A 115343-nucleotide genomic window follows, 5' to 3' on the forward strand; every position below is an offset into this window, starting at 1 on the left:
TAATAATATATAGCAATTCTTCTTTAAAACGCTCTGCCAAATTTTGTTCGTAAACCTTCCAACGTTCCGTTGTATGTTGAACTATTGTTTTGAAGCTTTCGAAAGATTTGCGCGGTGAAATCTTTTGTTCTCCATTTTCGTCCACCTCTACTGGTTTATCCGGGTTACCTGCCCATGTAATGCTTTCGGCGTACTCAGGCCGAAACCAGATAATATATTCCTTCAGCTCCCTTGATATCGTACAGACTAGTATTCCACTCGCAATATTTGCAAATTCGCTTGCCGAGGGCATTATATCAACCAACTTATTTGTATGAAACAGCGATTCGTCCTGTTTTTCGGAGACCCACTCTATAATCTTCTCGATTTGATCAGCAGAAGGGATAATGCCGTCTTTAATCACTTTCCCTTCATAACGCATAAACACTCCGGTTGCCTTTACAATATGCAGAAAGGAAACAGAAGGGTTTAATACCGCGTCCTTAATATCAACTCCAAGTCGCAGCTCTGAAATTATTTTCTCAAATACTGCTTTATGCTTTTTTTGGTCAGCATTTACAATTTCTTCTTCCTTAAACTCAACGGAAGATGAGATGATCTGTCCAAGTAGTCTGGCTCCCTCGCGTACACGGTGACTTATAAATTTAGGGGTATAATTATGGCAGGCAATAAGCCCCCACAACTCACCCTTGCACATAAGGGAAATGCTGAAGCTTGAAGCAACTCCCATATTTTTAAGATACTGGATGTGTATTGGGGAAACAGCCCGAAGAACGGAATGGGTAAGGTCAACAGGGTTGTCAGTTAAAGCTAAAATAGCTGAAGTGGATGAATATACATCAGCTATCAGGCGCACTTTATTCGCTTTATACAAAAGACGAGCTTGGGCAGGAATGTCGGATGCTGGATAATGGAGGTCCAAAAAAGGTTCCAAATCCTCATTTCTTGCTTCAGCAACCACTTTGCCATGGGCGTCCTCCATAAATTTATAGATCATCACCCGATCGTAACCGATCAATTGCTTAACAATAGAGGCTGCCCGGCTAAGTATATCAGGAAGATTACTGGTAGCAAGGATTGCAGAAACATGCCGGCCGATTTGGTTGTGAATATCAGGAACTTCACTTTCTATCCTTAATTCAAATTCCAAATAAATTTGCTGGCTATGGCAGTGAATTATTAGATCAAACCGCTGCTCCTCGAAGTAAATTTGGTACGACTCACTTTCTTGTTTCCTTTTTGCTGATTCTACAAAAGCGGCAAGGGGATTAGGATTCTCTTTACTGGAAATTTTTTGTTCAAAAGTCGCAAGACTTTGTCCTAAAATGGATCCTGCAGTTACATTGAGATGATCCAGGATATTAGAACTCACATAATTAATAATATTACTGGTAGCATTTACAACCACTATAAACCCCCAGGACTGAACCTGACCTGGAATATGAATTGGCTCGCGGTCGCAATTACTTAGGTCGACTTTAAACTTAGGCATTATTATAAAATTCAAATAGCTAGCGCATGAGCGCTATTGCTTTATGTACTAATTCATCAATATCGAAGGGCTTTGCAAGAAAATCATTAGCCCCGGCCTGCTGGGCAATATATGCCCCATCCCGGCTTGCAGACATAACTATCACCGGAATTTCTGAAGACGATGCGTCTTCCCTTATTGCCTTAAGAACCTGGTCTCCTGACAGTTGAGGCATCCACAGATCGAGAAAGATCAAATCGGGATCTTTCTCAGAAATCCTTTTAAATATCTCCAGGCTATTTTGAACACAAACCGTTTGAAAGCCGCTTTCTTCGAGAATAATAGAAACCAAATCTAAAATTCCCTCATCGTCATCGCATATTAGAATAGTCTTATTTTTCATCGGCAGGAATAACTAAGGGGAGGGTAAAACTAAAAGTGGAACCTTTCCCGGGTTCGCTGTCGACCCATAACGTACCGCCATGATTTTTAACTATCTGCTCGCAAACATAAAGACCCATCCCCATTCCAGGAAACGCTTTCTGCGTTTCTGTAACCCGGTAAAATCTCTGAAATATTCTGCTTTGTTCTTCAGGCCGGATCCCTACTCCAAAATCAGTTACTGATATCTTTATAAAATCGCTTACAACAAAAATAGTAACAATTACCTCTTTTCCCTCCGGAGAATATTTGATAGCATTAGAGATAAGATTTTTAATCACCTGAACTATTTGCGACTCGTCACCGTAATATTTTTGCGGACCATTACCCTTCCGCATTATTGAATGGGTTTTAAAGCCTTCCTGGAAAGCATTTATAGCATCCGAAACGGCAGAATTAATATCGAAGTAGTCGCGGTAAATCTCAATATTTCCTGACTGGATCTTCGAAACGTTCAGCAATTCGTTAATCAAATTTCCCAGGCGTTGAATATGGGTATTTGCTTTCTCAAGGGCCGATGTAAATTGTTCCGGAAGCTGTGAGGAAGGGGTTTTTTGCAGGATTTGAATGAAGCCTCGAACAGTTGTTAGTGGAGTTTTAAGTTCGTGACTCGCTATAGACAGGAAGTCATCCTTCCGACGTTCAATTTCACGACGATCTGTTATATCTTCAATAGCCAACAAAACATGATTCTTATACTGCCCTTCCAATTCAACGCGGTGGGCATTTAAAAGCATAAGCTTCTTACCAATATGAGGGAAGTCATGCTCTACTTCGAAATCTAAAACAGGATTATTAGTGGGAAGAACATCTTCAAGCAGGTTGCGCAGCGTTTCTATAGCCCATTGTCCATTGCCAAGATTAAATAGGTTTGTACCTTCTGTTTCAGCTCTTGACACTTTAAATACCCTTATAAATTGATCATTAACAGTGAGAACATTCATTTGATCATCCAGTACCACCAGGCATTCCCTAACAGTTTGAATTATACTAAGAAGGTATTCTTCACTCTCCCTCAATTCACGGGTGCGTTCTTGTACAAGTCTTTCAGTGTCTCTCTGAATCCGCTCCAGGTCTTCCTTAGCCCTTCTTCTAGCCGAGATATCATTTTGTATCCCCACAAAATGAGTAACTAAACCCGTAGGATCTTTAATTGGAGTAACGTATAGCTCATTCCAAAAAAAATTACCGTTCTTCTTATAATTCCTAATTTCAACCGTGCAGGGCAATCCTTTTTGAACGGCTTCCTTTATCTTCAACCTCGCATCCTGCTGTCTGTCCTCCTTTTGTAAAAAACGGCAATTCCTTCCAATAACCTCATGTCTGACATATCCTGTCATGCGTTCAAAAGCAGCATTACAATAGATAATAGGATTATCCTCTAGTAAATTATCGGTAATGATGACACCTGTAATGCTAGCATCAAGCGCCTTTCGCATCAAATCAAGCTCGTTGTCATTTCCAGGAGAAGAAGGATCTGTATGTAACTCTTCTTTCAATTTGTAGTTGTGTTTAATTTGTTAACCCTTAAATCTTCAAATTAGTTTGGTATCATCTTAGCTCCAAATGCTCCCTGACCAGTTCGAGCAAATGATCAAGATCAAAAGGTTTAGACAAACATGAATCTGCTTCCAATTGTTCTGCAACCTCTTTTATTCGGTCGTCTGTGGATGATATAATAATTGGGATATTAGCCAATTGCTTTTCATTTTTAAGCTTAACTATGAGAGATGAAAGCTTAGCTATTCCCAACCAGTGGTCAAGCAATAGAAGATCGGGTTGAAACTTTTCTATTTCGAAATAAGCATTATTGATCGTATAAAGTATTTTAACAAAAAAGTGCTCGCTTAAAACCAGTGAAAAAATTTCACCGATATTTAAATCTTCTTCGATAATAAGTACTTTTTTCATTGAGTAAGTAGGGTGCCAAGGTAAAACAGGTAAAAAAAATTTCCTACCTGCTAAAGTTTAAATAATACCTGCTGGAGGCAGGATACTAACAGTTCAGGTTCTCGTATCTTCAAAATATACAATTAAACCACCTACTTCCTCTAAATGGTTATACCAGGGTTTCAGTTCCCATTTTACAAGACGAATACTGTTACTACTATTTAAGTAATTATGATTTGAAGAGAAACGCCGGCCTTTCAAAGCCTCAATTGCTAGATATTTCCACTTTGGGTGAATGTCCGGATACAAATTAAAAACCGTCTTGCCGAATATATCTTGTCTCCTTCTGGAATCGAAGGATAGCCATCTATCAGAAACTGCAAGAACTCTTAAATCATTATCCACCATGGCAATAGGGAAGGGGAGTTGTTCGATAAAAATCTTGTATCGATTATCAGCTAAATTTGCATTACCCTCCTCTAAACTCCTTTCCCGAAGATAGTTATTGTAACAAGTTGAGAAGTTGGATGGATTAGCAAAATTTAATAGAGCTGACATTTGTTTCCGACTGCATCGATTTTCTTTAAGGTAAGAATGAGCAAACTCCATTTGCAGCCGTCGATAATAGGCGAATGGATTTAATCCAGTTTTATTACGAAAGTCACGTTTTAATTTCGATTGAGAGATACCCTCATCTTTGGCCATTTGCTCAATGCCAGGAAACCTGGAAAGGACATTTAACTGAAGAGTTTTAATAATTTCAATTGCATGATCTCTATACTTTACCCCTTGAACACCAGAATGCATTGGCGCGACGGGCGCAACGATATCGGCAGCATGCACATAAAAGCCTTCGACCTTATCTCCAATTATGTCTGGTGTGTAACTAACAATAGCCCTGCGAATTCCGCCTCCTGGAATTACAAATTCCCGTTCGAAAGCTTGCGGCTCACCTTGGAAGACCTTCCGTATCATCGGCAGGTGTTTATCATAAATGGGACCTAGAAATTCTCTTAACGTGGATTTATTTACAATATCTTCCGGCTTTATTCCGAGCCATTCCTCATATGCTCGATTTGCAAAGCGGCAGACCATATTCTTATCCCAATAACCTAGTAAAGCTTTTGTGTTAGCAAGTATTTTAAATCCCAGCTCCTCCGTATCCTTACCCATACTTAAACTTAGAATTAACGATTATACAATTATAAGTATAAATACGGTTTCAGTATAAATACGGATCTTTTGACCGATTGAAAATCTTTCAAAAAACTGATTTACAAATACTTAATTTACTACTAATTAATAATCAAATCATTTTGGGGGTAAACAAAGAGGAATGGAAACTATCTTTTAATTATTAAATTAATTTATCAGGTGTAACAGGTAACTCCCTTATCCGTTTACCTGTGGCATTGAAAATAGCATTTGTAATAGCCGGGGCAACGCCAATAATAGCAATTTCACCAAGGCCTTTAGTTCCCATAGGATCCACGATATAGTCGGGCTTGTTTACGAAATACACCTCAATAGGAGGCACGTCAGCGTGAACAGGGACGTGATAATCCCCCAGATCTTTTGTAACGTATCTACCGTAGCGGTGATCCATCACTGCGTCTTCCTGAAGAGCCATTCCAATTCCCCCGGTAACGCCCCCTATCAACTGATTGGCCGCGGTTTTCTTATTTACTATTGTTCCTGCATCCGCACAACTTACTACTTTTTTAACTCTTACTTGCCCAGTTAATGGGTGAACATGTACTTCGGCAAAGTGGACAGAAAAAGAATATCTTGAGTATTTAGAAGCTTCCTGATCAGGCTTCGAATCTTGAAGCACATCTAACTCTGAGAGATTCTGTTTCTTAAGGACCTCAGTATACGACACTTTTACTGAAGGAGATTTGGAAAGTGATATAAAGCCTTTGTCGAAAGTAATATCTTCGAGTTTCAAATTAGCAAAACGTTTATCGGAGGCGGGGGCCATTGCGAGAAGCTTTTCCTTCATTGCCTTACAGGTAGCTACTACTGCAGAGCCTACAGTGGCCACTGTAGCTGATCCACCCTGATTAGGTGCCTGAGGAAAATCAGAATTACCAAGTTGAAATGTAATTTTATCGGGGCTCAAACCCAAATGCTCTGACGCGATCTGCACCATAGCTGTTCCTGTTCCAGGACCAATATCAGTTACTGCGCTTTGAAATACCACATTTCCATTAGCTAACAGTTTAGCCCTTACAGCTGCCGCCCCCCTGTGTGCTCCAAAAGTACCTACTCCCATGCCATAGCCAACCAGCCATTCTCCAGACTTAACACCTCCCGGCTTTAAGGAACGTTTACTCCATCCGATCTTTTCAGCTCCTGCGTGTATACATTCCTTTAGATATTTTGTAGACCATGGTAGGTTTTTGTCAGGGTCGGTATCCGTATGATTCATTAAACGGAATTGTACAGGGTCAATATTTAGCGCGAAGGCAAGTTCATCCATTGCTGATTCTAAAGCAAAAGCTCCGGTAGCCTCTCCAGGACCCCGCATCCATATAGGTGTACTTACATCCAACGGCAGAAGCCGGTATTTCGTACCAAGGTTTGGACTCGTATACATCATTTTCGTTTGCTGCAGGGTAGACTCCGTAAATTCCTCATAAGATGAAGTCTGGCCGATGGCTTCATGATAAATACCGGTGATCTTACCATCCCTATCTGCACCAATCCCTATTTTTTGCCAGGTATAAGGTCTGTAACCAACCATAAAGAACATCTGTTCGCGCGTTAGCATAACTTTTACCGGCCGTTTCACCATCTTTGCAGCAATAATAGCAGCGGTTTCATGGGGCCAGTTATGTAAGCCATTTCCAAAAGCGCCACCAACAAACTCAGAGATCACCCTTACATTTTGCACGGGGATCTTCCATTCGTTGGCAAAAGCCTGCTGAGTAGGCTTTGTCCCCTGCACTTTATCATAAACGACCAGCTTGTCATCTGCCTCCCAATATGCTGTAATTGCCTGCAATTCCATTGGATTATGTACTTCGGTAGGATGGACGTACTCTGCTTCCAGTTTAACAGCCGCATTTTTATAACCATCAGCTTTTCCGCGTTCATAATCTGCAAGTCCCGACTTAGAATTTTTCTTTACCACAGCAGGAACTACAGCCTTTCCCTTGTTCTCTTCAAAGTTTGTCTCATGCTTGTCCGTGTCGTACTCTGCTTTAACCAGCATTGCAGCATACCTTGCTCGTTCAAAGGTATCGGCAACGACAATGGCTATTGGCTGGCCGTTGGAGTAGACACGGTTATTGTAGAAGGCCCTTAATGGCCGTCCACCAGTTGGAGGTTCTGTTGGGTGTTCATTATCTGCCCATCCCGGAACCTTTATAGCGTTTTCATGGGAAATCACCGCAATTACCCCTGGAGCTCGAAGTGCTGCCCTAGAATCAATAGAGCGAATTTTTCCCTTAGCTATAGTACTGGATACGATAACACCGTAGCTTATATTTGGTAACTGGTACTCGGCAGAATATCTGGCTGCACCTGTTACCTTTAGTTTACCGTCTACACGGTTCAGGGGATCTCCTATAACTTTATCGAAAAACCTGCTCATGGAATGTCTGATTTTTAAACCAATTTTGATGCAACCTTTAATGCCTGTACAATAGAATTAGGAGCTAGCTTCAACTTAAATTCATTATATTTAAATCCTTTTGCGCCTTTCATTGCAATCTGTGCCGCTTGCTGGAAACTGAATTCAGACACAGGCTTTCCTATTAAGGAACGCTCTGCTTCGGTTAAACGCCAGGGCTTATGAGCTACTCCGCCCAATGCAAGCCGGGCATCTTTGATCACCTTTTTTTCAATTTGTAAAGCTACGGCCACTGAAACGAGTGCAAAAGCATAAGAAGCCCGGTCGCGAACCTTTAGGTAGTATACATTTTTTGCAAAAGTGTTCTCAGGTATTTCTACACCCAAAATCAATTCACCCGCCATCAAATTGGTGTCTATTTCAGGTTTATCTCCCGGAAGACGGTGAAGGTCTATAAAAGGAATCCGGCGCTGGCCTCTTGGTCCGTCTACCAATACCGATGCATCCAAAGCAACTAAGGCTACGCTCATATCGCTGGGATGGACGGCTATACACTTGTCACTGAATCCAAAAATGGCATGCATCCTGTTAAATCCTTCCAGAGCTCCGCATCCGCTTCCAGGCTCTCTTTTATTGCAGGGGAGTGAAGTGTCGTAAAAATAGTGGCAGCGAGTCCGTTGTAACATATTCCCTCCAACAGTTGCCATATTCCTTATCTGCGCAGATGCTCCTGCATTAAGAGCTTGCGCTAGTAATGGCTGTTTCTGCTGCACCAGCTTATTTTCGGCCACAGCGCTATTTAAAGCCAAAGAGCCGATTTTTAGTAATTTATCATCTGAAGAAATTTGGTTTAAAGGAAGCCGTGAGATATCAACAATTCTTTCAGGCATCATGATACCTCGCTTCATCAAATCTACAAGGTTCGTTCCTCCTGCAATAAACATCGATGATCTATCTTTAGAAATTGCATCTATGGCCGCCTTGGTTTCAGTAGCACGGGTATATTGAAACTGGATCATACCTTCCTTCCTCCGTTCTTTACTTCTACTATTGCATTAACTATATTAGGGTAGGCTCCGCATCTACAAATATTACCACTCATAAATTCTCTTATCTCGTCTTCAGAACCGGCGTGGCCTTCCCTGATGCAAGCCACAGCAGACATGATCTGACCAGGTGTACAATATCCGCATTGAAAGCCGTCATGTTTTAGAAAAGCTTCCTGCATTGGATGCAGTTTATCTCCTTGGGCAAGGCCTTCAATAGTTGTAACTTTCTGACCATCCTGCATTACAGCCAGAGTAAGACAAGACAAAACGCGTTTTCCATTTACGTGTACAGTACAAGCTCCACACTGACCGTAATCGCAACCCTTTTTAGTACCTGTGAGGTTCAGCTGTTCCCTTAAAAGATCTAAAAGAGTAACTCTTGGCTCTACCATTAGACTTTTACTCTCACCATTTATATTTAATTTCAAGGGAATCTTTTCAAGTGCTTCCGCAAGTTTCTCGTCCCACTGTTTGTCTGCTGCTTTTATTGCTACTGAGGGAGTTAACGCAACTCCAGTCAATACTGCCGACTGTTTCAGAAAATCCCGCCGGCTCTCATTCTTTAATTCACCGCCTTTCTGGTTCTTTGGATTTGATCTGTCCATGCTATTAAGTTCAAATGCTGGATTAATATTGAGGGTATTACGAATTACTAATTACAGTAGCAACCTCTTTGTTTAAACTATTTGTAATTAGGATTCGTTCCACGAATAATGGAGACCCATTAATCTCTCGTCAAATCAATAGTTAATAAAAATTCACTTATTATCTTTGCGCTGATGAAAGTACTTGCAATTTTCATGACGATTTTAATGCTCATTACGGGAGTAGATCTTTGTAATGATCTGGATAGTTATGAAAGAAATGTAAGAAAAGAAGTTGGACAGGCGGACAACGGTAAGCATCCTGATGAGAAACCTTGCTCTCCGTTCTGTCACTGTGCCCGCTGCCCTTTTTCCGTTATACTTCCCTCGATATTAAATGTGCTAAATATCTCATTTATCAAATCAGAGAAGTACGAGGCTTATTCAGTTACCTATAGCATTCAATTTGCCGTTTCTATTTGGCAACCCCCAAAAGCAGCTTAAACCTTCACTAATTATTATCAATTTAATCTTACCAACTCCCAGAAGGGATTATACAACTTTCAATGAAAAGAATTATCATGCTTTTTGTTGCGATGGCATTTGTTTTATCTGCCTTTGCACAAAACACTATTAAAATATTGATAAAAGACATAGAATCAGCTGAGCCACTTATCGGTGTAACGGTTACTATTCCAAAAATTAATAAAGTAGCAATAACTGATACCAAGGGTGAAGCGGTTTTCTTAAATATCCCTAACGGAGTATACGAAATACGGTACAGTTATATCGGCTATAAAACAAAAGAGGATAGAGTCTCACTCTTTGAAACAAAACCTGTTGATCTATTGGTTCTATTAGAAAAAGCAGAGGGAGAGGAGCTGGAGGAAGTTGTGGTTTCTACAACGCGTAGCAGCCGGACCATTGCTAATATCCCCACAAGGATCGAGGTTATCGCCGGAGAGGAGCTGGATGAAAAGGGGAACATGAAGCCGGGGGACATTCGTATGATTTTGAATGAAAGCACGGGTATTCAAACTCAACAAACGTCTGCAACCAGTGCAAATGCTTCTATTAGAATTCAGGGTCTGGATGGGCGATATACTCAAATACTCAAAGACGGCTTTCCTTTGTTTTCAGGAGCAGCAAGTGGACTGGGTTTATTACAGACGCCTCCATTAGACCTAAAACAGGTGGAAGTGATCAAAGGATCGGCTTCTACGCTATATGGAGGAGGTGCAATAGCAGGATTGGTAAATCTAGTCAGTAAATCACCGAGAGAAGAACGTGAATTGAATTTTCATTTAAATGGTACCACAGCAGGAGGACTGGATTTGAATGGTTTTTATGCGGAGAGTTACGGTAAAGCTGGACTAACAATATTTGCCGCAAGAAATAGCAATCGCCCTTATGCTCCTGGTAACGTTGACCTGACAGCCATTCCCGAGTTTTCGAGGTATACATTTAATCCAAAACTCTTTCTTTTTCTAAATGAAAAGACTTCACTAAATATCGGGCTTAATTCAACTTTCGAAAAAAGGATTGGTGGAGATCTGCATTACATAAATGGAAGTAATGATCCGGCTCACAGTTTTTTTGAGAAAAATATTACGGAGCGGATATCCAGCCAACTTTCTCTAAATCACAAAATGAACGGTCACACCGCATTCAATTTTCGTAATAGCGTTAGTTATTTTAACAGGAGTATAAGTGTTCCGGGCTATGCCTTTAATGGTATACAATATGGATCATTTACAGAGGCAAACATTTCACTTAGTGGCAAACGATCGGAATGGATAGCAGGTTTAAACCTTTGGACAGACCAATTTAAAGAGAAATCGCGAAATTCATTTCCTTTACGTGATTATTCACAAACTACAGTTGGTGCATTTGTTCAAAATAATATTCATATTACGGAATGGTTAGAGTTGGAAAGCGGCATAAGAACTGACTATGTAGCTGATTACGGATTTGTGTTGTTGCCTAGAGCATCAGGTTTAATCAAAATAACTGAGCAATTTAATTCAAGAATTGGCGGCGGCTTAGGCTATAAATCTCCAACTATCTTTACCGAAGAAAGTGAGCGAATTCAGTATCAAAATGTGCTGCCTGTTTCCAGTAACACTAATAAACTTGAAAAAAGTTACGGATTTAATTGGGATGTTAATTATCGTACCACTTTATTTAACGAGAGGGTTAGCCTTGGTATCAATCAACTTTTCTTTTATACTTTCCTAAATGCCCCATTGACGCTTGAGCAGCATGGTAACCACCAGTATAAATTTAACAACCTTGTTGGTCATATGGATACCCGCGGGATGGAAACAAACTTGAAATTAACATATCAGGACCTAAAATTATTTTTAGGGTATAGTTTTACAGATGCTCAAATACATATAGGAAACGTTTTACGCGAAAACCCTCTTACAGCGAAGCATCGCTTAAATAATGTCCTGATGTATGAAGTGGAAGATAAATGGAAATTTGGCGCAGAAGCTTATTATTATAGCAAACAGAAGTTGAATGACGGAACCAATGGAAATCCGTACTGGATTTTTGGCTTTATGGCCGAAAAATTATGGGACAAGTTCTCGCTTTATATCAACTTTGAGAACTTCACTGACACCAGACAAACACGCTTTGACAGTATTTATACAGGAAGTATTTCTAATCCCGTTTTCAAAGACATTTATGCACCTTTAGATGGCTTTGTGGTGAATGGAGGGTTGAAACTTCGCCTATAATCGAGTAATTTATAAATACAGAAACGCATTTCAAATTAAATCGATGTTATTATTTTTTAAATAATTTTACAATATTTGAATGCTTGCTCTTGAAAGACAAGCACTTCACGGGTTTTTTGTGAAGTTTTTAGGTTTAGGTTAGCCTGCTGTCCCATACGGTAGGCTTTTTTATTTCTTAACCATTATTAATGCTAATACATCTAATCATACAACCCTGGCTATCAAGATCTCCTCATTACTATTAAACCTTTGCTTGTGATATATGAACAGAAATAGATAATTCCTGCATTACTCTAGATGAAGGTCAACCGAAACAATAATACTAATTTTTTTAGCATTTAAAGAGATCATTTATAACTTTGTCTTATTAGTATTAGTAAGGAGTTGCTATGTTTTTCAAAGTATTATCAAAAGTAAGAGTAATTGCAACTGGACAAACAGGCATTGTAGCTTTCCCCTACCAAAAAGGCGAGAAAATTGTGGTTTCCATAGATCACGGAAAGGACAGATTGTTCGATGAAATGGAGCTGGAATATATTTAATTCCAGCTCCAAACCTTGATATTCAAGAGAAACCTCCATGAGCAGAAACTCACAAACGAAGGATGAAAGTTTTAGAGAGGTACTTTCTGTCCTCTTAAAAACAATTAAACTTTCAGAAAAAAAGGCTTTCTATTTTAGCACGGTTGCCCACCATCCAAATCATATCGCCTTCTCTAAGTATAAAAGAACTTTCTGGATTCAATATCCTTTTACCTTCCCGTTCAACTGCTACCAGCAGTCCCTGTGCTTGTTCTCGGACGGAGGAATCTCTTATACTTTTGTTACACAGAGGAGATCGGGAGGATATTGGCACTTTATGAAGTTGAATATTATTTCGGTAATCGTATTTCGGATCTTCATCCTCCTCGGTTTCCAGGAGATGCTTTAAAGTAGCAAGTTCCTCGTCTGTTCCAATTACAGTCAATTTATCGTACGGAAATAGACGTTCGTCTTTTCCTGGCGTTGTAATTACCCTTTTACCACGCTCAATCATAGCAACATTAACGCCATATTTTTCGCGAATAGCAAGCTCAATAAGGGTGCGACCGATGAAAGAAGAGTTTGCAGAAACCTGCATTGTAGCTAAGTGCGAATCCCAGGGAATAATTTTATTCTGAGACTGTTCAACCTCCCGGGCATTAAAATTTAAAACGAACCTGTTCTCCAGCCGGTTGTAAAAGCTGTTCAACCTTGATGAGAAGATAGCTAAGACAGCAACGACCAAGCCGGTTAAAATAATTACTGCTATAGTAGTTTCAAAAATACTAGTAACTAAAAATGCAACAAAGGTGATAGCGAACACTAGTCTTAGAAGTTCTAATGCAACCAAAGGACCACGAGAATATTGAGTATTTAACCAAAGGTGCGAATAAGCACGTTTCTCAATTCTTTTCGCTGCAAGACTCCAGAGAAATGGTGCCATAAGGATCATTGACAGTGTAAAGACAATACTTTTTGCCAGCAAATCCTGTTCAATATGTCGAAGAACGAAGGGCATGGCAACCCGAGAAACAAGCACGATTATCCCAATAAGGATAACTGACTGAATAAAGAAATTCCCCACATATGCTTTAAGTAAGATCTCCCAATCACTTGTAGTAGTAATACCTTGGGTGCTTGTACTGTAATTATTAATTGCAGCAATCCAACGGTTAGGCAGGTTACGCTCCAAGGCGCCATAGAAGGAATTTGAAGCCTTGATCAGGTAAGGCGTAGTAAAAGTGGTAAGAGCAGAAACAGCCACGGCAATAGGATAAAGGAAATCGCTGGTAACTTTAAGGGTTAGGCCAAGGGTAGCTATTATAAAGGAAAACTCTCCGATTTGAGCGAGACTCATTCCTGCTTGCACCGAGGTTTTTAAGGGCTGTCCGGATAGTAGGGCACCCAGTGAGGAACTTAAGAACTTTCCGCCGACTGTAACAACTGTTATAACCAAAATAGGTACAGCATAATCAACCAGAACCTGAGGATTGATAAGCATTCCAACAGAAACAAAGAAAACCGCTGCAAAAAGGTCCTTTACTGAAAGCGTAAGATGTTCAATCTTTTCAGCATACACAGTTTCTGCGAGAATAGAACCCATAATAAATGCACCTAGAGCAGGAGAGAAGCCAGCCTTTGTTGCGAAAATAACCATGGCCAGGCAAAGGGCAAGCGAAAGGATCAACATTGTTTCATCTGTCATGAAACGACTAACCTTTTTGAGCAAACTAGGTATAAGAAATATCCCTGAGACAAACCACAGAACCAGAAAAAAGCCCAGCTTAAGGATAGATTCTAGCATTTCCAAGCCAGCGAAGTTTTGGCTAACTGCAATAGTGGTTAACAATACGAGGAGCAAGATTGCAACCAGATCCTCTACAATAAGGATTCCAAATACCAGACGCGCAAATTGCTTATGTTTTACACCTAACTCGTCAAAAGCTCTTATTATAATTGTAGTAGATGAAACAGAAAGGATACCACCGAGGAAAATACTATCCATAGTATTCCATCCAAGGGCCTTTCCAGATAGGAAACCAAAAAGGAGCATGAAAACAACTTCCACAATAGCGGTTATAGAAGCCGCACCACCAACTTTCAACAATTTCTTAAAGCTGAATTCGAGCCCAAGGTTGAAGAGCAGGAAGATCACCCCAATTTCTGCCCAGATAGCTATACTTTTTTCCTCTGAAACTGTAGGAATAAAAGAAAAATGAGGACCAACTAGAAATCCGGCTAGGATATAGCCCAGTACAAGCGGTTGTTTAATCCTTTTGAATATTAGGGTAGTAATAGCGGCAGCGCCAAGAATAAGTCCGAGGTCAGTTATTAATTGAGGTAAATGTACCATCAGCGAAATATTTTATGAATGCCTTTCCAGTTAAAATAAAGAAAGGCACAAAGTGTTAGTTAGTAATAAGGGTATAATCAATCAAACAGTGGCCCACAGGCAATTGCTACATTTAGTGAAACAGATTCAATGTTTTTCAGTGTGATAAAAAACTCAAGTTCCCTGGTAAGAGGGGATTAAATAACCTTTGAATTCTCCATCTACCATAAAGAATGGAAGGGGTATAGTAGGATTTGATGTTTTAAAAAAAACAGGTGAATGATCTTGAAATAGCCAGAATCGGGCGCGTAGAACGAGGCTAAGAAGGATCCCGAATTTGCATTTAAATTAAATACAGGAATGAAGGATTTTAAGTTTTGATCCTTAAGATTGATTTGTAATCGCGGTAGATGGTTAAGTAAAAGCTTTCCATGGTGCTTCGACTGGTCCTTAAAAGAAGAATACTCCTGTTTATAATCAAAAACCTTCCCTCTAACATCCTGTTTTAATTTGAAAACATACCCCAACGAAAGCACCCAGAACGCAAATAGCGCCAGGTACTTAAAAGCAGCAAGGATCTGTTTCAACTTCATTGTTGCAAAACTAGGGGAATTAGTTCTAATTAATGTCTTTTGAAAAGCATGAAGCAGATAAGTAGATTGATAAAACCTACTTTTTAAGAGCATTTTTTTCAAACTGACGGGGAGAACCACCCAAGAAACACAAGTCTTTACCTATTAAATGTTAGATCTTTTGAATTAACGATTTTATAATATAAGTAATGGGGCGTTATCCTCATTTCTTTAATCGGGGTATAAAAAAAGGAAAAGCCGCCCCTTTACAACTTCACTTTCTACCCAAATTCTGGTCCAGGAATAATTTACCCCTTTAGTTCGAGACAATGAGAAAAAGCTATTGATCATATTCTTCATATTATTGACCGATTTTAATAACGGATAAGCAGCCCGAATGTAAAATGGGCCTTTGTTCTTGCCTACCTTGCCAGGCATTGACCTGTGGGAGTTCGAATTCAAATAAACCAGACACGCTGACCTAACCAGTTATGAGTATTTTTTGTATTTTAGGGTAGCTAGGATAACTTATGACCAGACAATAATGGTAAATATATTGATGAAAAAAAAGACAATGACCCTCTCTTTTGACCTCGATGATCTCCTTATTCCGGGAGTAAAGACATTTGAAACAGAAAAGCAATCTTTATATCAAAAGGTTCTAGGAATTGAGCAAATCAGGAAGGGAACAATTGATCTTTTCAAAAAGCTCGGACAAGACGGACACTCTATTTATATTTACACAACATCTTTCCGTTCTATAGTGAAAATCAAGCTGATGTTCTTCTCCCATGGAATTCGAATAAAAAGGGTGATAAACCAACGAGTTCATGATAAAGAAATGAGAGAACACAGAAAAAATTATTCAAAATACCGCCCGCCTTTGGAATTGATATTCATGTTGATGACTCGAAAGGTGTAGAAAATGAAGGGTATAAATTTAACTTTGCAACTATTATAATTGCAGAAAATGATTCTAAATGGCAGGAGAGTGTGCTTAGGGGAATCACATACTATGAAAATTTAACAATACCAAGATGACAGAATTTTGGGAAGAAGCATTTAAGGAGAAGCAAGAAATGTGGGGACCTGAACCTTCTAAATCTACTTTGCTGATTAAGGATCTTTTTGTTAATAACGGAGTAAAGCAAGTTTTGATTCCAGGAATCGGATATGGTCGTAATGCTAAAATATTTCTTAACCATGGGATGTCGGTAACAGGAATTGAAATTTCAGAAACGGCAATAAATATTGCGAAAAAACATTTCGGGAATTATCTTTCTATTTACCATGGCTCTGTAACGGAAATGCCCTTTGATGATAAAAAATATGATGGAATATATTGCTATGCCCTAATTCACTTATTGGATCAGGAAGAACGAAAAGGACTGATCCAAGCCTGCTATAATCAACTTGAGGGCGGCGGATGGATGGCTTTTACCACTATAACGAAACAGGCAACAACCTATGGGCGGGGGAGGCAAATTAGTGAAGATAGGTTTGAAATGTTTGGTGGGGTAAAAATGTTCTTCTATGACGAAGGAACCATACAAGAAGAATTTGGAGATGCAGGCCTGTTTGAAGTCAGCAAGGTAGAGGAGAACTATCCTTTTTATCTCATAAAGTGTCGTAAGAGCGTTTGATGATTGAATTCCCATTGTTGTACCCATAACATCTTTGATGAGATGCCGAAGGCATTTAAATGATTGAAGAATTAGTATTTAAGGAAGTCGGACAACACTCTGTCGAATCTGTTATCCATACAAGCACTTATATCGGTTGTAACGAATTTCCCTTTGTAAAATAAGCTGAAAATAGTTGCAGGGCTGGGGGCGCATTGTGCTTGTTCCATTGTTTCTAGCTTAATCACTGTTAACGGAAGATGTCGCTTCGCTGCTGTTTTAACCAATGAAGTCTTAACATGAAATTCCGCAAAGGGACAACGGTTTGAATAAATGGCAACCAAGCCGTTCGTCTGGATGCTCTGATAATCTAGCTTGGTCTTAAATTTTGGGTTTTCTGCACAAGGATTAATTTTTTTCACTAAAAGAACGAATCCCATTTCAAGCGAATCACAAACCTCAAACCCCTGTTGGATCAGCCATTTGGTATCACTCATAAAATGAAACTTTTTTTTACCTGCAACAGTTGCCAGCCCGTTTTTTCCATTATTCCTGGCATGATCCATAGCGGATTGGAGGAGCGCCTTCCCGTAGCCTTTGCCCTTGTACTGACCGGAAACCCAAAAACAATTGATTAAAAAGTAGTTTGGTGCCTCAACGGGCACCCAAGCTAGTTCAGAAGGTCCATACTCTATGAACACTTTTGCTCTTGCGTTTAACCGGCGAAAGACGTATCCGGTTTTAAACTCTCCACGTAGCCATTCTTTCTTTGCTTCGTAGCTTTCCGTACATTTCTTGTCCGAAATGGCACAACAAATATGTTCATTCGAGATATTTTCGAGATTAAGGTCTAAAAAGCTTTCCATCATTCTTAAGATTTGATTCCCGATGCCGGCGTATGCCTGGAGGTACTCCTAAATTTACGTATAAAGAGAATATTATTAAATGAGTATTGTCATTTTCCCACAGCTAATTATCCTAATGGTAAAACACAAATTTAGTACAAGCCATAGATCCCATCTTGTTGCTAAACGCCAAATATTACCTAAATGAATAGTACGACATTAATGGTCATTAGGCTGTTGAATTGCTAAGTCTGATAGAGGTTAACATAACAGCAAGAGATTTGCATATATCACCTAATAGAGAGAATACTAAGGGGTTAAATAAAACAGGCGCCATTTATAGCGCCTGAAGTTTCAATATTTTCTAGAAATTGCAGATGAATTATTACAAATTGATCTTAACAAAGTATAATCTGTTTCCATCTACTTTATTTGTAATAGGTAACATCTTTTGTGCAAATCCGCTGGCACCATTATCTACTACACCAAAATCGTCATCGTTGGAAATAACAAGAATATTTCCAGGAAGAAGAGCAAGTCCCTCCGCTTTATCATGCGGATAAACAGATGGCAGATCTCTAAGAAGATCAAGTACAAGCACCTTACTTACAGGAGTGATACCTGCTGCAGTCAATCCAGCAGCATTATTTAATTCTTCTACTGTTTTTCCGCCAAATAGCTTTCCATTTGCACCATTTGTAGGATCAGAAATGTCTGTGGCTGATGATAGATCTATTTTGAACACTTTTTTGAATGCAGCAGGATTAGTTGGCGCTCCTCCAAAAAGTCCGTCCCTTTCTAAAGTTAAAAATGTGGTGCTGTTCACTGCAACAATTTCACTTACGCCTGTAAGACTAGTGCTTTCCATCAAATAGGCATACTGTTTGGTGGCACCACTGGAAATATCGTAAGTAAGGATACGGATTACAACAGAGTTGGAAACAGCCGTTCTTGATGGATTATACATGGGTGATTGCATAATTCCAACCAAAGTTTTACCATCAGGAGTGATTGTCAAACCCTCCATCCCACGATTAGCCCTTCGAGTTGCAAAAACAGCGGGGATACGGCGACCTCCTTGTCCGTTACCGAATGGATTAATTCGCTCCAGCGCTTTACCATTCGCATCAAAATGTGCCAAGTGTGGCCCGTATTCGTCGCTAACCCAAAACGATCCATCAGCCATTCGAACAAGGCCCTCTGAATCAATTCCGTCTGGACTTGGCGTAAGTACCGTTCCACTTAAATCGTAGGCTGTTTCACCGGAGGCCCCCATACCTGCAGGGTTAGGAAGCCCATTAAGTTTAGCTCCACTTGAGTTTTTTAACTCAATAACCTGCTCGAGCATTAGCTTGCCATCCTTCAATCTAAATTTACCGATTTGAGGAGCGAAATCGGGCTTCCCGATGATAATTGAGTTAGCTGCCTGACCGGCTACATTCGATCCCCGGTCTGTTAGCATATAAAATACGTCAGGAGATGCAGGGTCTACTGCTACAGCTGAGCCATAGCCGCCATTGTACACTTTTACACCATTACTCGCTGTAAATAGAACTGCTGGATCCACAGCTTCGGCCATTGTAGGGTACTCGATAGCTTTAGTTTCATTATTGTCCTTTTTACAAGAGGTTAAGGCTATAGTTAAAGCCGCAGTAAAACTTAGTACTTGTTTGTTCATTGAAAACGTTGATTGAATTTCAGACAAAGCAAGGGAGGCTGTATAAAATTATCATTAAAACTATATAAAGCAATTAATCAAAAAGATTAAAAGAGAAACAATTGATTTTACATAATATTTCAACATTATGTATTAAGTTTTTATTAAATCCGCCGAAATGATAGAAAAATAGGAATAAACTTAAGATTTTTGAAGATAGGATACTCTTAGTCCATTTATTCCAAGTATGATCAGGTTCTCTTTCCACCAAAAAATTTTAGTAGGCTTCATTTTAACAATTATTGCTGTTCTCATTGGAGTTTACATCGCTTATAGTCGTATTGGAGATTTCCAAAAGGACGGTGCTGCTGTAGATCATACCCAAGAGATATTAAAATTTACTAACCAGGCAGTATTTAATGTTGTTGAAGCAGAAAGCAATATAAGAGGCTACATTGCAACAGGTAAAAAAAGCTACCTGGATAAGTACAATAACGCACTAAGCAAGATTAATCCTTCTGTGGATCGTGTTGTATTTTTATTAAATGAAGACAGGAGGGACGAAGCTACTGCTGATTCTCTAAAAGCCAATGTAGACGAAAAGCTTTTTGCTTTAAGCAGGGTGCTGTGGGTTGCGAACCTTGATGGAACGGAAAAAGCCAAAGAATTGTTAGCTGAAGACACTACATTAGACCGCCTCGAAAGCCTGGTTGAAAAAATTAAACTTAATCAATCCCTATTGCTTAATCAACGGAGGAATGAAAGTGACCATAATTCATCAAAAACTATCCGATTTTTCTACATAGGTAGCTTTTTCATAATTCTCCTAATATCGCTATTATTCTTATTTATCACACGAAGTTTCTCTACTCAAAAGAAAGTTGAGGAGAGCTTGATGCAATCCAACATGCAATTAGAGAAAGTTTCGAGGGAGAACACTGAACAGAACTTGCTTCTAAAGGGCACTTCGTCGTTAGAAAGGTCTATGCGTGGAGAGTTGAGCGTTGAAGAATTATCGGACACCATTCTTTCGGGAATATGCGAATTTAGTTCAGCACGTATTGGATCGGTTTACATTTTTGACAAAGAAACAAATCTACTTGTACTTAAAGGGAAGTACGGCTACGCCAAAGCGCTAAAGCCAGCTATAGAGGTTGGAGAAGGTCTAATAGGGCAGGCAGCAATTGATAAAAAGCGTGTATTGATTGAAGAATTGAATGAAGAACTACGCAGTGTTGAGGGAGGCTTTTCCATAATAAACTCGAAACACGTGTTGATGCAACCAATTATTTACCACGAGAAATTGATTGCAGTAATTGAGTTGGGTTTTGTAAACAAACCGACTGCTCTTGATCTCCTTTTTATAGAAAGAGTTGGGGATGGCGTTGGTATTGCTATTCATGCAGTACAGTCAAGGCAGAAAATAGAAGAATTATATGCTGAAGCCCAAAGACAAGCAAGTGAGTTAGAAAATCAGCATGAGGAGTTACGTATGACCAACGAAGAACTTCTTGAGAAAACTGTAGCATTACAATCTTCGGAAGAAGAACTAAGGGTACAACAAGAAGAATTATCACAGGCAAATTCCGAATTGCTTGACAAAGCCCGCTTGCTGGAAGAAAAGAACAATGCTATTGAATTGGCCAGAGAAGCCATCTCCATAAAAATGGCAGAACTAGAACAGGCTGATAAATATAAATCAGAGTTCCTTGCTAACATGAGTCACGAATTAAGGACTCCTCTTAATAGTATACTCATACTTGCTAAGATCCTTTCTGAGAATAAAAAAACCCACTTGGATGAGGAAGAAGTAAAGTATGCCAAGGTAATACACACTGCGGGTGGCGATTTGCTTGCCTTGATCAATGACATACTCGACCTTGCGAAGGTTGAAGCAGGCCAGGTTGAGCTTGACGTTAGGGAGGTAGCTATTAAGGAGGTGAAGCAACGAATGGAAATGTTCTTTTCACAAACAGCGAAATCAAAAGGAATATCATTTAATATTTTAACAGAGCCTGCTGTACCTGCCGCAATAGTAACCGACGAACGAAGATTAGAACAGGTATTGAAAAACCTTCTTTCTAACGCCTTTAAATTTACACCAGATCGCGGGTCTGTAACGGTGAAGATAGATACTTATAATGAGGGTGAGGATTGGAAAGTAAGATTTGCTATTCAAGATACAGGAATCGGAATTCCTGAAGATAAGCATCAAACAATTTTTGAAGCTTTTAAACAAGCCGACGGATCAACAAGCAGGATTTACGGGGGAACTGGTCTTGGTTTGTCTATCAGTCGCGAACTTGCACAGCTACTTGGAGGTGAAATAACACTTGAAAGCAGACCGGGAGAAGGTAGTACTTTTAGCTTGGTATTACCATCCATTATTTCCTTTACTCAAGATCTGCATCCTGTCCCAACCCAGCAGCAATTAGATATAGCTCCTGCTGAAGGAAATTCATCAGCAGATACAAGTAAAACCGTACTGATTATTGAAGACGATCGGAACTTTGCAATGATCGTTGAAAAGATCTGTATTGAAAGAGGATTAATTCCAACAATTGCAGAAAGTGGTGATGCAGGTCTAGAGATGGCCCGGCAAACGAAACCCGACGCTGTTCTGTTGGACATCATGTTACCGGTTGTTGATGGATGGTCTGTGCTTAAACAATTAAAAACAGATCCTCAAACGCATCATATCCCTGTACATTTAATGTCGGCAAAAGAAGAGAATTCATCTAAGGCAATCACTGAAGGGGCGCTTGGATTTCTAAAAAAACCAATTGAAAAAGAACAGCTTGAAAATGCTCTCGATTCACTGTTTGGACTAAAGGTTATGCATTTGAAAAAGGTACTACTGATTGAAGATCATCAGGTTCAAAGTGACGTTCTTACTTCTCAATTATCCGGCATCGGCATTGAAGTTATTCAGGCCTTTACAGGAAAAGAGGCAATCGACCATCTCACAAATCAAAGTGACTTCGATTGTATAATCCTTGACATCAATCTACCTGATATATCGGGTCTGGATCTTTTAGATCAAATTAAATCAAATGGTCGCAACGAAGAAATTCCTGTTGTAATAAATACTGCTATGGAGCTTGATCGTAATACTTTAGAGCGGGTAAACAGGTATACTAATTCGATGGTATTTAAAACGCAGCACTCCAATACGAGACTAGTTGAAGAAGTGAACCTTTTTATCGATAAGTTGAAAACAAGCCCGGTAAAGGAAAAGAAAAAAGAAACAAGTGAATCGTTACTTGAGGCTATTACTGAAGAGAAAACTATTTTGCTAGTAGATGATGATATCCGGAACGTATTTTCATTAACCAGTGCCCTCCAGGGTGCGAATTTCAAGTTCGAGATTGCATATAATGGTAAAGAGGCATTAGAGAAGTTGGATGCAAATCCTGATGTAGATCTAGTACTGATGGATATTATGATGCCGGTAATGAACGGGTACGAAGCTATTGAGGCAATAAGAAAGGATAGCAGATTTTTGGATCTACCTGTTATAGCGATAACAGCGAAAGCCATGAAAGACGACCGAGATAAATGTTTGGCAGTGGGTGCAGATGAGTATATTTCAAAGCCTGTAGATGTTGACGCCCTTGTCGAATTAATGACCCGTCTTCTGAGCTTAACAGCAGTTTAATTTATTTTTCTATTCATAAATGAAGGGTAGATATCCAAAATAGGTGTTTTCTAATAAAACGTCACACACCCTTGTGAAATAATAAGATTAATCGTAATATTGCGATATCAATGGGAATAACTAAAACTGAAATATTTTCCGAAGAACAGAATAAGCTGGCCGTAATGCTAAAGGCTATTGCTCATCCTGCCCGGATTGCCATTCTTCAGGAGATTATTAAAGCTAATGCTTGTATTTGTGGAGACCTGGTAAATGAACTGGGACTTGCACAAGCGACTATCTCACAACATTTGAAGGAACTAAAGAATGCCGGCCTAATTCAGGGAACCATTGAAGGTGTAAGCGTATGTTATTGCATTCATGCCGAAAATTGGAGAATCCTTGAAAGACAGATAGGTGGCTTCTTTGCCTCCTACAAAGGACCTCAAAACTGCTGTTAAAAATTTTTAAACCAATTTATCGTAAAATTACGATAATTAAATTATAGCATATGAACAATCCAAACGCAATGAGCTGGGAGGCTTTCAAAGCAGAGCTTACCAATTATCCCCATCTAAGTCTACAGTTTCAGTATGCGGACGGTGAATGGGTAAAACCTTCCTATCATATTACTGAAATTAAACTGGCTCCTATAACTTCAGTTGATTGCGGAGGGAAAGTTAATACCTGGACAGAAGTGATCGTTCAGCTATGGGAACCTGAAGAAAAACAACAGGAAAGAGCGATGACGGCAAGTAAAGCAATGTCTATTATTGATCTTGTAGAAAAAGCGATAGTGCTTGATCCTTTAGCGGAGCTGAAAGTAGAATTTGGAAATTCAAGGTTTGATACCCGTCAAATGTTTCCTTTTAGTATTGCTGCAGAGGGAGAAAATCTAATCGTAAATCTACAAGCAGATAGCGTGCAATGTAAAGCTTTAGGAAGAAATCAAACTTGCGGAACTCCCAATGGTGAAGAAGTATGCTGCTCGCCCCAGGTAGTTGAAAAACCTAAGATTGAACTTAAGAACCTGGTAGCCGAAAGGTGTTGCACACCTGGAGCAGGCTGCTGCTAGATTATAAAAAAGACCAAATTAAAAATGAAGAATATACTAGTATTATGTACGGGCAACAGTTGCCGCAGTCAAATTGCCGATGGATATCTACAACATTTTGCGGGAGAAAAGGCAAAAATATACAGTGCGGGTGTAGAAACCCACGGAGTAAATCCAAGGGCAATTAAAATTATGGCAGAGGATAATATTGACATTTCTGGTAACACCTCTAATAACGTTGACGAGTATTTTAATATTCCCTTCGATTATATAATTACCGTTTGTGACAATGCCAAAGAACGTTGCCCTTATTTCCCAAGCAATGCGCAGAAATTCCATTATAACTTTCCTGATCCCGCGAAGGCGATTGGAACCGAAGAGGAAATTCTGGAAGAGTTTAGAAGGGTTAGAGACATGATTAAGGTTTATTCACAAGACTTTGTAAGTCAACACTTAAATTAATGAGTGCAACTAATTGTACCCCAGCGGCAGAACGGAAGCGGTTAAGTTTCCTAGACCGCTTCCTTACTTTATGGATCTTCCTGGCAATGGCAATAGGGGTTGTGGTTGGTTACGCCTTTCCATCTTCAGCTAACTTCATCAATTCTTTTTCTTCTGGAACTACGAATATCCCCCTGGCAATTGGCCTGATCCTGATGATGTATCCGCCTCTCGCTAAAGTTAAATACGAGAATATGGGCGAAGTATTTAAGGACACTAAAGTACTGGGAGCATCCTTGTTTTTGAATTGGATAGTTGGCCCCGTTATTATGTTTTTTCTGGCTATTTTATTTCTTGCAGACTATCCGGAGTATATGGTCGGATTAATATTAATTGGCTTGGCCAGGTGTATCGCAATGGTAGTGGTCTGGAATGAGCTGGCGGAAGGAAACCGGGAATACGGCGCTGGTTTGATTGCCCTTAACAGTATTTTTCAGGTGCTGTTATATAGTGTGTATGCCTACATTTTTATCACTGTATTACCACCATTCTTTGGTTTAAAGTCGCTACAGATTGATATCACTATTGCTCAGATTGCTGAAAGCGTCGGGATTTATCTGGGAATACCTTTTGCATTGGGAATTATCAGTCGTTATTCTCTGATCAGAATGAAAGGGGAAGAGTGGTTTCAGAGAAAGTACGTTCCCTTAATTTCTCCTATCACCCTTATAGCGCTCTTATTTACGATTGTTATCATGTTTAGTTTAAAAGGAGAACTGATCGTACAAATCCCTATGGACGTAATAAGGATAGCCATTCCCTTGGTGGTTTACTTTGTACTGATGTTCGTTGCCAGTTTCTTTATAGGTAAGCACTTCGGGGCAGACTATTCCAGAAGTACTTCGATTGCATTTACTGCTACGGGAAATAACTTTGAACTGGCAATTGCTGTGGCTATTGGAGTTTTTGGAATCAACTCAGGCCAGGCCTTTGCCGGAGTAATTGGACCATTAGTGGAAGTACCCGCACTGATAGCTTTGGTAAATGTTGCGTTCTATTTCAGAGAAAAATATTTTAGAGATGATAAAATGTAGTAAAATAACTGCAATGAGCATACTTGTGAAACCGAATAGGAGTAGTTCGTGGGCTCGGAATTATCAGTTAGAACATCGGGTAGTGGAAAAGCCGATAGTGGTAGGACCAAGGATTGAATTGCCAGCTTGCTTAAGAAAGGCTAGGGTTGATGCAAAAAGTACTACCAGAACCTTCCACAGGTAACAAAAACTCAAAAAACATTTAAAGTAATAACAAATGATATGATTATTAAAAAAACTCTATATTTGCTGAACAAATAATTGTGATAAGGTTTAGGTTAAGTCTGCTGTCCCATACAGCAGGCTATTTTTTTTTGAAAGTTCATTTAATTTCTGATCGCTAAAAGCTGGGCTACCTTCATTCCTTAATTTAGACGTCGTCTCATTAAAGTTTCTATAGCATTAAAGTTTCTATAGCATCCAAGTAGGAGGAAAGGGCCTAAAAGGAAAAAGGCCCTGCTATCTTAGCATGACCCTCTAAATTTTAGCTTTTAAATACTAGGCGTCCTCCGATTTAAAATCCCATTCGTTTTTAAGTTTGTCCTGGATTAGCGTGAAGTCAATCTGTCTTTTAGCCAGATCTACCTTTTTAACCAGGATCTTTACCTCGTCGCCTAATTGGTATTTCTTCTTTTTACGCTGGCCAATGATACAATAATTCTTCTCGTCCAGTACATAAAAGTCATCTGAAATGTCCCGGAGTCGAATCATTCCCTCGCACTTATTTTCGATGATCTCTACATACATACCCCATTCGGTTACTCCCGAAATAATTCCATTGTACTCTCGTCCGATATTCTCTTCCAGGTATTCGGCCTGCTTGTACTTCACCGATGCCCTTTCAGCATCGGCAGCTTTCTTCTCCATTTGGGAAGCATGAAGGCAGAGCTTTTCGTAGTGCTCAGCATTCACGTTTTGTCCTCCCGCCAAATAATGTTCTAAAAGTCGATGAGACATTACATCCGGATAACGCCTTATAGGAGAAGTAAAGTGGGTATAGAAATCAAAGGCCAGACCGTAGTGACTTGACTTTTTAGTTGTATAAATGGCTTTAGCCATGGAACGGATAGCAAGCGATGTAAGAACATTCTGTTCCTTCTTTCCTTCCACATCTTCCATCAAGTGGTTCAGCGAACGTGCAATCTCTTTATCTGATTTTGTGTTGATCTTGTAGCCGAACTTAGAAGCAAAAGCTGCAAAACTAAGAAGGGTTTGTTCATTTGGAGCGTCGTGAGAACGATAAACATAGGTTAATTTATTTTTACCTTTTCCTTTTTTCGCAATGAACTCTGCCACTTTTCTGTTGGCCAGCAGCATAAAGTCTTCGATTAGCTTATGCGCGTCTTTGCGCTCTTTAACGTAAACTCCAACAGGCTTGCCATTTTCATCAAGTTTAAACTTAACTTCAGAAGTTTCAAAACTAATGGCGCCATGTTTAAACTTCCTGTCTCTTAGCTTATAAGCCAGGTCATTCAAGATCAGAATTTCTTCTGAATACTCCTTTGAGTTACCTTCAATCACTTCCTGCGCTTCTTCATAACTGAAACGCCTGTCAGAATGAATAATCGTCTTTCCAAACCACTCTGAAATGATATTAGCATCTTTATCCAGCTCAAAGACAGCAGAGAAACAAAGCTTATCTTCCTTGGGTCGTAAAGAACAAACCCCATTTGAAAGCCTTTCAGGAAGCATTGGAATCACTCTGTCCACCAGGTAAACAGATGTACCACGTTCGAATGCTTCCTTATCCAATGGAGAATCAGGTAATACATAATGCGACACATCCGCAATATGCACTCCGATCTCGTAGTTTCCGTTATCCAAATATTGGAAGGAAATAGCATCATCAAAATCCTTAGCATCAACCGGATCGATTGTAAAGGTTAATATCTCACGGAAGTCTTTCCGTTTAGCAATCTCTTCAGCCGTAATTTCATCCGGGATTTGATTTGCTTCATCTTCCACTTCATCAGGGAACTGAAGCGGGAAACCGTATTCAGCAAGAATTGCATTCATCTCGGTATTATTCTCACCTTGAACTCCGAGAATGCGGGTAATGGTGCCAATAGGATTTTTTGCTTCTTCGGGCCAATCTGTGATTTTTGCTATAGCTTTTTCACCATGCTTTGCGCCATTAAGCTCCTCAAGAGGAATAAAGATATCCCTTAGCATTTTCTTATCGTCAGGGATAAAGAAAGCGAAGTTCTCTGATACTTTAACTATCCCTGTGAACTCCATCTTTGCCCGTTCCAGAATCTCAACAACTTCACCCTCTTTACGCTTTCCGTTGCTCTTTGCAAAAACGTAGATCTTTACACGGTCTCCATTTAATGCCGTCTTTACTTTACGAGGGGCTATGTAAATGTCGTTTTCGAATTCATCTTCAGGCACGATAAAGGCCGATCCATCGCTTGTCATGGAAACAATTCCGGTAAGGAAAGTCTTCAACTCCTTCAGTTGGTATTTACCAAGCTCTACTTCCTTAAATAAGCCGTGTTTGCTCTCGTCTTTCAAAACATCTTTAATGATTTCCCGGGACTCGGAGTCATTAAGGTTTAACTTTGATGCTACTTGTTTGTAGTTTAAAGGCTTATTGCCGTTTTTCTCAAATATAGAGCTTATAAGCTGAGAAAAAACTTGTATAATATGTGCTGTTTTCTTTTTTGCCATTGTATCGAATTGGGGCCGTGCCTACTTTTATAATATTTATGCGTGAATTGCTTCACCTTTTGGAATAACAAGATTCGAATAAAATCGTTCTTTTTTCCGTCTTGATAATTGATTTGCAACCTTAAACTTCAAACTATCACTATATTATTATCATTCATTAAGGAAAGGCTTTTAAATCTTAGTAATAGTTGAGCGGTAGTGATCACATCTTTTTGGCAATAGGTTTTAATACGCTCTATGTCTTTTTCCTTCCAGTATACCCAATGGACATCACTGCCATTAATATCGTCTTTAGGGGTTGGTATATTAAAAACTGCAGCTAGAAGATTTAAAGAGGTATAATTCTTATAATCACCAAACTTCCAAAGATCCATAGTATCCAGATGATTAATCTCCCATGGCTTTTTACCACTAATTCTAAGTTGAGACGGAATACAAAGTTGGTTGATCAATGTGCGCCGGCATAAATACGGAAAATCGAACTCTTTGCCATTATGGGCGCATAGGGTAAAATTAGCGGGCTGCTTGTCTAACAGGGAGATAAATTCAGAAAGTAGGTTGCACTCATTGTCCCCAGCAAATGATTTAACGCGTAAACCTACCTGTTCATTGTGTTTAGTAAAAATCCCTACGGAAATACATACGATCTTGCCGAATTCAGCCATGATGCCCGCGCGTGGATAATATTCATCAGGCGTTTCTCCATCTTTGCGCGCTGACCTTGTTTTCAGCTCCCATAATTCTTTAAATACGCTAGGAACTTCCTCAAATGAAGCATATTGTGGCACAGTTTCAATGTCGAGGACCATGACTTGCTGAAGATCTAAGTTTTCGAGCATCCGGCAATATAGTAATTGTTTTAAAGTTCTTCCTTAGCTAGTACCGTAAATGTTTGCTGCAAACGAAGGCCTTCCTCGTCAACCAATGTTATAATGTGTTTCCCTGGTGCCGGCAGCAAAGCCATCTGATGAAGGTCCCGCGTAAGCCCAAGAAAAGTATTATCGAGATGCCAATATACTTTTTTTCCTGATTTACGGTGGGCAACCTGGAAGATCACCTGTTGCTGCTTTCCATCAATTCCCTTGGGGATATATACTCTCGCGTTGTTCTTCGGATAGATCAACTCCATATTTGCTATCTCTGTTGCATTGCAGCCCTCTCTAAATGGTGGTAAGGCTTTGTACGTGTAATTCTTAGTTTTATAATAATACTCCATGACTGGAGGAAGAACAAACCAGGAGCGATGAATCATGTTAGAAGGCGACTCGCACTCCGAATTTACCTGATAATGCCCCGTAAGGTCAAGATGAACGGTTTGGTGGAAGTTACAAACAGGAGCACGCATGGCGGCTGGCGGTAATCGGATAAGTTGAGTATTTGTACATAACGTCGACGCTTTAAACCCACTTTCTTCGCATACCTGAAATGTCTTCATATCATGAGAGGGAGAGGCGAACCAACCATTTTGAGGAGCTGGCAATAATCGGAAAATATCAAAGAGAACGGGGCCTGCTGCGTCAATACCTGTTAAACCGGGCCTGCCTTCTCCATCTGTATTTCCTGCCCATACTGTTACTACATACTTAGGTGTTACCCCCACAGCCCATGCATCCCTGAAGCCAAAGCTCGTTCCCGTTTTCCATGCAATTTGCTGCGATCCTGCGAATTGCTTCCATAAAAGCTCTTCGCCTGGGCGCATTACTTCATTCATAGCCTGGAAGGTATAATAAATTGATGCTGCATTCAACATAGTGCTACTTTCATCTTGCAATGTTTTTTTTAAACCATGGTAGGAGGGTGAACGCCAGTCGGAGCTATTATACTTACCGTTATAATTGTAATGATTTAGCACCCGGGCCATACTTGCATAAATCCCGCAAAGCTCCCACATGGAAACTTCACAGCCACCAAGAATAAGAGATAATCCGTAAAAATCAGGCGGTTGATGTAGCGAGGTTATCCCTAAATTTTTTAAAAAATTGTGAAAACGCTCGTATCTGTACTGCTGTAACATGCGTACTGCAGGAACATTCAAGGAGCGGGCGAGCGCCCTAGATGCCGGTACTGCACCATCATAACCCAAATCATAGTTATTGGGTTGGTAGCCAGCAATCTGGGTAGGAATATCCGGTACCAGACTATTAGGCAGGATCATACCTTCATTGAGCATGGCAGCATACAGAAAGGGTTTCAGTGTACTGCCAGGACTTCTTCGAGCTTGGATAACATCTACATGACTTTCAATTTCAGCTTCCTTAGGTTGATAAATATTTCCAATATAGGCAAGGACTGATCCACTCTCCACATCAATTACTAAGGCTGCACAATTATTTACTTGGTTCGCCATCAACCTTTTATGATGCATATCGAGAATACCGGCCACCTGTCTTTGTAAAGTACTCTTTACAGATGTTCTTATCCGTGTTGTGCTTACTTTGCCTCGTTTATAATCACTTTTTGCCAAATTGATCAGATGAGGACTTAATGCGGGCAGTGCAAAAGGTTTATTTGGTAAGGGCTCAGATTTGGCTAGATTTCCCTCAATCTGGCTTAGAACCTTCTCCGAAACGAGGATATCAATTAATCTGTTCCTTTTGTTCAGGAGTCTGCTTCTGTTCTTTCCTGGGTGAACTAGCGAAGGAGCATTAGGTAATACAGCTAAAGATGCCATTTCTCCCCAGGATAGCTTTGACGGTTCTCTTCCAAAATATCTCCAAGAGGCTGCTTCCAATCCTACTACATTTGACCCAAAAGGAGCATTTGCGGCGTAAAGACTGAGAATTTCATCCTTGCTATACCTAATATTAAGTCTAACCGCTTTTATGGCTTCCAGTAATTTGTTAAAAAAATTTCTCTTATATCTTGTAGCAAGCCTAATTAGCTGCATATCGAGCGTACTTGCACCGCTGACAATTTTTTTTCTTTTAAAATTCTGTTTTAGTGCCCTTGCAATGGAAAGAGGATTGATGCCAATATGTTGATAAAAGCTTTTATCTTCAAAGGCGACGATGCATTTTTGAAACTTCTCTGGCACTTTATAAGATGCAGGAAACCTCCACTGTCCATCAGCAGCAATGGATGCATTAAGTAATTCGCCCTCTGCACTTTCAATAACAAAGGAAGTGGGAGTTTTAAAAAGTGGATCGGGAACAGAAAACCAGAAACTAACAAGGAGCGCAATAAACAGGCCGGCCAGAAAGCTTTTCCTTAATAAGAATTCCTTAAATTTCAAATGCAATTTAAACGACTTGCGAGTAAACATGCCCAAGTGTTGATATGGAAGGACTAAATATAGTATTCCTAAATGAATTAACCTTTAGGTATTCAGCAGATCATGTAACTGAGTTTGAAACTCGACTACGGTCAATTATTATAATGATAAGAATCCGTTTAAAGTTGACGAGGATCATCTTTTAAAAATCACACAACTTTTAATTTGCCCGATGTTAAATCTGGTTAAATGAATATTAAACGTTTATTCAACAAAAAGAGTTTATTGGTAGCCGGTCTTGTATTTTTTGCATTTGCAGGAAAAAGTCAGTCTGAGTTCAAAGTTCACGAATCGGGAGAAAAGGGCATGCACCGGTTTACATTTTCTCTAGCTGAGCTATATTTTAATGAAGGGAAGAGTAATGAGATACATAGTACTTTTGTTCCAGCTTACGCCTTGAATTACGATTACATGTTTAACTCTCGCTGGTCGTTGGGAATGCACAACGACATTCCAATGCACGATATTGAGTTAGAGGAACAAGCTGGAGAAAGCAAAAGCGCTGAAACAGAGAGACCCGTAGCTTCAAAAATTATAGGCACCTACCATACCCACAAACATCTAGGTTTATTATTCGGGTTTGGAGATGAAATTGCTCATCACGAAAACTTCTTCATCACCTCAGCAGGGGCTGAATATGAATTTCACCTGAAAGGTTCATGGCAACTAGGGGCAGAGATAGTATACGATCACAAATTTAATACAGCTGATACCTGGATGGTAGGGATTGGAATTTCCAAAACACTAACAAGGCATCATAAAGGATAAAAAGCGGGCTAAACTAAACCAGTCTCTTATGCGAGAAAGCCCTGTTAACCCCAGGGCTTTCAGAAGGAATAGGCGTCAGCCTATTCCTTTTTTCATTTCAGCTGATTATTAACTACCTGTACCCAACGGCCAGGACTTACAGCCGAAACAGAAGAGTTATACATGGCCTCGCAGTAGGTGGCAGGAAGATAGAATCTGCCTATATACGACGCATTTAATAAAACAAAGAACGTAGCCTCTTTTCCTTCCTGCAAGCTAAAATACGTATTGACCCTATCATCCCGGATATCCTTGTAGTCATAATTAGCTGCTTTAAAACTTTCTTCAGTATTTAATAACCTGGTATTGATGATCTCCCATCCTGAAGGGAACAGTTGAGTTAATGCCAGGTTATCGTAGCGGCCTAGTTTACCTGGATTTGTAATATTGACCTGAGCCATAAAATCGGTGCCCTGAGTAAGCGTGGCGGGATCCAGCAACTGGCCATTCATCGTGAAGTAGTTCACCCTCATAGAAAGAACATCATCATCGTTCTGTGCAAACTGCTCTTGCCCTATAGCAGGCTTACCCTGTTGAATAATACGGATGAAGAGTCGTCCTTTTCCTTTGTTTGAGATGCTCGCTTTGTTGCCAGAGGTAATAACTGTTGGCTGAGACCATACATATGAAGTTTCATTTACGACACCTTTTGTATTATTTATAGAATAGGCAAATTGTAATTTATTTCCAGCAGCATTCGCCCCACAGTACCGGGCAAGGGAGATGAGAGCATAAGCCGTTGATTGGGTGCTATACCACTCTTGCTGAGACAAGCGAAAAGCAATGGTTCTGGCAAGGGAATAGGCTTCCTTATTTCTTCCCATTAGAACCAGGGTTTCTAATATCATGGCCTGATCTCTTATATCGGAGCCGAAGGTGCCAAAGGACTGCCGATAGGGTTTTACTGACATTGTCAAACCTCTTATCAATTGAGTTGCAACTTCTGTGTGACCAGCCAGGCGGTAGGCAGCAGCCAATTGCCATTTTGCTTGCACAGATAAATATTTAAATTCTTTCAAGCGGTTCATTGCTCCCAACTCGGCAGATTTTGAAAGAGCAAGAAGGTAGAGACGGTAAGCCTGAACCAAATCCCCACCATAGAAGTTCAATGTAGACGGCGTCCATGATACGGCTTTGTTTTTCTGGAATTTTTTCCATTGATTCATAAATCCGGAAGGCAAAATATACCCATTCGCTTCAGCTTCAATTAAAAAATGCCCTGCATAATTGGAACACCATTCGTCAGCCTCCTCTGATCCCGGCCAGTAGGCAATTCCGCCGTCTGAGGTTTGGAAGCCATTTAATCTTCCTATTGCAGCCTTAATATTATACTCAGTTTGTGCTTTCTTCTTGTCTGACAACTTCAATAACTTCGATAAGTGCAATTGAGGAAAAGCTTCAGAAGTTACCTGTTCTGCGCAACCATGAGGATATTGGATCAGGTAGCTCAGTCTCTTGTCTAAGTTCATCGGCGCAATGGAAGAGACTTCCAAGGTTGCCTTATTAGTGCCAGCTGTACCAAAAGGAGCAAAAGGGATACTTATCGAACTGCCAGGCTCCAGTGTTTTCTCAATTACCCTTGTGATTACAGGATTTGGATTTCGTACATCTATCTCTACATCATAAGATGCGGTTTCTTTTCCGCTTCTGGCTACAACCTTGATCTTTGCTATACCCGCTACGTTCTTTGTTCCGAGATCCATGTACAGAAGCTGATCACCCTGTTTTTGAAAACTTATTACCCTTTTGTTCCCTGTGAGGAAATTGAAAGCCTTCGATTGTACCTCTACCGAAACTTGCTTTACAGCGTTACTCATAGAGAAGACCGAGATTGGTAATTTGAACTGCTCACCAGGAGATAATACCCTTGGAAGTGTAGCAAGCACCATCAAAGGTTTCTTCACCTTTACGGCTTTTTCTGCAAAACCGTAAGCTCCCTTATTACCGGCAATAACCATTACCCTTACTGAGCCAACGTACTGTGGGAGTTTGAACGAATGCGTTTTTGACCCGCCATCAGACTGAAAGGGCCCTAGAAACTTGACTACAGGTTTGAACCGATTTGCTGAAGGGTTCTTACCACCTTTCCCTGACTGCCGGTCTCCTCCAATACTTAGGATGCGTTGAAGTTCGCCTCCATAAGCACCTATCACATAATCGAAAAGATCCCAGGTTTTGACGCCTAAACCTTCGCGGGCGTAAAAACTAGCATGAGGGTTGGGGGTAGGGAAGTTGGTAATATCCAGGAGGCCTTCATCTACAATGGCAATAGTGTAAGTCATGGGCTTACCGGAAGCTTCAGACACGGTAACTGAGGCATTTGACTCAGGTCTTATTTCCTCAGGCATTCTGATTGTAGGTTTAAGGATAGTATTGGGATCCTCAACCTCAATGGGAATTACTCCATACATCCTTATCGGAAGATCGTTTAAAGTTTGGGAATGCGGTTGAAGCAGAGTGACGTTCACAAAGACATTGGGAGTCATTTCTGCTTCAGCTTTGAATCTTACCTGGGTTTGTCCCTTTTTAGCTTCGAACCAAAAGCGCCTGATGACGCGGCTACCGTTCTCTATACTAACCAGTCCTCTGCCTGCATTTCCTGATGGAATGGTGAGTTTAACTTGTTCTCCGGCCTTATATTTTGATTTGTTTGATGTGAAGGATAACATTGAAGCTTCTGTAGGATTGTCGTTCTGCATCCTTTCTGTCCAGTTAGGCCAATCAATATAAACAATCTTACCAGTGGTATGACCTGTTCTGGCATCTCTTACCCTTACAAGGAAGCGACCCCAATCAGGCTGATTAATTCTGAGATTCCAACTTCCCCGGCCATTATTCAACGTTACAGTGCTTGTGGAAACTAATTTATTATACTCATCCTGGGTGAAATTGCTAACGGAGCTCTCATCCTCGTCCCACCACCAGGCCCATTTCATCTTATAAAGCTCGACCTCAACTTCCTGCACACCGGATTGAAGGCGCCCTTTCGTATCGACACTTACAATATCAACGAGATGGTTTTTGTCTGTAGTTAACATTCCGTTGTAACCTGTACCTTCAGGCAATTTAATGCCGACGTAGCTATTATAAACGTTGTAGGGTAAGGTTACCTGGTTGATGCTGAAATTACCACCAGGTTCAAACACTTTAACAAGGAAGCTGGCATCTAACCTTCCCGGAGCCTGCTCTTCAATATTTATGTCTGCATTTAGCAGTGCTACTCCGTTTTCATCAAGTTTTCCGTCAAATACAGACTGCGTCTGAGAGCTGAATGTTCGGATTGGATCATCAAAGATAAATCCTTCAAACGCGCTGAATTGGGTATGTGCTGCTGAAACAAATGCGTCTACTTTTGCACTTAGATTTCGGCCAGCACCGCCAAAGAGCCATTCCGCCTTCAATTGCCCGCTGACGTCTTCACCTTTAGTAAGGGAGTTCTTCTGATCAAAGGAAAGATTGATCTTAAGACGATTCGGCATGATCGTTTCAATTCTTAACCGTTTCTCAAAGAGCGCCCCTCCGGCTTTAACTTTTGCGGTCCAATTTCCGGTGGGAGAGGACGTTTCAGTTGCAGTTTTGAAGGTGTAAAAGCCGTTCACGGACTTATTTTGACTTTGTTTCTTATATAATTGTCCTTGAGGTGTATAGAGCTCCAGTTCGACAGGGTAGCCTGCAGGAAGTTTGTTCTCTTTATCATCCAGAATAAATGTGAGATACAAAGAATCTCCAGGTCGCCAAACGCCGCGTTCACCATAAAGAAACCCTTTCAGACCTTTCTGTACTTGTTCTCCTCCTATATTAAAACGACTAAGGGGAAGGGAGCTGCCATCGTCAAGTTTCAGATAGGCGCGTTCTTCTCCCTTTTTTGCAACAAGCAAATAAGGCTTTCTTTTTAGCTGTATATCTACAAGACCGTCGTTCCCGGATGTAGCCTTGCCGATAATCTGGTGCTGATAATCCATCAACTCGAGCTCAACATCAGCCATTGGCTCAGCAGAAAGAATATTTGTGACAGCTATGGATATCTGGTTATTGCCACCCTGCTTGGCAATCAAGCCGATATTGGAAGCAAGGACATTTCTTGAAGCCCAACGCTCTTTATTGTAATAAGATTTATTGCAGGGGTTGTTCCTTTCATCCCAGTTATATCCATAAGGATAATAATTATCGTACCTACTCCAGAATTCGTCATCCTCATCAATTCCCTGTCCGCTGGCACTATACTCTTCGTCTTCGCCGTATTCTTCGTCCTCAGATTCTTCACCAGACGACTGCTCACTTCCGGCCTTGCAAGTATAAATGCTGTAATCGGGGCGATAACCTATCATAATGCGATATATGGCCCCTGGCTCTGTCCTTACCAGTTTGTCTATATCCAGCATAAATCTTGTTTTCTTATGAAGGTTGACACTTTTATCCTGGTCTAAACGAATAGTGGTTTGCTTAACAGGCCTGGCGACTTGCCTAAGCTGACTCTCGCCATTGAAATCATTATTCTGGAGATATTGAGGAATATTGTTCCCGTAGATCTTAATAATGGTAACATCTACAGCGTTAAGGTTAACTGCTTCAAATGGCATCATTAGTTTTCCCGAATGAGGCAGGATAACACCTTTCCCCGGGATACTTACAGAAGGTTCAACATTCTGAAAGACAATGTTCCCTGAGAACGATCTCGGCAGCTTTCTTCCCTGGAAATTCTCAATACCTTCGTTAACAAAAACCGTATAATTCCCGTCGAGTTTTTCTACAGGGTATAACTTAACCTCACTGCCATTGATTGTATAAGCTGGCATGGACATATTGCTCAATCCCAATAAGCCTGTTAGTTCCTGACCAATGCGTATAGGATCTGAAAAGCGTACTGATATATATTGCTCCTTGTCCTGAACAGTTTTTACATCCAGTACCTTAAAATCGTTGTAAGCTGGTACAGTTGCCGATTCTGTTCCTTTTCCCTCAACCTGAATCGCGGCTCCACTATAATTGATGCTTAATTCTTTCTCAGTTTTATAACGTTTTAGGTTGTTAATGGTGAAGGTGTGAAGCTTACTTTCCTGATTATGTTCCCAGGTAATATTAATATCCTTATCGTAACTGACCTCGATGATCTTTTCAACAGCAGTGCTTTCTTCAACATCAGCGGTAGTGATTGTTCCCTTCAACTTCATCTTCTCTGAAGAGTTACTTGAGGAGGAGCGGAGCCCATCTATTTCAATAGCAAAATCAGGCTTGATGGTTTGAAAATCGAAATTGAACTCCCCAACTTTTTCCGAAACTTCCATAATGTTTGAAAGCTTGAATGAAGCAGAATACTCTTTATCCGGTTCTAAAGCTCCCTCTGGTCTGAACTCAATAGTCCGGGAGTCCTTCCAGTAAGCTTTGCCCTTTATCTTCGGTGAGAAATGGAACAATTCTTCTTTTATCTCCTCATTCTGACCATGAAAGGTTTGAAGATCTGAAGCAAGATGAATGGTTATAGGACTTTGCCTTGAGATAATTCCGGTTGTGTAACTGTCCACAAAACCCGTGAATAATTCGTAATTACTTTCGCTAAGCTTTCTTGAATGTTTCTGGCGACTTAGGATAGCTACCGCTGCCAGGATGAACAGGATTAGGATAAGAAAATTCTGCCTGTTTCTGAAAAATGAAGTATTTCCGGGAACCATATGTAAGGTTTATCCACGGAAAGTAATAATTATTTAAGCAATAAATTACAGCTACAAAAAATATTTTTACAAATCTTAGCCGATCATAACTCCTGGTTTATTTACAACCGGAATCCGTATTAAATTTGATTCAACAATGCTTTCGGGGAGAAAGATAAATTTCTTGTCGTAGATGTGGCCATTGATATAAAAGCTAAGCCAATATTCATTAGTTAAACCAAAAACCTGCTCGTCGATAGCCTCTATCTTCGCAAAATCCTGACCTCCTACAGTTCCGATGGAGTGCCGAAGTATGGAGGTTTTGACGTCCTCTCCATTTTTAACCCCATACCCTTTAGAGCTTACCAGGACGGTTTCAATAGGTTCATTTTTAAGATTTACCAGATAGACATTCCACACTTTTGCTTCCGGGGTTTCTCGTTCAAGAACAACTGCGATCGCTACGTCTTCTACTATCTTTACAGGAATGTCTTTTTTCATTTTTATATCATTTGAGCCGGGCATTACCGCAAGACAACAGCTCCCGGCTCTATATTTATCAACTACTTCTTCTTAGCAGCAAACTTCTTACCACCTTTCTTAGGCTCTTTTTCTGCTGCTTCTGCTAAGGCCTTAACTTCTTCGAATGTCAGGTCCTTTGGTTCCTTGCCTTTAGGAATTTTGACATTCTGTTTTCCGAATTCAATATAGGGACCCCATCTGCCATTTAATATTTTTACCTCTGGATTTTCCTCAAATACTTTAATCAATTTTTCAGAATCCTTCTTACGTTTATCTTCTATGATTTCTATAGCTTGCTCTTCCGTTACGTCATGAGGATCAAGCCCTTTGGGTAACGAATAAAAAGCACTGTTATGGCGTATGTAGGGCCCAAAGCGACCAATTGCCACCGTCATATCTTTATCTTCGTAAGAACCAACCTTCTTTGGTAGCTTGAATAGTTCAAGAGCTTCTTCTAAGCTGATGGTTTCGATCATCTGACCTGACCTCAGGCTCGCAAACCTTGGTTTCTCTTCTCCCTCGTTCTCTGGAGTGTCTCCAATCTGAACAAAAGGACCGAACCGACCAATACGTACCGACACTCTTTTTCCGGATTCAGGATCAACACCAAGATCACGTTCTCCACGAGCCTTCTCCGCAGTTTGAATAGTTGTTTCTACCTCCTGGTGGAAAGGACTGTAAAAAGACTTAAGCATTTCAGTCCATTCTTTCAGGCCATGAGCAATCTCGTCGAATTGTTTCTCAACAGAGGCGGTGAAATGATAATCTACAATACCTTTAAAATATTGAACTAAAAAATCATTCACAACTGCACCAATATCTGTAGGAAAGAGCTTGCCTTTTTCAGCTCCTGTCGTTTCAGTTTTCACCTCTTTTTTCAATTCCCCACTCACTAGGGTAAGCTGGTTAAACTGTCTCTGTTTACCTTCCCGTTCTTCCTTTACTACGTAGCCGCGGTTTTGAACAGTAGAAATAGTTGGGGCGTATGTTGAAGGACGGCCGATGCCTAACTCTTCTAGTTTTTTCACAAGACTAGCTTCAGTATACCTTGCAGGGGGACGGGAAAAGCGCTCAGTAGCTTTAATTTCCTGTGCAGTTAAAGTTTGTCCTTGTGCAAGAGGTGGAAGGATAGCATTAGCATTATCCTCATCGACACTAGCTTCAGTTTCCTCATCTGTTGATTCCATATAGACCTTAAGGAACCCATCGAATTTCATCACCTCACCGTTTGCGACAAAATTCTCGGTACGACCTGTGATCGTAATCTTCGCCGTTGTTTTTTCAAATTGCGCTTCGCTCATCTGAGAGGCAATAGCGCGTTTCCAGATAAGGTCGTAAAGACGTTTTTCTGAAGCGTCCCCCTCGATGGTATGCTGCTCGAAATAGGTTGGACGAATGGCCTCGTGAGCTTCTTGCGCTCCGGCAGCCTTAGTCTTGAATTTTCTTAATTGATGATACTTACTGCCGTAAGCCGAATTAATTTCGGCAGAAGCAGCGTTTAGCGCCGTATCAGATAAATTCACTGAATCTGTACGCATATAAGTGATATGCCCGTGTTCATAAAGCTTCTGAGCAATAGACATCGTCCTCGATACCGAATAACCTAACTTTCTGCTTGCCTCCTGCTGTAAAGTTGATGTTGTGAAAGGAGGGGCTGGACTTCTCTTTGTCGGTCTTGTTTCGAGACTGGCTATTTGATAAACTGCTTTTTTGCAGTCCTCAAGGAATTTGGTAGCAGCTGCTTCTTCCTCAAAACGTTCAGGTAATTCGGCTCTGAAAAGCTCCTTTTGTTTACCTGTTGAAAATATAGCGGTAACCTTATAGGCTGCGGTTGCTTTAAACTTATTGATTTCCCTTTCTCTTTCTACGATAAGTCTGACTGCAACTGACTGAACTCTTCCAGCTGACAACGAAGGCTTTACCTTCCTCCAAAGAACAGGAGAAAGCTCAAAACCGACCAATCTGTCTAATACACGCCTTGCCTGCTGAGCATTAACAAGATTGTAATTTATTTGACGCGGGTTCTCGATAGCTTTTAAAATAGCCGGTTTGGTTATCTCATGGAAAACAATGCGCTTTGTCTTGTCTTCTTTCAAGCCAAGTGTTTCGAACAAATGCCATGAAATAGCTTCTCCCTCACGGTCCTCATCGGATGCTAGCCAAACAGTCTCTGCTTCCTTTGCCAGTTTCTTAAGTTCACTTACTAGCGATTTCTTATCAGCCGGCACCTCATACTTCTGATTAAAGTTATTGTTCACGTCTATTGCGTCGTCTGTTTTAACCAGATCTCGTATATGGCCATAACTTGACTTTACCAGGAAGTCTTTTCCAAGATATCCCTCTATTGTCTTTGCCTTAGCGGGAGACTCAACTATTAGTAAATTTTTAGCCATTAAGAACCCTCATTTTTTTGCAAATAAAGTCATTAATAGAACTAATGCAAAATTGAATTGCTTTAAAAAAGTTCAGATAGCGGAAAATGGGAGAGTGAACAGCTTGATTATTTGAAAGATAAGATTTGCATAGTATAAATATAGCCGTGAGTGGTTTTCTGTGTATAAAAGTCTTTTTCTATGCTTTTTACCTGTTTTTTAACTAGTCCAACATGCTTTGCATAATGCTCTTCTGCAAAGTGTTCATTCAGTAAGTTACTCTCATCTACTTGAACAACTACTGCCACAGAGTCAAAGGCCAAGGAATTAATAGTGTCTTTTTTATCAACAGATTTATAGAAATAATCCTGCTTCTCAAGATTATTATATGTATTTCCATTCCATATAGAGCTCTTGAACGGAGGAAACACCATTCTCACAAACCTTTGGTTATCAACAAATTCTTCAGCTCGAAGTTCTGTAATATTTCGTGATATTACCTTTTGGAAAGTCCAACCCGACGCCGGGTTTTCCCTTTTATACCGTTCAATATAAACTGTATGAGTCCGTATTCCTGACTCAATTTCCGTTATAAGGGTATCTTTAATCTGAAATGAAAACTTCATCTCTGAATTATCAAACTTATTAAAGGCGACTGAATCAACTTGGTAGGTAATGCTACGTCCAGGCGAGAGGGGAAAGTACTCCTTTTTCAGATCGGGAAGGTCGGCATTTTCGGTTTTAGAACAGCCTATCAGGAACATAGCAAAGCCAAAAAAAGTCAGCTTAAAAGTTATATCCATAATTCTGTTCATACTACTAGATAATTAAAACCGCTTAACTATAAAAGAAACCCACCACCAAGAAGGTCATTTCCCTCATAAAATACAGCTGATTGCCCTGGTGCTATACCAGCTACCTCGTGATGGAAATCTACCTTCATCACGTCGCCTTCCTGAACAATAGAGCTTAAAGTACCGGAATCTTTATAACGAATTTTTGTAACTGCTTCAATAGACTCAGCAATGCTTTCATATTTAATAAGATTCACATCTCTTACTAAAGCTGTGGTTTGCTTAAGTTCATCCTGAGTTCCAAGCATCACCGTATTACTTTCAGGCAAGATCCTCGTAACGAACATTGGCTGTCCTAAGGCAATTCCAAGGCCTTTTCGCTGACCAATTGTATAGTACGGATATCCCTGATGCTCGCCGACTACAGAACCGTTAGATAGTATGAAATTTCCTTTTCCTATCTTCATATCAAGATCAGGAACCTGGTGACGGAGAAAGGAACGATAGTCATTGTCGGGAACAAAGCAGATCTCGTAGCTTTCACTTTTTTTAGCTAATTCCTCCTGTCCCATATCCAATGCCATCTGCCGAATCTCAGCTTTAGTAAAGCTTCCTAATGGAAATTTGGTACGGGCAAGGTTTTTTTGGGAAACGCCCCATAATACATAAGATTGATCTTTATTTTCGTCTTTACCTTTTGAAATCACATAGCGACCGCTGTCTTGTAAACGGATATTTGCGTAGTGACCAGTAGCGATAAATTCGCAATCAAGTTTATCTGCACGCTTTAAAAGGGCTTCCCACTTGATATAAGTATTACACAGCACGCAAGGGTTAGGCGTTCTGCCTGCCAGATACTCGTCAACGAAATTATCAATTACGAAATCACCGAATTCATTACGGATATCAAGGATATAATGAGGAAAGCCATAAGAGACAGCGAGGGATCTGGCGTCGTTTATGGAATCGAGACTACAACATCCAGTTTCTTTAGAAGAGCTCCCGGAAGATGCATAGTCCCATGTCTTCATGGTTAACCCGATAACCTCATACCCCTGCTCATGTAACATTACTGAGGCAACCGAGCTATCTACTCCGCCACTCATCGCAACTAAAATTCTTCCGTGCTTACTCATAATATAAGTGTGCAAAGATAAGTGTTTTAAAAATGTTGCGTGAAAAGAGGAAGTCAGGAACTTGTAAAATCGAAAATAGGATTTAGGTTTAGGGAAAAGTAAAGGAAAATCCGGAGAACTGCCCCTCATAGTGTAGAGGGCCAGTCTCCTGATTAAAAATTAGTTTTCTACAGGTAGAAAAGAATATTTCTTGGCATACTCCATCATCTGATCATAAAATGAAGTTGGGTATACCACCTTAACATCCGTTATTGTATTGTTTTTTACTACAGGAACTAGCTTGGCCTGTACAAAACCTTTGTATGGTTTAGCATCAAGTTTGGCATATCTGGCCAGAACTTCTTTAAGGAGTTCCTGATCTACCTTAACACCGTAGTTTTCTACAAGGTTCTTTCCCCCTTCATAGTCACCTTCAGACTTAATACGCTGAATTTCTCTAAGCAACTGACCGAAGAGTGTTCTAAGCTTACTATAATCATTGATTTTTGTGTAGGTTTTTCCATTCTCCTTTACAAATTCAATAACGTTATCTTTTTTACCCATTTGGTAAGCCCAATTCGCGTTTAGTTGTCTGTTGCGCATATGTGCTTCCTGAAGGTCATCTCCGGGTTTTAATCTTGTAAGCTGAGTGATGAGACCGTTCATAATATAGCTATCATATTCAGCCTTCCCAACATCTAAAGAGGGCATTACGCCAATCTCGATAAGCTTTGGATCCATAACGTAATATAGAGCAACAAGATCCGCACGAGCCTCTTCCAGAGCAGATGAATAGTTACGAAGTGTTTTATCCGGCGTTTCAACTCCCTGATTTATTTGGCCGGAAGCATGGCCGATACATTCGTGCATATCAGTATGAAGATCAGACGACAGAGCTCCGTATTTTTTAATTCTTTCTTTCACTTCGGCCCCATAAGCAAACTCGTCCAGTGTACCACCACCTTTACTGGAAGCTACATTGTAAGAATGTATAATATTACTTAGAGAAACAGATTTAGAACCATGTTCCTTTCTTAGCCAATCGGCGTTGGGAAGGTTTATTCCAATAGGAGTAGAGGGAGCAGCATCTCCACTCTCAACAATAACTGTAATTGCTTTTGCTGTGATACCTGTTACCTTTTTCTTTTTATGCTCAGGCATAAGCGGCGAGTTATCCTCAAACCACTGCGCCTGGTTTGCAATTGCTTTGATCCTTTTTGTAGCTTCAAGGTCTTTTAATGAAACGACACTTTCAAAACTTCCTTTTTTTCCAATGGCGTCATTATATACCTCAATAAACCCGTTCACTACATCTAATCTCGATGCCGTGTCTCTTACCCAAGCAATGTTGTAATCATCAAAATCTTTCAGATCACCAGTTTTATAGTATTTAATAAGTTTTTGCAAGGCATCCTTTTGTTGCGCATTCTCCGCAACAGCAACCGCCTTTTCCAACCAGACAACAATTTTCTCAATCGCAGCACTATACATGCCTCCAACTTTCCAAACTTTCTCAGTTACCTTGCCATTAACTTTCAGGGTTTTTGAGTTAAGTCCCCATGAAGGAGCATTGCCCTTGTTGTCGAACTTGGAGTAGAAATCTTCTACTTCTTTTTGTGTTACGCCTTCATAAAAATTATTCGATGAGGCGACAATATTATCAATATTAGGAGAGAGATCAACCATTTTAGGTTGAAATTTAGGATCAAATATGATAGGTTTAATCCTGCTTAAAAAAGAGTCGATACTTTCGCCTTTCTTTAATGGAAAGTTTTTTAGATCAGAATTTTTTACCAGTCTTGTAAAATAAGAGAAGTCATGCTCAGGCAAAAACTTTTCATTCCCATAATGATGGTAAATTCCGTTACTGAACCATACTCTTCCGGCATATGTCTTAAACTTTTGCCAATCGGCAGTTTTCTTGTCTCCTTTATACGTGCCGTAAATATTCTCAATAGTTTTCCTTACCAGAAGATTGTATTTACCTTTTTGGTCGTAAATAATATCTCTACCTGAGAGGCCTGCCTCGTAAAGATAGTAGGCCAATTTTTTCTGCTGTAAGGATAATGTTTCGAAACCAGGAACTTGATATCGCAAAATTTGGAGGTCAGCAAAAGCCTCAGCATTCACATCGAATGTGGGGTGCTTTCCTGGAGCTTGCCCCAACACCGTAGAGCTATAACCTAAACTGCTAAACAGTAAGGTTGATAGTACCAGAGAGTTTAACTTCATATTAATGATCGTGTATTAAAAATAGCAAAATAAAAAAATTATTAATAAGGTTTAAGGGTTTACGAGTATGAATAAAACGAAACTATATTAAGAGGCTAATAAACCGAAGAAGTCTCCAAACTCATAAAGTGGTCTGTAAAGCTTTTAAAATCATCGAACTTAAGATCGTGTTTCTGTACCTTGCCGAAGCCAAAACTAAAGAATACAAAAGGAATACCGGCTAACTCACTTTCTTGCTGGTCCCCTTCAGTATCACCGATATATACCGGTGCTTTCAAATCGTACTTTTCTATCAGGAGCTTAATATTATGATGTTTTGGCTTGTTATTTACGCCATATGCCATTTCATCAGTTATGTATTCACTTATTTTTGCCCATTCCATAAACAGAAGGATCATACCTTCAGGACAATTGCTAACGATGAAGAGCTTATACTTTTGAGCAAGTTGTTTTATACCATCTACAACACCCTCGTATAAGCTGCCTCCTTTTGTGGAAACCAGGTTAGCACGGTGTTTATTGATCGTTTTATAAATTCTAAGCTGCTCGTCTTTTGAATATTCCGGCAGAATTGCGTCTAGAACTACACTTGAGTCTTTGCCCATTAATGAGCTTAATAATTCTGGGGATACCAGAGTATTAACTCCTTCAGCTTTTAAACCGCTATTCCAGGATTCAACATATAAATCGAGAGCATCCCATAAGGTGCCATCCATATCAAAGATTAAACTATCAGGTTTTAACATAAAGCAAGTATAAACAAAATGCTTTTTAACTTATCGTCGCTTAGGCAATTGTTTCTTCTTCTCCTGAGCAATCTTTGCCGGATTTCATAAAAAAATTAAAATATCTATTTACTCCCCGTACTTTTAAAACATCTCTGGTAATGTCTGCATATTCGTGAAAGTTAAGATAGAATGGGTTAAGGTATTTGGTAATTGCACCTACTGGCACTTTATATAAAAGATTTGGGGAGAACTCTTTTTAAGGTTTTGAGACATCTTCAAAACGTATTTGGACGCCCCAATCCTAAATCCAATACGATTTACCCAGGGTAATTAAGTGTACTATAAAATATAGTATCAAATGCCATACTCTTTATTAGGAATCACTAGAACAGGACATTTTGCCTTTCTAACTACACTCTCAGCCACACTTCCCGAAATGAAATGATCAAAACCGGTTCTTCCGTGCGTTCCCAGAATTATCATATCAGCATTCCATTCTTCAGCAGCACTTAGAATTTCATCTCGAGTATTGCCGATCCTTGGGAAGGTATATATGGGGGCTTTTCCCATTTTCTCGTCAGCAATTCTGTCAAGAAGCCTCTTGCTAGTTTCCTCTTGTACCTTAATTAGTTCGGGCATCATAACGGGTTGTTCGGTTACTAAGGGATCAGCAACATACGGCGTTGCTACTGGAAGCTCATCCACATGCACAAGACCAACTTCCGCACCTAATTTTTGAGCCAGATCAAAACCGTAATCGACTGCTCGGCTAGAATAAAGGCTGTCTTCGACAGCTATCAGTATTTTATGTACATCATTTAAAGTTTTCATAAGCATAAAAACACTAATTGATTTAGTTAAGTTTTTAAAGTTTATAATCTTGCTAATTTTTGTGTTGATTTGTATATATGACTGAATTTGGAATTTGTAATTTATCCATTGTACCTATTCGCTCAGAAGCCACAGACCGTAGCGAAATATTATCCCAGCTGCTTTTCGGTGATTGCCTTGAAGTTCTGGAAAAAACAGAAAAATGGATTCGAATCCGTACTTGTTACGACCAATATGAGGGTTGGATAGATCGCAAACAATATGTGGGGATAGATGAGAATGATTTAAAGCAATATAAGGAATCTCTCACCTTGAACTTCGATATAGCACATCGTATAAAAAAACTATCGACTGGTGAAGTAATTTATCTTGCATCAGGGAGTTCGATACCGGATAATATCCTCGACAGGACATTTTCAATAAATGAAGAACGTTATTCCTTTATTGAAAAACCAGTGTTCTGTGGTGCCACTAAATTTCCTAGCGCCGTAGGGCCTCTCGCAACATTATTCCTTCATGCTCCTTACTTATGGGGAGGTCGTACCTTATTCGGCATTGATTGTTCTGGATTCACTCAAATAGTTTACAAGATGTTAGGGATTCAGATAAGTCGCGATGCCTGGCAACAAGCAGAACAAGGTTTGGTAGTTAATTTTTTACAAGAGGTAAAACCAGGCGACCTTGCTTTTTTTGACAATGACGAGGGAAGGATTGTTCATGTAGGAATAATGCTAGATGAAAACAACATTATACATGCATCTGGAAGGGTAAAAATTGATCCGATTGACGACCAGGGAATTTATAGTCTTGACTTAAAAAAGCACACACATAAACTACGCATTATAAAAAGATATACAATTTGATCAAATTTAGTTAGGGGATAACTTTTTGACGATTATTCTATACTTTTGTGTAAGTAATTCGTATGAAACAGCTAACCCTATTATCTTTTCTGCTTTTTTTTGTTAATTGCGCTTTTGCACAGTATGGCAAACTTGAACCGCTCGACCCTAATAAGGAATCTATTTTTGTACTTCGTACGCCAAAGCCAACTTTAGAGAAATTACAAGACACTACAGATAAAGTTAGCAGAAGAAAGGCTGAGTTTATTGAAAATATTGAGTATCAACTGGAAAGCGCAAGACAGGGTTTTCTCGCAATGAAACTACCAACAATAAATCTACAATCATTTTTAAATAGAATCAAATATCTGGAGAGCCACGGGGTTGATGTAAATTATTATGTGCAGGAATACTTTTATTACTTCCCCAACAGAGCTAATAGCAGGTAATTAAAATTCTACACCCCAAATTATTACATTTTTGTCATCTCCGACAGAGATCAAATTGAAAGTTTCTCGTTCCCAAAATATTTTATTTACAGAATGGGAGTGACTTTCAAAACCTTTTTCCCTACTAATGATCTTTTTTAACTTATAGGTTTCTGAATCCCATATCTTAATACTTTTGTCTTGGCTGGCAGTAGCAAAATAGGGAAGGTTTGGATGATACTTTATATCGTAGATTGCAAATAAATGCGCAGGGATAGTTTCAAGGATGGAGAAATCATTAACGTTCCAGATCTTCAGCTGCGCATCCCGGCTTCCAGAAAGGAGTTTAAGACCATCCGGCGAAAATTGTAAGGATGTCACAGGCATAGTATGATCGCGCAACTCAGCGACTAATGAATAATCTTCAACATCAAATATCCTAATGACATTATCTTTCGATCCGAATGCAACTAACTTTTCATCAGGACTAATAGCCAAACATCTAACTGTTTCTTTTGAAACCTCAAATTTGTAAATCAGGTCAGCATTTGCGGGATCTATAATCGAAACTGTACCATCTTCGGAAGTTGCAAGCAACTCTCTTTTTCGCTCAACTGAGGATAGAGCAAAAACAGGTTTGTTATGGTGATTTAAACTTGCTTTAACCCTTTGGTCAACGAAGTCAAATAGGTTTATTCGTCCACTTCTTTCACCTGATGCCAAAATTGGGGCGAAAGAAAGCGCATGAAGTGAATAAACGGAACTGTTCACTGGCATCAAAACTTTAAGGAACTCTTGCTTTTTCGAGCTCCATTCAACAATCCCTTTATCGTTACCTGCGGTAAAAAAAAGGCCAGGTTTCAAAGAGGGCTCAAGGGCGTAAATTGGATTTTGATGACCGGTTAATAACGCTAATCTATTTACTTCAATCATAGAGCTTCAAAATTAGAATTAAAAATTCAATTTAACTGGATAGCATTAGGTCGCTTCCATAAATTGCATTAATAAAACAAAAGCCCGTATTCGGGCTAAAATTTGGTAATACCCATAAAAAAACAGCTTTCTGCTGTCCTCCCTAGGACAATTATTTATGTCTGCTCTCCAGATTTTTGGCGATTGTTTCGAGAGTAAGGTTCTTCTCCTTTAATAAAACTAGAAGATGAAAAACAAGGTCCGAGGCTTCGTTAATCAAATCCTCCTCAGTTTGGGCCAAGGCAGCGATAACTGTTTCAACTCCTTCTTCTCCAACCTTCTGTGCAATCTTGTTCAAACCCTTGTGTCTAAGTTTATTAATATAAGAACTTTCTACAGGGTTTTCGAATCTGTCTTTAATAATTCCTTCAAGCTGAAAGATGAAGTTTTGATTATAGTCAGTTTTGAAGCAACTACGGGAGCCAGTGTGACAGGTGGGCCCAACCGGTTCCACCTTGATCAGCAGCGTATCGTTATCACAGTCGATACTAATTGATTTAACATTAAGGAAATTCCCGCTCTCTTCGCCTTTTGTCCACAAGCGGTTCTTCGTTCGGGAGAAAAAGGTCACTTTTCCTTCGGCCTCAGTTTTCTTAAAAGCCTCTTCATTCATATAACCAAGCATCAACACTTCCAGTGTATTCTCATCCTGAATTACTACCGGAACTAATCCGCCTGATTTTGAGAAATCTATATTCATTATAATCTTACTTCAATTTGATGTTTCTTTAATTCTTCTTTAAGCGAAGGTATAAGGATTTCCCCGTAATGGAAAACTGATGCTGCAAGAGCTGCATCTACATCAGTATGTTGAAAAACATCAATAAAATGCTGAACATTTCCTGCGCCTCCTGATGCTATAAGAGGAATAGATAGAGTATCGTTTACCTTTTTCAAAAGTCCATTATCAAATCCCCCCTTGGTTCCATCATGGTCCATAGAAGTTAAAAGTATTTCCCCTGCTCCGCGTTCCTCAGCCTCTTTAATCCATTGTTCAGTCTGAAATTCGGTAGCTATACGTCCACCGTTTAAGTGTACAAGGTTTCTGCCATCTACAAATTTAGTATCAATTGCCACAACCACAAATTGCCTTCCGAATGCCGCGGCTAATTGGTTAATAAGTCCAGGATTTCTTACTGCTGCAGAATTAATAGAGATTTTATCGGCACCAGAATGCAGAAGAATTTCAGCGTCAGATATCTCATTAATACCGCCACCAATGGTAAAGGGAATATTAACCTGCCGTGCCACAGCTTTCACAAGTTCAACCATAGTCTTCCGACGCTCGTGAGTGGCAGTAATATCCAGAAACACTAGTTCATCAGCACCTTGTTTTGAATATTGATACGCGAGTTCAACAGGATCACCAGCGTCGCGAAGATCAACGAAATTAACGCCCTTAACAGTCCGGCCTTCTTTTACGTCAAGACAAGGGATAATTCTTTTAGCGAGGCTTCCGGCCCCGCGGCCCCCTAAAGAGGGAGTATGCATAGCGGAATGTATGGTGGTCAAAACAGAATCTAAATTTCTAAATAGTTGGTCATTGATAGAACGAATTAGCTTACTTCTGAAAGAGTCAAGTAAAATTGGTTGCCCTTTATAGTATTTATAACTTCTGGCTCCAGGTAATAAGAACTTTCGGTTTCAATATCTTGTAATGAACACAATGACAGTAAAAAAATTTTCAATATAAAGCCTTATTAAATGCTGTCTTCTAAACTTGTACCCTAATTGGTTGATTCCCCTTCAAATTTCGTGAAGTAACATTTCCGAATAAGTCGAACTCTCTCTTAACTCGTTAGCTATCTGAAAAATTAACCCAGATGCTACTTGAAACAATTTTGGCTTTTTTAATAAAGCAATAGTCAGGAATTCCACCTTTACGGAGATGAGGCCCCGTAAAATTTTAAAAAGAAATCAGGCTTTTTAAATTCCAGTCCTTAACTTGTTCTACAGTAATCCTGCCTTCATAAATTGCTTTACCAACCACACATGCCTCAACTTTAATATCCTGCAGGCCTTTAATATCGTCCATCGAGCTAATACCACCCGAAGCAATCAGTTTGATAAAAGGAGAGTGGTCTAACAATTTTGTATAAAGTTCAACACCTGCACCGCCAAGCTTTCCATCTTTATTTATATCAGTACAAAGAAAACGGAAAAATCCAAGGTTTAAACAACGGTCAACGTAATCCATTAGTTTGATTGGAGAACTTTCCATCCAACCAGAATACTTAATGACCTCATCTAATACGTCAATAGCTACCACAATCTGGTCTGACAGCTTTTCTTTACCACATACCTGCTCACTTAATTGAGGAAGAAAATCAGGATTTGTTATAGCCTGAGTACCAACAATAACGCGATGAATACCAGCATCCAGCAACTCCTTAACTTTCTCTATACTTCTTACTCCACCACCATACTGAACTTTCATCTCAGTTTTCTTGATGATATCGAAAAGATATTCCTGGTTCGAAAAATCACCTTTTGCGCCGTTCAAATCAATAATGTGCACATATTCTGTACCGTTCGACTGGTACTTTTCTATCATCTCCTCTAAAGTTACATCGTAAAATGTAGCTTCACTGTAGTTTCCTTCACGCAAACGGACAACTTTTTTGTCCAAAATATCAATGGCCGGAATAATATACATAGTTTAACGTTTTGCTTTTTATTTAAATGGTCGTACAGACCGAAAAAATACTTTTTATACTAATGGACTTTAATTGAGGCAAAGTTTTTTAATAATTGCTCGCCAGCTAATCCCGACTTTTCGGGATGAAATTGAACTCCATAAAAATTTCCATTCTTTAAGGCTGCAGAGTACTTTAACCCGTACTCCGTAGATGCGATTGTAAAAGTAGGATTAAATTCAATAAAATAGGAATGTACATAATAAAAGTAAGTTCCACTAGGAATATCCTTAAACAACTCATTATCAAGCTCCCCATTAACCTTATTCCAACCCATGTGAGGAACCTTTAGTTTTAGGTTTTCTAAAAAATGACGTGTTTTTAAAGGGGCTATCCCTAATAGTTGCGCATCGCCCTCCTCAGAATGATCAGTCAATAGCTGCATTCCTACACAGATCCCTAGGACAGGCTTTTTAGTATTCTTTATCTTTTCGACCATTCCACTTTCCTGAAGCTTCTTCATGGCAGCTCCGGCATGACCAACCCCCGGAATTATGATCCGTTCATACCTTTCAAATTCATCTACCGAGTTAATCATCTCATAAGAGATGTTTTGACGCTCTAGAGCTGCAGTAAGTGAAAAAATATTGCCTGCCCCGTAATTAACGATACCTACTTGAGCATTTCCGGAATCAATTTTAATATCGTCACTCATGATTTAATCTTTACAGCTATACATCTAGCTACTTTCTTCCCAATTAATATTAGAACTTACGTTCCTTGAGGAATGCGTCCCCTTAACTACAAAAGACCCTTTGTACTTGGCAGTTGCATATTGTTCACATCACGTTTAACCGCAACTTTAATTGCCTTTGCAAAGGCTTTAAATATAGCTTCTATTTTATGATGTTCATTCTGACCTTCAGCCTTAATATTCAAATTGCTTCTTGAGGCATCGCTAAAGGACTTGAAAAAATGAAAAAACATCTCTGTAGGCATTTCCCCAATTTTCTCTCTTTTAAATTCTGCGTCCCATACGATCCAATTACGTCCTCCGAAATCAATTGCCACCTGTGCTAAGCAGTCATCCATTGGCAGACAGAAGCCATAGCGTTCGATTCCCCTTTTATCGCCTAAAGCTTGAGCCAGAGCCTCACCAAGAGCTATTCCAGTATCCTCGATCGTATGGTGCTCGTCTATGTGCAAGTCGCCCTTTGCTTCAATTTCCAGATCTATACTGCCATGACGGGCTATTTGATCTAGCATATGGTCAAAGAAATGCAAACCTGTAGAAATCTTTGCATTACCCTTACCGTCTAAGTTTAATTTAATAAAGATATCAGTCTCTTTAGTCGTTCTACGATGTTCAATTTCTCTTTTTCCAACTTTCAAAAACTCATAAACGTCTTTCCATAGTGTGGTATCCAAAGCAATGTAAGGTTTCAATTCGGTTGCCTGCTCCCTGATCTCATCAGAACCTAAGTCGGGATTTTGCTTGAGCCAAATCGCTTTACAGCCTAAATTTTTTGCAAGAGCTACATCTGTAATTCTATCTCCAATCACGAAAGAGTTGGCGACGTCGTATTTTTCAGATTCGAAATAATGAGTTAAAAGAGCAGTTCCGGGTTTACGGGTAGGGGCATTCTCATGAGCGAATGTTTTATCAATAATAACCTCTTTAAAAGAAACTCCTTCAGCTTCAAACGACTCAATTATAAAATTATGAACGGGCCAAAAATTTTCCTCTGGATGCGAATCTGTACCGAGACCATCCTGATTGGTCACCATTACAAGATCAAAATCCAGTTCTTCGGCAATTTTCGTCATGTACTTGAAGGCTGCAGGATAGAATTTCAATTTCTCAAATGAATCTACCTGGTAGTCTTCCGGTTCAAGGCATAATGTTCCGTCACGGTCAATGAAAAGTACTTTACGGGCGCTCATATTAGGAGTGATATGTTTTAAGAGTTTCAATTAGAGTTTGGTTTTCAGCTGGTGTACCAACTGTGATTCTTAAACTTCCTTCACAAAGTTCTACCTTAGAACGATCACGAACAATAATACCCTTACTCACAAGAAAGTTGTAAATACTTTTAGCATCAGTAGTTTTAGCCAGAATAAAGTTTGCATCTGAAGGGAAAACCTTTAGTACGAAAGGAAGCTTGAGTAACTCTTTTACAAGATCTTCCCGTTCTTTAATTGTATCCTTTATCCAGCCATTAACCTGGTCTATGTTTTGTAAAGCTTCGAGAGCTATAATCTGTGAAGCTTCATTTATGTTGTATGGGGGCTTTACCTTGTTAAATACCTCTATGATCTCCTCGCTTGCAAAAGCCATACCTACACGTAGGGCCGCAAGTCCCCATGCTTTCGAGAGGGTTTGAAGAACCACAAGATTACTGTATTCAGTGAGTTCCTGGATAAAAGTTTTTTGACGGGAATAATTGATGTATGCCTCATCGATAACCACGATCCCAGTAAAATTAGCAAGAACAGTTTCTATATCCTCTCGATTGATTGAATTAGCCGTGGGATTGTTAGGCGAGCAGATGAAGATCAGCTTAGTATTCTCATCTATTGCTTCAGCTATCCCATCTAAATTAAGCTGGTAATCAATCGTTAACGGCACCTTCTTAATGGCAATATCGTTGATATTAGCAGACACCTCATACATTCCATAAGTAGGAGGAACGGTGATAACATTATCAACTCCCGGACGACAAAAAGCCCTGAACAGGATATCAATTGCTTCGTCACTACCGTTACCTAAAAAAATATTTTGAGGAGGCACACCCTTAATCTCACTAATTCTTTTTTTAACCTTCCACTGGAGCGGGTCCGGGTAACGATTGTATTGGTCCTTGATAGGAGAGCCGTAGCTGTTTTCATTGGCATCAAGAAAAACTGATGCTTCGCCCTTAAACTCATCCCTTGCGGAAGAGTAGGGTACTAAGTTTTTTATATTCTCTCTTAAAAGAGTGTTAAGATTAAATTCCATTGTGTCAAATTTAGCTAAGTCCAACTTTTCTAACTGTTACCGCATTCTTATGAGCCTGAAGCCCTTCTAATTCCGCAAGCACTTCCACAGCTGTTCCTATGTTTTGAATTCCCTGCGGGGTAATATGCTGGAAGGTGACTTTCTTAACAAAAGAATCGACTGAGACACCGGAGTAAGACCGAGCATAAGCGCTTGTGGGAAGCGTATGGTTTGTACCGGAAGCGTAATCTCCCGCGCTCTCTGGTGTAAGGTTTCCAAGAAATACAGAACCTGCGTTACTAATTAAGTTGGTTATAGATGACCAGTTTTCGGTAGCAAGAATTAAGTGTTCAGGAGCATAGACGTTACTAAAACTCATGGCAACTTCGAGGCTTTCTGCCAGTACTGCATACGAATTTTCAATTGCCTTTGCTGCAATTTCTCTCCTTGGCAATACCTGAAGTTGAGCTCCTAATTCCTTAATTGTTTCAGATATAATAAAGGGAGAAGTTGCTACAAGAACGGATTGGGAATCTACTCCATGTTCAGCCTGAGCTAAAAGATCGGCCGCAACATAAACAGGGTTAGAAGTATCATCCGCTATCACAAGCACCTCTGATGGCCCGGCCGGCATATCAATAGCGGTTTGTGTTGTAGATTGAATGATAGTTTTAGCTTTAGTCACATATTGATTTCCCGGACCAAAGATCTTATCTACTTTAGGGATACTCTCTGTTCCGTAAGCCATGGCAGCAACAGCCTGAGCTCCGCCTGCAAGATAAATCCTGTCGATCTCAAGCAATTTCGCGACATAGGCGACATAGCAATTGATAGAGCCGTCCTTTTGAGGAGGTGAGCATACTACTATTTCCTTGCATCCGGCAATTTTTGCAGGAATTCCCAACATTAGAAATGTGCTTGGAAGAACGGCTGTACCACCGGGAATATACAAACCAACTTTTTCGATTGGCCTCAATTCCCGCCAGCAGGTTACACCAGGCATCGTTTCTACCTTGTCTTCTTGCTTAAGCTGCGTTTGGTGAAACTTGTAGATATTCTGGAACGCCGTTTCTATTGCAAGCCTCTGCTCTTCCGCAATTGTAGAAGCTATCTCTCTAATCTGCTCCTTATTTAAAAATAGAGATGTAAGTTTTACTTTATCGAAAGCTTCTGCAAAGCTTAAAAGTGCGGTGTCTCCCTTTAGTTTTACTTCTGAAATTATTGATTCGACCCGTTCGCCTATCACATTGCTTTCATCCGCATTTCTTGAAACGAGTGCTTCTATCTCAGCTGTACCTAATTCTTTGTACTTATAAGTCTTAAGCATCTTTATACCTCATCCCCCAAAGGAGGAACTTTTGAACGTATAAGCTACCTCAGCAGCCTTTAAATTATTATCTTTTCAATTGGCATTACCACAATTCCCTGGGCTCCGGCCGCTTTTAACTGACTGATCTTTCCCCAAAAATCTTTTTCAGGAATCACCGTATGTACAGCCACCCATCCTTCTTCAGCTAAAGGAACAACAGTTGGGCTCTTGATACCAGGAAGAAGAGCTTTGATCTCATCCAAATGAGCTTTCTCTACATTAAGTACCACATACTTTGTTTCCTTAGCTCTCAAAACGGATTGAATCCGCTGGATTAATTCTATAATAAGTGGATCATTTTCTTCCCCTTTTCGTCCAATTAATACAGCTTCGGAGTGTAAAACGTCACCGAAAGCTTTTAACCCATTACTTTTTAAAGTACCTCCGGTCGAAACAAGATCACAAATTGCATCACTTAAACCCAAACCCGGGGAAATTTCAACAGAACCAGAAATGGTACGTATTTCAGATTGAATATTATTATCTGCTAAGAACTTCTTCAGAATAGAAGGGTATGAGGTAGCAATTGCTTTTCCATTTAAATCACTCAGGCTTTGATAATTAGCCTGGTTAGGAACAGCAAGCTTCAAAGAGCACTTCCCAAATCCAAGTCGCTGTAAGTAGGCTACGTCAACCTCGGTTTCGCAAATTACATTTTCACCAACAATACCAAGATCAGCAATCCCGTCCTGAACATACTCCGGAATATCGTCATCACGAAGGAAAAGGATCTCTAAAGGAAAATTGGAAACCGGGGAAATTAAAGAGCTTTTGTAGTTTTCGAAATTTAAACCGCAGTTTTTAAGAAGCTCAACAGATTTTTCGTTTAACCTACCCGACTTCTGGATAGCAATTTTGAGTGTTTTCAATGTTTAAAATTTTATAATCAGTTCAACAATATATTCGGGGTAAACATGCTTCACGTAGAAACATACAAATTCAATCTATCGCCTACTGGCGATGATGGAAGTGCATGTGATGTGTGAAAACGTGTTTCATTTTGTTGATATCCTGATTAACAGGGAGCCGCAAATATATAGAAAAATCAAAATTAAAAAGCCAAAATTCAAAAAAGCACCTTTAACAGTACACTGGGCATCTTCTCACAGAATAATTCTTTAAATCTATCCTTAAATAAATAGCTCTATCTTTGCCCTATGGCGCAGACTTTCGAAGATTTTAAATTAAACCGGCAAATACTTAATGCTATTGAGGATGCTGGCTACACACAACCAACGCCAATTCAGGAAAAAGCTATAGTCCCAATTTTGTCCGGACAAGACATTATGGGAATTGCTCAAACCGGGACCGGTAAAACGGCTGCTTACGTTTTACCAATGTTAATGAAACTGAAATACGCTCAAGGAGTTGATCCAAGAGCTTTAATCATTGCTCCAACAAGAGAGCTTGCAATGCAGATAGAAGAGAATATTAAACTCTTCGCGAAATACACTGACCTGAGAACCGTCGTGCTGTACGGAGGTTTAGGACCTAAAACCCAAATAGCGGAGTTAGAGAAAGGATGTGATATTATAGTAGCTACACCCGGACGCTTCCTTGACCTTTATCTTGCAGGTAATATAAATACCAAATACCTCCAGTTCCTGGTAATGGATGAAGCTGATAAAATGATGGATATGGGTTTCATTGGTTCAATCCACCGTATTTTAGAGGTAGTACCAAGGAAGCGACAGAACTTATTATTTTCTGCGACAATGGGAGAGCTGGTCCACAAAATAGCTGGAGACTTTTTAAAATTTCCAACAGTAATTGAAGTTGCACCACAGGCCACACCAGCTCAGACAGTAACTCAGATACTATACAACGTTCCTAATTTAAAGACAAAACTGAACCTGCTTCAGCACTTATTGAAAAACGATGAAGAATTCCATCGGCTTATTATTTTTTGTAAGACGAAGAATGTTGCAGATAATATATTCAGTTTTTTGGAGCGCCGTTATGGCGATAACAACGTAAGGGTTATTCACGCTAATAAGGGCCAAAATACACGAATAAATTCTATCAATGCTTTTAAAGAAGGAGAGGTTCGGATACTTGTAGCTACCGATGTTGCAGCTCGAGGCCTCGACGTTACTAATGTAAGTCATGTTATTAATTTTGATGTTCCTATTGTCATTGAGGATTACGTACACCGTATTGGAAGAACTGGGCGGGCATATAATACTGGGACGGCTATAACTTTCTGCAATCCGGCGGAAACTTATTACGTTAAGAAAATTGAGAAACTAATCAGACAGGATATTCCTGTTGAAAAGATTCCCGAAGCTGTTTTTGTTGAAGAAACTCCTTACAACGAGCGACAGGAGATCGCCAAGGAAATTGATATTCAAAAACGAAAAGAGAATCCAGAGTTTAAAGGTGCGTTCCACGACAAAAAAGCATCAAACACTAAAGACAATAAGAACAATAAGTCTGGTAAGTCGCAAAAGGAGTCTAAAGAGAGCTTTAAAGAAAGGACCGCGGCAGCAAAAAAAGCCCTCAGTAAGGGATCCTTTCAGGGAAACAAACGGGGAAAAAGATAAGGTTCCATGAAAGTTACACCCTTCAACCTCGTATTCGCAGTATTACTGGGACATTTTGGCGTTAACTTACTGAGCATAAATAAAACGAGTGCAAAAAGCCTGAACGCAGGCTTCAGCTATTGGCATCTTGTAATATTAATTTTCATTGTTGTAGCTGATATAATTCTCAGAGCTATTATCGCCGACACAAAGAAACTTTGGCTTATAGAATCATTATGTGTTGTAGTCTCTGCAGCACTGGTTGGTTTTATTCTATAATCATAAGAACATCATTATTCAATTAATCATTTTGATTGTAGATAAAGCTTTTAACATCTTTGTGACCGAATCAGTGTAGGTGCAGCCACCCAAAATAGATCAATGTAATCAATTCAAATAATGAAGAAAGCAGAAATAAAACTTACGATAGAACTGGATGATAATAACGTTCCTGAGAACATAACATGGGAATCTACTGACGGCGAAAACAAAGAAGCTCTTCCAGTTAAGTCGATGATGTTAGCTCTGTGGGATCATAACTATAAGAACTCCTTACGGATTGACCTGTGGACGAAAGACATGCCAGTGGATGAGATGAAAAGATTTTTCTACGAGACTCTTCAAACAATGGGCGACAGCTTTTTAAGAGCAACAGGAGAGAAGAATATAGTAGAGGATTTACGTGATTACTGCGCCCATTTTGCAGAAAAAATGGAGATCACTCAGCAGAGTTAAAAAATAAAAACGGGGATGTAGAATCCCCGTTCTCCGAAAAAATAGCAATATGCTAAGGATTGACGGTGTTCTTTAGTGTAACGGCGTGATCCAAATGCATTTTTAATACAGGAATTTTGTCTTGAGCGAATTTCTTAATTTCAGGATCATCCAGATCATCTGCGGCTTCTTCAAAAAGGTTTACAGTTCTCTGATGGGAGTCTACCATCATTTGTGCGTACACACGATCGAAGTCCGCACCAGAACGCGCATTTAAATCATTATACATCGCTCTGTGCTCCTCATTCATGCTAGTAGGCATTGCGATTCCGTTTTGCTCAGCAACAGCCTGTAGCTCAATAGTTGCGGCAGTATGATCTGCAATCATCATATTGCCATAATTTTTTACTTCAGCTCTCGCTCCCTTAGCCGCAGATGCAGCCAGTTTGCCTGACTCTATTTCAAACATGTTACTGCTAGCAGCTTTGGAGACAAATTCAGTCTCATCCCCTTCATCAATGTCGTCTTTGTCGCAAGCTTGTATTGTACATGCTCCAATTAAAATTAGTCCAATAATTCTGAATGTTTTCATAGTGTAGAAATTAAAGTTTAATGTTACCTGGCTGGTAAACACGGTCTAAATCAAGCAGTTCTTCTAAAAGGAAAATAGGGTATTTTACCCTTTATTTAATTTTTTACCCAACTATAATGGCTTTAATTTTTAACAAGCCTAAAAACTATCTTTGCAACTCCATGAACACATTTTCGCAAGTTAAATTTTTAGTGAGAAAAGAAATACTTCTGGAGTGGCGGTCAAAATACGCGTTGAACGGCATCCTGCTTTACTTGGTATCTACAATATTTGTTTGCTTTCTATCTTTTAAAAAGGTCGATCCGATAACATGGAATGCTTTGTTTTGGATAATAATGTTGTTTGCTTCTGTTAATGCAATTGCGAAGAGTTTTCTACAGGAGAGTAAGGGCCGGCAGTTATATTATTACAGTATTACTAGCGCAAAGGCTGTAATTCTTTCAAAAATAATATACAATGTACTACTGATGTTAGTGTTGGCAGCTCTCGCCATTGGATTTTATTCAATTGTTTTTGAGAACCAGATCGGCGATTTGCTTTTCTATCTTTTGTCTGTTTTTATCGGGAGTGTAAGCTTTGCCTCTGTTTTCACCATGATCTCCGGTATCGCTTCAAAAGCAAACAATAGTGGTGCTTTAATGGCAATTTTAAGCTTTCCAGTTATTATACCATTACTGATGCTTTTAATTAAATTATCAAAAAATGCAATGGATGGTTTGCAGCGCGAAGTTAGTTTAGATGAGATCGCCGTTCTCATAGCTATCAACATTGTGGTAGGGACCGCATCACTGATACTGTTTCCCTATCTCTGGAAAGATTAAAAATTAAGCATAGTAGAAACTATACATAAGATAAAGGCTCAGGGCTGCAAGTAATAGAACAAAAAAGGAATCTCGAATACCTTTTCGAATACTATCTAATTCCGGGTGTTCTTTCATGAATGCTTTTATTGGTTAAACAATTTCTAAACCTTTTGGTTTTTCAACCATTTCAAAATCCGTCCATTTTACTATACATTACTCCCATTTAAACCATGTTGGAACTCTTATTTAAGGCAGTTTAGGCTGTGGATTGATTTTTGATTTATACAGTTAACACTTATGATATAAACCATGAGAAAAAATACTCATTTATTTACTGCTATTTACTATACCTTCTTATCATCCTGTATTATTTCTTTAACCCTGGCGGGATGTGGCAAAACCGCGAAAATAGGCGCACAGCCCTTAGTGGACAGTGTATATATAACTAATTTCATGCAATCAGAACCTGCATTTAAAGATGAATTAGTATTTGCTAAAAATTTCTATCGGGAGAGGGGATTCAAATTAGGATGGTTTAAAGACCATGAAATAGTACCCCAAGCAGAAAAAATGCTCCAGGTAGTCGCTAAAGCAGCGGAAGAAGGGCTCGATCCCAAAGACTATCAAATTATTAATTTTGACGAAAAGTTCAAGGCACTTAAAGAGGCTAAGAAAGACTCCACTAAACTTAAAGAGTTAGAAAAAGAAATTGATTTGGGACTATCAGCAACCTATTTCAACTGGGCATCCGATTACTACAGGGGCTTAATCATTCCGAAAAGGAACCCTGAGATGGAATGGGATGTTAAACGCAATAAGATCAAACTTCATAAAGCATTGATGACAATACTAGGGGAACGGGAGAGCAAATATCCTTATGCTGATTTTAGTCCCCTGCACCCTCAATATACTAATTTGAAGAAAGCCCTCGCCCGATACCGGGAAGTACAGGCAAAAGGAGGTTGGCCAAATATTCCAACAGGATCAAAAGTTAAATTGGGGGAAGCTTCTCCTGTTGTCCCCTTGCTTCGTAAAAGGCTTGCAGAGTTTAATGATAATACAGACACCGTTAATTCTAATAGTAATGTATATGACGCTAATTTGTCTACTGCTCTAAAGAGATTTCAGGAATATAATGGTCTTAAGCCTGATGGAGGGCTTGGTCCGGCAACAATTGCTAAACTTAATATCCCTGTCCAAAATCAGATCAAGCAGATAATTATTAACATGGAGCGTTGGAGATGGATACCAAAGAGCTTTGAGCAAGATTACATCATCGTAAATATCCCTGAATACAAGCTCCGTGTGTTTGAAAAAGCAAGACAGGTAATGGATATGAAAGTGATAGTAGGTAAGTCAATGCATGAGACACCTATATTTAGTGATAAGATGGAGTATGTTGTACTTTCACCATACTGGAACATCCCTTCAGGAATTCTTAAAAATGAAATTGCGCCTAAAGCAATGGCCGACCCTGGCTTTCTTGAACGTATGGACATGGAGGTTGTTACAGCCAAAGGCGCAAGGGTTGATCCATCTTCAGTAGACTGGTCAATGGCTGGACAAGCAGGATTTAAGTACATCGTAAGAAGACGCCCCGGACCTAAAAACGATCTGGGAGACGTTAAATTCATATTCCCAAATGAAAACGATGTGTATTTGCATGACACTCCACACGACGAATTGTTCAGCCAGACAAAAAGAGGATTTAGCCATGGATGCGTTAGGGTGGAAAGACCACTTGACCTTGCCGCTTATCTGCTTAAGAACGTCGGTTATGATCGGTCGTCAATTATGCAGCACATTAGCACAAGGAAAGAAAAGTTTGTACCGTTAAAGCAGAAACTGCCAGTTTACCTGGTATACTTTACAGCTGCAGCTGATGAAAAAGGACGAGTTAGCTTTTACGACGATATTTATCAGCACGATCAGAAACTTTCTTCTATGTATTTCAGCAAACTCTAAAGCGTAAACAGGTATTTATAACACAAACATCTTAAAAAGACTTTCCTTATTGAGAAATGATAGGTGAAGAAGAAATAGAAAATGTGACGGAATACCTGAATGTCATTAAAGCGTATAAAAGGAAGGCAAATGCAAACGGGAATGTAGAAGACTTTGTATTTAGGGGTCAGACGGGAGATTTACCACTGATCCCTAAAATAGGGAGGTTAAGGCCTCTTGGTGATCTCCTTACCATTGAAAGGTTATTATTAGAAGAATTTAAACGCACTAATCCATTACTGATTGAAGCGCACAGACCCTACGACGATTGGGACTATTTGACATTAGGACAGCACTTCGGCCTCCCAACCCGGTTACTTGACTGGTCACATAATGCGTTGACAGCTCTATGGTTCGCTACCAATGAAAACCCTGTACACAGGAATTCTACTGGATATTCAATTGTCTGGGTTCTTATGCCACTGTCTGATGATTACGAATTTAAGGTTGAAGGACATCATCCCTTTCTAATTGAAAAAACAAGAATCTTCAGACCTAGGATAATAAAGCAAAGGATAAACAATCAATCCGGCGTATTTTCAATACAGCCTTCACATGAAGTTGAGAATAAATGTGAATTAGATAAAACAGATATCTTTTCTAATAAGTTACTTAAACTAAAAATTCCTATATCCAATTCCAAGGAAATCAAAGAGGATCTCAACACTCTGGGTATTAATGCATTCACTATTTTCCCGGAGTTGGAAGGTCTGTGTGCCCATTTACAATGGCGATATTTCGAATGATCAATGACGATGAGCCTGTAATTGGTTATATAGTTACAACATTATAGAGACTTGAATATTACATTGAAGAAAGTTTATCGCAGGATATTAGCCGCAGTGATGCTATTTACAGCAGAAGCCCTTCTGGCAGCTTTGATTTTTGTATGCCTCGTATTAACATTCCTTGCTATTGCTTATTATGTGCTTTCTAACAACAAAAACGATTTTGATACCGCAGCCTTTCAATTTTTAGACACCTATATTAGTGATTCAACCACTCGCATAATGCTTTTCTTTACCACTCTTGGAAATTATCAAAGCTTGGTGATAGCAAACGTATTATTAACGCTATACTTTTTGCTTATCCGAAGGCACAAGTGGTATTCAATTAAAATAGCGAGTATTGCCTTAAGTAGTGTAACTGTTATGTCCTTACTCAAATTGTGGTTTAACAGATCAAGGCCGTTAACGCCTTTGCTAGAACCGGCAAGGGGCTTAAGCTTTCCTAGTGGTCATGCCATGAGCAGCGTTACCTTTTTTGGGCTTATTATCTATTATATTTATCGAAATGTTAAAAATACTGCATTAAAGATCGTTCTAATATCTATTTTGATCCTGATAATCTTAACTATAGGCCTTAGCAGAGTTTATTTGAGAGTACATTACGCAAGTGATGTGATTGCAGGTTTCTTCGCAGGAACTATTTGGCTAATGATCTCTATCTCGATATTAAGAAAAATTGAACTTTTTAGTAAAAAGGAACTGAACAAGGTTGTAGAAAAGGTGGAGGCTTAAAAAAGATAATACTGGCAGTCCATTCTACCAGTATTACCATTATATAATTACAATTCCGCGATCTGACTTACACTTAATGCCTCTAGCTGATTTCGGTAATTACTTAATTCTAATTCCATCTGCTTTTGCTCCGAAAAAGTGATTTCTGGTAGCAGTTGTTGATAATAATCTATACCTCTTAGTAGTTCAGCTTTAAAATTTTCAAGTTGTTTAAGCTTTTTATCATTCAGGTTCCCCTCATTATTTTCTATGTCCCTTTTAAAATAATCAATATACAGTTGCAGTTCCTTTATGAATAGATTAGGCCTTTCAACACCATCTAAAAGATCTGTTTTGCCATAAATATGTCCAACTAATTCGTTAAGAGTATATATATCATTAAAATAAGCGGTATTCGGCCCAGGACAAATTGCTACCGCCCGGTTCTCTCGGGGCTTAAGCATATCATTTTTTAAAATAGCAGAGGTACATAGACCGACGCACAGACATAGCTTTTCTGTAATGTTATTGAATTTCCGCTTATATTCAGCTTCGGGTAAGTCAAGTCTTTCAAGCTCCTCCAACTTTAATTTCTGATATTCCCTTGATGCGGTACAAATAGGATCACTTGTGAATTCGGTATTTGAAACAAGAAATTTTTTTGTACAAGGACTGCCTGGCCTCCCTTTAGCTATACGCTCCAGCCGAAGTGCCTCCGCTGTACTTTTACTGAAGTTATTAAAAGGTACACCAAGGGGAGAGGCTGCACTAATGTAAAAATCCTTTTCCCCTGCATCTTTCAAAAGATTTAGTGTATCCCTGTCGACATTAGTTACCTCAGGAACCAACAGGAATGGGCTTCCCCAACCTGTGCCATCAAGATTATAGTAGTTTATCAAAAACTGGTCTTCTGATTTTGTTCCAATGCCCCCTTGAACCGTAAATCTCGTTAAAGGCTGCGATGGCACATTACCGGTTTTTGTGGTAATAGCGTTTTTAAAAATTCCATATAGATCCTCCAGCATCGACGTCCTTTTTGCCTTAAACTCCTCTAGTATTGGACCAAGGAGATAGCCTTCTGTTGCAAAAGCGTGACCACCACAGTTTAAGCCAGATTCAATCCTGAACTCGTGCACCCATAATCCTTTTTTCGCCAGAAACTTTGCTTGTATTAACGCTGATCGGAAATCGCTTACCTTTAGGATCACTTTCTTCCTCGCCGGCTCGTCGCCATTAGGAAAGAAATCATCAAATTCACTTAAATAAGTGTATAACTTAGGATTCATACCAGCAGACAGAACTACCGAGGTATTCAATTCACTCTCGGCAAAACCACGTAAAGCAGCGAGGGCATCAGTAAATTTATCTCCCAATGGAAAACCATCTTTACCGAGGTTCACCTTATCTACTTTAACCATAATGTTCACCTCAGCATCTCCCTTTTTAATGAAAGTCCTCAGGGTTTCCTGAAGTTCAGCTTTCTTCTGCGGATTTCTTTCACCCAGCATCTGCCTGTAAATTTGCTGCTCTTGAGAAGATTCAGGAAGAAGTTCGAAATAACGGCAAATGTCGGCACCCTCTGCAAAAGCCTCCTGTTTTATCTCAGAGTGTTGCTCATCAATGAGGAAGTTGATAAGGTTCAAATAGGCTTTTATTCGTTTTGCCCGATGGTCTGACTCTATTTTTCTTATCGGATGATACTCGATATTATTTTGTTTCGAATGAAATTCTCTCATTCGTTCAATCATGTCATCATCAACGATTGACGCTACTGAAGAAATCCCATACCTTGCCACCTTAAGTGGTGTGTCTACGGAAAATCCTAATCCTAAAACGGGAATATGAAAGCTATGACCCATAACAAAGTCGTTAAGTGTTTGTATTAAATATTTTTGCTAGTTGTATAATCCTAAATGGCCTTACTAAATAATTGTGATTCTGGTTTCTTTTGCCATAACCTAATATCAAAAGCCATACATATGTTCCTAAGAAAGGCTTTTCCCACTACAGTTATTTGAACCCGCCCTTCTTTTACCACAACCAATCCATCACTTTCAAGGGGTACAAGGCGTTCCCTTACTGGCGCAAATTCAGGAGAAAGCCATTCACAATCTGTATAACCCATGCACATAAGGTCAAGAATATGCTTCCTGAAAACCAGATCCTCCTCTGTGAGGATATGCCCTTTAATTAAAGGGAAAGAACCTTTGCTGATTAACTCATGGTATTGCTCTACCTGCTTTACGTTTTGCGAAAAGCCGTACCAACTATCACTGATAGAGGAAACACCAAGTCCAATTGACAATTGAGTGTACTGATCGGTGTAGCCCATAAAGTTCCGATGCAGCTTTTGATTCTTTGATGCGATGTACAAATTATCAGAATCAAGAGAAAAATGGTCCATCCCAATATCATAATAACCTTTATTCAGGAGCATCTCCCTACCTTTTTCGTAAAGAGCTCGTTTCTCTTCATCTTGTGGAAGATCAGCCTCTGTAAATCTTCTTTGACCTGGTTTCACCCAGGGAACATGTGCATAACTGTAAAAAGCAATACGGTCTGGCATAAGCGAGATCACTTTTTCAACTGTATCCTCTATACTGCTTAGCTTCTGCAAAGGCAGTCCGTAGATTAAATCATAATTGATTGAGGTATAACCTAGGGTCCGGGCATCAATTGTTACCTTCCTAACCTGTTCATAACTCTGCTTTCTATTAATGATCTCTTGAACAACAGGATCAAAATCTTGGATTCCAAGACTTACTCTTCTGAAACCTGCCTGATAAAGAGCTTTTAAATGATCATAACTAGTATTAGCAGGATGCCCCTCAAAAGAGAAACTCGTTTCTGAGGCAAGCGTAGTGCCTTCTAAAAGGCCTTCCATCAGGAATTTCAGATTCTCCGGACTAAAAAACGTTGGAGTACCACCGCCAAGATGAATTTCTCTGATCCGGGGTTTTGTTCCTATTACTTCTTTATACATCTGCCACTCTTTTAGGACAGACTCGATATAAGGCTTTTCAACAGTATGGTTCCTCGTGATCCGAGTATTACAACCACAGTACGTACACAAACTCTCACAGTAGGGAAGATGAATGTATAAGCTTATACCCGCAGCAGAACTCTCGTTCATCGCTTTCCTGACCGTGTCAATCCAGCCAGCTATACTCCACTGCTCCTCCTCCCATAAAGGAACAGTGGGATAACTGGTGTATCTAGGTGCTGCTACGTTATATTTTGATATTAATGTATTCATTATGCAATAGCCAGATTATTTTCAATACAAGCATCTCCACAGCAACATGCATTACCGGCGCACTTGCCAGCCTCCCATAAATCCATACTTGAAATGGTCTTTTCAGCAATTATCTTCAAAGCCTCCTCAGTTAGAAAAGCCTGATGAGGTGTTAAGAGAATCCGCTGGTTCTGTATTAGAGATTGCAGTAATGAATCTTGTATAGGTTTTTTTCTATGGTTGAAAAAGAAAACATTTTGTTCAAATTCATAAACATCCATACCTAACTTACTAACCTTACCTCTCAGCAGAGCTTCATACACATCCTGGGTATTAAAAACTGCGCCGCGACTAACATTTATTAGCATAACACCATCCTTCATTTTCTTTATACTATCAGAGTCAACAAGATGGTGAGTATACTCGTTCAAGGGAATATGATAGGAGATGATATCACATTTATCGTAAAGCTCGTTTAGCGACACTTGGGTAGCACCTACAGAACCACAATCTACTTGTTCCAGAATATCATTTACAAGGACCTTAGCTCCAAAGCCACTTAAAATTTTCCCCAGAGCTTTTCCCGTGCCCCCAAAACCTACGATACCCACAACTTTTCCCTTGATCGTATTTCCTACAAGGTTATTGAGACTAAAATCATGATCGTGCATCTGGTTTTGAGATACAATGATATTTCGGGAAAGTGCGAGAATCAAAGTGATTGCATGTTCTGCAACCGACTCGGGTGAATAGGAGGGGACGTTAGCTATTTTCAAGCCTAGTCGAACGGCTTCTGTCAAATCAATATGATCAGTACCCGTTGAGCGGGTTGCTATATACTTGACACCTCTTCTTTTTAGTTCCTGAAGGATAGAAGCAGGTAAGCTATCACCGGGAAACACTAATACAGCATCTTTCCCGTCTGCGTAAGCTGCTGTATCAGTTGTTAACCGATTGGATATTAAAGTTATATCGTGCTTTTTCTGATTAGCCTTAATTAAAAGCTCTTTTTCACAGTTTTTTATGCTGTATGCGACCGCTTTCATTCCGTTTCTGTTTAGAAACAAAGGTATCCAGACAGTCCGCTTTATCGCGTGAGGCTAGTCAAACTAAAAAGTGATACTTATCACTTTCTTTCACTTATTGTTTGACACGTTTCAATTTTTCGATTGAAAGAACTTTGATTGTATTTCCTTCTTTCACAATCAAACGTTCTTCCTTAAAGTCTGATAATGTGCGACTTATTGTTTCAGTAGCAGTTCCAACCATAGCCGCAAGGTCATCCCGTGATATTTTAATCTCGTATGAATCTGCCGGCTCTTTCATGAACTTATCTGACAGGATTATCAATGCATCCGCGACCCGCTTACGTACGGAATTGTAAGCCAGTTTGAGCAATTGCTCTTGTTTTTCGACGATATTATCCGAGAGCAGCTCAATAAATCTTTTCGCAATTCCTATATCCTTAAATAACAAGGTGTTGAACTCATTCTTCCGTATCAGGTGAAGTTCCGAGTCGTCCATGCTCTCTGCATTATCACTATACGATTTATTCAACAGCACTGCCTCATAACCAAAAAAATCACCTTCCGAATGCATTCCGGTAATAATTTCCCGGCCGTCCTCATAGATAAGGTAAGTTCTGATTTTTCCTTTTTTGACAAAATAGATATTTTGGGGAGTATCTCCATCCATATAAATATTTTGTTTCTTCTTAAAGGTCCTCAACCTTCCACTTTCTGAAAGCTCCGTAAGCAATTTCGCCGAACGGGCCTCGTCCAACAAGTTTTCCAGTGATGCCGATGCTGCAGAACTTTTTAGTACCCGTTCCCTTTTTGACAACCTGCTTTCCACAGCATTAATAAGCTCCATATCGTCAAAGGGTTTGGTTAAATAGTCATCCGCACCCATCTCCATACCTTTTCGCATATCAGCGCGTTCTGCTTTAGCGGTCAAAAATATGAAGGGGATATTAGCTGTGTTTTCGTTCTTACTTAAAAGGTAGAGTACCCCATAGCCATCTAATTCAGGCATCATAATATCACAAAGAATAATATCGGGTAAATGAGCTTGCGCAAGTTCAACTCCCTTTTTACCATTCTCCGCAGTGTAAACACTAAAATTAGCAAGCTCAAGAATTTCGGCGGTGCTTTCGCGGATGTCTTGATTATCCTCTATAATTAGAACAGTTCTTTTCTGTTGATTCATCCTTTTTTAAAGATTAAAGCAATGGTGGTACCTTCATTTTGTGCACTCTGGCAAATTACATCGCCACCCATTAATTCTGCGTATCGTTTAACTATATTTAATCCTAACCCTGTTCCTGGGATATTTCCGGTATTGTGAGCCCTAAAAAAAGGTTCAAATAAGTTCTTCTGTTCCTCTTCAGGAATTCCAATTCCATTGTCCTTTACCGAAATGCAAACTTCAGAATCTGAAACTTCTGTATTGAATTCAATAAAGGTATTTTCCCCAGAATATTTTATAGCATTAGAGACGAGATTTATTATCGAATTCCGCAGCAAAGAAGGATCAAGAAATACGTCAGCTCTTTCCCCTGTATGCTGGTAAAAGATATGCTGATTTTGCTTGGCTATCAATTGCATTTCTTCTATAATCCCTTCAGAGAACTTCACCAGATCAAAATGTTGAAACTGGACTTCCGTTCTACCTGCTTCCAACTTTTCTAAAGATAAGAAGTCATTCAGTATCCCCGTAAGGTGTCCCACAGAATTCTTGATCTTTGAAGTGTGCTTCAGAATATTATTCTCATCTTGTTTCTGAAGATACTTCTCAATTAATGAAGCCGAGAGTTGTACCGAACTCAAAGGAGTACGGAATTCGTGAGAAGCCATCGATACAAAACGCGTTTTTAACTGATTAAGTTCCTTTTCCTTTTCAAGAGAGTGACTTGCCTCGTCTCTGGCTATTTCAAGCTCAGTGATCAGTTCTCTTAAATCGTGAGTACGTTCTTTTATAGTTTCCTCAAGTTTCTCAGTGTATTTTCGGAGGTTCTCTTCGGCTGCTTTCTCTTTAGAAAGGTCGTGTATAAATCCAGTAAAAATCTTTCTGCTTTCGTATTCAACCTCACTAACTGCAAGGCGAAATGGAAAAGTGCTCTTGTCTTTCCTAAGACCTCTAACCTCCCGGCCGATTCCAATAATACGCTTTTCACCTGTTGACTGGTATCTATTGATATAGCCGTCGTGAGAACTTTTGTCCGGTTCTGGCATCAATACTGATATATTCCTACCTACCAGTTCTTCTTCTTTTTCATACCCAAATAAACGTAATGCTGCTGGGTTCATACTTTCAATCAAGCCCTTGGAGTCGATTGTAATAATGCCGTCAATAGCAGTACTTATAATGGCATGTAGAAGATTTAATTTATCTATGCTCATTCAAAAGCAAACTTAATGTTCCTGAGTAAAAACACGTAAAAAAAGAAATTATTGTTGGGAGGAATATAGTGCAAATGTACAATATAGTGCTGGGAACTAGGATTATTTTGTGACAAAAAAATAATTTAGAATTCTATCTTTTCCGGCAAACTCATGAAAATTATTAAGCACCATTGCTTATAAGTAAGGCAGGAATAGCAATAGTATAAGTCGCCCCAGAAAATTGTTACCTTCCTGATGAGAAGCAATGTAGACTCACAGTTTTATAGGTATACAGACGGCGGGGCGACGAATTGAAAATTTCAATTATTTATACTTACATAAATAGGAGGTTTGTCCTTCAGATTTAACTTTGAAAGATGAATTAGCAGGAACTTCAAAAGACTGACCGTTAGTATAAGAAGTCCATTCAGAGGCTTCAGGAAGTAGAGCAACCAGTTTTCCTTCAATTACCACCATAGTTTCATGCTGAGAGGTGCCGAATTCATATTCTCCCGCTTCAATTACACCAATTGTTGATTTTCCATCTTCTGACTGGTATCCTAAAGACTTGACACTTCCGTCGAAATATTCGTTAACGTTGATCATATTTTAATTTTTCGCAAATATAAGGTTGAACATTATTCAGGCAATAGGAACAACTTTTTAATTAAGCCCGCACAAAGTAACTCGTGCAGGGAATAAGTTATCTCTTCTTACGCTGACCTGGAGCGTGGGGTTTAGCAGATTTGGATCCTGTAATTTTCTTTGCTTTACCAGGAGGAACATTACCGCTTCTTCCCGCAGTATACGTTGTACATCCGGTTAGTAAGGATACACTTATGGTAACCAAAGCAACAAGCTTTATTGTCTTTTTAAACATGGGATTTCATTTTAGCCTTCAAAGGTATGACTATCTCTCAGCATTTACTTGCTGACGCTTAAATTTTATAAATGACAAATCATCCTCATTTAATTGCACCAAAAGTAGCGAAAGAGCCATTTTTATGTAGTATTTCAACATAACGGAACCCAACATTCTTCATCATCTCGAGTTGGAAAGTGAGTGACCTTGGACTGTCTTCCTTATCGATATAATCAAAGACTTTTTGTTGGAAATCGTTTCCTCCTAGTTCTTTCAGATAATTCCCGTATCGTTTCCAGAAGAGTTCGGTTATAGCTTTGCAATCATGAACTACCAGGTCGCTCACCCAAAAACTTCCTCCAGGTTTTAGTGCTTTATAGATTTTGCTAAAAACCTGTTCCCACTCTTCTACCTCCCTTAAGTGGTGCAATACCGCTCCAGCCAAAACAATGTCATAACGCGACGTCTCCAACTGAACCTCCCTGATATCTCCCTGTATGGTATTAACAGGGCAGTCTGTCTTGTCTGCCACTCTTTGTTTCGCCTTATCAAGCATTGGTATGCTAAGATCGATAAGCGTACAGTTCAGTATAGGAAGTTTTTCGAGCATTTTTAACGTGTAGTTTCCAGCTCCGCAACCTATATCAAGCAAGTTCTCTGCTTCTGGATTAACCATACTTGCAGCCTCTGTGATCAGCTCCAGACTTAAAGGAGCATCAATTGTAGTCTGCTGGCCAGTGCCGAGATTTGAAAATCGTTCAACATCATGGTCAAATCTTTCTCGGATTTCATCTACTGTGGATTTTGATCTTTCTTTTTCCATGTTCTCTGGTTTGTCCTTCGCAAAACTATCTGGATTATTAATATTTGTAAAATATCAATTTTATCAATAATTCATTCCTTAAAGGTATCATGGAGCTTCGTCACCTCTTATATTTTCAAACAGTAGCAGAAGAACTGCATTTTAGGAAAGCTGCTGAAAAACTATTCATTTCCCAACCGCCGCTAAGTCGGCAGATAAGAGAGCTGGAAGAGGAATTAGAAGTTTCTTTATTTAAAAGGAATAACAAACGGGTAGTGCTTACCGAAGCAGGAAAGTACTTTAAAACAGAAGTGGATGAGATCTTTGCAAAAATAGCAGCCAGCAGGCATCGACTAAAGGAAATTGAAGGCTCGGTAACTGGTCAGTTACGGATTGGATTCATCAGTTCCGTAAATCAGCAGCAACTCATAGCTGTTCTAAAGGATATAAAAATAAGGTTTCCCTACGTTAAAACTCGCCTTTACGAGTTGCCAACCATAAAACAAGTAAAAGCGTTGGAGGAAGACAAGTTGGATGTTGGAATTATGAGAGCACCGATAAAATCAGAAAGGCTTGAAGTGAAAACCCTTTTCAACGAGCCTTTTGTTTTTGTTTTTCCTCAAGGAGAGATTGATCATTTGAATATTGAGAGTATTCAAAAATACATGACCGGTCGCCCGTTCGTTTTTTTCAATAAAGATTATGCACCCGAATACTTTCATAAGTTGGAGGAGATCTGTCAACGACTAGGCTTTTATCCAGAGGTAACGCACGAAGTGAACAATGTTCATTCAATAATGCAACTGGTAGAGAAAGGACTGGGTGTTTCTATTGTTCCCTCGTCCCTTAAAAACAGCTTTGATCATCTGAACTTAAGCTTCATAAATCTAAATCATTTGCCAATTACTACAGAAGTTGTATTAGCGCTGAAGCCTGGAAATCAACATCCTGCAACAAGATGGTTCATTGAGAAATTCCCTATGAAAGCATCACCAGTTTATGGGCAAGTGGATACAGAAGCGGGAACCTTCCCCTAAATTACTATCCACGGTTATATAGCCATTATGTTTACTCACTATTTCACTAGCAATAAACAAGCCCATACCGAGGCCAGAAATAAACGGAGATAAGTCATCGGAACGATAGAACTTTTCAAAAATCCTGGCTTGATGCTCTTTTGAAATTCCTATTCCCTGATCCTCAACACAAATAGTTACCTGATTATTATTTTCAAGTAAAGAAATTCCAATGGAGCCAGCCCCAGGAGAGTACTTGATTGCATTAACCAAAAGATTCACGAGTGCTTGTTCAAGCCTTAACTTATCACCGAGAAGAGTGATCTCAGGGATAGCCTCTGGTCCCAGGATTTGATGGGAGGAATGCAGATGCAATACACTTTCAATACTTTCATTTATAAGTTCTGATAGGGGAAATGGCACACTATTGATCTTAATACTACCTGCCTGGATTTTAGAAACATCTAAAAGGTCAGCGATCAAACTGTTTAACTTATTTGCTTGAATATTAGCCTTCTTAACGAAATTGCTCTGCTTTTCGCCAAGCTGAGATCTCTCGAGCATTTGCAAGTAAGCTTTTATGCTGGTAAGTGGAGTCTTTAACTCGTGACTTGCTATCCCCAAAAACTCATCCTTCTTGCGCTCAATTTCCTTTGTCAAATTCAACTCTTCCAGGGCCGTCTGACGTTTATGAATATAATTGAGAGTTACAATATAAAGAAGTATAGAAATAGCTATTCCAAACACTAAAACAATTTGTGGCTGGGCACGTTCCACTTGGGAACCAAACTTATTATCTGTAGAGAAAACAAGAGTCCATTTGTTCCCAGCAATATTTAATGTTCTGCTAGTCTTAAATTCTATTTCTGACCGCTGTTGTTCTCTTAGTGATTCACTAATCTCTTCCGTTTTATATAGTAAATTGTCTGCGTTAAGGTGAGTTTGATCATAAACTCTGATATCCAGATCTGCGAATCCATCAAATACAGCATCCATAAGATCGTAGGCCCGGAACGGGATGTAAACGAAACCTTCAACATTGTTATGCCTTTCTTTAGTAGCCTTAAGTTCAGGGTTTTTATATACTGGTAAATAAAGAAGAAATCCAGGTTGAACTCCTACGTTAGTCTCTTGTATTAGGGTAACTTTCCTTGTTATTGAAGCCTCTCCAGTTTTCATGGCCCGTTGTATGGCCTGTCGACGTTTAACTTCGCTGAACATGTCAAATCCAAGCGCCCTTAGATTACGTTTATCACTTGGCTCAATATAAATAATAGGGGTGAGCCGCTGTTGGTCTGGTTTGGTTTTAATCTCGAACTTCGGATATTGCTTTCGCATCTCCAATTCAACATCTTTAATCTGATCTATAGTGATATACTTCGCATATCCAATTCCTTGAATTCCAGGATAATTATCAGAAAGGCTTAAATTTTTAGTATATGCTTTCCACTCAACTGTAGTTACCGACCCTGAAGAGTAGAATAAAGACTGGCAGCCCTTTAATATTTGGGTGTAATCTATTATTCGTTTATCAAGCCTTTCAGCTGCCTGTTCTGTGTAAAGTTCAAAAAGTTTAGCACGCCGTAGCTTTGCTGACTTTCCTAACTGATAAAAAGAAAACAATGAAAAAGAAAGTACCGCAACAAATACGAGTACCGCGGGAAGATAGGTTTTTAGTTCTTTCTCTGTTTTCATCTAAGCAGGTTGTTGACACGATGGAATTCACAAGACGTCAGTATATGTAAGATAAACAATATTCCTACAAATAATTCACGGGGTATGATATTTCAAACCACAAATTTAAGAATAACTCGCCAGTTAAGAAAAACCATAATGAGCGGAAGCTCCTAAATGGAGGTTTAAAGTAGCTTGAAAGTCCTTCTTGCACCTAGAGAAAAAATTAAACTTTCAAAAAAAAGCCGGGTTCTTGCCCGGCTTCTCTATTATTAATTATAATTTAAAGGCTTTCGTCATGCTGACTTATATCGAGTCCCAAACGTTCCTCTTCATCCGAAACTCTCAAAGGACTGATCAGGTCAGTAATCTTTAAAAGTACCATTGAGCCGGCAAAAGCAAATATTGAAGCACCTACCAATGCAATCATTTGAACCCCGAAAAGATGAGTTTCTCCGAAGATCAGTCCATTACCAGTAGTATTAGCAGGATTAATGGATTGGCTTGCAAAGACGCCCGTTAAAACCATCCCAACCATTCCTCCAACTCCATGGCAGGGAAAAACATCTAAGGTGTCATCAATAGAAGTTCTTGTACGCCATTCAACAACAAGATTGCTAATTATTGAAGAAATAATTCCTATAAGTAAAGAATGCGGAATGGTAACAAATCCTGCGGCCGGTGTGATAGCAACAAGGCCAACAACAGCACCTATGCAAGTTCCCATAGCCGAAGGTTTACGACCTTTGAAGGCATCAAAAAACACCCAGGCAATAGCAGCAGCCGCAGACGCAGCCATTGTAGTACAAAGAGCAATAACAGATAGCCGACCCACCCCGAAAGCAGATCCCGCATTAAAGCCAAACCAGCCAAACCAAAGAAGCCCTGTGCCCAACATCACATAAGTGATTCGCGCAGGATTATGATTAGGCTCGTTACGACGCTTTAAAAAGATGGCTGATGCAAATGCTGCCCACCCCGCCGACATATGCACAACGGTTCCTCCAGCAAAGTCTAAAACCCCTAACTTAAAGAGAATACCTTCGGGGTGCCAGGTTGCATGAGCCAGGGGAGCATAAATAAATATGAAAAAAAGGCAAATAAACAATACGTATGAAATGAAACGTATCCTCTCCGCAAATGCACCTGTAATAAGGGCAGGAGTTATAATGGCAAACTTTAGTTGGTACATGGCAAATAATGCCAATGGAATAGTAGGAGCAAGCTCCCAGGGTTTACTATCCAGCACGGTTTGCATCATAAAAAACTGAGAAGGATCTCCTATTATTCCCCCTAAGCTTCTTCCAAAAACAAGTCCGAAACCGAAAATAAACCAGATTACTGTTACTACCGACATACAAATAAAACTTTGTAACATAGTGGAGATAACATTCTTTTTATTAACCATACCACCATAGAAAAACGCCAAACCTGGAGTCATTATTAAAACCATTCCAGTTGCAGTAAGCATCCAGGCGATGTCTGTGGTATTGTAAACATTTTTATCAGAATTGTCCGGTACCGAAGGAAATAAAAAACAGAGAAGCGTAAAAATTAGGATAAAAAGAAAAGGAATACGCGACAATTTATTTGCCATATTTTAATTTTTGGTTGTGTTGTGGGCGCAAAGATATTTCAAATACCATAAAAATTTAAGATTATTTAAAACTTTATTACCTAACACCCGTTTCTCCTGCCTTTTAGGCATTCATTTAACCAAATATTTTAGATTTTAACTATTCCATGAGTAAGGCTCTTCCACTGCGCCTTTGAAACGCCTAAAATTGCGCCAACAGCAACAATTGCATTCCTTATTTTATCTTGTATTTTGTCTGTTTCAGTATTCGGTTGCTCATTTCTACCATGAACTTCTGCACTCACATCGTTTCCCACTCGTTTTACTATGAAATAACTATTAGCCTCGTCAGAAAAAAAATGAGCAGTATTGTTATCATCAGATTGCGGATTGTCGGCCGGCCTTACCCTAATGAGCGTATATTCCCAGTCTTCTTCATCATTCCTGCCTTCCTCTACTTTTTCAACTTCCACCCAGTCAAATCCCGCCCCTGATTCTGTTCCCGGTGCGGGAATATCAATCTTAAAACGATCACCCTCAGTAACGAAATCTTTTTTTTCTTTTCCCAAATTATCCGTCAGAGAAAAATCTGCAGATGCAAGTCCTGCGTATTCATGCCACCTCGAGATCGATAGCAGACGTTGACGAGCCTCAAGGTAATGGTTCCTTGCAAGCTGCGTACTTGAAAATGATTCAGTCGAAATTGTATCGGTCTTCGCGCCCTTTATATTGTCTGGCACTAAATGATCTGGATGTTTCATAGTTAGATTTTACTATAAAACATCCTAATCATAGAATGTTTGAACCTGTTATAGAAACAAGTTATTCAAAAATAATCGTTTTGTTACCTGTTATAAACACACGGTCCTGAAAAACCAGTTGCAATGCTCTGTTTAACACAGATTTTTCTACTTCTTTCCCTGCCGTCACCATATCACTAACCTTGAATGTATGATTTACCGGGATCGTTTCCTGAACTATAATAGGTCCTTCATCCAGGTCATTAGTTACGAAATGGGCAGTGGCCCCAATTACTTTAACGCCTCTTTCATGTGCCTGCCTGTAAGGACTTGCTCCTATAAAGGCAGGAAGGAACGAATGATGGATGTTTATAATTTTATTTCCAAAACGCGCAACAAAGTCAGGAGAGAGGATCCTCATAAACTTAGCAAGAACAATATAATCCGGCTCATATTCTTCGATCACTTTTATTAGCTCCTTTTCAAAATCAGGTTTGGATTTATTCTCGTGAGATATATTAAAAAAAGGGATATCGAAACGATTCGTAAAAGACTTAAGTATATCGTAATTGCCTGCAACCATGCACACATTAGCGCCCAGGGTATTGAAATGATGTCGTATAAGAATGTCTCCCAGGCAATGATATTCCTTAGTAACCAGTACGGCAATTTTCTTTTCCTTCTTTGGGTTTATGGTAACTTTAGCACTTTCAGGCAAAGCGTTCTGTAATTCACTTAGAAGCATCGCTTCATTTACCACGACTCCAGAACATTCTATCCTAGCAAAAAAGGTGTTGTTATCCTGATCCACGAATTCCCGCATCGCAGTAATATTGAGGTGATGCCTTGCCATTAATTCTGAAATGATTGCTACTAAACCAACTTTGTCCTTGCATTCAATCAGTATTAAATTCTCATTCATGGGGCCTAATATATAAGATTAATATTTATTTGAAGCGAGCGAATAAAAAACACCTCGGACCTAATCGAGTCTTATCTGATTTATTTAATGTACAGTTTTTAAATACTAAAAAACTATCTTTGATTAACAAGGATTGACAGGGGAATGGCATTTGCAATGTGTTCATTAAATTCCGGGAGTAATGGGAATTGTTATTATATAGCAGGGAGGGACGAAGCAGTACTAATAGATGCTGGATTATCCTGCCGAGAAACAGAAAAACGAATGAAGCGACTCGGCTTGAGTATGGATAAGGTTAAAGCCATATTTATTAGTCATGAGCACACCGATCATATTAAAGGTATTCCAGGACTTGCTAAGAAACACAGACTTCCTGTTTATGTAACTTCAAAAACTTACCGAAACTCAGGTTTACAGCTCGATGCCGACTTAATCCTACCTTTTAAGGCCTATGAATCCGTAACCGTAGGTTCTCTTTCCATTACCGCCTTTCCAAAATTTCACGACGCTGCTGATCCACATAGTTTTGTCATCAGTTACGGAGACAAAAAAATTGGGGTCTTTACAGATATAGGAAATGTTTGCGAGCATGTAATCGAAAACTTCCAGCAATGCCACGCAATTTTCTTGGAAGCGAATTATGATGAGGAAATGCTTAATCAGGGAAGATATCCTTATTTCTTAAAGAACAGGATTAGAGGAGGGCAGGGGCACTTATCGAACACGCAGGCCTTGAACCTTTTTATGGAATACCGCTCAGACAAGTTGAGTCACTTATTTTTATCTCATCTTTCTAAAGATAACAACTGCCCTGACCTGGTTTACAAAACCTTTAATGCTAAAGCGAAAAAAACAGAAATAATAGTTGCTTCAAGATATGAGGAAACGGGAGTTTATTATTTGGAAAGCAACTCGAGCAAGCAAAGGCCGGTTCAACTGCAACTTAATCTATTTTAAGTATTGCTTCCTTTATACTACTGAATAAAGGAAGCAATACTTAACTAATCACACTCCGGGTGGGTATAAATAAATGTCTCCGAATCACCAGAGAAGTTACCGAAACTTTCTCCGCGACCTGTTTGCCACCACATTTTATTTCTTAATTTCTCAATATTTCCTACTTCATTGAGGTTTTCATCATACAGGTGACCATTTAGCATCACAAACTTTATGCGTTCTGTATTTCTGATGTCTTCCAGAGGATTCTCCTCCAATACTATCAAATCTGCCAATTTTCCAGCCTCGATTGAACCAATTTCCTTAGACATACCCAAATAATCCGCACCATTAATAGTGGCCGATTTTAGTACTTGTAGTGGTGACATTCCTCCCTGAGCAAGCATCCACATTTCCCAGTGAGCACCCAGTCCCTGTAACTGCCCGTGGGAGCCTAAATTAACTTTAGTGCCTCCATCTGCCAGCTGTTTAACTGCTTTTGAAATTTCTATATGTCCATAATCCGCAAATTCTGAGGTATTCCTTCTTCTGGAGCGGCTATCCACAACGGGCCTCGGTACAAAATTAAGCAGTCGTTCATTTTCCCAAACATTTGTCCTGTCATACCAAAAGTTCTCTCCCGACTGGGCTCCATAGGCTACAATCAGCGTTGGAGTGTAAGCTGTTTTGCTGGCATTCCATAATGCCTTTACGTCTTTGTATAATGGTACTACCGGGATATTGTGTTCAATTCCAGTATGACCATCAAGGATCATCGACATATTATGTGAATATGTAGAACCACCTTCCGGAACAACTTCCATTTTCAATTCTCTTGCTGCTTGAATAATCTGCTGGCGTTGTTCTCTTCTTGGCTGATTGTAGGACTTGACAGAAAATGCGCCCAACGCCTTTAATCTACGCAAGCTTGAACGGGCATCATCAAGACTATTTATAACAGCTTTAAAATCACCTTCGGCTCCGTACAAAATTGTCCCTGTGGAGAAAATCCTTGGACCTGTAAGTATTCCCGCCCTTTGCATTTCCGACTGACTGAATACCATTTCGGAATTACTTGAAGGATCATGAGCAGTTGTTACTCCGAAGGCCAGGTTCGCAAGGTAGCTCCAATCAGCCTGAGAGGAAACTCCATCTGGACTGGTAGGTAAGTGAGCATGGACATCAACAATTCCAGGCATAATGGTCTTGTTTTCTGCGTTAATCACCTTCGCATCTTCCGGCACCTTCACTTGGTCGGACGGACCTACAGACACAATTTTATTTTCTTTAATTACTACTGTACCATTTTCAATCACCTGGTCTCCCTTCATTGTAATGATTCTAGCATTGGTCAATGCAATAGAACCAGAAGGAAGATCTGCTTTAAGCTTTAAGCCGATATCAATCCCAGAACTATCTGAATTTTTATCCTCAACATCAGTCAAATCTTTTATTTCTTCCGAGAAATATCCCGAACCCAAGGTCCAGTTAAGCTTTTTACTGTCTTTACTCCAATGAATGAAAGTTCCAGCATCCCTCGTAACTTTCGTAAGTGGAAGTGACTTGTTCGTAGAAGACAAGTCCAGTGCATTATTTGTATTAACTAAAGGAGTTAAATAAACGTTAAAGAGTTCATTGAAGGCCATCCACTTTCCGTCAGGACTAGGCACAAACTGTGTCGCATATTGGGAAACATAGTGAGTACGGATATTCGCACCATTTACATCCATGCTTTTGAAGGCTTTCTTTCCGTTTTCATTTGATTGAAAATAGATCCTTGTATCCGAGGAATTGAATAACGGCCTTATACCCGCATCCGATACTTTAGTAGGAGCCCCACCAGTTGCTGGCATTACATAAATTCCCCCATTTTTACCATAGGTAAAACCTAGCATCATATTACCACCGCCTTTTCTAAAAACAATCTTATCGCCTTTATTTGAAAACTTAGGTGAATAATAAAAGCCCTTCTCAGTAGTAAGCTGAATGATTCTTCCTGTTGCAAGTTCTATTCTGTTAATCGAACCCTTCATTTCATCACTCCAGTTTACATAAATGATAGACTTCCCGTCAGGACTAAATTCAGGTTCAAATTCAAAGTCAGTTCCGGTGGTAATACGAGTTGGCTTCCCATTAGGAAGATCTTTTACATAAATATATCCCGCTGCATTAAATGCAACTTTCTTCCCATCAGGCGAAGTAGTCAATTGGCGGATCATCCGCACTTTAAAATCATCTGAAAACACTTTCTGATCGAAATGCAGGGCTTCAGCCACTGAATGATTTGAAGTTAATTCAAAAGGAATGATTGAAACAATTTGAGTGTTCACATCAAGCTTCCTTATTTTTCCCTTAGCATAGAAAATAATATTCTTACTGTCGGGTGTCCAGGCAAAGTTAGGGTACACGCCGAAGATAGCCCACGTTTCCTGCTGGTCACGAGACAGGTCATCATATAAAGGCCATTCTTCTCCTGTCGAAAGATCCTGAACATAAAGAGTTGTTTTAAGTCTTACCCGCTTAACAAAAGCCATCAGCTTACCGTCCGGAGAAATTTCCGGTCTTACTGCTCCACCTTGTCCCCCGGCTACGGTTTCAAAAGTTCCTGTTTCACGGTCCAGTCTCCTGATATTGTAAATCTCGCCATTAGGATCTTTATTGTATTCGAAATAAGGCCCCGGACTTACATCTTCACTAAAATAAACATATCTGCCATCCGGAGACACCTCTGGTTCGCCTGCATCCTGCTGATCATTTTTACGCTTGGTAAGTTGAATCCCATCGCCTCCTCTAATACTATATAGCCACATCTCGCCAGCACCCAAAGATCTGGTACTTGTGAAGTGCTTTCTGGCGATAATATATTCGTTATCTGGTGTCCAGCTTGCATTATTTAAAAGTCTGAAAGATTCCTTCGTTATAGATCTCTTTCCTGACCCGTCTGCGTTCATAATCCAGATATTATCACCACCCTCTTTATCACTTGTGTAGGAAATAAATTTCCCGTTGGGACTAAATCGAGGTTGAACTTCATAAGCTGAGCCAGCTGACAAAACAGTAGCCCTACCACCGGCAATAGGCATCTTATAAATGTCGCCAAGCAGATCGAAAACGATTTCCTTCCCATCAGGACTAACATCAAGGTTCATCCACGTTCCCTCATCAACGGTGAAGGAAACCGATTTTGAAGGAGACCCAGTTCTCTCTACATTCCATTTTTGCTGACTAAATACTGCACTTGTCAATAAGCTAAAGAAGACGACAGAAAGTTTTTTCATTCAAATTAATTTTGTAGTAATAGCATAAGCTAAGCAAAAAGGCATAAATAACATGTTGCAACTATGCGCCGTGTTTCGCTTCACTTGCTGATTAAAAGACAATTGACCTTAACGTAAATGAAAAATGTTAAGTCAAAAAGATATCTAATGTGTAGGCGCAAATATACCGCTTGTTTTGTGGGTTAAACTAAAAATTTGGTCAATTATTGTCCGGTGTTTGTTAGTTTTGAGAAATGTCCATTTACCAGGTATTAAAAAAATATTGGAACTACGACTCATTCCGCCCTCTACAAGAAGATATTATTCTTTCAGTGATGGAAGGGAAGGATACTTTGGCATTATTACCGACCGGAGGAGGTAAATCAGTTTGTTTTCAGGTCCCCGCGATGACGATGCCAGGAATATGTATAGTTGTTTCGCCTCTCATTGCTTTAATGAAAGATCAGGTTGAGAATCTTAAAGCAAGGGGAATTGAAGCTGTTGCAATAGTTTCTGGAATGGGTAAGAGAGAGGTGGATATCCTTCTTGATAACTGCGTTTATGGTCCGATAAAATTTCTATATCTATCACCAGAAAGACTAATGTCTGATTTGGTAAGAGAAAGGATAAGATATATGAAGGTAAACCTATTCGCGGTAGACGAGGCGCATTGTATTTCGCAGTGGGGATATGACTTCAGGCCACCTTATCTTGAACTGTCAAATCTCAGAGAATTACATCCCAATGTTCCGGTCCTTGCTCTCACAGCTACAGCTACAGAATTTGTAGTTGAGGATATCCAACTGAAGCTGTCGTTCAAAAAGAAGAATGTCTTTCGCAAAAGCTTTGAGCGTAAGAACTTGGGATATATAGTTTCCCATGAGGATAATAAGCTAAGGAAGTTGTTCGCGATAGCGAAAAAGGTGCAGGGTACTGGCATTGTATACGTACGAAACAGGAGGGAAACACAGGAAGTAGCAAGACAACTGAATGCACAAGGTATAAGGGCAGATTATTATCACGCGGGGGTTCCGGCCCTTCAGCGAAGCGAGAAGCAGGAAGCATGGAAAAACAATCAGATCAGGGTTATTGTAGCTACTAATGCTTTCGGAATGGGTATAGATAAACCAGATGTCCGCTTTGTTGTGCACCTGGATCTCCCCGAGAGCCTTGAAGCTTATTACCAGGAAGCCGGACGGGCGGGCCGAGATGAACAAAAGGCTTTCGGAGTGCTATTGTATAATCATTCAGACCGATTGCAACTCGAGCGCAAGTTAGAATTGAGCTTTCCATCCGCAGAGGAGATTAAACAAGCATACCATTTTCTCGGGAACTACTTCCAATTAGCGTACGAGGCAGGAGAGGGCCTTACTTTCGAATTTGACATCGCCGATTTTTGTTCAAGGTACAAGCTGGAACCCATAAAAACTTTGAACATATTCAAGTTTCTGGAGCATGATGGGTATATATCATTAACAGAAAGTGTTTATCTGCCCTCAAGGGTAAAAATTGTAGTAAGCAATGAGGAGTTATATCGGTTTCAGATCGAATATGCAAGCTATGACTCGTTCATTAAAATGCTCCTTCGATCGCACGGAGGTATGTTCGACCAGTATGCAATGATCAGAGAAACTGATCTTGCTAAAAGGGTAGGAATGAGGTTTGATGATGTGGTTAAGGTTTTGGATAAATTGGAACAACTTGAAATCATTTCCTACCTGAAGCAAACCGACAAGCCTCAGGTTTACTTTAGTCGAGCAAGAGTGGATACACAAAATCTACATATAGACACTAAATATATCAGGCAACGTAAGGAGATTATGCAACAACAGATTCAGGCAGTTATAGAATATGCAGAAGCAAAAAAATGCCGGAGCAGTATGCTATTGAAATACTTTGACGAAATAACTGACGAAAAATGCGGGGTCTGTGATGTTTGTATAGCGGAGAAGCGAATCGAAGATAGACAGACAGTTTTTGCTCAAATCACTTACGAAATCCTCGAAGTTCTTGCTACGTCACATCTTACTATCGACGAATTGATTTCCAGAGTTCCAACAGGTACCGAGGCCGAGAAGATTGAGGCCTTTCGAAACCTTCTAGATGCAGGTAAACTAAAAACCGACGGAGAGAAGTATTACCTGTAACAGAAATCACCCGCTGTAATACTAATTAATCAATTAACAACGATAATTAAGCTTTTCCTTTTTCGTAATCTTTAAACCAGCTCCCTACTTTCATTTGGATTACACCAAAAAATGCCTCCCTGAAAATTCTAGTGCTCATTTTAGATTCACCTTCTGTACGGTCAGTAAAGATAATAGGAACTTCAACTACCTTAAATCCATGCTGAATGGCAGTGAACTTCATTTCTATCTGAAATGCATATCCCACAAATTTAATCCTGTCAAGTGCTATAGTCTGTAATACTTTTCTTTTAAAACATTTGAACCCCGCAGTAGCATCTTGTATATCTATACCCGTTACAAGTCTCACATAAACAGAGGCAAAGAATGACATTAATACTCTACTCATGGGCCAATTCACAACATTAACCCCCTTAATATACCTGGATCCGATGGCTACATCTGCTCCCTGTACACAGGCCTCTCTTAACTTTATCAGATCATCAGGATTGTGAGAAAAATCTGCATCCATCTCAAAAATATATTCGTAGGTATGTTTTAAAGCCCATTCAAAACCGTGAATATATGCTGTTCCTAGTCCTAGCTTTCCCTTACGTTCTTCAATGAACAGCTTACCTGAAAATTCACCTTGTAGGTGTTTAACAATATCGGCAGTCCCGTCAGGCGAGCCATCATCCACAACCAGGACATGGAATACATGTGTTAAGGAAAAGACCTTTCGAAGAATCTTCTCAATGTTTTCCTTTTCATTATATGTTGGAATTATTACTAGACTGTCTGAAAGCACGGATTGGTATTAAAGCAGCAAAAGTAATTTTAAAAAAAGATAAAAGAAACCCCTGCCCAGTAAACAGGGGTTAAAATATGTTAATTAATGAACTCCGTGCATCAGTCTCTTTACTAATGGAGTAAGCAACATTATAAAAATCCCTACACCAATTGGTATCAGAGTAAAGATGAGAAAGAAAGTTGACATGGAGTATTGAGAAGTAATTTTGTCGATCATTCCGCCAGTTGTACCTGCAACCTTATTTCCAATGGCTATTGCTAAATACCAGATACCAAACATAATGGCAATCATCCTGCCAGGAACTAGCTTACTAACGTACGACAAGCCAACCGGGGAAATGAAAAGCTCACCCATGGTGTGAAAGAAATAAGCAAATACAAGCCAGATCATACTAACGGAAGCGACTTTTGCCCCCTGAGGTATATCACTTGCTCCGTATGCAAGGGCTGCGAAACCTATGCCTAAAAGGATCATTCCAAAGCCATACTTTAAAGTAGCAAAGGGGTTGTATTTACTTTCCCATATTTTAGAAACAAGAGGCGCAAAGGTAATGATGAACAGAGAGTTAAGAACGTTAAACCAAGATGCCGGAACTTCAGCCTGGACATCATTATATTGATTCTTCAACATGTAAATCACGATACCCCAAATTATTACAAAACTTGTCGCCAAAATAACATTGCCCAAAGCGTACCTGTCAAAGGTCGACTTAAACAATTTGAATAGCACATAGGAGATAATAAGCAATGGAATAACGGTGATAGCTGTATTGACTACGTTAAAAATAAGCTTGGAATTTCCCTCAAGAACACGTGCGGTGTAATCCTTTGCAAAAATGGTCATGGAACCGCCTGCCTGTTCAAAGGCAGCCCAGAAGAATATAGTTATAAAAGCAAGGCATATCACAGCTATCATCCGGTCCCTAAGAACAGGAGTATATTGTGCAATCCTTTTTATTAAAATGAATATAAAAAGGACAAGAGCAAAAAGAATAACGGCATTATCACCAGACAGGTTTCCAAGAGAGAAATCAAAAAGGTTAGATTTGGTTATTTTAGAAACAGGATCATTTATTGTCCAAACCAACCCAAGAATCGAGATCAAACCAATAATAAGCAGATCAAAGGATGAAAAAGGGTTTCTTGTGGCAACTCTTGGATCTTCATTAGCATCTGCTGAATCTTCGCCAGTCTCAGGTTTTAATCCTATACTTCCAAAGATGTTTCGGGTGAAGTAAAACTGAAGCATTCCAATGAACATAAAAATTCCGGCCAATCCAAAACCATAACTCCAGCCCCAATCTGGGCTTTCTCCAATATAACCACAGAGAAGAATGCCCAAAAACGCACCAGAATTAACTCCCATATAGAAAATAGTATAAGCACCATCTTTCTTTTCAGGATGCTTTTTATACATATGAGAAAGGATAGAAGTCATGTTAGGCTTGAAAAAACCGTTCCCGATCACAAGCAAGCCAAGCCCGAGGTACATAAAAAAGGAATGGAACTCCATGGCCATTGAAAGGTGACCAAGAGTCATAAGTAGGGCACCAAGCACAACTGCCCAGCGATACCCAATGATCCTGTCGGCAACATATCCACCTAATATTGGTGTGAGATAAGCCAGAGAAGTGTAAGAACCATAAATAGCGAGCGCACTTTCCCGTTCCCATCCCCATCCAGGATTTACTCCTGTTATTGCTGACGTTAAAAACAAGACAAGAAGGGCTCGCATGCCATAGTAGGAAAAGCGTTCCCACATCTCTGTAAAAAATAGAACGAAAAGTCCTTCGGGATGCCCAATAACCTTTCTATCAAATAAATGATCGTTTGCTGTATTTGTCATAAATAATTCTACCTTATTTCACTTCGCCCATTAATTTTTTGATTGCCGGCGATACCGCAATCATCACTATACCCGCCACAAGTGCATAAAGCCCTAATTGTTTGTAACCTTCTGTATAGGTAAAGAGTTTTTGCACCAGGGAGTCATTCTGATTTCCCTGCGCAATACCAGCGCCGATTATGCCTGCCACATATTGTCCGTATGCACTTGCCAAAAACCACATACCCATCATAACACCCTGAAGCTTAGGTGGAGAAAGCTTAGTCATAGCAGAAAGACCAATAGGCGAGAGGCAAAGCTCACCTATTGAAATAATAAAATAGGCGAGAGTAAAAACGTCTAATGAAGCCACGCCTTCAGCATTAGCAAAGAAACGTGTTGCATAAAACATAAAAAATGCTCCAGCAAGAAAAATAAAACCTAAACCAAATTTAACGACAGTATTAGGCTCCTTATTTTTCCTGGCTAGTTTAACCCAAATCATTCCAAGCACTCCGGCGAAAATGATTACAAAAAGTGAATTAGCTGCGTTGTTTACACCATTAGGATCAAGGGTGAAAACACCAAGCAATTTATTACTTAGATTATTGGCAGCAAAAAGACTTAAAGAGCCTCCACTTTGCTCAAAGAATGCCCAGAAAAATATTGAAAACAAGATGAAAAAGAGTGCAGCCAAAAGCTTATTCCGCTCGGCTTTTCCATACTTGGTCATCTCATAAACCAAGTAAAGCAGCGTTGCCGGACCAATGGTATACATAAACCAGTCAGTGTATTGGGTTTGGGCCACCATTACCATGATGAGTGGTATAACAGCTAGAGAACCAAGATAGACAAGGTATGTAAGCCAGGGTTTTGCCTTTTGACCAACTGCCGAAGGGGTGGTTGACACATTGCCTCCTATGCTCTCTGCAATCATTGGCTTCAGCGTTTCCTCTGCTGAAGGAGGGAGGCCAATAGGCCCCAAGGTTTTCTGCGTGTATAAGAATGTTAGCAAACTTATAGTCATTACAATTCCAGCAAGACCAAAAGCCAGATTCCATGAATATTCTTTTCCAATAGCGATACAAGCATATCCCCCTATTAAAGCACCTATATTGATGCCTGCATAGAAAAGGGAAAACCCTGCGTCCCGCCTGCTATCACCCGGTTTATAAAGGGATCCAACCATAGTAGAGATATTAGGTTTAAAAAAACCAGTACCAACTACCGTGAAGCTAATTCCCAAAAAGAAAAATTGATGGGGATCAAAGGCTAGTATCCCGCTTCCAACAATCATCAAAAGCCCACCCCAAAATAAAGATCTCCTAAAACCCAGGATCTTGTCGGCAAATAAGCCCCCGATAAAAGTAAAAGCGTACACAAATGCTTGGGTGGCACCATACTGTAGATTCGCTTTCTCTTCATTCATTAGAAGCTCGTGAGCCATAAAATAAGTGAGCATTCCTCTCATACCGTAGAAACAGAAACGTTCCCACATCTCGGAGAAAAACAAGTACCAAAGCTGAGGAGGGTAGGACCCTTTAAAGTTTTGTATTTCCTCCAGGGTCAATTCTTTTTTAATCTCGGGCATTATAGGTTATTAAAAACAAAGTCGGTTAATTTAGAATAAAGATGGAAAGTAGTATTACCTCCGTATATCCCATGATTTTTATTTGGGTAGTAAGCCTGTTCAAATGGCTTTCCAGCTTGAATAAGGGCTTCAGAAAACATAATACTGTTCTGAAAATGAACATTGTCGTCGGCTGTTCCGTGTACAAGCAGAAACTTACCCTTTAAATCTTTCGCGAATTCAATAGGAGAATTGGCATCATAGCCCTCCGGATTCTCTTGTGGTGTTTGAAGAAAGCGCTCGGTGTAGATTGAATCATAAAAACGCCATGTGGTAACCGGAGCAACGGCCATTACCATTTTAAAGATCCCATTTCCCTTTGTGGCACACAATGAAGAAAGGTATCCTCCAAAACTCCAGCCCCAAATTCCAATACGTCCACTATCTACATACGACTGTGAACCAAACCATTTCGCCGTTTCAATCTGATCGATGAGTTCGAGCTTTCCCAATTGTTTGTAAGTCGCCTTCTTGAACTCTGCACCTCTAAACCCAGTTCCTCTGTTATCCACACAAGCTACAATATACCCTTTCTGAGCTAACATACTGAACCACATATCCCGGGCACCACCAAAGTTATCATCAACATTTTGACTGCCCGGACCGCCATAAACATACAGTAGTACCGGATATTTTTTTCTGGTATCGAAGTTTGCAGGTTTAATCATGTAACCATTAAGTTCAATTCCCTGCGTAGTGGTGAATTTAAAGAACTGAGCTCCTGGAATTACAAATTGTTTTAACCTTTGTTTAAGCGCGCTGTTATCCTCCAAAACCCTAACCAGCTTTCCTGATTGTTCATGCAAAGTAATATAAAGAGGCTGATTAATAGTGGAATGAGAGAGCGTATAATAACTAAAGTCCTTACTGAATTCTGCTGAATTTGTACCATTGCTCAAACTCAGCTTGTTTTTTCCAGCACCGTTAAGACCTATAGAATAGACGTCCTTCTGAAGAGGCGAAACTTCAGTACTCTGATAAAAAACCACGCCCTTTTCCTCATCTATACCATAAATCTGTGTTACTTCCCAATTACCCTTAGTTAACTGCTTAAGCACTTTTCCTTCATTACTGTAAAGATAAATGTGATTATACCCATCGCGTTCACTCACATTCACGAATCGCTTTCCGTCATTTAAAAAAGTCAACTGTTCTTTTTCAATATCGATATACGCCTTATCCTGTTCAGACATGATAATTTTCGAGGTTCCTGTCTCTGCATTTGTAAAAAGGTAATCCAGCTTGTTTTGATGACGGTTCAACCTTAAGATACATAATGAATTAGCTGTATTAGTCCACTTAACTCTGGGGATATACTGGTCTGCCTCATTTCCCACGTCTGCAGTCGTTGTCTTACCAGAACTATAATCATAGATATGGATACTTACCTTAGAGTTCTTTTCACCAGCTTTGGGATATTTATATCTGTACTCCCGGGGGTATAACCCTTCGTAAATAGACATCGAATATTCAGGAACAGAGGTCTCATTAAACTTATAATAAGCTATCTTATTACCATCGGGACTCCAGAAGAATGCTCTAGCGAAAGAAAATTCCTCCTCATAAACCCAATCAGCCCATCCATTAATAATGCTATTCTTAAGTCCATCTTTTGTAACCTGGATTTCTTTACCTGTAACAAGATCATGGAGGTAGATATTATTGTTTATAACATAGCAGACTTTGCTTCCATCAGGGGAAAAGGTAGGAAATTGCTGCTTACCTTTGGCCGAAAGTGGCTTCATTTTCTTGATGGCTAAATCAAAGATATAGTACCAGGCCTTACTAGAATGTCTGTAAATTTCTTCCTCGTCCTTTGCCAATAAAACCTTCTTCTCATCAGGACTAAAAACTGTACTAACCTCAAAACTGTCCTTCCCGGCAATAACATCGGCTTCTGTGTACATAATCCGGGATATCTTACCGTCAGAATAATTATTGCTTACTACGGAAATAAGACCAGTCTTAGCATCTCTTATTATTGATGCATAAGTTTTTCCATCCTTTAAAGGCTGCTGACCGAATACATAATTTTGTCGGAACGTTCCTTTTCTAAAAATGTCTTCCAGCGAAATATCCTTGGGAGTTTGGGCGAAAGAAGTCGAAAAAATAAGTAACAGGATACCTAAGTAACTTTTCATTAAAAAATCTAAACTAATGATCGTGTGCTTGTAAGTGCAGTTCTAAAAGCGTTTATTTCCTGGTCAGGTGTTAAACAACTAAATTGAAACTAGTGCAAATTATAGAAAAAGGCTTAATAAATGAAGTAGCAGACAAACGATTTGAGAATAAAAAGGGAAGAGATAATAGTATAAATAATACGTTTCAACAGCTTCCCCCGCTTAAAAACCTAAAATTCCCTTACCTACGCAATACTATTCCAGATAAAAGATTTTTCATTTCCATGCTCTCTTTCAGATCATGAGTTTTGATGACAAAAAAAATAATCCATTTGCTGCAGTGAAATCGATAACTACAGGAGTAATTTACTACTTATGAAATCAACATAAATAAGTGCATAAAGCGCTAGAAGTAGGTAAATTGACTAAAAAGCCCTGCTGAAAAGCAAGGCTAATTTTATTATATCGATGGGTTAAATATGTGAAACGACTACCACTTTTTATATGGAAGAAATTTCCCTTCCATGGTAATTTTTACGCGGTCTCCATTCGGATTCTCCACTTTATCAATATCCATAGTAAAGTCGATCGCACTCATTATCCCATCTCCAAATTTTTCATTTATAAGTGCCTTAAGCGTAGTTCCATAAACCATGATCAATTCGTAGAACCTGTAATGTGTTGGATCGGTTGGAGGCATATCAGGAAGAGAACCTCGCTCAGGGAATTGTTGCAAAGCAAAGACTACATCGGATCCAAGGCCAAGAACTTCCACAGCATTTTCCGCCTCTTCTTGACTCATTGTTGCTTGCCCGTGCAAAGCAAGTGTTGTCCATACTATATGTCTGTTTATTTTCTCAGAAATCTCCTGATATGTTAACTTTTTTAATGCTATTGTCTCTAAAATAAGTTGTGTGCAATCTTTTCTTGTCATTTATTCTATCTTTTTGTTTGTTTTTTCTGAAATATACAACAAAATAAACACTTCAATAAAAAATTATTGAAAATAAAATAGAAATTAAACACACTTCAAACACAACAACTAGATAAATCAGTTTATTTGAGAAAAAAATAGGAATTTTTTAAAAAAAACAAAGGAATTTTCTATAAAAAACCTTAAATCCTTATTTCAGGAATGAGTTTTCATAAGGAACTCTGGTTGCTATTGACCTCCCTAAGGTAATTTCATCCACATATTCAATTTCCCCTCCAAAAGCAATTCCTCTGGCAATTGTAGTTACCTTCACCGGCAGATCTTTTAGTTTCTTATAGATATAAAAGATTGTAGTATCACCCTCCATTGTTGCACTCAGGGCCAGGATCACCTCCTGTATTTCGCCCCCCCTCACGCGCTGAACCAAGGATTCAATATCAAGCTCAGACGGACCTATTCCATCCATTGGGGATATTAATCCACCAAGAACATGATAAACACCATTATATTGATTGGTATTCTCTATCGCCATCACATCGCGGGTATCTTCTACAACACAGGCTATACTTTTATCTCTCTTAATATTGCTGCATATATCACAAATAGCAGAATCGGAAATATTCTTACAGGTATCACAAAATCTGATATCATGCTTCATCTTCGTCAACGCCTGGCTAAAACGTTCAACATCAGCTGTTGGCTGGTTTAATAAATGAAGCACTAACCTTAAAGCAGTCTTTTGTCCAACCCCGGGCAGTCGTGAGAATTCATTAACTGCGTTCTCTAATAAACGCGAAGAAAAGTTCATACTGCAAAAGTATTAAATTAGGCCCGTGGTCCCATATTCCAGTATAACGAAACATGTCAAATGACTACCGCAGGAGATTTGTATTAACAGGATCTTTCATTGCGTAGATAGAATCTACAATATATCGGGTGAATCCTCTCCAGGGAAGAGTGTTATGATATTCTTTATAATGAAGATCAAAGGTTTTACCAGAATTCTTCATAAGCTCTTCGGCGATACGCTCATCTGTTACCGAGAATTGAAACTCGTAAGACTGGATACTTCCTGCGGCTCCTCCACGAAGGCCGCTTTGAATCAATTTACCCTCGTAAGTTTTAAAAACATTGCCCTTTTTAACTAGGTAATTTAGTTCTCCAGATTTTACCCCTTCGCCGAAAACGTAATAATAACGGTAGTAAACTATTCCGATTATAATAAGTGCAATTACAATTGCAGCAATAGAGCCTATTTTTCGCATGAGGTAAGATTTTTACTTTAATAACCAAGTAGCAAACAATATGTTTATCGCTTAAGTTCCCTATTCTAAACTAATAAAGTAATAGCACTCCGGAATGGGTTTCAATCGATCTCAAAATATATATTCAGGAACAAGCGGCCTTGTTTTACCGGTCAAAAACAAGTTATCTTACCCCTTGGAATTTCAAGACAAGCCTCGCTTATGTTTTTACGCTTCACTGATGAACAGCATAGAGATCAACAGTTCATTCTATAAACTCCCCATGGCAAAGACCGTTGCTAAATGGGCAGATTCTGTGCCTGATGATTTCAGATTCACTTTTAAAATGTGGAGGGATATAACACATAATAAGGGTCTCACATTCAACAACAATGACGTAGTTAGATTTATTGATGTGATCTCGAATGTGGGAATAAAGAAAGGATGCGTCTTGGTGCAATTTCCACCAAGCCTCACTAATGCGGCTTTCGGGAAACTAGAAACTTTACTACAATTGATTCAAGAGCAACAAGGAGCGGCTGACTGGAAAATAGCACTGGAGCTTAGCAATGCCTCCTGGTATAACGATGAGTTATTCGAATTAATGGAGCAGTCAGGGGCAAGTCTGGTAATACATGATAAACTAGAATCTTCAAACCTTCTTACTGACAACCCTGCCGAATTTATATATCTGCGCTTTCACGGTCCCGGTGGCAACTATCGTGGCAGTTATTCCGACGAATTCCTGAACGAGTTTTCTTATTATATCAGAGATTGGCAGGAGGAGGGTAAAACGGTGTATATTTATTTCAACAATACCATGGGAGATGCTATTGGTAATTTGGCTACTCTCAATAAGTATATTAATTCAAACGATCTTTAATATTTAATATAACAATAGAAGGAAAAAACAATGAGTCAGGAAAAAATTTGGTTTATAACAGGAGTTTCAGGAGGCTTAGGAAGAAGTATCGCAAAACATGCGGCTCTAACCGGGGCAACTGTTATCGGGACACTGAGAAAAAAAGAACAAATTGACGATTTTTCGCAACTAGTTCCCGGTAAAACCTATGGAGTTTTACTGGATGTAAATGAACATGCCGATATTAAAGGCGTTATCGATACTGCAGTCTTAAACTTTGGACGAATTGATGTTCTCGTTAATAATGCAGGTTATGGTCTCTTTGGAGCTGTTGAAGAAGTTAGCATGGAGGAGGCAAGACAGCAAATGGAAACAAATTTTTTTGGCGCTCTGGCTGTGACTCAAGCTGTTTTACCTCTCATGAGAAAGCAGCAGGGAGGGCATATTGTACAAATCTCCTCGCAGGCTGGCTTTCGCTCAGCGCCAGGACTAGGAATTTATAATGCAAGCAAATTCGCTCTTGAAGGCTTTAGCGAAGCGCTGGCTTTGGAAGCAGCAAACCTGAATATTAAAGTAACGATTGTGGAACCGGGTCCCTTCAGGACTAGCTGGGCCGGAGATTCATCTAAACGTGCAGCCGAAGTAATCGAAGATTACTCAGACGTAGCTGGTAAACTTATTACAACAATAAACAGCTATTCTGGCGATCAACCAAACGATCCTGAAAAAGGAGCAAAAGTAATCGTGGAAGTAGTGAATAGTGAAAATCCGCCGCTACGCCTTCCTCTTGGGCCTGAGGCACATGAGGCTATAAAGAACAAGCTTAAGTCGGTTGCCGAAGATATTAGTCACTGGGAAAGCAAAGCAATAAAAACAGGTTTTGCAGATTAAAGCCCGGCCATAGTAATTCGAATATTTCTTATCCTTGCAAGGAAATCGAATTACTATGTTTTTTCTATTATCTAAGCTACTGGTAATATTTATTTATCCGATTACCTGGATTGTCTTTGCGTTTTTGCTAGCCATATATTGTAAGAATAAGAAATTACAAAGGCGATTTCTACTAACCGGATTCTTTCTGTTACTCTTCTTCAGTTTACCTTTCTTTCAAAACTCTTATGCCCGTCTCTGGGATATTACTACCAAACCTGATAACAAACAATACGGCGCAGCAATTGTACTTGGAGGCTACGGCAGTGAGGATAGAAACGGAGGTGGATATTTTAATGGGGCGTCAGACAGGTTTATTCAAGGAACCCGGTTAAAAATCTCCGGAAAAGTTAAATATCTGGTTTTTAGTGGAGGAAATGCTAATGTACTGCTACCGAAATCTTTCATCGAAAGCAGCTGGACAGCTGAGGTATTGAAAGACTTCAAGGTAGAACCAAAAGATGTATTGATCGAAAAGGAATCAAGAAACACTCTGGAGAACGCACTGTTCACGCAGCGTTTACTGAAAGCAAATAATGTTCCGCCTCCATATTTGCTCGTCACTTCCGCCTTCCATATGCGCAGGTCATTACTAACTTTTGAAAAGGCTGGGGTAGAAGTAATACCTTATTCATGTAACTACATTGCAGGTCACGAACGGCTGTCGATAGACAGCTTCTTGCCAAATGCAGAAACCTTATCAAAGTGGGAAAAGTACATCAAGGAATTAATTGGCTACATCGTCTATTACCTGAAATAATAGGAAAATATGGGCAAATAAGGGCAAATAAAAAAATTAAAAGCCCTCTTGCTTTTGATAAAAAAAGGCATAACTTAGCGCTAACAATTATAACTGTCAAACAAACACTTATTTACTAAAACCAATTATTATTTCAAATGAGAAAGCTCCTTTTATTGTTGCTATCTTCTTCAATGGCATTGAGTGCCTCCGCACAAAACACAGCTGAGCTGAGTACAAGTCCCAGCGGCAGAACGATCAGCAAACACGTTTACGGCCATTTCGCAGAGCATCTTGGCAGGTGTATTTATGGTGGATTTTATGTTGGTGAAAACAATACAAAGATCCCTAACAAAGATGGAATACGAACAGATGTGGTTGACGCATTAAAAAAGCTCAAAATCCCCAACCTACGCTGGCCGGGAGGATGTTTCGCAGACACCTATCACTGGAAAGATGGTATTGGACCTAAGAACCAAAGGCCCTCAATTGTAAATACCTGGTGGGGTGGAACTACCGAAAACAACAGCTTCGGAACACATGATTTCCTTAATATGTGTGAGTTGTTAAACACAGAACCTTACCTTGCCGGGAACCTTGCTACCGGAACGGTTCAGGAACTGGCGGATTGGGTTCAATATGTGAATTTTGCAGGCGAAAGCCCTATGTCTAAACTTAGAAGACAGAATGGTAGAAACCAGCCTTGGAAAGTATCTTTTTGGGGAGTGGGCAATGAAGCCTGGGGTTGCGGTGGAAACATGAAGCCAGACTACTATGCAAACGAGTTCCGCAAGTATTCTACATTCATGACCAACTGGGATAACTCCACTAAGCTATTCAGAATTGCCTCCGGAGCAAATTCTGCTGATTACAACTGGACCGAAACGCTAATGAAAAATATTCCTTCAAACCTGGTTGAGGGTATCGCGCTCCACCACTATTCAGTTATTAATTGGAATAAAAAAGGTCCGTCTACAGATTTCTCAGAAGAGCAATATTTTGCCACCATGAAAAGCGCTGCTTTTATGGAGGAGTTGGTTAACAAACACATTGCGATCATGGATAAATACGACCCTAACAAGAAAATTGCCCTGGTAGTTGACGAGTGGGGTGGATGGTACGATGTAGAACCAGGAACTAATCCAGGCTTCTTATATCAGCAAAACACTATTCGTGATGCAATGATCGCTGGTTTGACCCTTAATATATTTAATAACCATACAGACAGGATCAAGATGGCCAATCTTGCTCAAGCGGTAAACGTATTACAAGCTGTAGTACTAACTAATGAAGAGAAAATGATCCTGACCCCTACATATCATGTTATGGAAATGTACAACGTTCACCAGGACGCAGAGTGGTTACCGCTTACGGTCAAAACAAACAATTATACTTTAGGAAACGATAAATTACCTGCAGTAAGTGGATCTGCTTCCCGCAAGAATGGACTTACTCATGTAACGCTTACCAATATTGATGCTAAAGCAGCACAAGAGATCTCAATCAATATAAAAGGAGCTAAGTTTAAAACAGTTAGTGGTCGTATCTTAACCTCTGCTAAACTTCAGGACTTTAACTCGTTCGAAAACCCGAACAAAATCATTCCAGTTACCTTTAAAGGCGCCGACATTAAAGGAGACGTCCTTAAAGTGAAACTGCCGGCACACTCTGTAGTTGCCTTGGAACTGAAATAAAAGATTAGGACAGGTAATAAAAAGTCCCGTCCAAGCTCTCGCTTGACGGGACTTTTTTTATTTTATATATACGAATTACCTGACGAAGCTCAATCGCTTCCCGCTACCCAATTCGTTGAATCGCCCATTTTCATACACCAGGTTTCCAGACACAATTGTATGTGTGATGGCGGAACTGAAAGTATAACCATCGAAAGGACTCCAACCACACTTCGATAGGTCTGTTTCCCGTTTAACAGCTGTGTGCGCCTGCAAATCCGTAAGTACCAGATCTGCCCAGTAACCTTCCCTAATATAGCCCCGTTTACTAATGTTAAAGCAGATGGCAGGATTATGGGCCATTTTCTCTACAATTGCTTCAAGACTGATCTTACCCTGCTTATAAAATTCAAGCATAGCTAGAAGTGAGTGCTGCACTAAAGGTCCGCCTGACGGCGCCTGCAGATAGCTTTTTTGTTTTTCCTCAATGGTATGGGGAGCATGGTCAGTAGCAATAACATCAATTCGTCCGTCAAGAACTGCTTGCAATATTGCATCACGGTCGCTTTCTGCCTTTACAGCAGGATTCCATTTTATCCAGTTTCCTTTCTCAGCATAATCTTTATCAGAAAACCAAAGATGATGGATACAAGCTTCAGCTGTTATCTTCTTCTCTGCCAGTGGGGTAGTATTTTCAAATAGCGCCAGCTCTTTTTCGGTGGAGATATGCAGGATATGTAATCTCGCTCCATGTTTTTTCGCTAGTTCGACCGCTAAAGATGATGATTTATAACATGCTTCTGTATTCCTTATTAATGGATGCATTTCTGGCGTAATGTTTTCGCCATACTTCTCCTGAAAAGCTGCAAAATTAGTTCTGATGGTCTGCTCATCCTCGCAATGGGTAGCAATGAGGATCGGAGCGGAAGAGAAGATCTTTTCCAGAACAGCTCCATTATCAACCAACATATTTCCCGTAGAGGAACCCATAAAAACCTTTATGCCACATACATTTTGCGCATTGGTTTTTAATACCTCGTCAATATTATCGTTTGTAGCACCCATGAAGAAAGAATAATTCGCCAGAGACCTTTGTGAGGCTATAGTATATTTTTCTTCAAGTAGCTCCTGTGTAATAGTATTTGGAACGGTGTTCGGCATTTCCATATAGGAGGTAATACCACCGGCTACCGCAGCCCGGCTTTCTGTAAAGATCTCTGCCTTATGTGTCAGTCCAGGTTCACGAAAATGTACTTGATCGTCTATACAACCGGGTAGCAGAAATTTCCCTTCAGCATTTATTTCTCTATCAGCAGACACATTCAATGAGGAAGCTATTTGCTCGATATATCCATCTTTAATGAGTACATCGGAGACTGTTTGTTTTCCTTCGTTTACCAGGGTTGCAGCTTTAATTAGGATTGACGACATCTTTTGCAGGTTTGAATTATTAATACTTACTAACCTGCGAAAATAAGTTTAATAAGATACATACAAACAAAAAATAAGGATTAATAGAAGACTTGGTGCAAGAATCATTATCATAACTATACATATAAAAATAAAAAGGGATTAGCAAGCTATACCTGTTAATCCCTTTATCTCATAGATAGATGTTAAGCTATTTTATAGCCGTATATCCTCGTTCAATCATTCATTCAATCATTCATTCATTCATTCATTGCCTCACACTGCAAGCTCATCAATATATTCAGATAAACGTGGCAGGTAAATCACGTTGTTATTTTTACCTAGCTCCATTGACCAGAAACTTCCAGCCATTTTAAAGATCTTGAATAGCTGACTGGATTCATGCAGAAGGAAAAATTCAAGCCATTGATTTACATTCATTCTTCCCAAAACCGCATGTGTTCCAACCCGGGCAAAATTCTCTGAAGGCATCTGCTCTATTTTCAACCAAAGTTCATTCCGCAGTCTATACATTTCATGCATCAGGGAACCGGTTGTTTTTGCATTTGTAAAAGAAAACTCAGGATCCTGATCGGGCTTGTAAATGTCAAAATGAGGGTTTATTTCGCTAACAATTCGATTTAAACGATCCAGGAAAATATGGTGATATCTTGTCAGATACGCGATTGTTTCGTGGATAGAAAATTTGTCTTGTGTAATTCTGTTATAGATTGCTTCCGGTGGAAGATCGTCAATATAACTTTTCAGTGTTTTGTGTTGATTACAAAACCTCTCAATAGTATGAGGGTGTAAATTCATAGAAGAATCGTTTTTGGTTAGTCCTGTATTTAACATATGACCAATTTGTTTTGTTTCTCGTCTGGTAACAGGATTAATTCAGTTTCTATGCCAAAGGTCGGCAGGGAGTATTAAGATTAGGTTCAGGTAGCGTTAAAGTTTGATCTATAGCGAGATAGGAGTACTATCAACGAGTAAAACAGGTAGTTTGCAAAGTGAAATACCTGTTTTACTTAATGTAGCAGTTTGAAGACAAAATCAACAATTATGCCTTTTTTGTCAGACTTGTTGTCCTTCTTCAACCATACCCAGAAGCAGATATTTAGCAGAGGCAGGATTAGTGGCCAGAGGAACATTATGGACATCGCACACTCTTAATAGCATTTGAACATCTGGTTCATGAGGATGCTTTCCGAGAGGGTCCCTAAAGAAGATAATTCCTTTCAGATTTTTTTCGGCGGCCATAGCTGCAATTTGAGCGTCTCCTCCTTGAGGTCCACTTAGTTTACGTGTAACTTCCAAACCCGTTTCCTGGATCCTGGAACCTGTTGTGCCCGTAGCAATCAAATTGTAGTTTTTAAGTATCTCGTGATACTCCTTAACAAACTCAACCATCTCAGGCTTCCGGCCATCATGTGCAATTAGGGCAATTGTTTCTTTCGACATAATTATCCAAAAAATAAATAAGATATAAGGATAGCTGCAATAACCCCGGCCAGGTCGGCTATTAAACCCGCAGTGATTGCATAGCGGCTATTTTTAATTCCGACAGAACCGAAATAAAGAGCGACAATATAAAAGGTTGTGTCTGCTGAGCCGTTAAAAACGCAGGCAAGACGTCCTACAAAGGAGTCGGGTTGAAAGGTTTTCATAGTTTCGATCATCATGGCCTTTGCACCCGAACCACTTAGCGGTTTTAAGAAAGCTACAGGTAAAGCATCAGTAAAACGCGTATCAATATTAAACTGACTGAAAGCAAATTTAAATCCATCTACAATATACCCCAGGGCTCCGCAGTTTCTAAACAAGCTTATTGCAGCTAGCATGGCGATCAGATAAGGAATAATTTTAACTGAAGTTTCAAAGCCACCCACAGCTCCCTCAATAAAGGTTTGAAAAACGTCAACCTTCTTACGGATGGCACCTAAAATAAAAATAACTGGAATACTAAGCAGAAGCAGGTTACTAGCAACCCTGGAAACGATACTGATCTGATCTTTATCAAGGTAAGCAGTGAAATACCAAACAATGAAAGCTATAAAAGAAGTTAAACCGATAAGCCACGCCATTACAACCGGCTGAAAAAGATTAATCCTTTGCCATATGGCCACAACGATCATTCCGACAACTGTAGCAACATAGGTAGCTATAATACAAGGGATAAAAATATCTGTTGGATCGGCTGCTCCGAGTATTGCTCTTTGGGCAATAATGGAAATAGGCAATATGGTTAAACCCGAGGTATGAAGCACCAGGAACATGATCTGGGCGTTCGAGGCCGAATCTTTACTTGGATTTAGCTCCTGAAGGCTTCCCATCGCTTTAAGACCCAAGGGCGTTGCAGCATTGTCAAGTCCTAGAAGATTCGCAGAAAAGTTCATCATCATTTGTCCGGTTGCAGGATGATCTTTTGGCACCTCAGGAAAAAGTCGATTAAAAAATGGTCCAACAATACGGCTAAGAAAGTTAATAGCACCTGCCTTTTCCCCAATTCGCATGATCCCCAGCCACAGTCCCATTGTTCCGATCAGAGGAAGTGCAATATCCATTACGGATGATTTGGTGGTATCGAAAAGGCCTTCAACCAGTTTCTGAAAAATCTCCGTATCTCCAAAGAAGATAAGCTTAATTAATGCAACGATAAAAGAGATAATAAAAAAAGATATCCAGATATAATTTAAAACCATGCCATCTACAAATCAACGTAAAAAATGGTGCTACCTGCACTCAGGCAGCAAACGGGTGTGAATTTACAGTTTTTGGAAAGCTTTCGGCAAATTATCTAACAACTAGGTTCAAACGTTCCCCCTTGATCTTCCCTCTTTAACCTTTCCACTTTAACCTTTGTCCTTTCTTTCATACCTTTGCGCCACCAAATAAAGTATTATGAGACAAAACTGGTGGAAGCTACTAGCTTCTATTTTAGTTTTATATTCCATTATCGGGGGATTTCTAATTCCAGTTCCTGCATTACCAATTCTTCATGAAAGCATCAGAAACTTATTCTTTCATGTACCCATGTGGTTCGCCATGCTGGCACTTTATTTAATATCTGTCATTTACAGTATTAAATATCTTAACACAGGCAACGAAAACGATGATCTGATAGCGGTAGAAAGCGTAAATACCGGTGTTTTCTTTTGCTTTTGTGGACTTGCAACAGGAATGTTGTGGGCTAATATAACCTGGGGTGCTCCATGGCCTAATGATCCTAAATTAAATAGCTCGGCAATTTCAACACTGATGTACCTGGCTTATTTGGTACTGCGGAACTCGCTTGACGAAGAACAAAAGCGAGCTAAGATCTCGGCGATATATAACATCTTTGCCTTTCCGGTAATGATAGCCCTGTTGTTTATCCTCCCGCGTTTAACCGACTCTCTTCATCCAGGCAACGGCGGAAACCCGGGATTTAGTAATTTAGATCTGGATTACAACATGAAGTGGGTCTTAAGACCAACCTTTATTGGCTGGATATTGATGGGCATTTGGATTATGACCATCCGATATCGGATCCGTCTGCTCGAAAACAAGAAAAACACTAATTAATATAAGCTCATAAATCTCTTAAGATGAAAAGTTTCTTTTTGACTCTCTCTTTAATCCTCATAACTACTATTCAAATTTTTGCGCAAGCCAGCGACGTAGAAATGGCAACAGATTTAAGAAGCTCAGGAAAGATCTATGTTGTTGTTGCCGTTGTAGCTGTTATATTTATAGGACTGGTAATTTATCTATTTTCTATTGACCGACGCCTGAAGAAACTGGAAAACCAGGATTAAAACATTTAAGCCTAAAGAAATTTCGTGAAAAGATATCACGATATACTCAAACACTTTGTTATCTTTCATACTTTAAGTTGATGATTTAGGTCAACATTTATAAACCTAAAGTAGAATTTATGACTGACAACAAAGTAGCCCCCTATGGTCAAACGGGTTTCTTCGATGATGTTTGTGCTTTTTTTGATCGTGCAGCGCAATTTACAGATCACCCTAAAGGATTACTTGACCAGATTAAAGCTTGTAACAGCGTTTACAGGTTCCGTTTCCCCATTAGGAAAGGGAACAGTGTGGAGGTAATAGACGCATGGCGCGTTGAACACTCTCACCACATGTCTCCAACCAAAGGAGGTATTCGTTACAGTGAAATGGTAAATGAAGACGAGGTAATGGCACTAGCCGCACTTATGACTTATAAATGCGCTATTGTGAATGTTCCCTTCGGTGGAGCAAAAGGCGGAATTAAAATAAATCCGAAGAACTATTCACTCGCCGAACTGGAAAATATCACTCGCCGCTATACCGTTGAACTTATAAAGAAGAATTTTATCGGTCCAGCTATTGACGTTCCTGCACCTGATTATGGTTCTGGCGAACGGGAAATGAGCTGGATAGCAGACACTTATTACACTATGAATCCGGGTCAGCTTGACGCTATGGGCTGCGTTACCGGAAAGCCACTAGCCCTGCATGGTATTAATGGAAGGAGAGAAGCTACGGGAAGAGGTGTTGCTATCGCAACCCGGGAATGCATGAGTTTTGCTGAAGATATGGCGGCCCTTGGATTAACTCCGGGACTGGAAGGAAAACGAATCATCGTACAAGGATTAGGGAACGTGGGATACCATTCTGCCAAATTCCTCGCAGAATTTGGAGCAATCATAGTAGGCTTATGTGAATATGAGGGAGCTATTTACAATCCTGATGGACTGGATGTAGATGCAGTAGTTGCCCATCGAAAAGAGACCGGAACAGTGCTGGGATTCGCCGGTGCAACAAAAGAATTTGCAAACTCTGCTGAGGGTTTAGAACAGGAATGTGATGTACTTGTTCCTGCAGCATTGGAAAACCAGATCACCATTAATAACATTCACAACATTAAGGCAAAAGTTATCGCAGAGGGCGCTAATGGTCCAACATCCCCTGAAGCCGGAAAAATTTTCACTGAAAGAGGCGGCATAATTATTCCAGATATGTACTGTAATGCAGGAGGTGTTACTGTTTCTTACTTCGAATGGCTAAAGAACCTATATCACGTTGCATTTGGAAGAATGGACAAACGATATGAGGAGAAGGCAAATCTCGAGTTGGTTAATCTTATCGAGAAGATGACCGGCGCTTCTCTAACCTGGGATCAGAAAAAACTGGTAGTTAAAGGGCCAAGTGAACTTGAATTGGTTAATTCTGGTCTTGAAGAGAGTATGGTGCGTGCCTATCATGATATCAGAGAGATTAAAGTTCAAAACCCTAAGATAGAAGACCTGAGAACCGCAGCTTTTGTTGGTTCAATAAATAAGGTTGCTATATCCTATATGAACATGGGGATTTGGCCTTAAAGGGAATAAAGACCGAAAAAAGGAGAGCTTTTTAACTCTCCTTTTTTTGTAAAACTCTATTTGTTTATTTCAGGCCAAAAAGAACCTTCAAAAACTTTCACCCTCCATTTGCGAGCATCTGCTCATGAAGGTTCTATTGCCCTTAAATCGCCAAATGAGTCAGGGTCTTCGAATTCTCGAGCTCCAGGTGCTCTTTGGAAACCCCTGTTTCATGTGTTACCGGACTTACATTTCCTATTTCAGCAATGAACACACTGGGTTGAGTCAATAGTTCTTTCTGCAGGGCTAACGCGCTTAAAGAGATTTTACCAACTACATATTTGAAGTTAGGCGAAAAATAACGCTCAGTAACTTCTTCGAATCCCAGCTTTTCAATTAGTTGCTCATCGGAATACCTTAAATAAACGTTTAGTGAATAGTCAGATGAAAGCACCAGGCCTTTTTTCTGATGATACTTTTTATACTCGTAACGGTAGTCATAGCGCAGAGCAGCGATATCTGAAAGAACTGCAGAACCTGTTGGGTGGCCTCCAGCTCCTTTACCGAAAAAAAATTGCTGATCAGCAAAGGCAGCCTGCACGATCACTCCGTTGTACTCGTTTTCAACGTTATAAAGAAAGTCATCCTGCCTCACTAATTTAGGTAGTACATAAAGAACGATCTTCTTCTCTCCAAATTCTAAGGCTGTAGGTACAAGTTTTATCTTAAAATTTTTTTCTCTTGCAAATTGGATGTCCTGGTCGCCTAAGTTTTGAATGCCAATGTTTAACACATTCTCGGGATCAGCAAGTAATCCATATGCGTGGGCAGAGGCAATAACCAGCTTATATTTAGGGTCAAAGCCACCCACATCAAGAATTGGGTCGGTTTCAGCAAAACCGAGATCCTGAGCCTGCTTCAAAGCTGTTCCGTAACTTAAATTCTCATTGAAGATCTTAGAAAGGATAAAATTTGATGAACCATTGAAAATACCCCTTAAAGAGTACAACAACTCATTATCATAATACTCTTCCAGGTTGCGGATGATTGGAATACTACCGCATACTGCGCCCTCATACAAAAAAGAAACGTTATGCTTTTGTTGTAGTTCAACCAGCTCTTCAAGGTGGTTAGCAATAAGCTTTTTATTAGCAGACACTACGTTCTTACCATTTTTCAAGGCTGTAGTTACAATGTAATAGGCGGCAGCGGCGTCGTTGATTAACTCTACTACTGTATTTATTTCAGGATCGTTCAATATTAATTCTCCGTCTGTAGTGAACAATTCTTCAGGAAGCGTTCTTTCCTTTTCAGGATTTTTTATAGCAATCTTTTTAATTTCAAGATTCAGGTCCTTTGTCCTGATAATATCGTATAAGCCCTGACCCACCACGCCAAAGCCAAATAAACCAAGTGTAAGTTTCTTACTCATTTAAAAATTTATGTTTAAAATCTCGTATTCTGGTTGCACCTTCTGCCGGAATTCAGCTATCACATTAGTAAGGGCATCTGTCTCTATTAAAAAGCCATCATGCCCGTAAAAAGAATTAATTTCTGAGTAAAAGGCCCCTTCAATATTTTCTGCAAGATATTTCTGCTCTGATATTGGAAATAATTGATCCGAAGTGATACCGATAACAAGGGTATTTGCTGTAATAGCTTTCAAGGCGTCTTTTGCTGAACCACGCCCTCTTGCCACGTTATGACTATCCATCGCTTTAGTTAAGTACCAGTAACTATAAGCATTGAAGCGTTTTACTAATTTTTCTCCCTGGTAATTCTGATAGGAGCAAGCTTTAAAGCCTTCCCTTTTTTCATCGCTAACTTCCTGTTGGGTACTGACATAAGTTTCATAGTTACGATAGGAGAGAAGCGCAATGCTCCTCGCCACCTTTAGCCCATTCTTTCCACCCTCAGGTGAATTAGTATAAAAGGTAGGATCAGCACTAATTGCTAGTCTTTGACTTTCATTGAACGCAATACCCCAAGCCGAGTGCCTGGCATTAGTAGCCATTAAAATCAAGTCCTTAATCCTAGATGGCTCCTGAATTGCCCATTCAACCGCTTGCTGTCCTCCCAGGGAGCCACCTATTAGGATTGCTATTTCTTTAATTCCAAGATGATCAGCAAGAATAATTTGCGCCCTCGCCATATCTCTGATGCTAAAATTTGGGAAGGATAAGAAGTATGGTTCTCCTGTTTCCGGATTTGCACTGAGAGGGCAGGTGGTACCATAATGAGACCCAAGAACGTTAGCACAAACGATGAACTGATCCTGCGGATCGAACAGTTTATTCTCACCAAACAAACCGCCCCACCAGTCGAAGACATCAGAATTAGCAGTGAGAGCGTGAATAACCCAAACTACATTATCACCCTGGCTATTTAGTCGTCCCCATGTTTCGTAAGCAATCTCAAGTTCCCCTATTATTTCACCATTTTCACAGGTAAAAGGCAAATTATGTTTATATGTAGAAATGCTCATGCGTGGTAATGATCGATTTACTCTACTTAAAAAAATTTAAGAAATTTATGATTTACTGCTACAGCAGAAAAACAGATGCCTTTGGAAGTGTCTGAAAAACCTATTGCATCAAAAGATCCAAAAGTTTTATAAGCTGCATTGAGGAACTTAACCCATTTTCAGGTACAAGCGAAGATGCTCCCAATAGGGAACCTGGTTCTTTAAGATTTTTCTTCATGGTTTTAACAATTTATATCTTTCCCAATTAATCGGGAACAGGATTTGGCACCTTTTCCGTTCTCTCCCGGTAGGTTGTCAGCGGGTCGCAGAGCCTGATCTCTCACCGCTTCTTTATAAATCAAAACCTTTTGAGGGGTATTTGACAACCGATATTTCAATCGGACAAGCAAATATAATAGCTTTTAGTTTAATCGTACAAAAAATTCCGAATACTATTACTCCAAGGCACTTCTAAGATCAGCTATAAGATCCTCGATATTCTCAAGACCAACAGAAAGTCGTAGAAGATTAAAAGGTGTTTTAGTAAGTGGTCCTTCAACTGAAGCCCTATGTTCTATCAAACTTTCAACTCCCCCCAAACTTGTAGCCTGTGTGATCCATTTCAGGGAATTAGCTACTTTTCCGGCTGCCTCTTCTCCACCTTTTATAGTAAAACTTAGCATTCCACTGAAACCAGACATTTGAGATTTTGCGATATTATGTGAAGTATGGCTTTCTAAGCCAGGATAAAACACCTTCTCAATAGCAGGATGCTGCTCCAGGAAATGTGCTATTTTAAGCGCATTTGCTTCGTGCCCCCGCATCCGGTAAGGCAATGTTTTTAATCCCCGAACAGTCATATAGCAATCGAAAGGAGAGGGAACAGCGCCCGACAAGGTCTGTATGCTTTTAATCTTCTCCCATTGGGTGTTGGTTGTTTTAGTCACTAAAGCCCCTCCGAGCACATCACTGTGGCCTCCGAAGTATTTGGTGGAAGAGTACATTACCAGATCAGCTCCTAAATCCAAAGGCTTTTGAAAAACTGGAGTTGCAAAAGTATTATCGCAGCAAACGGAGATCTCATGCTGGTGGGCAAGACCGCAAATAGCCTTAATATCTGAAATTTTAAGCAAAGGATTAGAAGGTGTTTCTATCCAAATAAGTCTTGTGGTATGCGGTTTAATTGATTTTTCCACGGCGGCAAGATCAGACATGTCTATATAGGTGATGTCGAGTGTTCTTGAATACACTTCATTCATCAATGCCTTCAAACCATGATACATGTCTTCAGGAGCAATGACATGACTTCCTGGTTCGAGGGATTGGAAAACAGCAGATCCCGCTGCATTTCCCGAGGAAAAAGCACAAGCCTCAACTCCTCCGTCTAGCTTGGCTAGCACATTTTCCAGGGATAATCTATTTGGGTTAGCAGCACGTGTATATATATATCCTGCAGGATAGGAACCATCTTCTGCCCGTTCGAAAGTAGTAGATAATGTTATAGGTTGAACAACCGCCTTAGTATTTGAATCGGTAGTATTACCGGCATGAATTGCAATAGTTTCTATTTTCATATTCTGCTTATTCTGCAATAATAAGATTTAAGACTTAATGAAAATAGACTTAGCTTGTTTTAAAGAACAAAAACATTAATAAAAGGGATTAGAAGAAAAAGGGATCAGCGGAACAAAAAACTCCCGCTCATAGAAACCTACAAACGAGGGATGATCGTCTTTGGGAGTGCTGCTAGAATAGAAAAATAGACGTTCACAAAAAAAGGCCCCTAGAAGGAGCCTTTATACAAATTTTTTTTTCTTTTACAGTTTAGATAAGAATTGTTGAGTTACGTGACCTAGCTTAATAAGCTCATACTCTTTAGGCGATATAGCACCTTTTTCTTTCAATTCATAAACCTGATTCAAGCTGTGAGCTGAAGAATGCTTTTTAACCCGGTGCTCAATAGCTTTCGAGAACTCCTCGTGATTAGTAATGAAAGAGTGGCTGAAACCAGAACATTCATCGGCTCTTCTACGGGTTCTGATATGACCCATTCTGAAATACTTACTTAATTTATGATGCTCTGCCGAAGCTTTGTAGATATCATGAACAGATATTTCATGTTTTTTCTTTGAGAACAGACCTTTTTCCATTACCAGGTGCTGATCTGTAAGATGCCATTTTTCGTTTGCTTTACTGATTGCCCAAATCAATCCCGCTGCAGCTAAAACTCCTCCAAAAACTTTGAATGTCATATCCTCCTGAAGGAATAATATTAATCCAGCTGCGATTAAGCCCGCAGGTGCTGAATAAACGATCCAATGTTTCTGTGCTGTAATAGTTGGTTCAGGGTGTCTTACTTCTGCCTTTTCTTGTTTTTTACTCATACTGAAGGGTAGTTTACTGCTACTGTATACGCAAGTTTTTTTATTTGGGTTATGATTTTTTTCAATCTTCTAGCAGCTTGGCGAGATTACTCTAGGGGGATAGTACAGTGCGCAGCAGAAAGAATCGAAGAAACATTTTCAAAGGAAATAAAAAGCTATGGAGATAAACTTAAGGTTAACTTGTTACTGACAGAATAGTAGCCAGTATCTAACAGGGGAAACGCGTGCAATTTACCGGGCTATGTCCGGGCTAAGTACGGGTTTTGTCCCTGTTAAGTCTTGGGTATGGCAAGTTAGTGGTAGGACGTTCCTTAAATGAATTTTCCCCTCAGTTAATTATCATTAAATATATTCGAGTCTAAAATTTTCCTTTTTCGCCCTTTCCTTTTTGCCGGGGATTTGACTTATTTTGCAGTAAATAACAAAAGAGATGAGTAGTGATCCGATGGCAGATAAGCTTTTTGAAATGAAGTTAAAGGTTATTTTTGAGAAGTACAGCTGGTTACAAGATCAGCTTTCATTTATAGAATTTAAGGAATTATTTCCCGTGAACTTTAAAAAGGGGAGGCCGGTTGGTTTAGATAAACCAGCATTTGATCTTGATAGAGAGATCTTTTTGGAGGTACTTATCGCCTTTAAGCAATCGTATCCTCCAAATTGATCAAATTCTGCTCTATCTTATCGCTTTTAGGTCGAGCTCAATATTTACCTTTTCTGAAATGAACTTATCACCGAGCGTTTTATCGTTTCCATAGTTCATTTGCCACTGCCTTCTGTCTATGTCAAAGTCGGCTTTAGCCTTCATTGTGTTTCCCACCAGTTCTACATTAGCTGGAAAAGTAATATTTTTAGTAACGTTCTTCAATGTCAGGTTTCCACTAATATTGAAATTAGCTCCCTTCACCAAAGAGGTATCTTTTCCATCCGGTTTGTAAGGTTCCACCTTTGAGATTTGAAATTTCGCTGTTCCGAAATTATCTGCGTCAAAGAAATCTCCGCTTAAAAGGTGTGGCTTAAGCTTGCTCTGAAACATATCGCCCTTTTCCTCCACTTCAAGCGACTTAACATTTATTTCAAACTCTCCACCTGTGATCTGTTGGTCTGCTACCGATACATTTCCATAGTTCAGTTTGAAGATACCAGGATGGCTTTTACCTATCCCGTGACCCGTAAACCGAATCCTTGAAGTAGTAGTGTCGATCCTGAAAGTCTCACCAGTTGATGTTGCAGCCTGTTGTTCTTCGGCTATTTTCGCGTTATCTCCTTTCGGTGCCTGATTGCATGCAGAGATAGAAACCGCCATTGCTATTGCTACTATTGAACTTTTAACTCCTGTTTGCATATTATTCTACATTGGGTTAGAACATTTAAACAGAGGGAAAGGCCCAAGTGTTTGACTTGCAAACTTCTCCCTTTGATTAAAGGGAGAAGTTCAGATCCTATTTCTTCCTGAACTGTAGCAGGTACTGATCTGATTCTTTTAGCAGGTTGACATAAACGGAATCTATCGCCTTGATCTTTGCTTTTTCCTTATTGAAATAAGCCACCGCTTCATCCTCATTCTTCCCGCTAACATCGGCGTTGAACTTGTGCATCCAATCCGACATTTGGTCATCCGCATCCTCCAATTGGGATCGCAACTTGTTCATGGTTTGCTTTTCTGTAATAGTATCGAGAGCAGGTCGCCCTTTCTTAATACTATCCAGGCGAGTTACCAGGGTATCAAGCTTTCTTTTATTTAGATATGCCTTTTCTGTATTTATCATTACGCTATCGTGTATTGATACAACCTCATCTCTTATGGTTTTGTAATCCGGACCCTGCTTGCACGAGACAACCGCAGTTGCAAAGGCGGAAATCAAAAATACGCCTGCTTTTTTAATCATTTGCCAGTTCATTTGTAGTATAATAAATCGTTGGAATTCCTTTACTTTCTCTCACCCAAGCTATTAATGCCTTATCACTTTGAGGTGTGATTACCGCGTGGTGATCTGCGAATGTACCATCTGTAATTGAGATTGTTCGCGAAGTATTTCCCTTCTCAATAAAACTTAATAGAACCTTTGCGCTTGCTGCACTTTGATGATGTGCCGGCATTCCTTCGCTGTGATGCCCAGATTGATTTGTGCCTGTTCCTGATTCTTCACATACCATTACAAGCTTTTGTCCAACGGTAGTTAGCTGAGGATGCCGTCCTTTAGTACTTAAAGAGGTTCGTTTGGCAAAGGGAGCATTATTAAGTGAAGTGCTGAAATAAAGCCCAGGCTTACCTTCTGCTGCACTAAACCAAACAGCATTCACTTTATCAGCGCTTACTGAAAGCGAAGGCCCTGAATGGGGACAGCCATCTATTTTCCAATAATCATTACTGATAGCTTGTTCCTTTGTGAATGTTTTTCCATTGTCCCTGGAACTGATATAAACCATATCGCGCACTTGCGCACCTGCAGTGGTTACAGGAAACTGAATGCTACGGTAAGCAATATGCAAATTACCATGATCGTCAACTAAAAGGTCGGTACGACAGCATTCACAGGTGCTTTTATTCAAGCAGGAATCGGGCGCGAACCCTTTACCCTTTTCGGTTTTAGCAAAAAATAAAGCCGAGCCCTTTTGAGTTTTCCCAAACCTGCCGTCTAACCAGATTGCAGCTATTTCTCCGTCTTTCAAAGTTGCCAAATCAAAGAAGTTCCTTCCGTAGTGATGAGAGGTATCGGAGTGAAGAAAAAGTGGGGTAGACCAGTTCTTTCCCGAATCTTTGGATGAGGTATAATAGATGCCTCCAGCATAGGGGTTCTTTTCATTTTCAAACTTCCGGGCGAAAACAGCGATGATAGTGCCGTCTTTCTTAAATGCCACTTTAGCCATACTTTCAGGCGAATGAGAACATCCTATAGAAGGGGTGACTGTGACAGGTGCACCGAACCTACTAGTAGCGGGATTGTAAGCAGCGAATTGAACACGATATAATGAATCAGAAGGATCCTTTGCTGTCCAGCAAAGGACAGCTCTTTTATCTGGTGCCTGGGTTAGATAGGGACCCAAAGCTTCCATTTCTTCGTCGATTGCATGCTCCTTTATCTCAGGTATTTTACTTGCATTTTTACAAGAAATAAAAAGAGATAAAAGCACTGTTTGAAAGGATATTAGGATTATTAATCTAAATTTTAAATTCATATTACTTTAAATGGGTAAAGGAATAAGTTAAACCGATGGTAACAGTGCGGGGAGCGGCGGCATTATAAGTAACTCCATATTGATTCCCCGTCACGTTATTGGCGTACAGTTGATCCGTGACGTTCATAATATTAAGCCAAAGGCCCGCGCCTTTTGCCACTTTTGCTTTGATGTCATACCCGAACCTCAGATTAAAGATATCGTAGCCTCTATAGGATCTGGTGTTGGCGCTATTTACATAATATTTACTGATAGACTGCCACTCTGCCGCCATCCTAAGTCCCGCTACAAAACCCGGCTTCCAGGTAACTTCTGAATTAATAATCGAAGCAGGGGCATTAGCCATGCTATTACCATTGTAAAACACTGTCTTTCCAAATAAAAGCTCGCTATATTCCTGGTATTTGTGTTCAGCATAGGTTCCACCGAAGCGAAGACCAAGTTGCTTTGTTGGCGTGTATACCAATGTGTACTCAATACCGCGATGGCGGGTAGCACCAGCGTTATCATTTTGTGTAGTATTATCTGGCATCATAACGGTAATGATTTCATTTTTGCCATTCATGGCAAAAGCTGCTAACTCAATGTTCAGCTTCTCATGAACTGGTAGCCAGGCACCCAACTCGTAATTTTGAAAGGTAGCTTGCTCTAGAATATTCGTTTGTCTTGCACTATACAAGAAGCTGGTTTCTGGCGGTTGAAATCCAACACTCCAATTGCTATATACACCAAAGCCTTTACCGAAATCGTAAGTTAAACCAAGCTTGGGAGCAAGCACCGAATAAACGTTTTTCTCGTTTTGTTTATATTTCGTTTTACCCAGAGGCAGCTTGTTTTCAAAATTATAGATCAGGTTATCATACCTCAAACCTGCAACTACACGTAATGCCTTAATCGGATTAACTTGTAACTGGGCAAAGGTAGCCGCGTTAACGAGATTTGTTTTATAGTTATCGATCACCGAGTCCGTCTTGTTAAAACCTGTATAAAAATTACTCGGCACATCCTTATTTATAGAAAGGTAATTTGCATAGAAGGTACTTGGGCTATAATCAAGATAGGCTCCGATCTGGAACTTCGAATTCAGGAACTTTATTTGAGAGCTGTGCTGTGTGAGCAGTCCAAAACTCTTAAAGCTGAGGTTATTTTCCTGCCCCCTCGAAAGGACATACTTCTTAGTGTCTTTTGCAATACTATCACCTATAAAATAGCTGGGTAACTGGCCAGTCGAGTTATCTCTGAAAAACGCGGTCAGGAATGTACTATTGCTTGAGTTCCAGCGATGATCAATCCTCGCACTGAGGCGTAAAGCATTTACTTTGCGGTAGGTAAAACGCTGATTACTACTATACCTTCTGCTATAGAAACGGGCACTATCCAAACTACCAGGGGTTTGTGTATCAAGATAGCTGAAGCTTCCAGCTACAGTTAAGCGACTGGCTGAATTGAAATCGTAAGTGGTTTTTAAACTCGCTGAATATTTATCGAAATCTGTATAATCCTGCCAGCTATTTTTTTGCCTGGCCGTGTATGCTCCAACATAAACGCCAAGCTTTCCGCGAGTAAGGCCTGTACTGATATCGGTCCTATAATAGTTGTACCCGTCTCCCTGCACTGAGAGCTGAGCCTGCTGTCCAATAGGAGGATTTGCAGTAATGAAATTGATAGAACCACCAATGGCATTACTACCGTAAAGTGAGGATGCGGGCCCTTTGATCACTTCGATACCTTTAAGTCCATTCATATTGATCTCGTAGAGGGCATTATGGTTGAAAATACCTGTTGGTCTTATAGGGAGCCCATCCTCTAAATAAAGGTAAAGGGCATTATAGGTTATAGGTTGACGTATGGCCATGGTATGCTGTTCGTTACCAAGGTTTACCATATAAACTCCAGCCGACTTATTTAGTAACTGATAAAGTGCTGTGGCTCTGGTTTCAGTGAGCGTAGCAGAATTGATTTTACTTATGGCGGCTGGAATTTCCTTACGGGATTGCTGCTCGCGACTACCAGAAACTACAACTTCAGAAAGGAAGTTGGAAGTTGCTTCAAGAGATACCACTAATCCCTCTACAGCCAATACTCTTATTGTATTATAGCCTGGTTTTGAAACTTCTATTGAATCGTTCAGACTAACAGTTGAACGCCCCTGTGCATTACTTTGTGATATTATTGATCCATTACCTATGCTTCTTATGTCTGCGCCTTGTAATGCTGTTTGTGAACGTGAATCGACAATTCGAACCATAACGTTCTGCTTTTGCGCATAAAGAAAACAGGTAAGGTGCATGAGACATGCAAAAATGATAGTTCTCATTTATAATCCTTTAACATGTAAACTTTCCTCGATGAAAAGATCCATCGAATAACTCTAATAAAATTCTGTAAAGGAATTATGCGCGGGGCGGCTGAAAGATAGCTCTGCTGGAGTTAAAAGGCTTGCTTTCTGGTTCGAAGAATGAACTTATAGAGACAAATGAAACAGGAACAGAGATGGTATATTCGGGAAAGCTTGATACTTCATGAAAAGTATTGCTTTGCGCTCGTCTTTCCTGGTTCTTTTCTTTCTCTTCCGCTAACTTGATCTTTTTCATCAGGTAACACTTACCGTTACAATGAAGCTGCGGCTTGTCCCGGTTTTCACAAAGTGCAGAAGCGATTAAATGTTTATTCGCAGCGAAACCTGCATAAATAAAAAACCGGCTAAAATTTGCGCTTAGCAGGGTTAATATTAAAATGAAGGCCGTAAGTTTGCGAATCATACTACGGACAAAAGTAACCAGCAATTTATTCTCAAGCAAGGGAAGTTATGACTTTTAATTTTTTGCATCTGTCTACCTATTGCATTGGCCGTGGGATGAAAAGAATGATCACAAACAGAAAAATCACACATAAGAAAAAACAGAATGCATTCAAGTTTTTCATTAGAGGACAAAGTAATAATTGTAACCGGGGCCACAGGGGTATTAGGTCACTCGTTTGTTAACGGACTAGCAGAAGCTGGCGCTATAGTAGGGGTACTGGGGCGTAATGAGGCAGTTGCTAATGAACGGGCAGAAGAGATTCTTAAAAAAGGTGGTAAAGCAATTGCACTTATCGCTGACGTACAGAATGAAGCGCAGTTATTGGCTGCGAGAGATCTGGTATTAAAAACCTACGGTAGAATAGACGGTCTTGTAAATGGCGCAGGTGGGAATCGTCCAGATGGTATCCTCCAGCCTGATGAAAATATTTTTAAGTTGAACGTTGACGGTATGAAAGAAGTAATGGACCTGAATCTTTGGGGTACCTTACTTCCTACGCAGGTTTTTGGAGAATCGCTTACTGAAAATGGTGGTAGCATTGTTAATATTTCTTCAATGTCTGCCCAGCGTGCTTTAAGTAAGGTAATGGGTTAC

The 115343-nt window shown here is 39.7% G+C and carries 98 protein-coding genes and 1 riboswitch (2 of these 99 only partly in view); of the genes, 32 read left to right on the top strand and 66 right to left on the bottom strand.

The genetic code is table 11. The features are described 5' to 3' along the window. The 8 genes from J4N25_RS14435 to J4N25_RS14470 all read right to left on the bottom strand — a co-directional run. On the bottom strand, positions 1-1492 hold the 5' portion of the coding sequence (locus J4N25_RS14435) for an ATP-binding protein (protein WP_207420375.1). It extends 719 nt beyond the left edge of the window; only the first 1492 of its 2211 coding nucleotides appear in the window; the start codon lies at positions 1490-1492; the stop codon falls past the left edge of the window. Between the two features lie 19 nt (positions 1493-1511). Next, the gene (locus J4N25_RS14440) at positions 1512-1874 is read right to left on the bottom strand and encodes a response regulator (protein ID WP_207420376.1); all 363 of its coding nucleotides are present in this window, start codon (positions 1872-1874) and stop codon (positions 1512-1514) included. Continuing rightward, complete coding sequence (locus J4N25_RS14445) at positions 1864-3411, bottom strand: PAS domain-containing sensor histidine kinase (protein ID WP_242695750.1); 1548 nt, start codon at positions 3409-3411, stop codon at positions 1864-1866. The genes J4N25_RS14440 and J4N25_RS14445 overlap by 11 nt, the downstream gene beginning before the upstream one ends. A gap of 52 nt (positions 3412-3463) precedes the next feature. After that, positions 3464-3823 carry a response regulator gene (locus tag J4N25_RS14450; RefSeq protein ID WP_207420377.1) on the bottom strand — a complete coding sequence of 120 codons (360 nt, stop codon included), beginning with the start codon at positions 3821-3823 and terminating at the stop codon, positions 3464-3466. Positions 3824-3916: 93 nt separating this feature from the next. After that, a complete protein-coding gene (locus J4N25_RS14455; RefSeq protein ID WP_207420378.1) occupies positions 3917-4975 on the bottom strand; it encodes a PAS domain-containing protein in 1059 nt (352 codons plus the stop codon). A gap of 184 nt (positions 4976-5159) precedes the next feature. After that, positions 5160-7400 carry a xanthine dehydrogenase family protein molybdopterin-binding subunit gene (locus tag J4N25_RS14460; protein ID WP_207420379.1) on the bottom strand — a complete coding sequence of 747 codons (2241 nt, stop codon included), beginning with the start codon at positions 7398-7400 and terminating at the stop codon, positions 5160-5162. Positions 7401-7414: 14 nt separating this feature from the next. Next, positions 7415-8398 carry an FAD binding domain-containing protein gene (locus J4N25_RS14465; RefSeq protein WP_207420380.1) on the bottom strand — a complete coding sequence of 328 codons (984 nt, stop codon included), beginning with the start codon at positions 8396-8398 and terminating at the stop codon, positions 7415-7417. Then, the gene (locus J4N25_RS14470; RefSeq protein ID WP_207420381.1) at positions 8395-9033 is read right to left on the bottom strand and encodes a (2Fe-2S)-binding protein; all 639 of its coding nucleotides are present in this window, start codon (positions 9031-9033) and stop codon (positions 8395-8397) included. The genes J4N25_RS14465 and J4N25_RS14470 overlap by 4 nt, the downstream gene beginning before the upstream one ends. Before the next feature lie 174 nt (positions 9034-9207). Between J4N25_RS14470 and J4N25_RS14475 the strand changes: the two genes are divergently transcribed. From J4N25_RS14475 to J4N25_RS14485, 3 genes are all read left to right on the top strand, one after another. Beyond that, complete coding sequence (locus J4N25_RS14475; protein WP_207420382.1) at positions 9208-9516, top strand: hypothetical protein; 309 nt, start codon at positions 9208-9210, stop codon at positions 9514-9516. A 62-nt stretch (positions 9517-9578) separates the two neighbouring features. Next, on the top strand, positions 9579-11756 hold the full coding sequence (locus tag J4N25_RS14480) for a TonB-dependent receptor plug domain-containing protein (protein ID WP_207420383.1): 2178 nt from the start codon (positions 9579-9581) through the stop codon (positions 11754-11756). A 389-nt stretch (positions 11757-12145) separates the two neighbouring features. Further along, positions 12146-12298 (top strand): hypothetical protein, encoded by a 153-nt coding sequence (locus J4N25_RS14485; RefSeq protein ID WP_207420384.1) that lies wholly within the window; start codon positions 12146-12148, stop codon positions 12296-12298. A gap of 112 nt (positions 12299-12410) precedes the next feature. On the opposite strand, the gene J4N25_RS14490 is transcribed toward J4N25_RS14485, so the two are convergent. Then, the gene (locus tag J4N25_RS14490; RefSeq protein ID WP_207420385.1) at positions 12411-14630 is read right to left on the bottom strand and encodes a monovalent cation:proton antiporter family protein; all 2220 of its coding nucleotides are present in this window, start codon (positions 14628-14630) and stop codon (positions 12411-12413) included. Positions 14631-14830: 200 nt separating this feature from the next. Then, a complete protein-coding gene (locus J4N25_RS14495) occupies positions 14831-15295 on the bottom strand; it encodes a hypothetical protein (protein WP_207420386.1) in 465 nt (154 codons plus the stop codon). Between the two features lie 445 nt (positions 15296-15740). Here J4N25_RS14495 and J4N25_RS14500 point away from each other — a divergent pair, with 445 nt between their 5' ends. Continuing rightward, the gene (locus J4N25_RS14500; protein WP_207420387.1) at positions 15741-16103 is read left to right on the top strand and encodes a hypothetical protein; all 363 of its coding nucleotides are present in this window, start codon (positions 15741-15743) and stop codon (positions 16101-16103) included. A gap of 115 nt (positions 16104-16218) precedes the next feature. Further along, complete coding sequence (locus J4N25_RS14505) at positions 16219-16824, top strand: class I SAM-dependent methyltransferase (RefSeq protein ID WP_207420388.1); 606 nt, start codon at positions 16219-16221, stop codon at positions 16822-16824. Between the two features lie 71 nt (positions 16825-16895). Here the strand turns inward: J4N25_RS14505 and J4N25_RS14510 are convergent, their stop codons facing one another. Both J4N25_RS14510 and J4N25_RS14515 read right to left on the bottom strand, forming a co-directional pair. Further along, a complete protein-coding gene (locus tag J4N25_RS14510) occupies positions 16896-17672 on the bottom strand; it encodes a GNAT family N-acetyltransferase (protein WP_207420389.1) in 777 nt (258 codons plus the stop codon). A gap of 361 nt (positions 17673-18033) precedes the next feature. Continuing rightward, positions 18034-19326 carry an esterase-like activity of phytase family protein gene (locus J4N25_RS14515; protein WP_207420390.1) on the bottom strand — a complete coding sequence of 431 codons (1293 nt, stop codon included), beginning with the start codon at positions 19324-19326 and terminating at the stop codon, positions 18034-18036. A 226-nt stretch (positions 19327-19552) separates the two neighbouring features. Between J4N25_RS14515 and J4N25_RS14520 the strand changes: the two genes are divergently transcribed. The 5 genes from J4N25_RS14520 (at position 19553) to arsB (ending at position 25531) form a co-directional block, all read left to right on the top strand. Beyond that, positions 19553-22963 carry a response regulator gene (locus tag J4N25_RS14520; protein ID WP_207420391.1) on the top strand — a complete coding sequence of 1137 codons (3411 nt, stop codon included), beginning with the start codon at positions 19553-19555 and terminating at the stop codon, positions 22961-22963. Between the two features lie 110 nt (positions 22964-23073). Then, positions 23074-23403 carry an ArsR/SmtB family transcription factor gene (locus J4N25_RS14525; RefSeq protein ID WP_207420392.1) on the top strand — a complete coding sequence of 110 codons (330 nt, stop codon included), beginning with the start codon at positions 23074-23076 and terminating at the stop codon, positions 23401-23403. Positions 23404-23453: 50 nt separating this feature from the next. After that, complete coding sequence (locus J4N25_RS14530) at positions 23454-24017, top strand: DUF6428 family protein (protein ID WP_207420393.1); 564 nt, start codon at positions 23454-23456, stop codon at positions 24015-24017. 24 nt (positions 24018-24041) lie between these two features. Further along, positions 24042-24458 carry an arsenate reductase ArsC gene (locus tag J4N25_RS14535; RefSeq protein ID WP_207420394.1) on the top strand — a complete coding sequence of 139 codons (417 nt, stop codon included), beginning with the start codon at positions 24042-24044 and terminating at the stop codon, positions 24456-24458. After that, positions 24458-25531, top strand: a complete 1074-nt coding sequence (arsB, locus tag J4N25_RS14540; protein ID WP_207420395.1) for an ACR3 family arsenite efflux transporter — start codon at positions 24458-24460, stop codon at positions 25529-25531. The genes J4N25_RS14535 and arsB overlap by 1 nt, the downstream gene beginning before the upstream one ends. 498 nt (positions 25532-26029) lie before the next feature. On the opposite strand, the gene rnr is transcribed toward arsB, so the two are convergent. From rnr to pbpC, 3 genes are all read right to left on the bottom strand, one after another. Beyond that, positions 26030-28201 (bottom strand): ribonuclease R, encoded by a 2172-nt coding sequence (rnr, locus tag J4N25_RS14545; protein WP_207420396.1) that lies wholly within the window; start codon positions 28199-28201, stop codon positions 26030-26032. Positions 28202-28329: 128 nt separating this feature from the next. Then, positions 28330-29040, bottom strand: a complete 711-nt coding sequence (locus tag J4N25_RS14550) for a 3'-5' exonuclease (RefSeq protein WP_207420397.1) — start codon at positions 29038-29040, stop codon at positions 28330-28332. Between the two features lie 20 nt (positions 29041-29060). Continuing rightward, positions 29061-31433 (bottom strand): penicillin-binding protein 1C, encoded by a 2373-nt coding sequence (gene pbpC, locus J4N25_RS14555; RefSeq protein ID WP_242695751.1) that lies wholly within the window; start codon positions 31431-31433, stop codon positions 29061-29063. A 228-nt stretch (positions 31434-31661) separates the two neighbouring features. Between pbpC and J4N25_RS14560 the strand changes: the two genes are divergently transcribed. Continuing rightward, positions 31662-32240 (top strand): hypothetical protein, encoded by a 579-nt coding sequence (locus J4N25_RS14560; RefSeq protein ID WP_207420399.1) that lies wholly within the window; start codon positions 31662-31664, stop codon positions 32238-32240. A gap of 92 nt (positions 32241-32332) precedes the next feature. Here J4N25_RS14560 and J4N25_RS14565 read toward each other — a convergent pair whose 3' ends face one another. The 8 genes from J4N25_RS14565 to J4N25_RS14600 form a co-directional block, all read right to left on the bottom strand. Further along, on the bottom strand, positions 32333-36481 hold the full coding sequence (locus J4N25_RS14565; RefSeq protein WP_439648745.1) for an alpha-2-macroglobulin family protein: 4149 nt from the start codon (positions 36479-36481) through the stop codon (positions 32333-32335). 1542 nt (positions 36482-38023) lie between these two features. Then, the gene (locus J4N25_RS14570) at positions 38024-38428 is read right to left on the bottom strand and encodes a hypothetical protein (RefSeq protein ID WP_207420401.1); all 405 of its coding nucleotides are present in this window, start codon (positions 38426-38428) and stop codon (positions 38024-38026) included. Between the two features lie 62 nt (positions 38429-38490). Continuing rightward, a complete protein-coding gene (gene topA, locus J4N25_RS14575) occupies positions 38491-40842 on the bottom strand; it encodes a type I DNA topoisomerase (RefSeq protein ID WP_207420402.1) in 2352 nt (783 codons plus the stop codon). A 107-nt stretch (positions 40843-40949) separates the two neighbouring features. Next, positions 40950-41624, bottom strand: a complete 675-nt coding sequence (locus tag J4N25_RS14580; RefSeq protein WP_207420403.1) for a hypothetical protein — start codon at positions 41622-41624, stop codon at positions 40950-40952. Positions 41625-41662: 38 nt separating this feature from the next. Beyond that, on the bottom strand, positions 41663-42751 hold the full coding sequence (mnmA, locus tag J4N25_RS14585) for a tRNA 2-thiouridine(34) synthase MnmA (protein WP_207420404.1): 1089 nt from the start codon (positions 42749-42751) through the stop codon (positions 41663-41665). A 159-nt stretch (positions 42752-42910) separates the two neighbouring features. Further along, a complete protein-coding gene (locus J4N25_RS14590) occupies positions 42911-44962 on the bottom strand; it encodes a dipeptidyl-peptidase 3 family protein (protein WP_207420405.1) in 2052 nt (683 codons plus the stop codon). A gap of 95 nt (positions 44963-45057) precedes the next feature. Further along, on the bottom strand, positions 45058-45708 hold the full coding sequence (locus J4N25_RS14595) for an HAD family hydrolase (RefSeq protein ID WP_207420406.1): 651 nt from the start codon (positions 45706-45708) through the stop codon (positions 45058-45060). Positions 45709-46044: 336 nt separating this feature from the next. Then, positions 46045-46521, bottom strand: a complete 477-nt coding sequence (locus J4N25_RS14600) for a universal stress protein (RefSeq protein ID WP_207420407.1) — start codon at positions 46519-46521, stop codon at positions 46045-46047. Positions 46522-46598: 77 nt separating this feature from the next. Between J4N25_RS14600 and J4N25_RS14605 the strand changes: the two genes are divergently transcribed. Continuing rightward, a complete protein-coding gene (locus J4N25_RS14605; protein ID WP_207420408.1) occupies positions 46599-47384 on the top strand; it encodes a C40 family peptidase in 786 nt (261 codons plus the stop codon). 62 nt (positions 47385-47446) lie between these two features. After that, the gene (locus tag J4N25_RS14610) at positions 47447-47812 is read left to right on the top strand and encodes a hypothetical protein (RefSeq protein WP_207420409.1); all 366 of its coding nucleotides are present in this window, start codon (positions 47447-47449) and stop codon (positions 47810-47812) included. Here J4N25_RS14610 and J4N25_RS14615 read toward each other — a convergent pair whose 3' ends face one another. From J4N25_RS14615 to hisG, 9 genes are all read right to left on the bottom strand, one after another. Further along, positions 47813-48724 carry a WD40 repeat domain-containing protein gene (locus J4N25_RS14615; RefSeq protein WP_207420410.1) on the bottom strand — a complete coding sequence of 304 codons (912 nt, stop codon included), beginning with the start codon at positions 48722-48724 and terminating at the stop codon, positions 47813-47815. It abuts the gene before it with no gap. Between the two features lie 151 nt (positions 48725-48875). Next, positions 48876-49463 carry a bifunctional phosphoribosyl-AMP cyclohydrolase/phosphoribosyl-ATP diphosphatase HisIE gene (hisIE, locus tag J4N25_RS14620; RefSeq protein ID WP_207420411.1) on the bottom strand — a complete coding sequence of 196 codons (588 nt, stop codon included), beginning with the start codon at positions 49461-49463 and terminating at the stop codon, positions 48876-48878. Further along, positions 49463-50254, bottom strand: a complete 792-nt coding sequence (hisF, locus tag J4N25_RS14625) for an imidazole glycerol phosphate synthase subunit HisF (RefSeq protein WP_207420412.1) — start codon at positions 50252-50254, stop codon at positions 49463-49465. Before hisF ends, hisIE begins: the two co-directional genes overlap by 1 nt. 415 nt (positions 50255-50669) lie before the next feature. Continuing rightward, entirely contained in the window at positions 50670-51419 is a 750-nt protein-coding gene (locus J4N25_RS14630; RefSeq protein WP_207420413.1) for a 1-(5-phosphoribosyl)-5-[(5-phosphoribosylamino)methylideneamino]imidazole-4-carboxamide isomerase, read from the bottom strand. 59 nt (positions 51420-51478) lie between these two features. Beyond that, positions 51479-52114, bottom strand: a complete 636-nt coding sequence (gene hisH, locus J4N25_RS14635) for an imidazole glycerol phosphate synthase subunit HisH (RefSeq protein WP_207420414.1) — start codon at positions 52112-52114, stop codon at positions 51479-51481. An 86-nt stretch (positions 52115-52200) separates the two neighbouring features. Then, positions 52201-53343 carry a bifunctional histidinol-phosphatase/imidazoleglycerol-phosphate dehydratase HisB gene (gene hisB / locus J4N25_RS14640; protein WP_207421597.1) on the bottom strand — a complete coding sequence of 381 codons (1143 nt, stop codon included), beginning with the start codon at positions 53341-53343 and terminating at the stop codon, positions 52201-52203. Position 53344: 1 nt separating this feature from the next. Beyond that, positions 53345-54397, bottom strand: a complete 1053-nt coding sequence (gene hisC / locus J4N25_RS14645; protein ID WP_207420415.1) for a histidinol-phosphate transaminase — start codon at positions 54395-54397, stop codon at positions 53345-53347. A 10-nt stretch (positions 54398-54407) separates the two neighbouring features. Further along, positions 54408-55703 carry a histidinol dehydrogenase gene (gene hisD / locus J4N25_RS14650; protein ID WP_207420416.1) on the bottom strand — a complete coding sequence of 432 codons (1296 nt, stop codon included), beginning with the start codon at positions 55701-55703 and terminating at the stop codon, positions 54408-54410. Positions 55704-55762: 59 nt separating this feature from the next. After that, positions 55763-56614 (bottom strand): ATP phosphoribosyltransferase, encoded by an 852-nt coding sequence (gene hisG / locus J4N25_RS14655; protein ID WP_207420417.1) that lies wholly within the window; start codon positions 56612-56614, stop codon positions 55763-55765. Positions 56615-56902: 288 nt separating this feature from the next. Between hisG and J4N25_RS14660 the strand changes: the two genes are divergently transcribed. The 3 genes from J4N25_RS14660 (at position 56903) to gldC (ending at position 59002) form a co-directional block, all read left to right on the top strand. Beyond that, positions 56903-58288: a DEAD/DEAH box helicase gene (locus tag J4N25_RS14660; protein WP_207420418.1), complete on the top strand. Its 1386-nt coding sequence runs from the start codon at positions 56903-56905 to the stop codon at positions 58286-58288. 6 nt (positions 58289-58294) lie between these two features. Beyond that, positions 58295-58546, top strand: coding sequence for a hypothetical protein (locus J4N25_RS14665; RefSeq protein WP_207420419.1), 252 nt, complete (start codon positions 58295-58297; stop codon positions 58544-58546). A 120-nt stretch (positions 58547-58666) separates the two neighbouring features. Further along, positions 58667-59002, top strand: coding sequence for a gliding motility protein GldC (gldC, locus tag J4N25_RS14670; protein ID WP_207420420.1), 336 nt, complete (start codon positions 58667-58669; stop codon positions 59000-59002). 52 nt (positions 59003-59054) lie between these two features. Here the strand turns inward: gldC and J4N25_RS14675 are convergent, their stop codons facing one another. Further along, entirely contained in the window at positions 59055-59573 is a 519-nt protein-coding gene (locus J4N25_RS14675) for a DUF4142 domain-containing protein (RefSeq protein WP_207420421.1), read from the bottom strand. 161 nt (positions 59574-59734) lie between these two features. Here J4N25_RS14675 and J4N25_RS14680 point away from each other — a divergent pair, with 161 nt between their 5' ends. From J4N25_RS14680 to J4N25_RS14695, 4 genes are all read left to right on the top strand, one after another. Beyond that, the gene (locus J4N25_RS14680; protein WP_207421598.1) at positions 59735-60394 is read left to right on the top strand and encodes a heme exporter protein CcmB; all 660 of its coding nucleotides are present in this window, start codon (positions 59735-59737) and stop codon (positions 60392-60394) included. Between the two features lie 291 nt (positions 60395-60685). Further along, the gene (locus J4N25_RS14685) at positions 60686-62341 is read left to right on the top strand and encodes a L,D-transpeptidase family protein (protein ID WP_207420422.1); all 1656 of its coding nucleotides are present in this window, start codon (positions 60686-60688) and stop codon (positions 62339-62341) included. 56 nt (positions 62342-62397) lie between these two features. Next, positions 62398-63126, top strand: coding sequence for an FRG domain-containing protein (locus tag J4N25_RS14690; RefSeq protein WP_207420423.1), 729 nt, complete (start codon positions 62398-62400; stop codon positions 63124-63126). Between the two features lie 63 nt (positions 63127-63189). Then, positions 63190-63900 carry a phosphatase PAP2 family protein gene (locus tag J4N25_RS14695; protein WP_207420424.1) on the top strand — a complete coding sequence of 237 codons (711 nt, stop codon included), beginning with the start codon at positions 63190-63192 and terminating at the stop codon, positions 63898-63900. Positions 63901-63947: 47 nt separating this feature from the next. Here J4N25_RS14695 and J4N25_RS14700 read toward each other — a convergent pair whose 3' ends face one another. The 8 genes from J4N25_RS14700 to J4N25_RS14735 form a co-directional block, all read right to left on the bottom strand. Then, positions 63948-65738 (bottom strand): hypothetical protein, encoded by a 1791-nt coding sequence (locus tag J4N25_RS14700; RefSeq protein WP_207420425.1) that lies wholly within the window; start codon positions 65736-65738, stop codon positions 63948-63950. A gap of 50 nt (positions 65739-65788) precedes the next feature. After that, a complete protein-coding gene (gene hemN / locus J4N25_RS14705) occupies positions 65789-67135 on the bottom strand; it encodes an oxygen-independent coproporphyrinogen III oxidase (protein WP_207420426.1) in 1347 nt (448 codons plus the stop codon). Further along, the gene (locus J4N25_RS14710; protein ID WP_207420427.1) at positions 67135-68160 is read right to left on the bottom strand and encodes an NAD(P)-dependent oxidoreductase; all 1026 of its coding nucleotides are present in this window, start codon (positions 68158-68160) and stop codon (positions 67135-67137) included. Before J4N25_RS14710 ends, hemN begins: the two co-directional genes overlap by 1 nt. Positions 68161-68254: 94 nt before the next feature. Then, on the bottom strand, positions 68255-69322 hold the full coding sequence (locus J4N25_RS14715) for a response regulator (RefSeq protein WP_207420428.1): 1068 nt from the start codon (positions 69320-69322) through the stop codon (positions 68255-68257). Next, a complete protein-coding gene (locus tag J4N25_RS14720) occupies positions 69319-70509 on the bottom strand; it encodes a PAS domain-containing sensor histidine kinase (protein WP_207421599.1) in 1191 nt (396 codons plus the stop codon). The genes J4N25_RS14715 and J4N25_RS14720 overlap by 4 nt, the downstream gene beginning before the upstream one ends. Positions 70510-70821: 312 nt before the next feature. After that, entirely contained in the window at positions 70822-71103 is a 282-nt protein-coding gene (ppnP, locus tag J4N25_RS14725) for a pyrimidine/purine nucleoside phosphorylase (protein ID WP_207420429.1), read from the bottom strand. Positions 71104-71200: 97 nt separating this feature from the next. Further along, positions 71201-71377: a quinol oxidase subunit 4 gene (locus J4N25_RS14730; protein WP_242695753.1), complete on the bottom strand. Its 177-nt coding sequence runs from the start codon at positions 71375-71377 to the stop codon at positions 71201-71203. A gap of 85 nt (positions 71378-71462) precedes the next feature. Beyond that, on the bottom strand, positions 71463-72182 hold the full coding sequence (locus J4N25_RS14735; protein ID WP_207420430.1) for a class I SAM-dependent methyltransferase: 720 nt from the start codon (positions 72180-72182) through the stop codon (positions 71463-71465). An 89-nt stretch (positions 72183-72271) separates the two neighbouring features. On the opposite strand from J4N25_RS14735, the gene J4N25_RS14740 reads away from it, so the two are divergent. After that, entirely contained in the window at positions 72272-73198 is a 927-nt protein-coding gene (locus J4N25_RS14740) for a LysR family transcriptional regulator (protein ID WP_207420431.1), read from the top strand. On the opposite strand, the gene J4N25_RS14745 is transcribed toward J4N25_RS14740, so the two are convergent. The 4 genes from J4N25_RS14745 to purU all read right to left on the bottom strand — a co-directional run bounded on the left by J4N25_RS14745 (position 73151) and on the right by purU (position 78089). Beyond that, positions 73151-74872, bottom strand: coding sequence for a CHASE domain-containing sensor histidine kinase (locus tag J4N25_RS14745; protein WP_207420432.1), 1722 nt, complete (start codon positions 74870-74872; stop codon positions 73151-73153). The two genes, J4N25_RS14740 and J4N25_RS14745, sit on opposite strands and share 48 nt — an antisense overlap. 262 nt (positions 74873-75134) lie before the next feature. Further along, positions 75135-76448, bottom strand: coding sequence for an ammonium transporter (locus J4N25_RS14750; protein ID WP_207420433.1), 1314 nt, complete (start codon positions 76446-76448; stop codon positions 75135-75137). Between the two features lie 128 nt (positions 76449-76576). Then, on the bottom strand, positions 76577-77188 hold the full coding sequence (locus J4N25_RS14755; protein WP_207420434.1) for a hypothetical protein: 612 nt from the start codon (positions 77186-77188) through the stop codon (positions 76577-76579). 61 nt (positions 77189-77249) lie between these two features. Then, positions 77250-78089 (bottom strand): formyltetrahydrofolate deformylase, encoded by an 840-nt coding sequence (gene purU / locus J4N25_RS14760; RefSeq protein WP_207420435.1) that lies wholly within the window; start codon positions 78087-78089, stop codon positions 77250-77252. A 156-nt stretch (positions 78090-78245) separates the two neighbouring features. Here purU and J4N25_RS14765 point away from each other — a divergent pair, with 156 nt between their 5' ends. Further along, positions 78246-79046 carry an MBL fold metallo-hydrolase gene (locus tag J4N25_RS14765; RefSeq protein WP_242695754.1) on the top strand — a complete coding sequence of 267 codons (801 nt, stop codon included), beginning with the start codon at positions 78246-78248 and terminating at the stop codon, positions 79044-79046. 44 nt (positions 79047-79090) lie between these two features. Here the strand turns inward: J4N25_RS14765 and J4N25_RS14770 are convergent, their stop codons facing one another. Continuing rightward, positions 79091-82303: an amidohydrolase family protein gene (locus J4N25_RS14770; RefSeq protein WP_207420437.1), complete on the bottom strand. Its 3213-nt coding sequence runs from the start codon at positions 82301-82303 to the stop codon at positions 79091-79093. A gap of 233 nt (positions 82304-82536) precedes the next feature. Here J4N25_RS14770 and J4N25_RS14775 point away from each other — a divergent pair, with 233 nt between their 5' ends. Then, entirely contained in the window at positions 82537-84429 is a 1893-nt protein-coding gene (locus J4N25_RS14775) for a RecQ family ATP-dependent DNA helicase (protein WP_207420438.1), read from the top strand. Between the two features lie 46 nt (positions 84430-84475). On the opposite strand, the gene J4N25_RS14780 is transcribed toward J4N25_RS14775, so the two are convergent. The 7 genes from J4N25_RS14780 to J4N25_RS14810 all read right to left on the bottom strand — a co-directional run bounded on the left by J4N25_RS14780 (position 84476) and on the right by J4N25_RS14810 (position 92992). Next, on the bottom strand, positions 84476-85216 hold the full coding sequence (locus J4N25_RS14780; RefSeq protein ID WP_207420439.1) for a polyprenol monophosphomannose synthase: 741 nt from the start codon (positions 85214-85216) through the stop codon (positions 84476-84478). An 84-nt stretch (positions 85217-85300) separates the two neighbouring features. Beyond that, on the bottom strand, positions 85301-87064 hold the full coding sequence (locus tag J4N25_RS14785) for a peptide MFS transporter (RefSeq protein WP_207420440.1): 1764 nt from the start codon (positions 87062-87064) through the stop codon (positions 85301-85303). Between the two features lie 13 nt (positions 87065-87077). Continuing rightward, positions 87078-88634 (bottom strand): peptide MFS transporter, encoded by a 1557-nt coding sequence (locus J4N25_RS14790; protein ID WP_207420441.1) that lies wholly within the window; start codon positions 88632-88634, stop codon positions 87078-87080. Next, on the bottom strand, positions 88634-90814 hold the full coding sequence (locus J4N25_RS14795) for a S9 family peptidase (protein WP_207420442.1): 2181 nt from the start codon (positions 90812-90814) through the stop codon (positions 88634-88636). The genes J4N25_RS14790 and J4N25_RS14795 overlap by 1 nt, the downstream gene beginning before the upstream one ends. 469 nt (positions 90815-91283) lie before the next feature. Beyond that, positions 91284-91727: a cyanase gene (gene cynS / locus J4N25_RS14800; RefSeq protein ID WP_207420443.1), complete on the bottom strand. Its 444-nt coding sequence runs from the start codon at positions 91725-91727 to the stop codon at positions 91284-91286. 190 nt (positions 91728-91917) lie between these two features. Then, positions 91918-92535, bottom strand: a complete 618-nt coding sequence (recR, locus tag J4N25_RS14805) for a recombination mediator RecR (RefSeq protein ID WP_207420444.1) — start codon at positions 92533-92535, stop codon at positions 91918-91920. Between the two features lie 64 nt (positions 92536-92599). Further along, positions 92600-92992, bottom strand: coding sequence for a hypothetical protein (locus J4N25_RS14810; RefSeq protein ID WP_207420445.1), 393 nt, complete (start codon positions 92990-92992; stop codon positions 92600-92602). A gap of 94 nt (positions 92993-93086) precedes the next feature. Here J4N25_RS14810 and J4N25_RS14815 point away from each other — a divergent pair, with 94 nt between their 5' ends. The 4 genes from J4N25_RS14815 (at position 93087) to J4N25_RS14830 (ending at position 97196) form a co-directional block, all read left to right on the top strand. Continuing rightward, positions 93087-93854 carry a DUF72 domain-containing protein gene (locus tag J4N25_RS14815; protein ID WP_207420446.1) on the top strand — a complete coding sequence of 256 codons (768 nt, stop codon included), beginning with the start codon at positions 93087-93089 and terminating at the stop codon, positions 93852-93854. A 30-nt stretch (positions 93855-93884) separates the two neighbouring features. Then, positions 93885-94724: an oxidoreductase gene (locus tag J4N25_RS14820; RefSeq protein ID WP_207420447.1), complete on the top strand. Its 840-nt coding sequence runs from the start codon at positions 93885-93887 to the stop codon at positions 94722-94724. Positions 94725-94779: 55 nt separating this feature from the next. Continuing rightward, positions 94780-95523 (top strand): YdcF family protein, encoded by a 744-nt coding sequence (locus J4N25_RS14825; protein WP_207420448.1) that lies wholly within the window; start codon positions 94780-94782, stop codon positions 95521-95523. A gap of 137 nt (positions 95524-95660) precedes the next feature. Continuing rightward, entirely contained in the window at positions 95661-97196 is a 1536-nt protein-coding gene (locus tag J4N25_RS14830; RefSeq protein WP_207420449.1) for an alpha-N-arabinofuranosidase, read from the top strand. A gap of 75 nt (positions 97197-97271) precedes the next feature. On the opposite strand, the gene J4N25_RS14835 is transcribed toward J4N25_RS14830, so the two are convergent. The 4 genes from J4N25_RS14835 to J4N25_RS14850 form a co-directional block, all read right to left on the bottom strand. Continuing rightward, positions 97272-98606 carry a dihydroorotase gene (locus tag J4N25_RS14835; protein ID WP_207420450.1) on the bottom strand — a complete coding sequence of 445 codons (1335 nt, stop codon included), beginning with the start codon at positions 98604-98606 and terminating at the stop codon, positions 97272-97274. Positions 98607-98861: 255 nt separating this feature from the next. Next, a complete protein-coding gene (locus J4N25_RS14840) occupies positions 98862-99404 on the bottom strand; it encodes a DinB family protein (protein ID WP_207420451.1) in 543 nt (180 codons plus the stop codon). A gap of 258 nt (positions 99405-99662) precedes the next feature. Continuing rightward, a complete protein-coding gene (locus J4N25_RS14845; protein ID WP_207420452.1) occupies positions 99663-100049 on the bottom strand; it encodes a methylglyoxal synthase in 387 nt (128 codons plus the stop codon). A gap of 2 nt (positions 100050-100051) precedes the next feature. After that, the gene (locus tag J4N25_RS14850) at positions 100052-101290 is read right to left on the bottom strand and encodes a nucleoside recognition domain-containing protein (protein ID WP_207420453.1); all 1239 of its coding nucleotides are present in this window, start codon (positions 101288-101290) and stop codon (positions 100052-100054) included. 199 nt (positions 101291-101489) lie between these two features. Here J4N25_RS14850 and ccsA point away from each other — a divergent pair, with 199 nt between their 5' ends. From ccsA to J4N25_RS14865, 3 genes are all read left to right on the top strand, one after another. Next, positions 101490-102152 carry a cytochrome c biogenesis protein gene (ccsA, locus tag J4N25_RS14855; protein WP_207420454.1) on the top strand — a complete coding sequence of 221 codons (663 nt, stop codon included), beginning with the start codon at positions 101490-101492 and terminating at the stop codon, positions 102150-102152. Between the two features lie 23 nt (positions 102153-102175). Next, on the top strand, positions 102176-102385 hold the full coding sequence (locus tag J4N25_RS14860) for a CcmD family protein (RefSeq protein ID WP_207420455.1): 210 nt from the start codon (positions 102176-102178) through the stop codon (positions 102383-102385). 119 nt (positions 102386-102504) lie between these two features. Continuing rightward, positions 102505-103941 carry a Glu/Leu/Phe/Val family dehydrogenase gene (locus J4N25_RS14865; RefSeq protein WP_207420456.1) on the top strand — a complete coding sequence of 479 codons (1437 nt, stop codon included), beginning with the start codon at positions 102505-102507 and terminating at the stop codon, positions 103939-103941. Between the two features lie 142 nt (positions 103942-104083). Here J4N25_RS14865 and J4N25_RS14870 read toward each other — a convergent pair whose 3' ends face one another. From J4N25_RS14870 to J4N25_RS14885, 4 genes are all read right to left on the bottom strand, one after another. Then, positions 104084-105352: a homoserine dehydrogenase gene (locus tag J4N25_RS14870; protein ID WP_207420457.1), complete on the bottom strand. Its 1269-nt coding sequence runs from the start codon at positions 105350-105352 to the stop codon at positions 104084-104086. Further along, entirely contained in the window at positions 105353-106405 is a 1053-nt protein-coding gene (locus tag J4N25_RS14875; RefSeq protein ID WP_207420458.1) for a homoserine O-acetyltransferase family protein, read from the bottom strand. It lies immediately after the preceding gene. 226 nt (positions 106406-106631) lie between these two features. Next, positions 106632-106744: riboswitch (SAM riboswitch) on the bottom strand. 95 nt (positions 106745-106839) lie between these two features. Further along, positions 106840-107958 carry a trans-sulfuration enzyme family protein gene (locus J4N25_RS14880; RefSeq protein WP_207420459.1) on the bottom strand — a complete coding sequence of 373 codons (1119 nt, stop codon included), beginning with the start codon at positions 107956-107958 and terminating at the stop codon, positions 106840-106842. 243 nt (positions 107959-108201) lie between these two features. Then, positions 108202-108768 carry a PH domain-containing protein gene (locus J4N25_RS14885; protein WP_207420460.1) on the bottom strand — a complete coding sequence of 189 codons (567 nt, stop codon included), beginning with the start codon at positions 108766-108768 and terminating at the stop codon, positions 108202-108204. Positions 108769-109198: 430 nt separating this feature from the next. Between J4N25_RS14885 and J4N25_RS14890 the strand changes: the two genes are divergently transcribed. Next, positions 109199-109429, top strand: a complete 231-nt coding sequence (locus J4N25_RS14890) for a hypothetical protein (protein ID WP_207420461.1) — start codon at positions 109199-109201, stop codon at positions 109427-109429. Between the two features lie 12 nt (positions 109430-109441). On the opposite strand, the gene J4N25_RS14895 is transcribed toward J4N25_RS14890, so the two are convergent. From J4N25_RS14895 to J4N25_RS14915, 5 genes are all read right to left on the bottom strand, one after another. Next, positions 109442-110110: a YceI family protein gene (locus J4N25_RS14895; RefSeq protein WP_207420462.1), complete on the bottom strand. Its 669-nt coding sequence runs from the start codon at positions 110108-110110 to the stop codon at positions 109442-109444. 97 nt (positions 110111-110207) lie between these two features. Beyond that, positions 110208-110654: a hypothetical protein gene (locus J4N25_RS14900; protein WP_207420463.1), complete on the bottom strand. Its 447-nt coding sequence runs from the start codon at positions 110652-110654 to the stop codon at positions 110208-110210. Continuing rightward, positions 110647-111945 (bottom strand): sialidase/neuraminidase family protein, encoded by a 1299-nt coding sequence (locus J4N25_RS14905; protein WP_207420464.1) that lies wholly within the window; start codon positions 111943-111945, stop codon positions 110647-110649. The genes J4N25_RS14900 and J4N25_RS14905 overlap by 8 nt, the downstream gene beginning before the upstream one ends. Position 111946: 1 nt before the next feature. Then, positions 111947-114262 carry a TonB-dependent receptor gene (locus J4N25_RS14910; protein WP_207420465.1) on the bottom strand — a complete coding sequence of 772 codons (2316 nt, stop codon included), beginning with the start codon at positions 114260-114262 and terminating at the stop codon, positions 111947-111949. Positions 114263-114338: 76 nt separating this feature from the next. Next, entirely contained in the window at positions 114339-114707 is a 369-nt protein-coding gene (locus J4N25_RS14915; protein WP_207420466.1) for a hypothetical protein, read from the bottom strand. Between the two features lie 144 nt (positions 114708-114851). Here J4N25_RS14915 and J4N25_RS14920 point away from each other — a divergent pair, with 144 nt between their 5' ends. Then, positions 114852-115343 carry the 5' portion of an SDR family oxidoreductase gene (locus J4N25_RS14920; protein ID WP_207420467.1) on the top strand. Its footprint extends 321 nt past the window's final position, so 492 of the gene's 813 nt are visible here — the first part of the coding sequence; it begins with the start codon at positions 114852-114854; its stop codon lies beyond the right edge, outside the window.

The organism is Desertivirga brevis, assembly GCF_017355835.1.

What these genes read in the sequence shown, in the direction of transcription:
- J4N25_RS14440 (WP_207420376.1), bottom strand. Translation starts at nt 1,874, where the DNA reads ATGAAAAATAAGACTATTCTAATATGCGATGACGATGAGGGAATTTTA.
- J4N25_RS14450 (WP_207420377.1), bottom strand. Translation starts at nt 3,823, where the DNA reads ATGAAAAAAGTACTTATTATCGAAGAAGATTTAAATATCGGTGAAATT.
- J4N25_RS14455 (WP_207420378.1), bottom strand. Translation starts at nt 4,975, where the DNA reads ATGGGTAAGGATACGGAGGAGCTGGGATTTAAAATACTTGCTAACACA.
- J4N25_RS14460 (WP_207420379.1), bottom strand. Translation starts at nt 7,400, where the DNA reads ATGAGCAGGTTTTTCGATAAAGTTATAGGAGATCCCCTGAACCGTGTA.
- J4N25_RS14465 (WP_207420380.1), bottom strand. Translation starts at nt 8,398, where the DNA reads ATGATCCAGTTTCAATATACCCGTGCTACTGAAACCAAGGCGGCCATA.
- J4N25_RS14470 (WP_207420381.1), bottom strand. Translation starts at nt 9,033, where the DNA reads ATGGACAGATCAAATCCAAAGAACCAGAAAGGCGGTGAATTAAAGAAT.
- J4N25_RS14475 (WP_207420382.1), top strand. Translation starts at nt 9,208, where the DNA reads ATGAAAGTACTTGCAATTTTCATGACGATTTTAATGCTCATTACGGGA.
- J4N25_RS14480 (WP_207420383.1), top strand. Translation starts at nt 9,579, where the DNA reads ATGAAAAGAATTATCATGCTTTTTGTTGCGATGGCATTTGTTTTATCT.
- J4N25_RS14485 (WP_207420384.1), top strand. Translation starts at nt 12,146, where the DNA reads ATGTTTTTCAAAGTATTATCAAAAGTAAGAGTAATTGCAACTGGACAA.
- J4N25_RS14490 (WP_207420385.1), bottom strand. Translation starts at nt 14,630, where the DNA reads ATGGTACATTTACCTCAATTAATAACTGACCTCGGACTTATTCTTGGC.
- J4N25_RS14495 (WP_207420386.1), bottom strand. Translation starts at nt 15,295, where the DNA reads ATGCTCTTAAAAAGTAGGTTTTATCAATCTACTTATCTGCTTCATGCT.
- J4N25_RS14500 (WP_207420387.1), top strand. Translation starts at nt 15,741, where the DNA reads ATGAAAAAAAAGACAATGACCCTCTCTTTTGACCTCGATGATCTCCTT.
- J4N25_RS14505 (WP_207420388.1), top strand. Translation starts at nt 16,219, where the DNA reads ATGACAGAATTTTGGGAAGAAGCATTTAAGGAGAAGCAAGAAATGTGG.
- J4N25_RS14510 (WP_207420389.1), bottom strand. Translation starts at nt 17,672, where the DNA reads ATGATGGAAAGCTTTTTAGACCTTAATCTCGAAAATATCTCGAATGAA.
- J4N25_RS14515 (WP_207420390.1), bottom strand. Translation starts at nt 19,326, where the DNA reads ATGAACAAACAAGTACTAAGTTTTACTGCGGCTTTAACTATAGCCTTA.
- J4N25_RS14520 (WP_207420391.1), top strand. Translation starts at nt 19,553, where the DNA reads ATGATCAGGTTCTCTTTCCACCAAAAAATTTTAGTAGGCTTCATTTTA.
- J4N25_RS14525 (WP_207420392.1), top strand. Translation starts at nt 23,074, where the DNA reads ATGGGAATAACTAAAACTGAAATATTTTCCGAAGAACAGAATAAGCTG.
- J4N25_RS14530 (WP_207420393.1), top strand. Translation starts at nt 23,454, where the DNA reads ATGAACAATCCAAACGCAATGAGCTGGGAGGCTTTCAAAGCAGAGCTT.
- J4N25_RS14535 (WP_207420394.1), top strand. Translation starts at nt 24,042, where the DNA reads ATGAAGAATATACTAGTATTATGTACGGGCAACAGTTGCCGCAGTCAA.
- arsB (WP_207420395.1), top strand. Translation starts at nt 24,458, where the DNA reads ATGAGTGCAACTAATTGTACCCCAGCGGCAGAACGGAAGCGGTTAAGT.
- rnr (WP_207420396.1), bottom strand. Translation starts at nt 28,201, where the DNA reads ATGGCAAAAAAGAAAACAGCACATATTATACAAGTTTTTTCTCAGCTT.
- J4N25_RS14550 (WP_207420397.1), bottom strand. Translation starts at nt 29,040, where the DNA reads ATGCTCGAAAACTTAGATCTTCAGCAAGTCATGGTCCTCGACATTGAA.
- J4N25_RS14560 (WP_207420399.1), top strand. Translation starts at nt 31,662, where the DNA reads ATGAATATTAAACGTTTATTCAACAAAAAGAGTTTATTGGTAGCCGGT.
- J4N25_RS14570 (WP_207420401.1), bottom strand. Translation starts at nt 38,428, where the DNA reads ATGAAAAAAGACATTCCTGTAAAGATAGTAGAAGACGTAGCGATCGCA.
- topA (WP_207420402.1), bottom strand. Translation starts at nt 40,842, where the DNA reads ATGGCTAAAAATTTACTAATAGTTGAGTCTCCCGCTAAGGCAAAGACA.
- J4N25_RS14580 (WP_207420403.1), bottom strand. Translation starts at nt 41,624, where the DNA reads ATGGATATAACTTTTAAGCTGACTTTTTTTGGCTTTGCTATGTTCCTG.
- mnmA (WP_207420404.1), bottom strand. Translation starts at nt 42,751, where the DNA reads ATGAGTAAGCACGGAAGAATTTTAGTTGCGATGAGTGGCGGAGTAGAT.
- J4N25_RS14590 (WP_207420405.1), bottom strand. Translation starts at nt 44,962, where the DNA reads ATGAAGTTAAACTCTCTGGTACTATCAACCTTACTGTTTAGCAGTTTA.
- J4N25_RS14595 (WP_207420406.1), bottom strand. Translation starts at nt 45,708, where the DNA reads ATGTTAAAACCTGATAGTTTAATCTTTGATATGGATGGCACCTTATGG.
- J4N25_RS14600 (WP_207420407.1), bottom strand. Translation starts at nt 46,521, where the DNA reads ATGAAAACTTTAAATGATGTACATAAAATACTGATAGCTGTCGAAGAC.
- J4N25_RS14605 (WP_207420408.1), top strand. Translation starts at nt 46,599, where the DNA reads ATGACTGAATTTGGAATTTGTAATTTATCCATTGTACCTATTCGCTCA.
- J4N25_RS14610 (WP_207420409.1), top strand. Translation starts at nt 47,447, where the DNA reads ATGAAACAGCTAACCCTATTATCTTTTCTGCTTTTTTTTGTTAATTGC.
- J4N25_RS14615 (WP_207420410.1), bottom strand. Translation starts at nt 48,724, where the DNA reads ATGATTGAAGTAAATAGATTAGCGTTATTAACCGGTCATCAAAATCCA.
- hisIE (WP_207420411.1), bottom strand. Translation starts at nt 49,463, where the DNA reads ATGAATATAGATTTCTCAAAATCAGGCGGATTAGTTCCGGTAGTAATT.
- hisF (WP_207420412.1), bottom strand. Translation starts at nt 50,254, where the DNA reads ATGCATACTCCCTCTTTAGGGGGCCGCGGGGCCGGAAGCCTCGCTAAA.
- J4N25_RS14630 (WP_207420413.1), bottom strand. Translation starts at nt 51,419, where the DNA reads ATGTATATTATTCCGGCCATTGATATTTTGGACAAAAAAGTTGTCCGT.
- hisH (WP_207420414.1), bottom strand. Translation starts at nt 52,114, where the DNA reads ATGAGTGACGATATTAAAATTGATTCCGGAAATGCTCAAGTAGGTATC.
- hisB (WP_207421597.1), bottom strand. Translation starts at nt 53,343, where the DNA reads ATGAGCGCCCGTAAAGTACTTTTCATTGACCGTGACGGAACATTATGC.
- hisC (WP_207420415.1), bottom strand. Translation starts at nt 54,397, where the DNA reads ATGGAATTTAATCTTAACACTCTTTTAAGAGAGAATATAAAAAACTTA.
- hisD (WP_207420416.1), bottom strand. Translation starts at nt 55,703, where the DNA reads ATGCTTAAGACTTATAAGTACAAAGAATTAGGTACAGCTGAGATAGAA.
- J4N25_RS14660 (WP_207420418.1), top strand. Translation starts at nt 56,903, where the DNA reads ATGGCGCAGACTTTCGAAGATTTTAAATTAAACCGGCAAATACTTAAT.
- J4N25_RS14665 (WP_207420419.1), top strand. Translation starts at nt 58,295, where the DNA reads ATGAAAGTTACACCCTTCAACCTCGTATTCGCAGTATTACTGGGACAT.
- gldC (WP_207420420.1), top strand. Translation starts at nt 58,667, where the DNA reads ATGAAGAAAGCAGAAATAAAACTTACGATAGAACTGGATGATAATAAC.
- J4N25_RS14675 (WP_207420421.1), bottom strand. Translation starts at nt 59,573, where the DNA reads ATGAAAACATTCAGAATTATTGGACTAATTTTAATTGGAGCATGTACA.
- J4N25_RS14680 (WP_207421598.1), top strand. Translation starts at nt 59,735, where the DNA reads ATGAACACATTTTCGCAAGTTAAATTTTTAGTGAGAAAAGAAATACTT.
- J4N25_RS14685 (WP_207420422.1), top strand. Translation starts at nt 60,686, where the DNA reads ATGAGAAAAAATACTCATTTATTTACTGCTATTTACTATACCTTCTTA.
- J4N25_RS14690 (WP_207420423.1), top strand. Translation starts at nt 62,398, where the DNA reads ATGATAGGTGAAGAAGAAATAGAAAATGTGACGGAATACCTGAATGTC.
- J4N25_RS14700 (WP_207420425.1), bottom strand. Translation starts at nt 65,738, where the DNA reads ATGGGTCATAGCTTTCATATTCCCGTTTTAGGATTAGGATTTTCCGTA.
- hemN (WP_207420426.1), bottom strand. Translation starts at nt 67,135, where the DNA reads ATGAATACATTAATATCAAAATATAACGTAGCAGCACCTAGATACACC.
- J4N25_RS14710 (WP_207420427.1), bottom strand. Translation starts at nt 68,160, where the DNA reads ATGAAAGCGGTCGCATACAGCATAAAAAACTGTGAAAAAGAGCTTTTA.
- J4N25_RS14715 (WP_207420428.1), bottom strand. Translation starts at nt 69,322, where the DNA reads ATGAATCAACAGAAAAGAACTGTTCTAATTATAGAGGATAATCAAGAC.
- ppnP (WP_207420429.1), bottom strand. Translation starts at nt 71,103, where the DNA reads ATGATCAACGTTAACGAATATTTCGACGGAAGTGTCAAGTCTTTAGGA.
- J4N25_RS14730 (WP_242695753.1), bottom strand. Translation starts at nt 71,377, where the DNA reads ATGTTTAAAAAGACAATAAAGCTTGTTGCTTTGGTTACCATAAGTGTA.
- J4N25_RS14735 (WP_207420430.1), bottom strand. Translation starts at nt 72,182, where the DNA reads ATGGAAAAAGAAAGATCAAAATCCACAGTAGATGAAATCCGAGAAAGA.
- J4N25_RS14740 (WP_207420431.1), top strand. Translation starts at nt 72,272, where the DNA reads ATGGAGCTTCGTCACCTCTTATATTTTCAAACAGTAGCAGAAGAACTG.
- J4N25_RS14745 (WP_207420432.1), bottom strand. Translation starts at nt 74,872, where the DNA reads ATGAAAACAGAGAAAGAACTAAAAACCTATCTTCCCGCGGTACTCGTA.
- J4N25_RS14750 (WP_207420433.1), bottom strand. Translation starts at nt 76,448, where the DNA reads ATGGCAAATAAATTGTCGCGTATTCCTTTTCTTTTTATCCTAATTTTT.
- J4N25_RS14755 (WP_207420434.1), bottom strand. Translation starts at nt 77,188, where the DNA reads ATGAAACATCCAGATCATTTAGTGCCAGACAATATAAAGGGCGCGAAG.
- purU (WP_207420435.1), bottom strand. Translation starts at nt 78,089, where the DNA reads ATGAATGAGAATTTAATACTGATTGAATGCAAGGACAAAGTTGGTTTA.
- J4N25_RS14765 (WP_242695754.1), top strand. Translation starts at nt 78,246, where the DNA reads ATGTGTTCATTAAATTCCGGGAGTAATGGGAATTGTTATTATATAGCA.
- J4N25_RS14770 (WP_207420437.1), bottom strand. Translation starts at nt 82,303, where the DNA reads ATGAAAAAACTTTCTGTCGTCTTCTTTAGCTTATTGACAAGTGCAGTA.
- J4N25_RS14775 (WP_207420438.1), top strand. Translation starts at nt 82,537, where the DNA reads ATGTCCATTTACCAGGTATTAAAAAAATATTGGAACTACGACTCATTC.
- J4N25_RS14785 (WP_207420440.1), bottom strand. Translation starts at nt 87,064, where the DNA reads ATGACAAATACAGCAAACGATCATTTATTTGATAGAAAGGTTATTGGG.
- J4N25_RS14790 (WP_207420441.1), bottom strand. Translation starts at nt 88,634, where the DNA reads ATGCCCGAGATTAAAAAAGAATTGACCCTGGAGGAAATACAAAACTTT.
- J4N25_RS14795 (WP_207420442.1), bottom strand. Translation starts at nt 90,814, where the DNA reads ATGAAAAGTTACTTAGGTATCCTGTTACTTATTTTTTCGACTTCTTTC.
- cynS (WP_207420443.1), bottom strand. Translation starts at nt 91,727, where the DNA reads ATGACAAGAAAAGATTGCACACAACTTATTTTAGAGACAATAGCATTA.
- recR (WP_207420444.1), bottom strand. Translation starts at nt 92,535, where the DNA reads ATGAACTTTTCTTCGCGTTTATTAGAGAACGCAGTTAATGAATTCTCA.
- J4N25_RS14810 (WP_207420445.1), bottom strand. Translation starts at nt 92,992, where the DNA reads ATGCGAAAAATAGGCTCTATTGCTGCAATTGTAATTGCACTTATTATA.
- J4N25_RS14815 (WP_207420446.1), top strand. Translation starts at nt 93,087, where the DNA reads ATGGGTTTCAATCGATCTCAAAATATATATTCAGGAACAAGCGGCCTT.
- J4N25_RS14820 (WP_207420447.1), top strand. Translation starts at nt 93,885, where the DNA reads ATGAGTCAGGAAAAAATTTGGTTTATAACAGGAGTTTCAGGAGGCTTA.
- J4N25_RS14825 (WP_207420448.1), top strand. Translation starts at nt 94,780, where the DNA reads ATGTTTTTTCTATTATCTAAGCTACTGGTAATATTTATTTATCCGATT.
- J4N25_RS14830 (WP_207420449.1), top strand. Translation starts at nt 95,661, where the DNA reads ATGAGAAAGCTCCTTTTATTGTTGCTATCTTCTTCAATGGCATTGAGT.
- J4N25_RS14835 (WP_207420450.1), bottom strand. Translation starts at nt 98,606, where the DNA reads ATGTCGTCAATCCTAATTAAAGCTGCAACCCTGGTAAACGAAGGAAAA.
- J4N25_RS14840 (WP_207420451.1), bottom strand. Translation starts at nt 99,404, where the DNA reads ATGAATTTACACCCTCATACTATTGAGAGGTTTTGTAATCAACACAAA.
- J4N25_RS14845 (WP_207420452.1), bottom strand. Translation starts at nt 100,049, where the DNA reads ATGTCGAAAGAAACAATTGCCCTAATTGCACATGATGGCCGGAAGCCT.
- J4N25_RS14850 (WP_207420453.1), bottom strand. Translation starts at nt 101,290, where the DNA reads ATGGTTTTAAATTATATCTGGATATCTTTTTTTATTATCTCTTTTATC.
- ccsA (WP_207420454.1), top strand. Translation starts at nt 101,490, where the DNA reads ATGAGACAAAACTGGTGGAAGCTACTAGCTTCTATTTTAGTTTTATAT.
- J4N25_RS14860 (WP_207420455.1), top strand. Translation starts at nt 102,176, where the DNA reads ATGAAAAGTTTCTTTTTGACTCTCTCTTTAATCCTCATAACTACTATT.
- J4N25_RS14865 (WP_207420456.1), top strand. Translation starts at nt 102,505, where the DNA reads ATGACTGACAACAAAGTAGCCCCCTATGGTCAAACGGGTTTCTTCGAT.
- J4N25_RS14870 (WP_207420457.1), bottom strand. Translation starts at nt 105,352, where the DNA reads ATGAGTAAGAAACTTACACTTGGTTTATTTGGCTTTGGCGTGGTGGGT.
- J4N25_RS14875 (WP_207420458.1), bottom strand. Translation starts at nt 106,405, where the DNA reads ATGAGCATTTCTACATATAAACATAATTTGCCTTTTACCTGTGAAAAT.
- J4N25_RS14880 (WP_207420459.1), bottom strand. Translation starts at nt 107,958, where the DNA reads ATGAAAATAGAAACTATTGCAATTCATGCCGGTAATACTACCGATTCA.
- J4N25_RS14885 (WP_207420460.1), bottom strand. Translation starts at nt 108,768, where the DNA reads ATGAGTAAAAAACAAGAAAAGGCAGAAGTAAGACACCCTGAACCAACT.
- J4N25_RS14890 (WP_207420461.1), top strand. Translation starts at nt 109,199, where the DNA reads ATGAGTAGTGATCCGATGGCAGATAAGCTTTTTGAAATGAAGTTAAAG.
- J4N25_RS14895 (WP_207420462.1), bottom strand. Translation starts at nt 110,110, where the DNA reads ATGCAAACAGGAGTTAAAAGTTCAATAGTAGCAATAGCAATGGCGGTT.
- J4N25_RS14900 (WP_207420463.1), bottom strand. Translation starts at nt 110,654, where the DNA reads ATGATTAAAAAAGCAGGCGTATTTTTGATTTCCGCCTTTGCAACTGCG.
- J4N25_RS14905 (WP_207420464.1), bottom strand. Translation starts at nt 111,945, where the DNA reads ATGAATTTAAAATTTAGATTAATAATCCTAATATCCTTTCAAACAGTG.
- J4N25_RS14910 (WP_207420465.1), bottom strand. Translation starts at nt 114,262, where the DNA reads ATGAGAACTATCATTTTTGCATGTCTCATGCACCTTACCTGTTTTCTT.
- J4N25_RS14915 (WP_207420466.1), bottom strand. Translation starts at nt 114,707, where the DNA reads ATGATTCGCAAACTTACGGCCTTCATTTTAATATTAACCCTGCTAAGC.